The following is a 115343-nucleotide window of genomic DNA, read 5'->3' as shown; positions in this document are numbered from 1 at the left end:
TGAGAATAAGTGGTTAGAAAACCTGCAGCCATATGGAGAGCGGGGATATAACAGGATTAAATCGCGTTAAGCGGGACAAAGGGACAGGTCCTTTGTCCCTAATCTCTGTGACAGTATTTGACTTATACGCTCATCTTTCTTAATTTTCACACCCTTTATAGTTGATAAAGCGCTTAACCAACTAACAAAAATATAGCGTAATTTGAAATCTAAATGATAGGATTCATAAAAAACACCATCCTTACTCGTAAACTTCTTACGATAAGCATAGTGTTTTTTCATTTTTGAGGGTATTGTTTTAACTTAGCTTGATGGGCATGTGGTACTACCCCTTGTAAGGTTAAATCGTAATAGACCCCACCCATTAGCGAAACTTGGCATGTATAATGATCTTGCCACTCTGGTGTTTTATTATACATAACTCTCCTTTTCTACCAAGCAATGCATATTGCCATAAGCTTAATCAATGATCAAATGATCAATTCCGACAACGTCTTTACTGTCACGAAACGTCCCGGCGGATACACCAACCACTTTGCGGAAGACTTTGTTGAAATAGTTGGCATTTGCATACCCCACCCGGGCAGCAATGTCTGTTACAGAGGAGCTCGTTGAACGAAGAAGCTCAGCCGCTTTTTGAATCCTGATTTTAGTAAGGTATTGCACAGGTGTCATATTTAGTTGGTGTTGAAACTGCTTAATAAAGTAATATCTTGAGAAACCAGATACGGCCGCTATTTCGTCGAGTGTGATCGGTTCATGATAATGTGTTTGGATAAAGGATAAGGCTTTTGTAATCTGGAGAGAGAAATCTTTCGTTGCTTTTTCAATATTCCTTATGCAACGGTAACACTCCATAATAAACTCATAAGCTTTTGCAGAGGCATAATATGCGTCTGTAATCTTTTGATCATATATGTCTTGATAGATTTTCAGCAAAAGCTGAATCAGCTTTGAATCCGGAGGTACTTTCAAGACTGGGCCACTCTGTTCTTTCATAAACCGCCAGCACTCGGCGGCTTCTCTTCCCACTAACGTAATAAATATAAACTCCCATCCTTGGCTATCTTTCGGAAAGTAATAACGATGATCGCTGGGGATCTCGACAATGAATGCTTCCCCCGCCTTCAATGAATAACTCTTACCGTCTATATCAAGCCCACCTGATCCTGACAGAGTATATTGAAACACATACGTGCCAACATCTCTCCGCTTTAATCCATGCCAATCATAGATTGTACCGGGCATTTTTTCTTCCCGACCGATCACTGAAATGTTCGCCACATCATTAGGAAGCGCATCTTGAAAAAGAAAACCGCACGTTCCATAATCCTTCACATGTTTCTCTCCATAAGTCGAAGACAATATTTTACCCTCCAATCGCACTAACTTACCATTGCTGTTATTATGAAAGCGAATTAATATTATTATAACAACAAAAAACACAAAGTTGAATACGGGACAGCACTTTGTTTCCAAAACAATTTTTTACTTACAGGAAGATTAAATGGACAGTCCCAGCTTCACTTTACAGGAGGTAAATTTATGTCAAAAATCACGTTTATTGGGGCCGGAAGTACAGTTTTCGCAAGAAATGTTCTTGGTGACTGTATGTATGTTCCGGCATTAGCCGGGTTCGAGTTCGCATTATTTGATATTAATGAACAACGCTTGAAAGATTCCGAAAATATGTTAAACAATTTAAAACAAAACTTACAGGCAAATGTAGTAGTAAAAGCCTATACTGATCGCAAAGAAGCATTAAGAGGAGCAAAATACATTATAAATGCCATTCAAGTCGGTGGCTATAAGCCAAGCACAGTAATAGATTTTGAAATCCCTAAAAAATATGGCCTTCGCCAAACAATTGCCGACACAATCGGGATTGGCGGAATTTTCCGTTCGCTTCGTACCATTCCGGTTATGTGGGATTTCGCCAAGGATATCGAAGAGGTTTGTCCGGATGCCCTATTTTTAAACTACACAAATCCGATGGCAACATTAACAGGTGCAATGCTGCGTTATTCAAATGTCAAAACAGTCGGATTATGCCACAGCGTACAAGCTTGCAGTGAACACCTGTTTAAAGCTTTAGGAATGGATCATGAAGGAGTCGAAGAAAAAATCGCCGGTATTAACCATATGGCCTGGCTCCTTGAGATCAAACGCGACGGCAAAGATTTATATCCAGAAATTAAACGCCGTGCTAGAGAAAAACAACAAACGAAACACGATGATATGGTCCGCTTCGAATTAATGGACAAATTCGGATATTACGTAACGGAATCATCTGAGCATAATGCCGAGTATCATCCGTACTTCATTAAACGCAATTATCCAGAATTAATTGAGAAATTCAATATCCCTCTTGATGAGTACCCGCGTCGTTGTGTAGAACAAATTGAACGCTGGGACAAAATGCGCGACGAGATGGTCAACAATGCACAACTTACCCATACTCGTTCTCACGAATATGGTTCCCGCATTATTGAAGCGATAGAGACGAATGTTCCATTTAAATTTGGTGGCAATATTTTAAATACAGGACGCTTAATTAGCAATTTACCGGAAAAAGCTGTTGTTGAAGTATCATGTGTTGCTGACCGCAGCGGAATAAGTCCTTGCTATGTAGGAGATCTTCCAGAACAGTTAGCAGCCCTTAACCGTACAAATATTAATACACAGCTCTTAACAATTGAAGCAGCGGTAACGAAAAAGAGAGAACATATCTATCAGGCAGCAATGCTTGACCCTCATACGGCCGCTGAATTATCAATGGACGACATCATTGCGATGTGCGATGATTTAATTGAAGCACACGGTGACTGGATTCCAAAATTTGAAAATCGTAAAACCATTTCGTTCGCATAACAAAAAGAGCTAAAAACCATCACCGGTTTTAACTCTCAGATTGTAGACAAAAGAGCCAAATCCATATGTATCAAGGATTTGGCTCCTGTCCGTTTTTATGCAAACGTATTAAAAGGTAGGTTACAGTTATTGTAAATATTTTCTTATGGCTAATATAAAATTAAGATGGACACAGATTGAGAAATCCATAAAATATTGAAAGAATAGGAGTGTAAGTATATATGTCAATCAGGGAAAAAATGAAAAACGGGAAATTATATTGCTGTAATGATGAAGCTTTAATAAAAGAACAGATGCAATGTCTAGAGGTGTTATATGATTTTAACCACACTAGACCTTCCGAAGTAGAGAAGAGAAAGGAATTTTTACATAAACTTTTTGCCGAAGTAGGTAACAACGTTTATATCGAACCACCACTTAATGCAAACTGGGGACGACATACACATTTAGGAAATGATGTTTACGCAAATTTTAACCTGACATTGGTAGATGACACCGATATTTATATAGGCAATAATGTATTAATTGGTCCTAATGTGACTATTGATGCCGGAACTCATCCGATTCATCCAGAATTGCGGAGAAAATCAGCACAGTTTAACCTCACAGTGGTCATTGAGGATAATGCTTGGATTGGTGCAGGTGCAATTATCTTACCTGGAGTTCGTATTGGGGAAAATTCAGTAATCGGCGCTGGGAGTGTCGTTACCAAAGATATTCCTAGCAACGTAATAGCAATAGGAAGCCCTTGCAGGGTAATGAGGGAAATCAATGAGAATGACATGAAGTATTATTATAAAGACATGAAAATTGATGAAGAAGATTTATTTTAAAATTAGAATACCAAAAGGAGAGCTGACTTTTTCAAATGGCAGCCCTCTCTTTTCGACAAATTTCGGGTGGTGACAGGCACTCAAATCTCTCCACCAAAAACAGCAACATTCTGCCTATCAACACCAAAACCCTGCCCATTCCACTTCAATACAGTCTCGACAAATCCAAGACCGTCTGCATTATATCTTCCAGCAATCCGCTGATAGGCATCAAGCTCATACGTCCCATCCCGATTAAAATCAATTGGATACAAGCCAGATAAAGGATTCACCCACCCTTGTATCGGTTCCTTCAATTGACCATTTTCATAATAAATTTCAGATAAATAGTCCTTTCCCTTGTAAGTAAGGTCAAGAATATACTTTATTTTCAGGTTGCGACTAATCACATTCGCTTTATAGTCATTCTCATAATTCACATCATATTGATACGTTTCATTAAACTTTTCAAAATTAAAAATCTCTCTCATTTCACCGTTCATAAATGAAAAGATATAGGCATAAACCGCACCTCCACTCCCTCCTGTATCAATGACCACCTGGATATCATCTACCTTATTCCCGGTAAAATCACCGAGAAAGAGAGTCGGATTGTACCCCGAGTTTTCCTTCAACTCTATTTGACTGTATCGATTTGTTTTCCCATTTTGGACGACGAGCGTGATATTTTGCCAAAAGGGACTATCAGGTGTTTTGTTTGCGGTAAGAAACACCTTGTCGATTATCCCGTCTCCGTCGATATCACCTTGCTTAGCAACCACTATGGTTTTCTTATTCTGATTTGTTTCTCTATATGAAGGAGACTGAAGCCACGCTTGCATATTTAGCAGAGATTGCCTTGAAGGATACGGATTTTGTAATAACAAGGCCTGTGAGATTGTATGCAGTGCTTCTGACCTGTAGCCTGCTCTCACTTGCGCATCCGCTAAATAATACCAATAATAAGGGTCATTTGTTTCCTGTATGATCGCACGGTAGAAATCAATTTCATGTCTAAGATAGCTCTTGTTCAATATTCTCACCCGCCTTCCCTCTATTTTTCTCCAATATAGAATTATATGCAGTGTGATTGTGGAATTATGAATCCACTCTCCTGAAACTCTCCAGGGGTTAATATTTTCGTTGCCTACTAAAACTAATAACCTACCAACCTTCGACAAAATTCGGGTGGTGACAGGCACCTAAAAAAATTTTCAAACTCAACGCTACTCTCCTCCCCCTTTCTCTATATATAAAGAGTGAAAGGAGGTGAGAGCATGGCAGTTGCAACATTACTAGATTCTCAATTAAGCCTAGTTTTCGATATGGGAGTGGATGAGAATGGAAAAGCAGTGACTAAACGTAAAAACTACAACAATGTCAAAACATCAGCAACACCTGACCAATTGCTTCAAGCAGCACAAGCAATTGTAAGCTTACAAACAGAAACACTAGCATCAGTTGAGCGTAACGACACAAATCAAATTTATGCGTAACACCAGAAACATGTAAACACAACTACTACCCGAAGGAAATGGAGTGATTCAGATCTCCTTTCCTTCAATCCAAGAAAGGAGGGAAAGAAAAAATGGCGAAAACACTAGAGCTTCAATTTTTAAACACTGCAGGGAAAACAGTGAAAATCAGTGTGGACTCTCCAGTTGAACCAGTTGATCAAATTGCGTTAAATACAGCAATGGATCAAATCTTATCAGCAAATATTTTCATTTCAACTGATGGAGAATTTGTTTCAAAAAAAGGGGCAAGAATTATAGATCGTAATGTAACGGAAATCACTCTTGGATAAATAATTGCGAATAAGGCTGACAAGTTTATTCCTGTCGGCCCATTTCTATAATTTCAATTGAAAGAGGTGTAAAAAGATGGAACAATGGTTAACCATGATTAGTGATGTCGGCTTCCCGATCGTCGTCACATTATATTTACTAAATCGAATCGAAAGCAAGCTCGACACATTAAATCAATCGATCCAGATGCTTCCTTCGCAGTTACAAAAGGGTTAAGTTGAGGCGGGACAAGGGGACAGGTTTTTTGTCCCTCTACAAACCTAATAATAAAGTACATAAATTAGACAGTTTGATTGACTCTAAATCGGGTGGTGACAGGCACGCCAAATTATTCCCAGTATATCCCTATTGTTTAAGTTTCGCACACACCATTGATAATGTCCGTCATTACAATCACTGGAATAGACATTTGCTGAAAAAACACTATATAACAAGACATAAAAATAGAGCTTTTCTCTTACTTCTTCACCTAGCGTCGTAACAATAATCTGAAGGTATCTATCCAATACATTTGCTTTTAATTCATCATACATATCAAACAACACCCATCCAATAGCAACATCAAATAGGTAATCACCAACCATTGTCATTAATCCGAAGTCGATTAAGCCCGTAATTTTACCTTCCCCATCGAATAGCAGATTCCCAGGATAATAGTCTCCATGAATTAATGTATAATCACCTTGATATTCAGATGATAAAAGAGTATGCAATACAGTTAATTTTTCTTTGTAATTGACAACATCCTTTGAAAGAAACTTCTCAACCTCATTTTGTTTTTTCAACAGGTATTGTTTTAAAAATCCATGCCAATCCTTCTTTGCCTCTGCTTGAATAGGATCGTCATGAAATAACTGGTATCCCTCAAAATTTGGGCTTAGTTTTACAGACCTCATTTCTATTTGTGCACCAAGACTCTTTTCCATTATGGCGGTCATTTCGTCAAAGGAAAGCTTAGGCAATAGACGTTGCATATTCTCCCCTTGAATTCGTTTTTCAATCGTTACGACGATATCTCCTTCTTTATAGATATCATACACATATGGAAATGCATAACTGACAGCACTGGAATCAATTGATGCATAGAAGCGTTTTAACAGTTCCTGCTTCTTAAAACTGGACATATGATTATATAATTTAAACACTTTATCCTTGCCGTAAGAATAAACCTCAGCTTCCATTCCCCTACCTAAGAAATGCCAATCATTGATCTTGTACTTCCTTAACACCTTTGCTTTTTCAACAGACATATTAAAGCACCTCATTTATCCATCTAGAAAAATACCCCTCTACCTAAGATAGAAGGGGCTTGCAAAAACTGCGAAATATTCGACAAACTTCGGGTGGTGACAGGCACCCCAAACTAAGTGATAACAGGCACCGTCGTTAAAACAATCTCCTCCGCAACCTCAAAAGGCTCCCTATCTGTCGCATCTAATAAATAACGCCGGTGCAGGCTAGAAGATTCAAACTGATTCAACAGGAATAACGAGCGATCAATTAAGTGTGGATCTCCTCTTTTAACCAAACGTTCGTTTAATTTGGCCTCATCTGCCCTTAATACTACATATTTAATTTGGACATTCAGATCTGAAAGTTGCTGAATAAACCATTCTAACTCAGTTTCAACGACATAATCGATGACGACATGATAGTCATACTGAACAACATTCTTAGTTAAGGAGAGAATGTTGTTCCAATTAATTTCAAGGCGTTCTTCCCAAGATAGCTCAGAATCACCGACAATCATCTCATTGAGTAAATCCCCCTCAATTAAAACACTCCGCTCGATCATGCGTGCGACTTCCTGTGAAACAGTTGATTTCCCGACTCCACAAGGACCAGAAATCAGATAGATGTTCTTCATATTGTTCATGTCTGTTCCCCCCTCTCTTCCACAAAAGGAAGTTAGCTATTTATTGCAGATATTTTAAGTGTATCCCACGGAATGCTTTTCCCATCCGCTTGATTGATCGTAATTGTGACTCTGTTGTTTGGTAGTAAATCAAAGAAGTTATCACTTATCACAGCTTTTTCAACGTCGATCTCAATCTTAACCATGCGTGCAAAAGCATTCGTTTCTATTTTCACTTCTTGTTTTTCTTCATCAACTTGAACAAAAAATTTAGCCTTTGGTAGGTTCAGGTCTTTGTGATCTCGGAAATAATAGTAGTTATCCTCTGTACGGTTGGTTTTCGAAGACAAAACAATGATAGATTGTGAAGGATCAACTCCACGTATTACATCCGCTTCGAAGAACGATGCCACACATGTCGCTTCATTTGCCTTAACCAATACAGATTGTTCAAAGGCATGTACTTTTTCACCAGTAAAATCATAGACTGCTAGCTCTACTACATCCTCATAGTCCTCAAGTCGTTCATTCACGACCCAAATATCGAGCTTTTCCCCTTGGTGATGGTCAATCGTTAAAAGGATTGGTGAAAAGAACTTTTTCGCATAATGATAAGATGCTTTTGGTAGCAGGTAATAATCGATGACAGACCAGCTTGTACCCGGCCAACAATCGTTTAGTTGCCAAAATAGCGCTCCACTTGTAGAAGGCTTGTTGCGACGATAATGCTCAATTCCATATTTTAAGCCCTCTGCTTGAGTCAGCATCGAAAAATCAATATATTCCGCCAAATTCGTCGGAGCACCTGAATATCCTTCCATTAATAATATTCCTTTTGGATGGTGAATATCCTTGTTGCGATAGGCCATTTCTTCGCTTCCCCAGAAAAATTGGTTGGCAGGAATATTGGATTCTAGCGTATATCTATTCGAGGAAGCATGCATACCAAATTCACTCGCAAACTTGGTTGTATCCTCTTTAAAATGTTTAAATGATACACCATCAACACTATAGTCAACCTCTTGCGTCTGTCCGAAAAGACGAGGCTCCAGATTACCATGCCATACTTGCCAGTTATGGCTATCACCTTGCTCACGTGAGTTATGATCATTCCCGCCAAATGGTGAGCTTGGCCAAAACAAACGTGTCGGATCAAGCTCCTCTAGAAGCTCAGGCATTAATTCATGATAAATCTTTTCCCCATAGAATGGATGTGTGATTTCACCAGATGAAAACAATGCTTCATAGAGCCAATCATTTTCATTATTTCCACACCATATCGCAAGACAAGGATGATTCCTTAACCTTTTTACGACATGGATAATTTCTTCCCTGACATTATCCATAAAGTTTTTATTATAATCAGGATACAGCGCACAAGCGAACATAAAATCTTGCCATACCAACAGTCCAAGTCGGTTACATTCTTGATAAAAGACATCTTTTTCATAAATGCCTCCACCCCAGACACGAAGCATGTTCATATTGGCATTCTTCGCCATCTTAACGAGGTGACGGTAGCGTGAATCCGGGGCAGCACCAATAAAGCTGTCAATCGGAATCCAATTCGCTCCCTTTGCAAACAACTTCACACCATTTAAAACAAAGGTAAAGCAATGATTACCCTGTTCATCCTTTTGAAGAACCTCAATTGTACGTATTCCAACTTCCTCTTCCCGACGGTCAATTACTTCTCCATCTAGGTGTAACTGTACGGTTAATTGATACAAGTGCGGTGTCCCAAGGTCATGTGTCCACCAGAGCTTAGGATTGTTTATTTGTAAGGCCACTTTTGCTTTTTTCCCATTTACGGTTGCTTTCCCCACAAGCTGCTCGCTACCGTCTGAAAGGAAAACCTTGACTTCAAACTCCTTCGCCTTTCCATAGCCTTTCAGTTCGATATCTACCTCAACTGTTGCCTCGTTTTCCCCGATGTGGACGGTTTTGGCACAAATTGAGTCAAGCTTTGTATGGCGTCTTTTTTTGAGGTGAACATCCTTCCAAATCCCAACAGCGACCAATCGTGGTCCCCAGTCCCAGCCAAAGTGACTTTGAGCCTTACGTGTCCAAATTCTCTTTTTACTAAACCCAGACCAATAATATTGCAATTTCTCCTTTACATGCACATGAACGGGATCAAATTTTACTGCAAGGACATTCTCCCCTCGATTCAACTCACGGGTTACATCAAAAGTATGAGTCATAAACATATTCTCCGTTGAACCGATTTCAACTCCGTTTAAATAAACCGTTGCATATGTATCAAGGCCCTCAAAGGTTAGCTCATATTGCTCGCCTTTTGCAATCTCCTCGTCAAATTGAAACGACGTTCTATACCACCAGACTTTTTCCTCCACCCATTGGCATTTTTTATCGTTATGTCCGAAAAACGGATCCTCAATAATGTGGCGAGCAATCAAGGTAGAATGCACATCCCCAGGAACTTTTGCTTTCATCCAAAAATAATCAATGTATTCTGGTGCGGCAACTTCAAGATCTCTTGCAGCCCCCACATCAAACGAATGAATTCTCCAACCGTCATTTATTTTCAAATGACTCACCTCTTTCTCTTTTGGTAGAATGAATGATTCCAAGTTTTCGTGAAATTAGTCATTTCGGCACACATCAAAAAAAGAGAGTGACTCAACCAATAGTTCAGACCATCCAACACGCGATACAGCCCCTTCAATTGTTTGAAGGGACGATCTTTTTTTGGATGGGCCAGACCCTTTTGAGTCACCCTCTGCTTATCCTTATAAATAATTTAATGAATCAAGGATTTCCTGAAGACTTAGTTCAGCACAAGCCATTGATGTATCAGCGACTCCGTAATACATTTTTACAACATCGCCTTCTACTAGGGCTCCACATGAAAAGACAACACCACCGAAGAAGCCTTCTTGCTCATAAGGAGCGTCTGGTTCTACTAATGGTCGTTCTGAACGGGCAATGACTTTTGTCGGGTCGTTCAGATCTAATAATACGGCGCCCATGCAGTAACGGTGGTCCTGACTTGCTCCATGATATAGCTCTAACCAGCCTTTATCTGTCTTAAATGGTACGGCACCGCCGCCGATTCTGCCGTCATCCCATTTTCCAGGTCTTAACCCAATGAGGTGCTGATGGTTTCCCCAGTACAATAAGTTGTCTGATTCAGCAATCCAAATTTCTGGAGAGCCATTGCTGTTTGGCACTGGACGATGAAGGGCATAGTATTTCCCATTGATTTTTTCAGGAAAAATTAACACATCCTTGTTTTCAGGGGCAAAAATCATCCCATGCTGTGTAACCGTTTCAAAATCTTTCGTCGAAACCATTGATTCACCTACACCCATTGGTGATGCGACACTAAAGTAGATATAGTACATATCACCGATTTGGGTAATTCGCGGGTCTTCAATCCCGAAGGTTTCGTGCCTATTTGATGGATAAACAAATGGTTTTTCATCAACTGTAAAATGACGGCCATCCTTACTACGTGCTATACGCAGGTAAGAAAGTGACGTTAAATACGACCATTTTTGCTTTGATGTTTCCTTGATCACACGTGGATCAGATAGATCAAACGCTGGATCATCCTTACGAAATTCATAAATGTCCAGTTCATTTGTTGTCGGATTATAAGCAGGTGCTTTTACGATATTGGGATCCGTACTAATTGGTCGTTCAGCAACACGTAGCAGCATAATTACTTCGTCTTGAAATTTCGCGATGCCTGCATTGAAAGCACCGATCACTTCAAAGCCTTCATGATATGGAGATACATCGTTTGGCGTAAGTAATGGATTTTGTTCATAGCGATAAATATTCATGATTAACTCCTTAGTTTTCATAATCTAAAAATGGATCTTCTATTGAGATTTTTTGTGCGTCTGCATCACTAATACCTGCATATAAATCAGCTGTACCGTCTTGTTTACGGACTAAGCCACCACTAAAAACAACATCGATTAAATCAGGACGTTTTGCCGGTCCCTCAAGGAAATTTGATCGTGTCGCAATTAACTTAATGTCTGAACAATCCCCAGTCTCCGGGTCAATCGCAAACACCATTGGGTAATAATGACGATTTCCCTCGTCATCAAAATTCGCAATATGACCTAAAACACCAATCAAACCATTTGCTAAAAGGTGAGCCTCATTCGCTCCACCCCATTCTTCATCAATAAATTGATTTTCCAGCAATGGTGTCTTCTCAATTTCTTCGATCGTTAACTGCTCTAAAGAAGGCAGACGTCTGAAACCGATTTTCCCTCTGCCCCCTTTTTCACCTTGTGGACGTGTTAACATTCCGATTGAACCATCCTTTAGTTCAATTAGTCGTAAATCCTTCATTCCATCCGGACCCTGCGCAAATTCTGTTAAGCTAGCAATCTTATCACCTTTCAGAAAAACTGTGCGCCAGCTTAATGAATTCTCTAGCGTAGGATGTGGGAATATTTCGACTCCACCTAGTACAAGCTCTCCTGCTATTTTTGTGAAAAATGGATCCTGCAGCTTAAAAACAGGCGCACCCTCTCTTGGTGCCCATTCACCGTTTTGCTCAACAAAGAAATGGACCTCAGAATGCTCACTGTCTCGTGACTCTACTCTTCCAGCAATCACAAGCTGTCCTTCATCTTCAAATGGAGCGGAAATATTGTAAACATCTTTATCTCCAACCCCTATAAATCGTAGCTTTTCAGCATGACGTGGCTGTGCCTGCTGTTTGAATTCTTGCAATAAGTTCGCACATGTTTTTACTTCTGATTTGATATATTTACTCATGCTTTATCTCCCTCTAGACATAGAATGAACGCTTCTCCTGGCTGAATGGTTCCGTCTACATTTTTCCTTTTATTTGCTAGTAAAATATCAGTGACAGAATGAGCTTCTGAAGGGAAGGGAACTTCTATCTCACCAAAATTGATCAAGACCATCATTCGTTCCCCTTCAGCCGACTTTATAAAATAGATCATGTCACCGTTTTTTTCTAACAACTCATATTCGCCATGATGTAAGGCTGGATGCATTCTCCTTAATTCCAGGAGCTTTTTATAATAAGAAAGAACCGAATCAATTTGGTTTAGCTGCTCTTTCACATTGATCCCCTCACGAATTTCCGGAAATGCAATCCATGGCTTCACTGTTGAAAATCCACTGTATTCTGAGTTATCCCATTGCATAGGTGATCTCGATTTATCACGACTTTTCTCATTGGCCATGACTAATGCTTCTTCCTTGCTTTTTCCGGCTGCGATCGCTAGGTCGTAGGCTGTTACTCCTTGAATGTCCTTCATTAAGGAGATGTCATGATGAACTAAATCACGCATACCAATTTCATCTCCAAAATAGAGAAATGGAACACCTTTTGCTGTTAGCATAAGGGTCGCAAGCAGCTTCGCCCGTTCCTCCTCGATTCCTTCATCCCCAAATCGAGAAATATGACGCGGCATATCATGACTACTGAAAAATAAGGTTGGCAATTGATCTTCGTGATGAACGTCTTCCATTTTTCGTAATTGTTTAAAAATCGTATCCACATGAAAGGTTGGGATACTTCCGAGATTAAAATTAAACACAATGTCTAATTTGTTTTTCCCGCTATAGGTTGAGAGAACGTCAATTTCCTCTGACCCTACTTCTCCGACGAGAACCTTGTCTGGAAATTGATGAACAAAGCTTGAGATCTCTTCAATCACCTCTAAAATCCCAGCTTGGTCTTTATCATAAAGATGGGTTTGCTGATTGTTTTCATCGACTGGATTGTTTTTAAATGTATCATTGACCTTTAGAAAATTAATAACATCAAGGCGAAATCCATCAATTCCTTTGTTTAACCAAAAGGCCATCACCTCGAACATGGCATGCTTCGCTTCTTTGTTTGCCCAATTGATATCCACTTGTTCCTTGGCGAATGCATGATAATAATATTGTTCTGACTCTTCATTAAACTCCCATGCAGAGCCACCGAAAAACGATTCCCAGTTATTCGGTGGGTTTCCCTCAACAGGATCTCTCCAAATATACCAATCACGCTTCGGATGATGTGGATCTGAAATCGATTCCTTAAACCATTCATGTTCTGAGGACGTATGATTTAACACAAGGTCTGCAATGACCTTAATGCCTCGTTTATGTGCCTGTTCAATAAAGAATTCAAAGTCAGCCATCGTTCCATAGTCTGGATCAATCGCATAATAATCAGAGATATCATAGCCGTTATCCACTTTTGGAGACGTGTAAAAGGGTGTCAGCCACAAACCATCAATCCCAAGATGCGTAAAGTAATCCAACTTCTCTGTGAGCCCTTTAAAATCTCCAATACCATCCTTGTTTCCATCAGCAAAGCTCGGCATATACACTTCATAAAAAACGGCTTTTTTCCACCATTTCTCCATAATTTCCTCCGTGCTGTTTATTTAAGGGTAAACTGCATTCCCTCTTGGAATTTCTTCGCAAAGAAAAGGAACAGAATAATAATTGGCAATGTTAACAACACTGATGCAGCATACATTGGACCTGGATAGCCTCCATATGGACCAAACATTTGCGATAATAGAACGTTCAATGTAAGCATTTGATCACTTCGAACAACAAGCATATCCCATAATAACTCTGTCCATCTTTCCATGAACAAGAATAAGAAAATAACAGCTGTGATTGATTTTGACATCGGCAGGACGACCTTAAACATGATTTGCAGATTAGACGCCCCATCTAATTTCGCTGCTTCAATAAATGTATCCGGAATCGCTCGGAAGAAGTTTGTGTACATAAAGACCGCCCATAAGCTCATTGCCTTTGGAATGATCATCGCCCAGTACGTATCATATAGACCTACATTTTGTACAATTAAAAACGTAGGAACCAATAAAATGATGGCTGGGAAAAACATTTGAAACAAAATAAGATTATTAACGGTTTCTCGACCTTTAAAGTTCATTTTTGCCAACGCATACGCTACCATGACGCCAGTCACCATCATCAGGACGGTAGATCCTGCTGAAACGATGACACTGTTGAAAAAGGCTTGTATCCATGGTCTTGGTATGGCGACATCACCACCACCAAATAGCCACTGATAGGAACGTAACGAAAATTCTGTCGGAATCACCCGTTTATCAACCTGATCCCACGCCGCAAAAGAATTCAGAACCATATAGAGATATGGAAACACCATGATGATTAGTAAGACAATCGCAACGATATATCGTAGGAGTAATCCATTTTTTTTAGACCCAACCATTGCGTTTCCCCCACATTTCTAATAATTTTCGAATAACAAAAATAGAAATAAACGTAACAACCGATGCAATAATTGCAACTGCTGACGCATAACCAGCCTGAAGATTTTTAAACGCTTGTGTAAAGATTTCCATTTGCCATGTATTAGTTGCGTAATTTGGTCCTCCACCTGTTAATTGATAAACCTCTGTGAAAATCCCAAATGTCACACCTATTGATAAAATCAAAACGGTATAAATCGCTGGATAAAGTAACGGAAGAGTAATTTTCCAAAAACGTTGCCAAGGTGAAACACCATCAATGGCGGCTGCTTCGTAAATTTCCGAATTAATACTTTCAAAGCCTGATGTTAAAATTAAGGCATAATACCCTGTAAACTTCCAAGCGATAATAACGGCTACTACACATAACGCTGAGAACGGTGATCCTAACCAGTCGATATCAAGTCCGAGCTTCGTCCTTAAAAATGCATTAACCGGACTATTGTAGGAAAGGAGCCCTTTTACGATTAATGACGAAACCACACCAGATGCTAAATACGGAAGGAAAAATCCGATTAAAAAGATACCTTTAAATTTAGGCAATCCATGAATAATTGCCGCAACAATGATTGATGAGACAATAACCAGTGGTACAAATACTGCCATAAATTTAAAGGTTACAAAGAAAGCAGCTTGAACTCCTGGTGACTGAAGTGCTTTGATGTAGTTAGAAATGCCCTCAAAATTAATTTCTGGTGATATTAAATCCCAATCGGTTGCCGATAAATACAATGACCACACGAGCGGAATGGCAAAGAAAATAATTGCATAGATAAGGTATGGACTGGCAAATAGCCAGCCCAATCCATTACTCTTAGTTGTTCTCATTACTTGAGATCCCCCTCAATGGCCTTTTTCATCTCATTCCAGCCTTTTTCAGGATCTACCTCCCCCTTAACAACTGGGTTTACTGCGTGCTGTCCGATATATGTTTGCAACTCATTGTATTTCGCATTGTCAATTGAAGGTATGGCATTTGGTACAGCCTCTGCATACGGCTGTAATACTGGATTTTTTTCAAAGAACGTTGTAAATGCTTCATTAGTTGCTAAGTCATCACGAGCTGGCGGCAAGCTTGTTTTTTCTAACCACTCTAGGTCATTCTTAGGATCTGAATAAATCCATTTCATAAATTCCATTGCCGCTTTCTTTTGTTCATCTGTCGCAGATGCATAAATAACTAACCCTTTAGTATCAGCGAATGTTTTTACATTTTCAGTTGACATATCATCTGGAACAGGAGGTGCTGCAAGTGTAAAGGTTTCACCATATTTCATTTCCGGGAATTTTTCAGCCCAGTAAGTGAATGTCCAAGGTCCAATGTCAGTAAAAATGCCTAAACCTGTTTCAAATGGATCTGTTACTTGTTTTGCTAATAATGCATCTTCTTTTCGTAAATCATCTAAAAATGTTAAAACATTTATTCCCGCCTTATCATCAGCCACAAAATTGTTACCTTCAATAAAGTTATTTCCTTCTGATGCCGCATCATAAAGCATAAAGAAGTCAAACCATCGCTTCCAAGCTGTTGGGTCAGCTAAATCCGCTTTTGCCCACACATATTTTTCCGGATATTTCGCCTTAAGCTTCTTCGCAACATCAAGCATTTCACTATATGTTTTAGGCGGTTCATTCACACCTAACTCTTTTAAAATATCAAGTCTCCATCCAAACAGCATTGGATTTGAGTAAATTGGAAGAACATATTGATTGCCATCAGCAAACGTCCAGCCCTTAACGGTTTCTGTCATATGACGAGCAGAAACAATCTCATCCCAGCCTTCTAATTCATTTAATGGTACTAGTGCTTTACTTTCTGCAAGCTGTGCAGCAAACCCACGATTAATATTTTCTGACATCGTTGGTGCACTTTTCCCTGCAATTGCTGATTGAATACTTGCTTCAGATGAAGGACTCTCTTTAATCGCACTTACATTGACCTTAATCTCAGGATTTTCCTTTTCGAATTCCTTCGCTACTGCCTCCCAATAAACTTGCTGAGTCGGGTTTGGAGCCGCCCAGAATTCAATGGTAGTTACACCGTCATTTCCAGCACCTTGCTCTGTGCCTTTATTTCCACAACCTGATAAAACAGATACTGCCATTGTTGCTGCGAATAATAATGATGCGCCTTTTTTCAATGCACGATTCATCTTCATACCCCCAATTATTTTATAAAGGCGAAAGACTTTTCAATAGTCTTCCCAACTATAATGTAAGTTTTGTACATTTTTTGAGAACGCTATCAAATTTACTAAAAGAAATAGTATAATTGACTATAGTCATGTACAAAAACTCACTTAATTAAAATTACTTTTTTAGTTACAAAGATTACTTTATTGATTATAAATGTTTTTGTAACCTTACAAACAACATTATTGCACCGCTTACATGATAAGTCAACCTATTACTTTTAATTTTTTCGATTTGTAATGTTATTTGCATTTTATGTTGTCATGTATTATATTATCATTGTAACGTTACATAATTATATTTGTAATGTAATATAAATCAGGTTAAATATGAAACTCTCCTACTATAAATGATTTAAATAGAAAGGTTGGTCGCTCCTATGGCAAAAAAGATCACGATGCAGGATATCGCAGATCGTTTACAAATATCAAAGAATTCTGTTTCACAAGCTCTATCTGGAAAACCAGGGGTAAGTGAGGAAACAAGAAGGATAGTCGAAACTGCTGCTAGAGAGCTAGGCTATGAATATACATCCGTCCGAAATCAATTACAGAAAAGTGAACAAAATAAGACTTTTGCACTCATCGCATCCGAATTTGCCTTCTCACTTAAAAGCTTTTTTGGAGAAATCTATTTAAGTATTGAGAGAGAGCTCTCGAAGCAAGGGATTCATTTATTAATCCAGCCCATCAGTGAGCATGCCATTTCCGAACGTCAATTACCGTCATTTGTTCAAAATAAATCGGTTGATGGAATTTTAATTCTATCTCATTTAAGTACAGACTATATTAATGAAATCCTTTCAACTAACATTCCTACAATCTTAATCGACCATCATCATCCTCATATTAACGCAGATGCGATCCTAACCAATAATCGCTTCGGTGCTTATACTGCAGTTGAACACTTGTTGAAGTTAGGCCATAGGAAGATTGGGTTTGTCGGAAATACCTCCTATTCACCAAGCTATTATGAGAGATTAGAGGGCTACCGTTTAGCATTACATCACCACGAAATAAAGATTGATCCAACCTTTATTCTATCTGATGTCCTTGAGGAAGATGAGGATCTTTGCATCTCAATGAGCAAATTACCTAAACAGCCCACTGCATGGTTTTGTGTAAACGATGGATTTGGATTTCTTGTTTGCTCCTACCTCCACCACGCTGGCATCAAAATTCCCGACCAAATCTCGGTATGTAATTTTGACAATGGACAACTTTCACAAATATCCAATCCAAAAATAACAACAATGGATATTGATCTAAAGCTCTACGGAATAAAAGCAGTTGAACAATTAATCTGGAGAATCAACAACAAAGACGCTGTTTATCAAGAAATTCTATTACCAACTACTTTAATAAAGAGAGCTTCGACTGGTCCTGTTCTTACGCGGGACTGAGGGACAGGTGGGACTAAGGGACAGGTTGTTTGTCCCTCTGCAAACCTAGTAATATTAGAGTTAAAACACAATAATAAGACAGTTTGATTGAGTCTGAAATTCAATAACCTAACCGATCAAAAAGCTTCAGGATCTAATAAAATTAGCATTACAATACAAAGGAAAAAGGGACATGGTTCCTGTCCCTTCGTCCCCCGTCCCCTCCCTATCCTCACATCAACGAGCACGTTGAATAACACTTTTGGATATTCCTGTTACTCTTGATAACTGCCTTATGGTCACACCTTCCAATTCCTTAAGTTTGGCTAAAGTACGGTCTCTATCTCCTTTCTCCATTTTTTGTAACATACTAATATTTTCAATCCCTAATTTATTCAGATACTCTCTAACATCACTATCGGACACCCTAGTTTTTACTTTGTAATCTAAACATTGATCATCATTAGATTCTTGCATTAGCTACTTCTATAATATAATATCTTCACCTTAAACCGTAATAGAGGTCTGGAGCAAATTGAATTATTTACATAGCTTAGCAAAATAAAAAATCACGCTCTGCGTGATTTTTTTATCGAACTTTTTGTTTACGCATCCACTGAGTAGCTACCCATTTTTCTCCTTTAACAACAGGTGCTCCTCCGTGAAGGGTAAGGTCGTTAAGTTCGGTATTCTTATAAAAATATTCAAAGTACACAGCCATTCCTTTTTTGGGAGATACCGAAAAACCTAACTTAGGAAAATAAGTTTCTCCACCTTCTTCGACATCATTTAAGTACATAATTAATGTACTAATGCGATTATTTTTAGATGCTCTGCTGGTAGAAGCGAAATAATCGTGATGTGCTTTATATTCTTGGCCAGGTAAGTATTTTAAAATTTGAAGGCCTTCAGCGTACTCAATGGATAAACCCATTATATCAGAAATTCTCATTTCAATTTGATGTACAAGTTCGTTTTCGCTTTCTTCAAAAAACATGCTGCTGCTCGTTCTAATGTTGTTTACTTCACGTGCAGCGCCAATTTTTGAGCGTTGCACTTTATCTTTAGATAGTTGTATGAGTTCGTCACATTCTTGGTTACTTAGGACATTCCCTAAAACTAGAACGAGAGGCTTTTCTAAACGGGCGACAATATCAATCTCTCTATCTTTTAATTTAATTTCGCTCCCCGAATGATTAAAAATCGTTTGTTCTTTGGATGGATTATCTAGTAACATCTTTCACCTGCTCCTCAAAAGACTCATTTTTTCTGAATTTTCACCTTATTATATGTAAGCGATTTCTTATAAGGATTATATCATGCAAGACAAAGATGGTGCCGGCTTTTATTTTCCAAGTGGTACAACTCATACCTATAACAATATAAGTAGAATGATTGTTTCTCTTTGCACCACCACCGATAGCGACTAAGAAACGTACTAGCTTATTATCGCTCTCGGAAACTCCCTCAGTTTTAATACGATTTTCTCACGAATACTCGCTTAATATCTTTTCATAAATGCAAGGCATCCCCTTTAAGAAACTAAATTGCTTAATCGTATTCGAATTTGCTTTTTTGCAGGCATCATTTTTATTATTACAAAACGTTTCAATCCTGTTACAAGTCTTAAAAAAGAGTGCATAATGTTTCTTTTTAGTAAGGTTTACTTTATAATGCGCACTAGATGATTTTTTAGGGAAATATTATACTTCTAGCTTAAGGAAGGAGATCGATTATGAAAAAAATGATGTTTACATTAATAACCGGTCTAATGGCCGTTGTTTTAGCAGCATGCGGAGGAAATGAAGAAAGTAAAGAAGCTAAAAATGATGATAAAGTAAAAACAGCGGAAACCGATCAGCAGAAGGAACAGCAAAAGCTAATGGAAGAAATGCAAAAGAAATTAGAAGGACAGCAAGTAGATGAAAAGAAAATTGTTGCCATAGTGAATGATAAAGAAATTTTAGGAAGCGACTATAATAGCGCCTTAGCATCTATACAAGGACAAATGCAGCAAATGGGCCAAGATCCGACTTCTAAAGAAGCTGCAGAGCAAGTGAAAAAACAAACAATTGACAGCTTAGTCGGACAAACTCTTCTTCTTCAAGAGGCAGATAAAAAAGGCTATAAAGCTTCAGCGGCAGATATTAATAAGCAGCTGGACGAAACGAAAAAACAATTTAAAACAGAAAAAGAATTCAAAACCGCTCTTAAAAAATCCGGCATGGGTATGAAAACACTTGAAACTCAAATAGCTGACGATATTAAACTTAAACAGTACGTTGAGAAAGAAGCCACGGCTGGTGAAATAACCGATGAAGAAATTCAAAAAACGTATGATCAATATGCGGAACAAGGAAAGAGCACTGGACAAGAAGTTCCAAAGTTTGAAGAAGTAAAACCACAAATCGAACAATCTATTCAGCAGCAAAAACAGCATGAAAAACTCGCTCAGCAGGTTGAAGAGTTAAAGAAAAATGCGAAGATTGATATTAAGATTTAAAGTTGTTACACACAAAAAGGAACAGCTCAAGTGAACTGCACCCCAATTGTTAGACACAACTAACAATTGGAGGTGCAGTTCAAATTTTGCTCCTTTTTTTTAATGACTTAAGAACTTATTATGATGAAACAAAGGAGAGAAAACAAATAGGGTTAACCAAGTAATTCAGTTAACCAGTTTCTAAATATCGAAAAAATCATCACTCTTCACATTAGGGTCAATCTTCCTTAAAGTATTTCATATTTTCCTCATAATGCTTTGGGTAGGCTCGTGATCAGCGTCTTCCTTGCATAGTTCACTGATAGTAGAACGAATGACCTTTGAATTATTTGCAAGCCATTGCTGAGAAATCCCTCGTTTATTTGAACTGAACTGCTAATCTGATTGTTTAAACTTAAAAACATTTTTCATTATGCAATCTGTGCCAATACACGAAAAAGACGCGTTCCTAAACAAACGCGCCCGTTAGTGAAACTTTATGGATTTTTATTTAAGATAGGTAATTGACTCTATATAAAACATCAGGTACATGGTATATGTACATTTCTAATGCATCCGTATTTGCTTCTAAAGTAGTAATAGTCTAAAGGTAATAGGAGAAGCTTTAGTCTGATTTAACAATAATATATTGATTCAACGGGTTGGAACTTGAGTTTCTTGTGAATTTGATAGAGTTTTGAACATCAAATACCTTTGTTTAATCAATATTTCCACTACCTGATACCATATACCATGAATAGAGATTATTATTTCTAACTGCTATTTCAACTGGATTGAGCAATGGACTATATATACGGAATCCACTCACTTTGTGACTATCGGGTATTAGATAGCTTAGTTACTCTTCCATCCGAAATCCACTCAACAACATAAACATCGCCATGTGAATTGACACAAACACCATGAGGAGAACTAAACCTATTTGTTCGAAAATAGGTTTTTGGTAGATTAGGCCATCCCTTCTGCTTATAGGCTTGTTGATCCTCTCCTAAATGACATACCAGACGGTCATGCTCATCAAGTATTGTCACACGGCTATTCAAATCAGGGATATAGATGTCTTTTCCAAAGAAATAAAAACTACATGGTAGGTCTAAGTCTTTATCTATAAAGTGCTTGTGCTCACCATCCAAAGAAAAAACTTGGATCCGATGATTCCTTCTATCAGCAACATAGATTTCAGGATCAGAGCCTCGTAAATTAATAGAAATACCATGGGGCTCCAATAGTTTACCAGGTTCGCTCCCACGTCCTCCCCATGAACGAATATAATTTCCCTTTGCATCATAATGGTGAACATAATATTGACCATACCCATCACTAATATAAATATCCCCGTTAGGTGCTACACAAACATCTGTTGGGATATATCGTCGCTCTTGATCATAAATATCAGGGAGGTTAGGCTCACCCACCTCAAGGAGTACTTCCCCTTTTAGGGTTGTTTTTACCATTAGGGCACGCGCAGTATCTGTAATATAAAAATACTCTTGACCGTCCACATCTTTATGAAGATAAAAACCATGGGCACCACCTTCAAATTCTTCACCCCAGGAGTCTACGAAATTCCCTTCATTATCAAACACGATAACCGCATCTTTACTAGTATTAAATACATACACATTGTCATTTGAATCGACACAGACTCCATGGGTATATCCATAAGAAATACCTTCTGGAAGTAGACCCCATCCAGATTCTACCTCTAAATTGAGTGAACTGTTTCCAACTACTAAACTTTCATACATGAATCAATTCCTCCTTAAAATATTTTACTTAATTCCTAAAATTGAATGCTATGTTATTAGTCGTTTTTTTAAATTCGTTTTTTACAAATCTTTTTATCCATCAATTATTTCTTTTGATACGTTATTTTTGTATTTTCCAGGAGAACAGCCAACAACTTTTCGAACTCACTTATCATACTTTCTAACAAAGAACGAATCCGTAAAATGTGATTATCATTTTCCAAAACTATTCAATTTTATTCTGTTTATTCAACTAAATTTTATGTAAATTGAGATAATTATTCATTGTCCATCCTGCCACCTTGATGGTCGATTCGGCCATATTTACTAAAACCCTTTATATTAAAGCTCGAGGCTTTGTATTTTATATTCTGTTGGTGTTAAACCAGTTACTGTTTTAAAATTTCTACAGAAATAGTGCAGACTCGTATATCCTAATTTTACTGAAACTTCTTCTATCGTTTTCACTTCTAATAATAATTGTTTCGCTTTTCGTATACGTTCTTGGATCAAGTAATGTTTAGGAGAAGAACCAATGGTTTCTCTGAATATGGAAGCAAAATAGGTCGGGTGATACCCACATAATTCCGCTAATTCACATGAAGACCAGTTAATGTTTGGCTGTTTACGAATAGCTTCCAATGCAGGTGCTATTTTCCTCCTTTCTCCAGAAGAATACTTTCCGTTCATTTCATTTCTGATAATAATTGTGATTAACTGAGTTAACAAACCTCTCATAACAAACGTATACCCTGGTTCTTCAAACCGATATTCACGAATAATTTGGGTAAATAAGGTTTCAACATTAGGTAATATAAAATGGTTTGGGAATTCTACTTCACCATGCTCATCTACAAGAATTTGATAGGGTGATACTAAATCACCCAGTTCGCTTGTAGAACAGTTTTTTATGCCATTAAGTGGATGATTAGGGACAGGGGACTCCTCATCCCAACTGAAATGAATACTTTTAAACGTAAATGGGTCGTCTTTTGATGAAACAAGCTTATGTGGGTTATTCCCGTAAAATAAACACTCACCTGGATTTAATTGAAAAACATTTGGCCCAAGGGTTACTGTTGCCTTACCTGAAACAATGTAGATTAGCTGACAATCAGGAATTGTTCTTGGCCCCCAAACCTGGCCAGGATCTGCAGTCATTTTATTCGCGAAGTTTACCGTCGGCTTTAACATCGATAACATACCTATTTTAATTTTTTCATCAGTAACCATTTTTACCTCCCTAGCTTTCTAGCAAATTACAATATCTGTGAAAAATGCAAATATTTATTCGAATATTCTAACGACAGACCCTTTTTGCTCTTGTTATCATATAGTTACACAAAGAATAAAGAAAAAGAAAGCAGGAGGTGAAACAACATTTTAATCAACCATCGCATTGATCAAAAAGGTTTACGCAAATGTGATGATTCAAAAGAGGTTAATAGAAACTGTAAAAGTTGCAAGCAATGCAAACTTTATTCTCAAAATCCCAACTCCATGACTGATCCTCACTTTGTAGGTTCTGAAAATGAAAAAAGATAAAAATACCAATCATTATTCGAAAGGGTGGAGAAAATGTTAACAAACGAACAATTAAAAGAGTTTGAAAAATTAGGATATATCAAAGGTGATGTAGTACTAAGCGACACTGAAGTTGATGAGCTTCGTGAAGAATTAGATTTAGTCATGAGTGGAAAATCTGTAAAAAAGCCAGTTCTAAACCGAAATCTTGTTAATGACGAAGTCGACTATGGAATGTCAATCTCCCAAAAAGAAACGGTCGTACAAATTGTAAATATTTGGATGGCGAGTGATTTATTTTATCAACATGCATGTAATCAGAAAATTTGTGAGGAAGTTGCTCAGTTATGCAGTTCGGATACATTAAGAATTTGGCATGATCAAGTTCAGTATAAGCCACCGGTTACTGGAGGTCCTACTGTTTGGCATCAAGACCATCCTGCTTGGCCAATTATTCAACCTGCTAATCTTGTCAGTGCTTGGGTCGCCCTTGATGATGCAATAATCGAAAACGGTTGCATGTGGATGGTACCAGGAAGCCACAAGTGGGGTGACCAACAGAAATATTTAGGAACTGATTCTAACTTTATGCCATACCATAAACAACCAGATCTCCTGCCAGAAGGTGTAAACACAAAAGCTGTACCATTTGAAATTAAAAAAGGGCAAGTCGGATATCATCATTGTTTAACATGGCACGGCGGTACAAACAACCGTTCAGATCGGAAGCGTCGTGCTATCGCAGTTCACTATATGCCGGGACATACACGCTATGAGCCTACTGGATCACATCCGATGGAAGCTCATGTTAACGTGAAGGCTGGTGAAATACTTAAAGGTAATGATTTCCCTGTTGTATATAAAAAGGACTCAGCTGTAATGCTATAATGGCAACAAATTCGACAAGTACAAATGTACTTGTCGAATTTGTTGCTTTTTAAATACGAAGTTCTATTAAATATAGATCGACTATTTTAACATTACAGCCATTTCATCAAACTTTACTACACGATCACGAATATCACAAAAGTTGTCAATATTAACATATTCCATGATAAATGGAACACCCTCGGTATATTTATGATACATATTAAAAAATAAAGGCCATTCAATATCTCCATCTCCTATTACACGACCATATGTATCATTAACTTTGCGATCCTTACCATGGAAATAGGCAATATGCGGAGTTAAATAAGAAAACATTTCTTCTTCTGAATTATTTGCAATTAAATTAGCCGGGTCTAACAAAACTTTTACGCGATCAGAGCCAACTTGATTAATAAAATCATCCATTCGTTTGGCACTTGGAACAACATCTAGGACACATGGCTCAAGAGCAACCGAAACATTATATTTTTTTGCTTTATCTGCTAACCATTTTACATTTTCAACAAGTATTTGAAATGCAGATTCATAGGTATCTGAATTTACTCCCCTCCTACTAGGAATAAATCCACACTCACTAGATACATAAGGTACATTATTAATTGAAGCAATTTCCATCAGACGTTCAAAATAAGTAAGGTTTTTTTCATTTTCCTTTTCATTCGGTTCTAGTAAATTTGTAAACACACCGATTGAAGTTACCTCAATTCCATTTGTTCTATATGTTTCTACTATCTCGGTACTCCGTTCATTCGATAAACTATCCATATCTGACCGGCCATTATATACCCAATAATTTGAATCACTTTGAGAAAAACATAACTCAGTCCACTTAAATCCTTTTTCCGCTAATAGTTTTGCAGTTTCTTTGTTGCTAAGCTGAGGAAAACTCCTTGATACAACACCAACATCCATTATTACTCCTCCTCCTACATAGTTTTTAAAAGTTTTAATGACAATTAAGTTCTTTCAAAAAATGTAACTAATACTCCGTTTGGATCGAGTAACGAAAATTCCTTTAATCCATAGTTTTTCAATTCTAGTTTTCCGTTTGGATGTAGAAATTCCCGTTTCTTGTACTTTTCATAATGATCATTGATATTATTCGTTTCAATTCGAATGACAGACCAGTCACATAAATATTTTTTTGATGTCTTATAAAGATGAAATTCCACATTGCCATTTTTCAATCCAGCATAAGTCAGTGGTTCACCATCCCTGATATGGTTATTAAACCCTAATTGTTCAGTATAAAATGCAATTGTTTTTTCCATTTCTATAGCTGGAACTAACGGTACTATGCTTAATAGGTTTGCTTTTTTCAATCGGGATACTCCTTCCAGTATGTTAAGATGTTAAACTATTATCTTTCGTTTTCTCCCTATTCCTTCTCATGGCATAGTATATATGATGCCGATTCCAACAAAACATTCAGCTGCTGCTTTTAAATAGTTACTAGTATCCATTACTAATCCAGCTGTGAAATCATGATTATTTTGCATACAATAAACAAGAGAGTCTGCACACCAGTTATACGTAGTATCTTAGACAAAGCTTTCCCTTCTTTGAATCCTTTCTGATAGTAATAGTAGCTAAAATAAACCAAAATTAGCCAACCTATACCAAGAATCAAAAAACTAAAATTATCAATCGCTGGAAGACTCCAGAAATTAAAAGATACATACGTCAATGTAACCATTAATGTTTCTCTAATCGTGAACCATAGCAAAATACCAATAAATGCGGTTACTGCAGAAAATAAATAGGCTAAAAACGTAAAGTAATACTTCTTTTTACTCGACGCTGAATCAAGCCCCATTATATTTACCTTCCTCCCATTTTTTACGTGTTTTCTCCAAATCAGCCAATATGATTGATCTAGTTTCTTCATCCTCTATTAATTTTGTTTTTTGAATATATTTGACAATGTTACTGAGTTTTTTTAAATGCGTTTCATCTTCCTCTTTTTGTAAAATAGAAATTTTTTCTTGCTGATCTCCTTTTTTTTGTAGTTTGTTACTCTTTTCTTTAAATCTTTTAGACCAAAGTTTTGGTACTTCTCCTTTTGTAAGTTCCTCTAAAACCATGTGCTTTTCTCCAATATATTTTCTTGAAAAGAAGTTCATAAACCAAATCGATGCAAGCATAATCAGAAATACTGATATAGCAAAGATAAGCATAAACAAGAAAATATAATTCATATTCCGACTGCCCCTTTTAATTCCAACTCATTAGTAAAGTGACATGCAACGTGATGACCGCTACTTATTTCTTTAAATTCAGGTGCTTGCTGCTTGCAAATTTCTTGTGCATATGGGCATCGAGGATGGAAATAACATCCAGAAGGTGGATTAGCTGGATTGGCCACCTCACCTCTAAGAATAATCCTTTCTTTCTTAAGACGTGGATTTGGAATCGGTTTTGCAGACAACAGCGCTTCTGTATATGGATGTTTAGGATTTGCAAATAGTTCTTCTGTACTTGCCATTTCCACCATTTTCCCGACATACATGACACCAACCCTATCAGATATATGCTGAATGACTCCTAAATCATGTGAGATAAATAAATAACTTAAATTAAGTTCTTTTTGTAAATCTTGTAATAGATTTATAATTTGAGCCTGAATCGAAACATCTAGCGCAGAAACAGCCTCATCACAAACTAAAAATTTTGGATTAGTAGCCAACGCCCGAGCTATTCCAATCCTCTGCCTTTGTCCACCACTAAATGCATGTGGATAACGTTCAAGATGTCGGCTGTTAAGTCCGACAACTTCCATTAAGTATTTAACTCTCTCCCTGAGCTCTTCACCTCTTGCAATTTTGTTACATATCAATGGCTCTCCGATAATATTTAACACAGTCATTCGTGGATTTAGTGATGAATAAGGATCTTGGAAGACCATTTGCATATTTCTGCGAATATCACGTAAGCCTTTATAATCTAAATCCATCACATCAACTAGTTCATCATGTCGATCCCTAAATCTTATGGAACCACCTGATGGTTCAATCGCACGTAATAAACTTTTCCCAAGCGTTGATTTGCCACAACCAGATTCGCCAACCAAGCCAAACGTCTCTCCTTCATTTACATATAATGAAACGTCATCGACAGCTTTAACATAACCGACTGTTTTTTTTAAGAAGCCTCTTTTAATTGGATAGTATTTTTTCATTGATTGAACTTCTAAGATTTTCTTTGGAATGTTAATGACCTCTGTTTCTCTTCTATGATTTTTACTCGACAAGGACACATCTAACATAATGACCCTCCTTTACTTTTACGAATGGAATATCATCTACATTACATACGCCATCCTTTGCTTTTTTACAGCGAGAATAAAATCCGCATCCTTTCGGTAGATTGATAGGAGTAGGCACCGTTCCTTCAATTGATTCTAACCGTTGATTTATCATCGCTAACGAAGGGATTGACTGTAACAAGCCTTGTGTATATGGATGAAGGGCACCGAAAAATAGTGTATCAACATCGGTATATTCAACTACTTTTCCGAGATACATAACCGCGACATCATCAGCCATTTCTGCAATAACTCCAAGATCATGTGTAATAAAAATTACTGCTGACCCAGTGTTTTCTTTTAAATTATTAATTAAATCAAGCACCTGTGCTTGAACGGTAACGTCTAGTGCAGTTGTTGGCTCATCTGCAATTAGTATGGATGGATTACAACATAATGCCATTGCAATCATTGCTCTTTGCCTCATCCCTCCAGAAAGCTCATGTGGATATTGATCTATTCTTTGATCAGGATTTGACATTCCTACTTTTTCCAATGTATCAATTGCGATTTTTCGCGCTTCCTTTTCGTCTTTAGTATCGTGCAACAGGATTGCTTCAGTTAATTGATTTCCGATCGTGTGAATCGGAGAAAAGGCCTTCATTGGCTCTTGGAAAATCATCGATATTTCGCCACCGCGAATATCTCGAACTTCGCTTCCTTTTGAATGTAGTTTTCCAATATCGATAATTTCACCATTTTTTCTACGCCTGAATTTTATTTCACCCTCCACTTCTCCGGGAGTATCAACAATTTGTAAAATAGCTTTTGTTGTCACACTTTTTCCACTACCACTTTCCCCAACAATTCCGAGTGTTTTCCCTTTTTTTAATTGAAGATCAACACCATCAACTGCTTTTAAAATACCTTCATCTAATTTAAAGTAGGTTTTCAGATTATTAACTTCTAAGATAATCTCTTCATTATCATTAATGCTAGTTTCATGTATACTTTTTGAAGTCTCGATTGTTTGTTGAATTTTGCTCAATCTTAAATACCTCCTTTATTTATAAGGATCCGCTGCGTCCCGTAGTCCGTCACCAAGAAAGTTAAATACAAGTACAGCCACGACAATAAATGCAGCTGGCCACAAGAGCCATGGGTGATGCGCTAAGTTTTCTAGTTTTTGAGAGTCCCCTAAAAGAACTCCCCAGCTTACTACAGGAGCCTGTAGCCCTAGTCCAAGAAAGCTTAATGATGTTTCACCAAGAATGGTAGCTGGTATGGAGATCGTGACGCTAATAATGATGTAACTCGCAAACGACGGAATCAAATGTTTGGTAATTATACGAATATGACTTGCTCCACATAACCTAGCAGCCATTGTAAAGTCTTCTTCACGGAGTGATAAAATTTTCCCCCTTACAACACGTGCCAATCCTGTCCAACCAATTATGGAAAATATCATAATCATCCCAAAATAAATCTTGATTGGTGACCAATCTGCCGGAAGTGCTGCTGCTAGTGCCATCCATAATGGAATTGCAGGAATACATAATAAAAGATCAATGATACGTTGAATAACAGTATCTGTAATACCACCGAAATAACCCGAAATCCCTCCTAGAATAATTCCTAGAATAACCGTAAAGATAATCCCTAGAAACGCAAACGATAACGATACCCTAGATCCATGGAGAATTCTTGTAAATAAGTCCCTTCCTAATGAATCTGTTCCCATAAGAAAGAAAGGTGCATCAGCATCCTTTAGCCCAATAAAATGGGTATTCATCTTGATAAGTCCCCATAATTTGTAGGGTTCTCCCTCTACAAAGAAATGGATTGGATATTTTTTCGAAGTATCTTCTTGGAATGTTTTTCTAAACGTTTCCTGATTCATTTCCTCTTTCATATCGTAAACAAACGGCCGAAAACTAAAGCCCGTTTCAGGATCAATAAAATTGATTGTTTGAGGTGGAGCAAATTTATAATCCGAAAATCGCTCTAAGGGGACATGTGGACTTAAAAATTCTGCAAAAGCTGAAATAATAAGAAGTAGTGTTAATATAGGCGCCGAAATAATTGCAAGCTTATGCTTTTTAAATTTCCACCACATTAATTTCCATTGAGAGGCTATCTCATATTCATTTTCTAGGTTTTTATTATCTGTTACCTGAACTGGTTGGTTATTCTTTCTTAGAATCAGTTTCATTCTTCTACCCCTCCAAATCTAATTCGGGGATCGACCCACGCAAGTAATATATCTGAGATTAACGTACCTATAACAGTCAATATACTAAGAATCAAGATGAAACTACCGGCAAGGTACATATCCTGAGTCATTAGTGCATCTAATAGCATTGGGCCTGTTGTCGGTAAATTAAGTACGATTGAAACAATCGCTTCACCGGAAATAATTGCAGGTAGTGTCCAACCAATTGTACTTATAAGAGGATTGATGGCCATCCGGACAGGGTATTTAAACAATAATGTCTGCTCCCTTACACCCTTTGCACGAGCCGTTATAACATATTGTTTTTGTAATTCATCAAGCAGCATCCCTCGCATAACACGAATCAGTCCAGCTGTCCCAGATGTACCTATAATTAATGTTGGGATCCAAATATGCTTCAATAAATCAATGACCTTTGCAAAACTCCATGGTGCTGTTGCATATTCAGGTGAGAATAATCCTGTAAGGGCTACGCCTGTGTTGACAAAAACAGTATAAATAGCAACGAGAGCAATTAAGAAATTTGGTAAAGCCAGACCAATAAAACCAATGAATGTGAATATATAATCCATAAAGGAATATTGACGAACTGCAGAATAGATTCCAATTGGAATCGCGATAATCCATGTAAAAATTAACGTACAAATAGAGATAACCACGGTGAGACCTAGCCGTTCCCCAATTACGTCTGAAACCGGCTCATTCCAAGTAAATGACCTTCCAAAGTCACCGTGCAATACTATATTCTTAAGCCAAATCATGTATTGAACATACATCGGTTGATCCAATCCATATTGTGCTTTTAGACTTTGGACCGTACCTTCTGATACATCTGTACCAGCCATTTCAAGCTGCTGAATATAAGTTGTTAAATAATCACCAGGAGGTAATTGGATTAATACAAACGATATGATACTAATCGCAAACAGTAATGGTATTAATTGGATGAGACGGTGACCAATGAATGTTAACATCTATGAACCTCCTTTTCCTTTAAAATGGATTTAAGGAAAAACTTAGGTAGGATTCAGGATCAGCTACCTAAGTTTCATTAAGATTTTTTCTGTTTTATTCTTTAAAGTACATTTGTTCCCCTGCGAAATTGATGCTAATTGCTGTCCCTTTATCCGTGATATTTCCAAGTTTGTTATTTACAATTAAAGGTTGTTTAACTTTCTCAACATGAACAAAATAATGCAGATTATTTTTCATTTCTTCTCTTATTTTTTCTTCGACCGCTTTAGCTTCCTCAGGAGTACTTACCTGTAACTCATCCATCAAGGTAAAGAACTTTTTAACATGTTCGGGCGGTTCCTCTCCTGTTTCACCTCCGGATTGCCACCAAGAATCCCAAAGTGGACCCCAAAATGTTTCTCCATAATCAGACATATAATAAAGAGGTGTATGTGTCCACATAATAGATGCTTTCAATTCATTGGCTGTATTACGCGTACCCCATAATGTTCCATCAATCGTTTTAACTGCTGCATGTATGCCTATCTCTTTCCACATTTCTACAAGGAGCTCAGCAAGTGGTACAATATCTGGGGCCGCTGCTTGTACTTCAAATGGAATTGAAAAACGTTTGCCATCTGGACCAATCCGATATCCATCTGTTCCCTTTTTCATCCCCATTTCATCTAAAAGCTGGTTGGCTTTATCAAGATCTAATTTACTATCTGTAATTTCTGATGGCTCAGCAAATCCAAAATAAAGTGAATCAATAATCTCTTCACGATCAATCGCAAAATTTAATGCTTGTCTAAAACGAATGTCCTGTACTACTTCGCGCCATACTGGATCATTATATGTTTGATTTAAAAACACATCCGATGGAGTAACATGCATATTTGCTAGTAATGCTTCGTAACCACCCTTTTCGGCATTTTCTCTATAAACTGGCATTTTAGTTAATGCCGTCGTTTCACGGGAGAAATCAACTTCTCCTGCAATTGTTTTTAAACCAACTACCTCTGTATCCTGTACAATTGTGCTCTTAATTGAATCAATATACGGTAACTGATTACCTTCTGGATCAACTTTAAAATAATATGGATTTCGTTCATATATCGCGTAAGTTTTATCCATTTCTTTCATAGTCCAAGGATACAAAGAAGGGAAACCAACTGCATTAGAATGACTCATCTCTCTTTCAGTAATATCCATGTAGTTAAAAAAGTTCACCCACGTTGATTCTGTATCTTCTCCTAATTTAGCTTCTTTAATTAGTTTTTCTAATTCAGCTGCATCAGCATATTTTTTATGAAACTGCTTTAGGTAATGAGCTGGTTTCAATAGATCATTATATCCTCGCCAGTTTCCAATGGCTAAAGCAATTGGAAAACCACCATACGGCTCATCAAAAGAAATCTTATATGTGTATTCATCAACAACCTCAAGCTTCAATGGGTTTCCTTGTGCATTACCACCTGAATGTAACCAAGAAGGCACAATTGGCATGATTTCTTCATTAAGTAATACATCCTCTACTGCAAACCTTACGTCTTCGGTTGTAACCGGCTCACCGTCAGACCATTTTAGTCCTTCCCTCATATAGAAAGTAAATTCCTTTTGATCTTCAGTAACTTCATAGTCCTTAAGAACGTTTCCAGTGACCTCTTCACCGAGAATACCTGGTGTATTTAATAGTGGCTCATTGCTCATGACAAACAAATCCGCATCCCACTTAGGATCCCGTGTTACAGTATTTAGCTCTCCACCGTATTTACCAATTTCGAACTGAAGAAATTTTGCTGGCATTTCGTTTGGTAATTTCGGTTCCAGTGGAAGCCTTTCTTTTACATCTGGCAGCCCCTTATCATTGAGCATTGGTGATTGTTTGAACTCCTTAATTTGAGATACATCGACTTCTGATATATCTTGTTTATTTTCATCACCATTTGAAACTAGTTCTTCTTCGTTATTCGTGTTAGCGCTTTCATTATTGGTACAACCTGCTATAATCATCGATAGCAAAAATATAAATGCAAAGGCTAGCTTCGTCACATTCTTCATCATTCTCCCCCTTGTGAAATCAATTTGAATCAAAATAATTATCAATATATTCATTATTTTTAGATATTTAACCAGCCACTTCCTCCACTTTTAGTTTTGTTAATGAAGTGCTGTTCATTAATTTTTAACTGGCATATCAATAAGCTCTCTTCTAGGATTTGCTTTCCATTCTTCCCATGTCAATTATCTACTGCTCTAGTCGTGTAACCAGCGTTCCGAAGCAATGATGGTAAGATAAGTTGATGGAGAACCATGTGATACAACACCAGTTGTCAAACCTACTTTCCCTGTAAAAATACTAGTATAAGCAACTTCAGTTGGAATATCAGAATCGAAAGCGTTTTCAAAAAAGAACACCTTGACTTGCTATATGATCCATATATGGACTAGTTGTTGGAAGTTTGTATCCGTAACATCCTAGTCGGTTAGCTCTCAGCGTGTCCAATGATATAAAGATTAATTTCAATATATCCCCCCTTTTTTTCTAATTTTACTTTATAGAGAATAATATATCATGGCTAATTAGGACAAGTTATTGTCTTATTCGGCCATGAATTCTTTCTCATTTCTTCTAACATTTTTTCTTTTTCGATAAATTTCTTCTTGATATTGATTAAGTAAAAGTCTTAATGCCTTTCTTTCTAGCATACTTTCTACACCATTCTTGAATAATTTATTGGTTTTTTAATTCCTATTGATTCTACAACGTATCCAATCCATCCAATTAGAAAAACTTCCAAACCTGATTTCCCACTTTTTGAATTGCCATAGTGTTCAAACTCAATTTCTTTAAGCGTTTTACCTCTAGTATTAGGTGCCCATACTATGCCAATAATTGCAGCAATAACTAAAAAGGAAATCATGACCATACCAGCCATATTGAATCCAAGTTTTGTGAATATCATTGGCATAACAATAGACCATAACGCAATCCCTGCTCTAGAACATAATGCCTTGTGCCCGAGCAAGATATTTTGTTGGAAAAAGTTCACTTGCCCATAAACCATAAAATGCTTGGGCACCAAAACCGGCAGCAAAACCCAAAAGTAAAACAAATAGCAATAATACTGGGATTGTCATTTTTGTATAAATTAATAAAACCCATGCCACATATTTTTTAAGTGTCACTAAAAACTTAATCTTGTCCTCATCTCCTCGAAGATCGTTTGTCTATTTATTCCTCTCAGCATAATGTGATAGATGCCACTACTGCTCTTTGTCCTTGCTACCCTCGGGATATAAATCACCTCAGTACTGCACTTAATTTTCCGTAGATAAGAGATACTTTTTTCTTTGATTTTCAATTTTGGTGAATTTCAGTAAACATCAGAGGTCTTAGTGCGGTTATAGAATTTCAAAAGGAGTTTTTGAGGTTTTGAGGTTGTTGCATATTTACATTTGTTAATCAAAACTAATGGCTTTTAAAAAAGAAAATGTGGGATTTTCAACATATGATTAAAATATGATAAGTGGATAAAGCATAAACAGAGGATATTGAATTGGGTTACACTTTTTATATTCCACACAAACAATAAAATAATCTGCAAAGTAAATAAAACATTTACCTGTAAAAACATTAAATGGTCTCTTTCATTTCTTCCTAGCGCAATTTAGGACAATATAATATTAATTGGTAAAAAGGTGATTTTAAAGATCCTAGGTTGTATTCCCAATCCTCACTTAAATGGTGTTCACCTATTTTAAACACCATTCAAGTGAGCGAGTTCGGTGTTTTCTTTCATAGATCACCTATCGTAAAATCTAATCCTCTAAAAACTTGGGACAAGGTACCTGTCCCTGAGTCCCGTGAGTCCCACTCCGAGTCCCTTAGATAATCGGCATTCCATGGCGCTCTAATGCAGCCGCTTCTAATCGGGACATTCCTTGCTCTTCAGCGAACGCAAGAAGCTTGTCAGATACAGCAGGTGCTAGTCCTGCTGGGGGTGCCGCAAGTCCCATTGCCCGTTGACGAGCAGTATTTCTGCGAGCGAAAGGTCCCCAGATTGCAAAGGTAATTCCAGGTGTTTGCATATTTACGAAGAACGTTTTTCCATCTGGAGAGAATGTAGGTCCTGCGAACTCCGAACCATTCATCATATTCTCTGCAAATGTGTAAATCTTCCCTTCTGGCGTTAAACCGATGATGCGATCATTTCCGCCACCATCTTCTGCAATCCAAAGATCTCCCCATGGAGCCATGGTGATATTATCAGGCATTTCTAACTCATTTTGTGATGTTGACTCATAGAAAAGCTCAAGTATATTTGTAGCAGGGAAATAACGATACACACGACCAAGGTCTTCAGAACCAGCACTTGTGTCATCAAACCAGAATGTTCCCGCAGAAAAAATAGCTCCCTCTAAGCGGCTAAATTGAATACAACCTAAATCCTTCGCATCCTGCTGGGCACGCTCAGGTTTTACCTTTTTCCACACGATTCCGAACTTTTGTCCGCTGTTTAATTGACTAGAAGAAGAAGTTGAAATCTCATCAATCGCTGCAGCTTCAAGAATTCCGCCTTTTTGAAGCGAACCAAGTGTTTGGCTGCGATCATGCGGTGTAAAACGATACAGGAAGCTTGGGCTGGCATCTTCTGTTAAATACCAAATTCCAGTTGAAGGATCAACAGCACATGCTTCATGAGAAAAATACCCCATATCACGAATAGGCGTTTTCGACATTTCATTCTCTGGTTCAAGAGGATTTACTTCAAACACAAAGCCGTGGCCTAAATCACGTGTTTCTTCACACGTTAACCAAGTGCCCCAAGTGGAAGCTCCGCCAGCACAGTTACGGATCGTTCCTGAATTGGTGACATATTCATCAATCACTTGGCGGTCAGGTGTTACAACAAGAGCTGTCGTACCGCCAGCTGCTCCCTTGCTCCAAGGATTTTTTCCGTTTACTGGATATTGAGAGTTCGTTCCATTTTCATGGTTACGTACAAGGATGGTCGTATTTTTCTCACCCTTATATGCAGCCATTCCATCAAGCATCGCAGGTACTAAGTCACCGTTAGGCATTGGATCTCCTGTTTTAGAAATAATCTTGTATTGAAAGCCTCTTGGAAGATCAAGAATACCATTTGGATCCTTCACTAGAGGACCATAGCCACCAAATCCACCGCTTGTATTTCTAGACCCTGCCATAGCTTCCGATGCACCGTTTAATGACAATAACCCAGTTGTTCCAAGTGTTAATGCGACCGTACTCATTCCACCGACTTTCAAAAAATCACGTCTGTTTAACCCTTTACTGTTACCATTCACAACCTATTCCTCCCTACTCATTTTAGTGTTGAAGTCTTTTCTATGGAATTGCTCTACTAAAACGGTACCAAATGGTTTTGAAATCTATGTGAATTAAATGTAATTTCGTAGTTTATGATGAAAAATGAGTCAAATGGATAGTTATTTGGGATAATTCGGAAATGTTTTTAGGGGATTTATCGATCATTTGTAATACGATCGATCATTTGAGTGTGAAAAGCAGGATGAAGAAACTAGGTTTTTAGTTGGGTATGAATGAGATGAACACTTGAGATATTAATTTAATGTTAAGAATAGTAGGGTAAAGATTTACAAATTAAGGACTCTATAACAAAGATTGCTTCTTCCGAGGTTAATTTAATAGATTTCTATATTTTAGTATATTCTAAATCTAAATTCGACAAATTTCGGGTGGTGACAGGCACCCAAAACTGCCACCCGAAACTATTTTATATGTTTAATCTCAATATTCTCAAATATCGCTGTTCCACCCTCAGAGTAGAGGCTAATGCCTTGATCTTCTGCTTTTGGGAAGATCAAATTAGAATGAGTGATTTTTCCGTCATCAATAAATACTTCAATGCTGGATCTATCAACGAGAATTTTCAAATGTACTTGTTGTTTGCTGCTATCAAATGGTGCTTTACTTTCTACATATTGATTACTCTCGTCAGGGTGACCTGTCCTTGAGCGATTAACATATGAGTATTGGTGAAGTGGGTCATTAAAAATACCAACATCAATATGGCTTTCTTTGTCAGCTGATTCGCGTAAACGAAATCCGACGTTTTTGAGTTCTGACCAAGAGATATCTGCCTCTAGTTGATATATTTCACCTTTTATATCAAGAGTTTTAGTGCCATTTACTTCAATTTGTTCGTGAGAATCAGTAGAGTTTGTTAATTGGTTCATCGCTTTAATTGGTTGTGAGACTAAATAGTATTGATTGTTTTCCTCATGCTTTAGTTCAATTTGACGAACAATTGAATCCATGCCGTTAAAGTCCTCTTCCATTGTTGGGGTGTTATGAACATAATTCCAATTATTCATCCATGCCAAAGCATAACGTTTCAAATTGTTATCAGGTTCCTTGCCACCTTCAAATGTGACTCCACCATACCAATCAAAGCCATAATCCAACCATTGTGGTTCGTCATGATCGGGGTAGAATTCCTTGCCATCAAAAAATCCAGTCCAATAAGCATACGTATTTGGCTTACCGCTTGTTTTTCCATTTGCACTAACACCTAATACCCATTTTAATTGTCCATTATTAGCGCGCATCATATAAAGATCTGGGCACTCTACAATTCCAATTCCCTCTGTAAAAAAGCCACTCGTATAATGCCAATCCTTCAAATTGTTAGACTCATAAAAGCCAATTTTGCTGCCTTCTGCCATGACCATGACCCAATTATCATTTCGTTTGTCCCAGATAATTTTTGGATCTCGAAAATCATGTGTACCCGGATTTTTCATAATCGGATCCTCGCTATATGAGGTAAAAGTTTTTCCTTTGTCTGTACTGTACCAAAGATATTGTTCCTGTTTGCCGCCATCTGCAGAAGGTTGTGTCACAATGGCAATGAGAGCATTTTTCCCAAACCCGGCTGTGTTTTCTTTGTCAATGACAACTGATCCTGACCAGGGGTCCCCATTATTGTTTGTGTATTTAGGGATTGCTACACCTTCATCCTTCCAGTGAACTAAATCATTAGAAGTTGCATGACGCCATTCTGTACCATTACCTTTAGGATAATCTCGATTATAGAGGTAATAGTAATGATATTTCCCATCAAAATAGATTGGTTTCTGCGGATCGTTTTTCCATTTATCTGGTACAGTAAAATGGTATTGAGCCCGATATGACTGTTCTTTATTTTCCGGTGTTGAATCCTCTTCCTTTGAAGGAGTTTCTTCCTTTTTGGTTGATGATTTATTTGTCTGATTATTAACCCAAAATCCGATTGCAATGATGATAGATAATCCAATTAGTATAAAACTCAACGGTTTCACCCATTTTTTGTTACGTATTTCTTTGTTCATTTATCTCACCACTTTATCGTTTTCCTTCTAAGAAAAGGTAAACTTCTTATATATAAAAAAGAAAATGCCACCTAAATCATTGGCATTTTCTTTTTGTTTTAACTTTACCTGATAAATTTATTGATTAATTCTACTATTATTTTACTGTTACCTGTCCTTGTTCAAGGATACTATTTTTCACAACAGATGTTTTGTCGCCTTTAATGTTAAGCTGGAAGCTTGGCGCAAATGTTGATTTGTGATCTTCGAAGTACCCTCTATTTGTCATGTAGCTTGTTACGACTGTATTGTCACTGCCTTCTTGTGGAATTGCAAAATGAGCATAGTTCCAAGTAACATCGTATGGATCAAGATCATGGTGTAAAACAAGTCCAGTTTTATTTAAAGGCTTGTATGTTCCAGTTAATGAGTTAGATACATATCCTAATAGATAGATATCTTCATTATCAATGCCATCAATCGTCATTTTTGATCCACGTGAGCTTGTGAATAAGTACCATTTTCCATCCTTTTTAAAGATGTTAGGACGTTCGATTTCATCTGTTACCGTGTTTGATGTAACCAATGGTTTCATGACTCTTTTTAACGTATAATCATCATTAATTTCAATAATTCCTAAAGCACCGTTTGAAATTTGCGCTAAATCCTTTTTAGAGCTTTGTAACAATTTGCTTTTCTCGTTTTGGAAGAAAGATTCACTAGTGCCATAGTAAGCCTTATTAAATAATGATTCTTCCCCTTGGTATCCAGTTTCAGTTCCTGTATTAGCTTCGAATACTAGATATTTATGACCATTTTCTTCAATATAGTGAGGGTCTCTTAATGTATGATTATCAGAATAATCGCCATTTCCAAAAGCTTGTTCAACTGTTTGATAGATTTTCTTGTCACCATCAAAGATTGATTTGTGATCTTCAATTCCATCTACTTTCAATGTGTTTGAACCTTGTTCAGATACATTGATTTGAGCAGTTGTTAATGTTTGTTTTCCGAAGAAGTTATTTGCTGGATCCCAGCCTTGACGGTTTGTATAGAACAAACGAACCTTTCCGTCTTCAGTAAAAGTAGCTGAACCTGACCATTCTTCCGCTTGGTCTCTTAAGACTTGATCATCTGATTTGAATTTATCAGAATCTTTAAACACTCTACCTGCATTTTTCCAGCTATCAATTCCTGTGTCACCAATTTTTTTATAGAACATGTAAATAAAAGTGTCCCATCCTCTATCAGGGTCTCCAGCTAAACCGAAAACAATTTGGTAACCATTATAATTTGCAACTGTTCCATCTGCATTTTGTAGCGGCCATGTGTCCCACACATCTAAATTAATTAATTTACCTAACTCATCATATCCTTTTGCAGAAGAGATGTTTTTGATTTTAGATTCGTCGAATTGAGGTACTGTATATCTTGGATCATTTTGTTGTTCAATCATCTTGTACATGTCTGAACGTGTCATATGGGAAATTCCATATGATTCATTGTGATCTCGGGAGTCTTTTTCTTTCGCATAAGTCAGCGATTCTCCCGCACCTAATAATATTGCTGTACTAAGTGTTACGACTGTTGCTTGTTTGGCAAATCTTTTAAAGTTCATCGGTCGTCCTCCTAGAATTTTTAGTTTTTACAAGGGTGGTTCTTTACCAGAAAACTGCTCAAGTGCCACCGTGTCTTGTCTACAAATAGAATTATAGGATAGTTACGATTCTGTGAATATGTCATAGATTGATACGAATTTAGTCGTAAATTGATATATGTAGGGGATTTTGACGAAAGGCTGTTTTCGCAAACTTTGTTGCTTTTAAAATAGTATTGGGTTGGTTGATTGGCGCTCCAGGATGCTCGCTTTCCGTGGGGCGGGCGATGAGCCTCCTCAGCGCGAAGCGCCTGCGGGGTCTCATCTGTCCCGCTACTCCCACAGGAGTCTCGCACCTTCCGCACCAATCACCCTAATCAGTTTTGTTCAAAAACAACAATCTTTTAGAAAAGAGCCTTTAAAAACGAAAAAAAACCCCGACAAAGGGGGTGGACGATATCATCTGATTAAGGTGAAATGGATCTAGAGGTTCATTCAGTTCTTAAGTTAAATTTCTGTCTCACATTACATAGCATTTAACTGTCCGCTGCTTGCTTGACATAGTTGTTGGCATGGTTACTGACTAGCAGCACTGTTCCAAGATTTCTGAAATTCTTGCAGTAACTGATCGCGATCAAGCTGTTTTCCGACATATAACTGGATGGAAGATCCAAATTCTTCTTTTACTCCGACAGGAAAATGGAACCAGTTAGAATTCATGGTTTTTCCTTCTTTGTAATATACTAATGTATCCTTAGCAAGGGGACCTGAATGGTTAGACTCTATATTTTTAAAAGCAGGGATGAATTTAAATTTTTCAGTCATAAATGTTTGTCCTTGTTGGGAAGAAACCATCCAGTTTAAGAATTTTTTTGCTTCCTTTTTCTTTTCGGGTGTTGATTGTTTGTTTACGACCCAATAATTTGAGACACTAACGACCAAGGCGTCATTTTTACGTTCATCATTAATAGGTATTGGAAGAAATCCGATATTCATATCAGGCGATATTTGATCAATCATTGGCTGGACCCAATTTCCTTGAAGCATCATTGCTGAAGCTCCTGTTGCAAACAAATTCATTTCCATATTGTAGTCCGTTGTTAGCGGATTATCATTTCCATATTCTATCGTTAAATCCAACAAATCAATGATATCCTTGAATTGCTGATTATTGGTGATTTTTTCTGTACCGGAATTGAGGTTTTTTATAAACGTGTTTGGATCTTCTTGTTGAGCAAACGCGATATTTGAAAGAAGTACCCCCAATATCCATTCCTCGTAATAACCATTAGCAAAAGGAGTGATGCCTGCCTTTTGTAATTGTTCTGAGGCCTCTCTTAACTCTGTTAGCGTTTTTGGTATCGTACTGATTTCTGCCTGTTTAAATAAATCCTTATTGTAAATAAAGCCGTAACCTTCCAAGTTAATTGGCATACCATAAATCTCTTCATTAAATGTGACTGGGGATAATGTATCCTTATATGCATTCTTCACCCATGGTTGATCTGATAGGTTTTCTAAATATTTTCGCCATAATTTCGCATTTTCGTATCCATTGTTTGTGAAAATATCAGGACCTGTACCTGCAGCAATCTGTGCTTTTAGATCACTAAGATCATCAGTTGCACCACCAACAGTTTCTATTTGAATATCTATATTTGGATTTTCCCGTTCATAAGCTTGTACCAATTGTTCGAACTGTTTTGAAATTTCCACTTTAGGATTTCGTACATTTAAGGTGATTTTTCGTTCGGCAATTTCTCTCTCTTTTGTTGTCGACTCCGGATTATTTTTTTGACATGCTGCAAAAGAAAGGCTCAGAGTGCCAATTAATAACATGTATAGTATCTCTTTTCTCATTAACTCACCCCAAGTATGTTTCACAAGATAACTGAAATAATTTCAATCTATCTATTTTGTCAATGCAAGTTTTTTATCTACGTTTCGATATTCAAATGGTGTGATCCCAACGACCTTTTTGAATAGCTTTGAAAAGTATTTTTCATCTTGATAGCCAAGCATTAATGAAATAGATAAAATACTCTCATCTGTTTCACTTAGCCATGATTTTGCCTGATCAATTCTAAGATTCATCATGTATTTGGATAGGGGCATTCCAGTTTGTTGTTTAAATTTTCTTGAGATATGTTCACGACTTAAGAAGAACCGGTTTGCCAGTTTTTCTAAACTAAGTTCTTCCATATAATGCGTTTCTACAAAATCAACAATGTTTTGCATGCGCTGCGCATCATCCAAGTCATTCAAACGGTGTATCGATCGGTATTTTTGATCATCCATCGTTTTTTGTAAGTCTTGGTACAACCTAGGTATTTCATTTAATAAACGTAACGTTTTCCCGCTAACCAGTCGAACTGGAATGTCAAATTGATGACTAATCCATTCTTCAATCGCTAACCAATGCTTTGGTGTAGAAATAACAAGACAAAGATTTTGATCATGCTGAAGTGCAAATGCGTTTCCCCAGTCTTGATTAGAAAGCTCATCAGCTAATAATTGAATGTATGGTTCTGAATGATGCATATGATAAAAGGAAATGAGTGTAACATCGTATTCATCTGCAAGGGGAAGAAATGAAGCAACTTCTGATTCTTCGAATGGTTCCCCTAAACAAGCTTGTGTAACAACCTGATTCATACGAAACCTTTTAACCTCTTCGAGTACGCCTGTCTCTTTGTCTTGACGCTCTTCCTTTTCACTCTGCCAGGATTCAATGGCTGCTGACAATGTATGATTGAATGGATCTGCTTCAATCGGTTTTAATAAATAGTCGAAACTGTTGAACTGAATGGCTTTTCGCATAAATGAGTAGTCGTCAAAGCCTGTAATGAAAATAACTTTGCCTGAATAATCGATTGAATTTAACCACTCCATTATTTCGATTCCGCTTATTCCGGGCATTTTTATGTCAGTGAATATAATTTCCGGATTTTGACTTTCTATTATTTTTTTTGCTTCCTCACCATTAGCTGCTTCTAAAACATCAGTGATCCCGTGTTGTTTCCACTGTCCTAAATGTCGAATAACATAACGAACATTGAACTCATCATCTATAATTAGAGCCTTCATACAGTTCTTAGCCTCCTTATCAAAATTTTTTGCTATTTTCGCAAACTTTGTTGCTATATAACAAGTATTTGGAATGGTTGATTGCAGCGAGAGGATGCTCGCTTTCCGTGGGGCGGGCGGTGAGCCTCCTCGGCGCATAGCGCCTGCATGAGTCTCACCTGTCCCGCTGCGCCCACAGGAGTCTCGCACCTTCCGCTCCAATCAACCTAAATAGTTTTTGCTCAAGGAACCTAATTAATAGCAACAATCTCTTAGAAAAGAGCCAAATTTTTTAATGGAACAATAATCAAATTGTATAGATTTGTTATTAAAGCGTGCTAATCGTTTGATACATTAGAGTCTAGAGGAATGACAAGTTGAACTACAAAGCCTTGTCCTTGTTTCGTATCTAGCTTTAGACCTGCATTTTGTCCATAGTTTAATACCAATCGGTCATGGATGTTTTTAAGACCTATATGGTCGTGTGAATAGGTTCCTGTATATGGAGTGGTGTAAATATTTTCTCTTAATGATTGCAGCTTTGAGAGTGTGACACTTGGGCCATCGTTTTCTACTGTAAGAGTTAACGTTTCTCCTTTTATTTCTCCGTATATGCTTAAGTGTGTATCTTGGAATCCTTCTTCATAACAATGTTTAAAAAAGTTTTCAACAAGCGGCTGAATAACCATGCTTGGGATTTTCATTCTTTGAATATCTTCGTTTAGTTTAATAGAAACATTTATATTGTTTCCAAAACGCTCCTTTTGTAGGGAGAGGTATGCTTGGATATAATTCACTTCATCGCGTACCAAGACCCATTGATCAGCACGGATAGAGTAGCGCATCATTTTGGATAAGGATGTTACTAATTGGTAGACATTTGGAGACTGAGAACGTAGAGCAACAGCTCCAATTGATTGTAATGCGTTAAATAAGAAATGCGGATTCACTTGAGACTTTAGTGCTCTAAATTGGTTTTTTCTATTCTCAATGTCTAGTTTATATTCACGTTCAATATGGTGGTTAATGCGGTCCATCATATCTTTCATATGTTTTTCAAGATGACCAATTTCGTCCTCTCCTTTATGCTCAAAAGGGACATTCATATTTCCACCTTCAATAGAAAGCACTTTTTTGCTAAGAATCTTAATTGGACGAGTGATTCTATATGAAACAAAACCTATCATTAGCAAACCCATCATCCCTACTCCAATACCAACGAGTATGTTTATAAATGCAGTCTGTCTTGCATCATTAAATAAGAACTGACTAGGAGTTATCTTAATTAGTTTCCATTGATTTAGTGGTCCAGATAAAGTTTTCGATAATAAAATATCTTCTCCCGAATCAATATCCTTAGCATTGATACGCTCTAGTAAGCTAAGTGGAACGACCTTACCGATAAGAGTAGCATCGCTTGCATACATAACACGATCATTTGAATCAACCAGTAATACAGATTCTTCATTCTCCTGAATGAGAGTATTACATAAACGAGCATATCCATTTAAATCGATATCTATTGTAATAATTCCGAGAAATTCATTTGAAAGCACATCAACGACTTTATGGTGAAACGTCATAACGACTGTGTTGTCCGACTGAGGAACAATCGCAGCATTATTATAATTTACAAGTTGATGAGGAGGCTCAATCAGATAGTTTACGTTTGATTGATAAAGTTTTTTAATTGATTCTTCGTTTAATAAGTCAGGTTTCAATTTAGGAGCACTGACCTTAGCGTTATAAGCAGTAAAAGATTCTTTGTTTCTATCAAGATAAAAACGAACCTGGCGGATTTCATTTCGCATAAGATAAAAAGTCTCTATGCTTTTTTCTCTCGAGTTTGGGTTAGAGTACCCTGAATCTTCACTATCATTTCTGAAGACCTGAAATAAGTCAGGATTCCGATACAGAATATAAGGAAGATCGATCATATCTTGAAAATATTGCTCCAGTTCCACTGACAATTTATTCATTTGATTGTTACTAACCTCAAGTGCTTGCTGTTCCACTCTATCTTTTGTATATCCATATATGAAAAAAACAGATAAAAAATACGGTATGATGATGAAAATAAGAAGCATAAGGAATAAGCGACTTTGGATGCTCTTCATTTCTAAAATGCTCCTTTCATTCGGGAAAAACAAAAGCTCAGGGCGCCTTGAACAGCCTCGGGCAATAAGACGCTTAAGAATAGAAGGTGTTTTTTTGCCTTCAATTCTTAAGTGGCTTATGACCTCGAGGGGCTAGGCGCTGGAGCTGGATGTCGAAGTGTTATCCACAGTACAAGAATCTTATAGTTTCCTAAGCAAAAACAAATTAAAGCTATTTATGATGATAGAAGGGTAGGATAATATCAAAATACTAAAGTCCTTCATTACTCTTATTAACATCTAATTCTATTTCAGTCATTTCGTCAATATAGGGAAAATTGTCAAAAAAACAGACAGGAAGGGCAGTTCCCCCTATCCTTATCGTGTTGGTAACGGTTACTTTAGAAGTGTAAAAACCAAACTTAATGAGGAAATTGAAACTTAGGTACTAGTGAGCGATACATTATTACAAAAACTAGTTAGAAAGGATTATTAAGTGTAATAATTTTAACTTGGTTTACATAATAAGTGGAATTGTTTATGGAAGGAGATCTGTGACTATCTTCGACAAATTTCGGGTGGTGACAAGCACGCGAAACTAATGGAGGAGATCTGTGGCTATTTTCGACAAACTTCGGGTGGTGACAGGCACCCAATGTAAACATTTACCCTCCTTTCCTCCTACACAAAATTACCTTTCCTTAAAAGTGGTTTAACATTCGTTTGCTATTGTTAAAAATGGAGTTTCTATTAATCTATTTTTAAACAAAAAGGAGAGAAAAAAGAATGATGCGTAAGTGGTTAGTTGGTTTACTTGCATGTATGCTTACTGTTCCAATGGCGGCACAAGCTGAGAATGATGAGTCATCTTCAGTGGCTCAGGCGCGTTCAACGTCATCGGACAAAAACGAACCTGTCACCTTTGTAGGACCGGCGGGGAAAACGATTGTTTCGAATGAAGCAACGACACCGATTGGTCCAGGACTAGAGCTTTCTCGTTTTGAGAGATTTGATGCACGTGGCTGGTTAAATGGGGAAATGATGACAATTGAATTGGGAAATGAAAACGTTTCTTTGGACCTGCTCCACCCTGGCTCGATAGCTTCGGCAAAGCCGTTGTCCGAGATCGCCAAGGAAGCAGGCGCAATTGCCGGGGTGAATGGTGACTTTTTTGATATTAACAATACAAAGGCACCACTTGGCGGAGCGATCCAAAACGGCAAGCTGTTAAAGGGACCTGAGGGCTCACATACGTTAACGGCTGGTGTTGACAAAAGCGGGGTCGGACAGATTGCAAATCTCCTTCTAGAAGGCACGATTACCCTTCCTAAAGGAACGCATTCACTAGCTGCTTTGAACCAGTACGGACTTCCTAAGGATGGTATTGGCTTATACACATCAGTATGGGGAACAAAACAAAGAACCTCAAGCGCTACATATGAAGTCGTGATTCAGGATGGAAAGGTGCTTCGTACATCGAATCAGCCTGGAAGCGTTCAGATTGATGAAAACAGCTTCGTCGTAGTCGGCAGAGAAAAAGGTGCTGAGGCGTTAAAGGGCTTATCGATTGGTGACAGCGTAACCGTCGACTACTCCCCAAAAGTGGATGGCGACAGCCTACTATCATTTGCTGTTGGCGGTAATATCAAGCTAATGGAAAATGGAGAGATCCCAGCAGGCTTAGATGATACAACGGCTGCCCCAAGAACTGCGGTTGGCTTCTCTAAAGATGGGAAGAAAATGTTTTTAGCTGTCGTGGATGGTCGGCAAATTGATAGCCGTGGGATGACGTATAAAGAATTAGCAGAGCTGATGAAGGAATACGGCGCCTACAATGTACTGAATTTAGATGGCGGTGGCTCTTCAACAATGGTTGCCCGTTCGCTTGGTTCCAATCAGGCTGAGGTTGTCAATCAACCATCTGACGGGTCTGAGCGCTCTGTGCCAAATGGAATTGGAATTTTTGCAAAACCAGGCAGTGGTGAGCTATCAGGTTTTAAAGTAGCAGCGGCATCCGAGTTGGAAAACAGTAACCGCGTCTTTCCAGGGTTATCAAGGACATTCAAGGGTGCAGGTTATGATGAAAATTATACACCAGTTGCGACCGGAACTATCACCTGGCGGGCACTACCATCTGATGTAGGAGGATTTGAAGAGAACAGTATATTCCGTGCAAAGAAATCCGGATCAGCGGTTGTACAGGCTCAAGCAACAGCGATCAAAGGAACAACGGAGATCACTGTCCTTGGTGAATTAGCCAGAATTGAAGCAGCTCCTTCCCGCCTAAGCTTAGAAATGGACAAAAGCCAAGACTTTTCAATTCTTGGCTATGACAAGGATGGCTACGCAGCACCAATTGAGCCACGTGATGTGCAGCTAGACTATGATAAAGCAGTTATAGATATCAAAGAAAACAGTGATGGTAGCTTTACCGCTGTGCCTAAGGCAGAAGGCGAATCAGCCCTAATTACTGTGACGGTTCAAGGACATAAAACGTATCTTCCTGTTACAATCGGCCTTTCAACAAAGCAAGCTGACGATTTTGAGAATCTTGCTGATTGGTCGTATACAACCTATCCTTCAGCTGTTAAGGCTTCGATGGAACCTGTGGCCGGTAAAAATGGACAAGGCCTTCAGCTTACCTATGATTTCTCGACAACAACAGCAACACGGGCAGCGTATATCCAAGCAGAACCAATGCTAGAGCTTCCAGGTGATGTGCAAAAAATTGGCTTATGGGTTTATGGTGATGGAAACGGAGCTTGGCTGCGTGCTGTGATTAGAGATGCCGCAAACACAAGCTACACCTTGTCATTGGCGAGCCAGATCAATTGGACAGGCTGGAAATACGTTGAGGCATCTGTTCCAGCAGGAATTCGCTACCCTGCAAAGCTATGGCGGATTTATCCGGTTGAAACGAACAGAAGCAAGCAATATAAAGGAAAAATAATCATTGATGATCTAACTGTAAAGGTACCACCAACTCTTGAGGTTCCCGAACAGCCACAATCTAAAGATCCATTGATTATTCAAAACGGAGAAATTGGCAGAAATAATTGGACATTTGCCGTAATAGCCGACAGCCAATTTGCGGCAAAATCACCAAATAGCCAACAGGTGCAAATGGCGCGCGAATCGCTTCAGCAAATTGTCAAAGCAAACCCTGATTTCCTTGTGATCAACGGCGATTTGGTTGACACGGCTTGGAAGGAAGATTTTGAGCTTGCGGAAAAGATTTTAAAGGAAGAGGTCGGAGACAAGTTACCAATCTATTATATCCCAGGCAACCATGAAATAATGGGCTCAGGATCGCTAGACAATTTTATAAACGTATTTGAAAATAATCGTTTTACCTTTGACCATAAAAAAACACGATTTATCATGCTCGACACATCTACAGGAAGCTTGCGCACAAGTGATTTTGATCAATTAATCGAGTTGAAAAAGTCTCTTGATGAAGCGGCTTCTGATCCAAAAATCAACAATGTTGTAGTGGTCGGACACCATCCAACACGCGACCCGCTCCCAACGAAAAACAGCCAACTCAGCGACCAAAAAGAGGCTAATTTACTTGAACAATGGCTCACGGACTTCCGCAAAACCTCAGGCGGAAAAGGTGCCGTCTATCTTAGCGGCCATGCCCATACCGTCAATGTTGAACGCGTCGAAGGCGTACCGTATATGGTAGTCGGACCTGCAGGCAAGGCCCCATACGGCCCTACCGATGAAGGCGGATTTTACTCATGGACCTTGTTCGGCGTAGACCCTACAGCAGTAAAAGACAAAGCCTTTGGTCCCGAAAATGCCGCAGCACGCAGCCAAGCAGCTAACCGTAGTTGGATCGGAGCTGAGGTAAGACCGATGTTGGAGGATATTACGATGAATGCACCAGCTACAGTAAATACAGGTGAAACCGTAAAAATCACCGCATCTGGTCATCAGGCTGGTGATCTGACCATTCCTCTTCGTTACCCTGCGACAGTAAAATGGAATGGCAGTGAGAATGTGTTTGTAGGTTCTGACAGTAAGCAGCTTGAACAAGCAGAGGCTTCTGGGAAGTTTGATGCTCTATTTGATCCTGAAACAGGTGAATTAAAAGCGATTGCTCAGGGTAGTATTTCGTTGAAAGTTGAAGCAAATGGTACGATGGCTGAGGAAGAAATAAGCATACAGTAATGGCATATAGAAAAAGGATAGCCAATCACTCTTATAATTGGCTATCCTTTTCTTCTTGTGTAAATTGCTAGATTTAAAACTATGTCGAACAAAATGGTGAAGCGTGAAAACCTTCCTCTCATTCTAAAAATCCTTTAATTCGACAAAATCCGGGTGGTGACAGGCACCCAAAAACTGGCACCCAAAAACTTACCTAGGCCATCTCTCTTCCCTTTTTATTAAAGGTTTAAAGGTATTATGTGGTTCTGTTTGATACCAATAAGCGACGGTTGCCACGTCATCCTGTCTTTCAAATAATCCTTTCTTGCACACACCAATTTGTTGGACGGTCACTTTAAGATCTTCATTGAATCTGATAGGATCCAGAATATGCCAACGATAAAATCCTCTCATAGGTGGGACATCATCATTGTGATAAAGGTTATGGACTATTTCATCATTTTTTGAATAGTAGGGATATCCCATATAAGGTGTACAATAGGTGTTTTCGATTGTCTTGCCATTTTGTTGATTTGCAAAACTCCAGGCCCCTCCGAAGTAGTCTTCGGTTCCAGTACCGCAAATTGTTGGGTATTCACCATCACCATCAATGTACATTTTTACCTCACCTTCACCCCACCAGTATCTTTCTAATGTTGCAAGTGCAAGGTAGGTACCTACATATTGTCCTTTTCCCTTTATGTTGTCAACGATCACATAATCTTCAGCAATGTTGGTGATTTTCTGACGATTCCATTGAGCATGAAAATAAGCAGTATTCTCTGGAAGTTCATCATATAAACAATAGTCAATTTGAAAGAATAAGGCTGGAATACTTTCTTCATGTTGATTCTCAATCGTGATTTTGGCCTTCTTGTTAAAAGGCATTGGGAAATAACAATTAAATCCACGTGTTGGGTTTACTACTATCGGCAATGAATTGACTGTACAGCCTCGTGCAAATCCATTACAGAAAAAATCACCAAGTGGACTTTCAACAGAAGGTTCCTTTTCATCGTCCCAATACATACGAATAACGAGATCTCTTAGAACAAAAACGTCTGTTTCTGTTTTATCAGTTACTGTGATCCAAATATGTTGAATAACTCCTGGACCCTCCACATCACAGAGTAATGCTGTATCCCCAGATTTTACATTACGGAGACATGGTGAACCTTTTCTAGAAGGCCCTAAATGACTAGCAGCCATCCCTCCTTTTCCTTTTTCGCCATGTGGGTTTTCTGCTGTAATAGCACGTGTTCTTCCATTGTTCATTAAAGGAAGGGACGAAAGACCATTCATAAATGGATTAAAATTCATACGATATTTCTCCTCTCATGTTTTAATTGTTATTTCTTATCCTTTTACGCCACCCGACATAATTCCTTCCATGATTTGTCGTTGGAAAATACCAACGAAAATGGTAATCGGTAAAATGATAATGAATCCCATTGCACTAACAAGATCCCATGGAATCGCATACATATTATCCCGTAACGGTAATTGAGTAATTGCTGTCGAAAGCACTGAGATTCCGTTCGAATAAAACAGTGGTGTAAAGAAGTTATTTAAACAAAGAATAAAGTTTACAATACAAACGGTTGCGATGGCGGGTTTTAAAATTGGCAATGTCACATAAAACAACGACTGGAAAAACCCACACCCATCAATTAACGCGGCTTCTTCAATTGAAGCTGGTATATCATTAAGAAAACTTTGAAGAATTAAAATTGAAAAAGGGATGATGCTACTGATGTAAAGGACAATCAATCCTGTATAGGTATCATACAACTGAATTTGTTGTAAAAAATCATATAAAGGACGGGCTGTCACCACATCAGGAATAAGCATAGAACCTAATAAAAAGGCAAGGGCTAACGACAAACCTTTACTCTTAAATCTTGCAAAACTAAAGGCGGCCATCACCGAAACAACCATCCCAATAAAAATCGATAATCCAACAATCAGGACTGTATCCCATATTTTTTGAAATAAATCAGCATTTTCAATTAAGTAACGGTAGCTTTCAAGTGTTGGATTTTCTGGCCAATATTTAATAGGCTTTGAAAATAACTCCCCTGATGGAGTAATGGAGGACACAAATATCCACCATAACGGAAAAAGGATAAGAAAACTGACAATAAATGCTAAGGACCACTTAAACAAGTTGAATAGCACATTTTTTGTAGTTTTGGGAACTCTATTTGGCTCCCTAGTTATAATTTCATATTTTCTTTCCTTTGTTGTCTTAGGAAACATATCCTATTCACCTACTATATTTCATATTTTCAAACTCCATTAACCCTTAAGCAAGGAGATGATAGTATTTACAATTATAAGTTGAACTTAAATGTACTTTTGAGGAACTATGGTCTCTCTTAAATCCTAATAATCTAATCGCCAATTTCATAGAATCATTGTGCTCCTTTTAGTTAAAAGAAGCACAATACAATTAATGATTAAATTTCTTTGCCCCGTACATACTCAATCCACTTAAAATGGCCATTACGATAAACAGAACAATTGCAATAGAAGCAGCGTAGCCTGTATTTAGATTTGTAAATGCTTCAGTTGTGATTCGATAAGCGAGTAATGCAGTATCTTCTCCAGGACCTCCACTTGTCATTGCATAGACGATATCAAATGATGTGATTCTCCACATTGTAAAGAATATACTTAAAATCAAAATGTTCTTTGAAATAAGTGGTAGTGTAATTCTAAAAAATGATTGAATAGGTCCAGCTCCATCTATTTTTGCAGCTTCATATATGTCTGATGGAATAAATTGAAGGCCAGCAAGAACAAGAATCGCAAAAAACGGAACATCCTTCCACAAATCAACAGCAATAACCGCTATACGAGCTGTATCAGTATTAATGAGCCAATCTAAATTAAACCCAGGATTGAACCAACGGATGAAATCATTGACTAAACCATAATCATTGTTAAACGCCCATTTTGATGCAATTGCGATTACAACCATCGGCATTGCCCATGGAAGTAACACAATCGTTCGTAATACCTTCTGAAAAGCTATTTTCATATTTAGTATAAGCGCTAACCCAACACCAAAAACGATATGTCCAAACATCGAACCCACCACAAAAATGGTTGTAAACGTAATCGATGTAAGCATTTTTGGATCCTGGAAAATATTAATATAGTTCTGAATCCCAACGAACTCGTTAATTCCTCTTAACAAGTTTACGTTATAAAAACTAACTCGGAATGTTTCAAAAATAGGATATATGGTGGTGAAAAACCTTATTAATAAAGCAGGTAGAACAAATAACCACGCAATTGTCAGGTATCTTTTGCTAGCATACATTTTAACGCACCTTTCTTATTATGAATAGAAAGTTACTTGTCAATGATTGGATCACTTATTTATACTTATCAACAGCTTCTTGGGCTTTTGCACAGAATTCATCTAACGTAATTTTATCTTGGATATAATTATGGAATAATGTTCCCATTTCATTGATAAATTCCATTGTTTGAGGAAGCATAGGGCGACCATTGATTTCACTTGTTTCTTGGATTTGAGTATAGACTTCTTTCACATCACTTGTAACAGCTTCATTTTTTGCCACATCTGCTCTTGCAGGGTATCGGTTAAAGTTTTTCCATCCACTTAATCCACCCTCTTCACTTGCTACATATTTAAGGAATTTTTCAGCAGCTTCCTTATTTTTTGAAGATGTATTTAAAACGTAACTCCATGAATCTGTAAAGATAGCTCTCTTTTCAAACTTAGGCATATTGATCATGTGGATTTGATCATCACCATATCGATTAGCTTCACGATAGTCATTTCCAGTTCCCCACATGAAGACCATTCCATATTTACCATCAATGAATTTCTGATTCATTTGCTCGTATTTATCAGCAAGTTGATCAACTGGTGTCACTTTCCAGGTATTCGCCATATCGTACATGAATTTAACCGCTTTTCGGCTTCCTTCATTTGTCCAATCATAATAATCACCACCAAAAAGATTCACAAAGGTTGCAATTTCATTAAACACATACGTTTTTTCCCATGAACCACCATATCCATATTGACCATCCTTTGTAGTCGCCTTCAAAAACTTCACAAAATCTTCTTCGTTCTCTATTGACGTCATCCCAGCTTCATCTAATTTTTTCTGGTCAACCCATAGAGCAAGATATCCAGAATAACCTGGGACACCAATGACATCACCGTTAGTAGTAGTTAGCATATCTTTCATATAACCTTGAGGGAACTGACTTGTTATATCATCTGTTAACACTGTATCTTGTAGAGGCTCAAGCCAACCTGTATTTTTAAATGAGGTAGCCATTTCATCGTTGATTTCAAGGATATCAACAGAAGCGTCACCTGATGATAGGATTGTCGAAACCTTTTGTTGACGAGTATCAGAATCGGTTGGCGCTGCTACCCAATTAATCTTTACACCACTCTTCTCCTCAGCCTCTTTCACCCACTCCTCAAAACCTGGAGTAGTGGATTGAATTGTATATAGTGTAATCTCATCCTTAGATCCGGAATTGGAATCCGATGTAGTTGATTCAGTATTAGAGCTCGAGCAGCCTGCAAGTATAATTGTAAAAGCTGTAATCAAAGACAAAATAGATATAAGCCGTTTTTTCATGTAAAAATCCCCCTTAAAATAAATTTAAATAAAAGTTAGAATACTATTCTCTAATTTCTAAAGTTGGCCTCACCCCCTTAACTATCTCCAAATTAGATAACGCACTAAAATATACGCAATATTCAAAATCTTCAGTCTTTTAAGAAGATAACTTTACTAGTTATATATCTTTAAAGACACTACGCTTAATCCATAGTCAGCCCTAAACTTAAATTGCATTTAGAGCTGATTTAGGATAGTGAAAGCAAAATTTACTTTTGTACCACTTCTTCTTGTTCAGAAAGTTCATCCCATATCAATTGGAATTGCTCAAACATTTCTTCCTTTGTAATTTGATCACCAATATATGCCTGAATAACTGCTCCCATTTGCGATGTATTCACTTCATAACCCGGGTATTTTTGCCATAACCATGGGACAGTTTTATTGTTATGGATATATTCAATAAGATCAGTTCCTAAAGGACCTAACTTAGTCTTATCTATTGGTATGTTTTTGAAAGCTGGTATAAATTTAAATTCTTCAACTAGGTACCGCTTTCCAATATCTGAGGTAACCATCCAATTTAAAAAATCTTTTGCCTCATCCTTTACCTTCGAATTCTTATAAATAACCCAGTTGTTTGGAACACCAATAGGTAAACGATCCATTTTCTCTTTATCATCATTTATCGGCATAGGAAGATATCCGTATTCCAAATCAGGATTTAGTTTTAGTAACTGAAGTTGGACCCAATTTCCTTGCTGTATCATCGCTACTTGACCACTAGCAAATGATGTAACCTGAGTAATATAATCGGTTTGTAAAGGATTAGGTTGCCCATATTTTATTGTTAAATCTAGTAAATCTACCCACTCTTTAAACGCCTTATTATCACTAAACTTTTCCTTATTAAGTTTCACTGCTTCAATATAATCTTCTGGATTGTCTTGTTGCGCAAATGCCATATTTAGCAAGTGATTCCCCAATATCCACCATTCTCCATAACCATTTACAAATGGTGTAACTCCAGAAGACTGAAGTTTTTCTGAAACACCTTTTAACTCTGAGATTGTTTTTGGCAATTTGGATATCCCTGCTTCTGCAAATAAATCTTTGTTATAGATATAGCCCCAACCTTCAATATTTAGTGGCATTCCGTATAACTTACCATCTTTAGTCATAGGTTCTTTTGCAATGTCAACAACATCTTCAACCCACGGCTGATCACTGAGGTCCTCAAGATGTTCTATCCAGAGATCCAAGTCACTGTATCCTGCAACGAAGAAAATGTCAGGTTTATCACCAGAGCTAAATTTTGTTTTCAATTCCGCACTGTAATCACACCCTCCGCCACAAGTATCAATCACAACATTAATCCCCGGATGATCTACTTCATACTCCTTTACTAACTTTTCTAGCTGTTCAGCCATCTCGACCTTAAAGTTATATACTTTTAAAGTGACTTCATTTGTATCTTTAACCTGGTTACTTGAGGTAGATTCCTCTTCATTATTACTGCAACCAAAAATGGAAAGTATTATAACTGCAAGAAATAACCCCTTTGTAAGCTCTTTCATCTATCTACACCCCTGTATGAATAAGCCTTGTAGTCATTATAACTAGTTATTAAAAGCAAAAATACATGTAATGGTGATCAAAAATGTGTAATTTTGTGACTTTACTTTACAAAGCAATCTACTAAATTATAAATTTAAAAGTAACTTGATTATAAATACTCATTATCCCCCAATCGCAAATGACTTGTTTAATATATAGTGAACAGGAATATTATCCGATGATATAATTTCTGTATATAAAAATTTCGAGAGGTAGTGCTAACTGTGAAATTTATACAAGGAAGTATTCGCAATAAACTCATTGTTTTTTTACTTATCGCAATTGTATTACCTATGTTAATATCAATTTTTATATCATATATGTACACTAGAGAGTCACTCAAGAGGGAATTTATAAGAGAAAATTCACATACAGTTTATCAAGGGAAAAGCAGTATCCAGGAATACCTCGAACAAATTAACAATATTTCCCTTAATGTATATAAAGATATTCAAGACTCTAATAGTCTCTATCAAAACTTAACCAACAACGAAAAAAACCATTTAATGGATAAAGGAATATCTCAAAACCTCCATTCAATAGCCAAAGAAAGCAAGGATATTGTACAAGTTTACCTGTACAGCAATAATTATCAACGAAGTTATCTTACCATCGATGGCTTTTCTAAAAGAACAAGTGAAGCAATGCCGAAACTCCAGCAAAAGGATTTTCCAGATAATAAAGTAGATCCTTTCATCGAATCAACTCATACCGCTCATAATTACGGGATGAATGACTTTCCATATGCACCAAAAAATAAAGTTATTACAATTCATAGACCGATTTATAAAATACCTCTAAGAGAAAACCTTGGTTACATTTCAATTGATTTTAACCTTGATTCAATAAGTACAATGAGCGATCTACTTTACTCTAAACATTCAGAAGATTTTTACTTGATTGACCATAATAGTAAAGTGCTTTATTCTTCTCAAGAAAATATTATTGGTACTACACTCACTGATGACTGGGCACAAATGTTACATAATAAACAGGCACCTTCTGGCTACTTCGAATCAACCAATGAAAATTTTAGCGGGATAACAATTTATGAAAGCGTTGAACATTTTGGTCAAAAGTGGATTCTAGCTAAGCGAATCCCAAACCAAGTGTTGTATAGAAATGCCAATCAACTTGTCTTAATTAATGCGTTAGTTATTTTATTATCATTAATTATCGTCATATTAGCTACCTTATATATTTCTTTAAAATTGACCTCTCCGATTAAAGAGTTAATTAATTCAATTAAACAAATTAAAGTAAAGAACATGAAATTAGATATTAGTACGAAGAGTACAGATGAAATTGGGATTTTAGCACAGACAATAAAAAACATGGTGGAAACTATTGATAATTTAATCATGAAAGAATATCGCTTAGAAATTGCAAATAAGGATAATCAGTTAAAAGCACTTCAGGCTCAAATCAACCCACACTTTATATATAATACTTTGCAATCCATTGGAGCGCTGGCCTTACAAAATAATGTTCCTAAAATTTATGACCTCACCTCCTCACTGGGTAAAATGATGCGATATAACATGAGCACAAGTGAAATTATTGTTGAACTTTCAAAGGAAATTGATCAAATTCAAGCCTATTTAGAGCTGCAAAAACAAAGATTTAAACAAAATCTCATCTATCATATAAATGTAGAGGAAGAGGTCAAAACCCTATTAATTCCAAAAATGATCCTCCAACCCCTCGTTGAGAACTACTTTAAGCATGGCTTTGAACAAAATGAACGTCCCGGGGAAATTTGGATTACTATTAAAATGTTAAATCCACAGCTTTTACTTATTGTTGTTGAAGATAATGGAAAAGGTATTGCCCCCGAAAGACTTCACTTTGTTCAGGAAAAATTAAATGAAACAGAAACATATGGAACACAGATTGATCAAAGTATTGGTTTAAGTAATGTCCTTTCTAGAATACAACTATATTTTTTTGAACATGCACAAATTGAGATTTCAAATCGTGAACCTCATGGTCTAAAGATTACTTTACAAATCCCCTTGCGAAAGGAGACCGAGCATGAAAGTACTTATTGTCGATGATGAAGAAGATGTAAGACAATCCATTCGCTTACTTATTCCCTGGAGTGAATATGGGATCAAGCAAGTCTTAGAAGCTTGTGATGGAAATAATGCGATTGATATCGTGATGACCGAAAAACCAGAATTCATCTTTACAGATATAATCATGCCAGGTAAAAACGGAACGGAATTGCTTACTTGGCTTCAGCAGAATCACAACCAAGGCAAAACAATTGTAATAAGTGGACATGATGACTTCAAATATATTCAACATACACTAAAAAACGGTGGTTTGGACTACATTTTAAAGCCTATAGATCGGTACGAAATTATAAAGTCTTTTGAAAATGCTCTGAATAACTGGAAGGTAGAGGAAGCTAAACGTAATATAGACGTAAAACGCAACCAAGTAATCTCCCAAACTAAACCAGCTTTTTTAGATAAAATGTTCTCAAATTTAATTTTACAGCCTCATTCAAACCAAATTGCTTTTGAAGAGCTAAACAAAGAATTTCATATAAGAAACTATAATCAATTCCAAATGGCTATATTAAGTACCGATATGCTGCAAGAAAAAATCCTTCAAAAATATGCAAATCACATTGATAAACTCGATTTTATTCTATTGAATATTTGTAATGAAATTCTAGCAAAGTCGGCTGAAGGATATGCCTTTAAGCATTTAAATAAAGAGAATGAAATTGTACTGATTATCTGGAAAAACTTCAACCATTTTGATGCTAAACTCCGAAAAATTAATGATGCATTTATGGAAATACTACATACTCCTTTCCATATTGGCATTAGCTCGATAAATTTATTTCCTGGGGGTTTACAAATCGGCTATAAGGAAGCAAAACTCTCCTTAAGACAAAGTAATTATCTTGTTGGCCAAGAATATATTCATCAGTTCAAAGGAAAAGCCTCAGAGATAAGCAATACTCTATTTTTTTCTGATTATAGTGAAGCCATTGTGATAGCTATTAAAAGTAATGAAAAAAAACAAATTGATAAAGCGATTAGTAAATTCATTCAAGCTATAAAGGAATTGAACTCCGTAACACTTGATCAACTTGAATACTGGAGACATGAATTTTATCTAATGAAATCCTATCTTTTCAAGGAAATTTCTTTTGAAGAGAAATTTGAATTAATTCACAAGCATGTTTATTTTCCATTAAATAAAGACGGAAGACTTTATCTTGACTTGTTCAAAAAAGAATTAACTCAATATTGTGAAGTATTTGCAGAAAAACTAGCAGATGAACGAAGAAAAAACCAAAATATTATTTTTGATATTAAGAGATATATAGATAATAATTATCATGAACATTTATTGCTACAATCCATTGCAGATCAATTTTTTATAAGCAGAGAGTACATTTCCCGTAAGTTTAAGCAGGAGTTTGGCCTTAACCCTTCTGACTACATTGAAAAGATCCGTATTGAAAAGGCTAAAATTTTACTAATGAATAATGATCTATATATATCAGATGTGGCATCCGCGGTGGGATATCAGGATGGGAGATATTTCAGTAAGGTTTTTAAGAAGGTTGTAGGCGTTACACCGATGATATATAAATCCTCTTTAAAAAATTAAATTAGATTAGTTACTATGAAAAGAGGAAAATTAATTTTAAATATCTGGACTGGTTACTTCTTTTTGTTTTGATGTAACATAATGACAATTGTTAACGAAATTTTAATAAAGTTCACCTTCAAGATTTCCAGGCGTCACTGTGATAGTATCCGAAACTTGACTCGATCCAAATAAGAATATTTTTTTATGTATAATATGAATATAATATTAAGGAGAAGTGCGCTAACACTTCTCCCTGCAACCTCTACCGTCAGGGTGGTGGTTGTCAATTCAAATTAATTCTCTTACCTCAAGAACCATCCTTTTGCTTGTGACGGCGTAGGGTGGTTTTTTCTTGTGTTCTAGTACTTCCCAAGGGACCTGTCCCGTCTGCATACTTATCCATACCAAGGAAGCGGAATTTACTTAAAATCCTAGTATAACTAACTCTCCTCTTCATACTCTACTAAATTCGACAAAATCCGGGTGGTGACAGGCACCCTAATCAATTTTCTGCTCCTGCCGCTCGTATTTAGCCACTTTTTGCAATTTATCCAAATTCACCTTACGATCCCAAACTTTTCTTGCGTTTTCTGTCATATAAGGATAAATATATTGATCAACTACCACCTGATAATCCAGGTCATCAAGTAAATTAAAGGTGCGAATTTTAATTTTATTGTTATCGAAGGTTTCTATTACAATATCATTTATCAAATTTAGAGGATTTCTCACTAAATCGATATTACGAATATTTTTAATAAGAACTGTACCTTTCTTTGATTTAATTGTACTATTCTCACCTTGAACAATCGTTAACAAGACCTTCCCTGGAATAAATCCTGGAAGTGACCAAAGAGTTAGATAAAGGTAGAAAGGAGTGAAGAGGAATCCACCACCAAGGTATAAAATAGAATACTTGGAATCAAATTTCAAACCATGTATGATTAAGAAAAAACAAGCAATTAAAAAACCTAAAGTAGCAAGAAACACCCAAGCGTACATGAACTTGGAACCTTTTATATGTATGATATCATTATCTTTCTTAACGTTAACCAAACGATGCACCTCCTTAAGCTGAAAGAACCTTGTTCGTTAATAATAGATTTTTAATAGATGTCTCATTTGCTCTTTGAATATTCAGATCAAGGTTGTTGTCCCTTGTAGCAAGCCAACATTCAGTCTTTCCTGGGATAATAAAATAAAGATCCATTAGATCAGGGTTATTATCTGAGTCATACTTTAAACTTAATAAACTATCCATTTTACCGTTTCTAGTAGAAATGTCATTTAAAAACTCTAGAATACTATTAGATTGACCCTTTTTGCTTACCCATTTCTGAACAAGCGATTCTGATATAGAATGAGATTGACTAACATCCTCTAAAAGTTCTTCAAATTCTTCACTTTTTAACTGAAAAAGTACTTCACTTTGCTTTTCTAATGTATGGAAATTGAAAAAACTACTTATAACTGAAATGATTTCTTCATCTGGTAGTTTAGAAATAGAATGAACTTGATTGTCGTACAATATTTTATGTAAATAAACTTCTCCATTTTTATAATGAAATGAGATACTTTCTTCTCCATTTAAGTCAGACTGATGTTTAGAAGCCTTTAATGTACTTTCGGCATAATTTAGTGTATGAATATAGGAAGCAAATTCATCCTTTAATTTATATTGATTATGAACTTCCTTTATCATATCTTTTGCTAACAAAGAACGAGAGGCAACTTCTAGCATTAATTTTAACTCAGATTCTTGAAGCGTTGGAAAATAGGCCTCCTTAATAGACATTCCTTGTTCAAATAAACCTTCACTATAAAATGAAAAAATTAACTCTTCAATACTTAATTGAATGGTATTCATAGGTCCTCCTTAGAAAAATGACAATTTATCGTCAAGAAAATCTTTTGCTCCATCGACAAGAGAACTCGCTGTTTCTTTTGCTTTCGATATCCCCTTACCAATATCTTTCACCTTCCCTATTGGGTCAGCAATTGTATCCTTAATTTGATCATTTACAAAATCAACACCTTTATTAATTCCTTCAACAACTTCCCCTGCTTTTTCCAAACCACCTTTAATCGTTTCAAGACCAGCATGTATCGGTTCTTTTAAAGCTATAGCTGCTTTCTCTGCTATCCCTGCAGTAAGTTTAGCCGCTTGCTCTCCAACAAGTCCTCCTACAAATGAACCTGCAGCAGCTCCTACAACTGTACCAACTGGACCTACTAAACTTCCCAGAGCCCCACCTACTACTGCCCCTGCAATGGAACCTCCGGAAATGGCTACTGTATTATTCACTGCATTTCCCACCGCTTTAGCATTTTCGCGTTTTAAAACCTCTGTATTATCTCCATATTTAGAATAATTTTCGGAAATTTTTAGTCCCATTCCGCCTACTTCCATTGCTCCGGTTACTAATACAGCACTAACAGCATTTGTTTTTGCGAATTTAGTTCCTGTTTGAAGGAATGATTTAAACGTTGTTGAGTCCAATGCTCTATGCTTAACCCCTTCAAATAAAGCCTTTGAACTATCTGTATACTTAACAACATCATCAGGAAGATATTTAGCAACTTTTTTATGAACTAAATCTGCAAATGGAACATCTCTATATTTTTTTAATAGATAAGTCGGATTTAAATAGGCTCTTGCCACATTACGGAATTTGGAATTATCAACTACATCGGATAGTTTAGTTAGTGCATTCATATGTCTGTACATATATACATCATCGGTATTTTTCATAAATTGCGTAAAACCCAGCCCATAAAATGCTAGCTGTTTCGATGCTAAAGCACCCATCGCTGTTAATGCTCCATACTTCTCATGCAGTTTATAAAGTTGACCGACTAAGTTATCGGCATCTGAAAATTTATTTGCTGTCATTCGAAGGTCTATCTCCATTTCACTTAGAAGATCAGCTAATTGATTTCCTGTTCCCCAAGGATCCCCTACTTGATAAAAACAATGACTATACTCTGCTGGAGCACTGCTTATTAGGTTGAAAAGTTCCATATGAAGACTCTTGTATTCCTCTTCAATTTTTGACAAGTGCAAGACAAACTCATTTGCTAAATCTTCTAAACGATTTGGATCTACTGAAATTTTACCACCCACTGTATCAACCTCTTTTCTTTTCCTCTAAGCTTTATAACATACGTACTATCTCATCTATATACTATGAAAAAAATGATGTCCTAATCTGTAAAGGCAGGATTAATAGGTCTACACAACCCTGTCCCCAATTGTTATCCATTCTTTTTCACCGTCAAAAAAGAATGATAATTTGATGTGCCAAAACACCAAATTGAATGAACAAAATAAAAAAATCACTACAACCGGGAAGTAAACTCCCATCTTTATTTTTCTTGTTTTTATCAGGGAGGATCCAGCCTTCCTCTTCCAAACTTTTACGATCCCTATTCTTCGGTTTCATATAACACCTCTTTTTATCCTTCATTCCCTTTATTTCTACTCATCCCTCATACAAGCAAGCCGCTCTAACTCTCTTTGTCTCTCAATCTCTTCTCTCACTCTGTCAACATCATTTGCTGCGCTTTCTAATTCTTTACTGATCTGATAAAGATTATCTGAGTGTCTTTGAAATAAAATACCTGCTTCATCAAGCATTGAATCAAATTTTTTTCGTGCTTCTCCTGTCCATGTTGCCGTATTTGTATGTACACTCTGCATTAATTTCGATTCATCTAATTTTAACGTTTCAGAAGATTCCTGGAACACTTTTGCTAATGCTCTGACTTTTTCCGAATTCATAAATTCCACCTCATTATGAGTTAACTTACTTTTCTATTCATCGTCAATTTCATTTCCAATAAATCACATAGCTAAGTAAATGTTACTATAATTACCAGATCACTTCCATAAGTCTCCAGTAGTGAAATTTGATATGAATATAGGAAGAATGTTTTATTTTATTAACCAAAATTTTACAGAGCGCAATTGAGAAATTTAATTTTCATTTGGTAGAGTAATGTTACTTTCTGCCTTTTCACACTTTAAACAGTGATCTCCTATAATCAATACTCCCTTTCACTCTTGTGTAAATGAACTATGCTCTCATGTTCTCAAGAGTTATAACCTGCCATCATTCGACAAAATCCGGGTGGTGACAGGCCCCGATTAATATAATAGTATTTAAGAAGCCTACTAGAATGATTTTTTTCAACATTTCAAATATATATAAACGGACAAAACAGGAGGACATTACATATGAACTTATCTCAATTCCCCAGACGAAGATACACACCATCCCATACACCGATCGAGAAATTAGATAATCTATCAGAAGCTCTTGGCGGCCCAACTATCTATCTAAAACGAGATGATTTACTTGGGCTTACGGTTGGTGGAAATAAAACAAGAAAATTAGAGTTTCTTGTTGCCGATGCTCTTAAAAAAGGTGCAGATACATTAATTACATGTGGAGGCATTCAATCAAATCATTGTCGCTTAACACTAGCAGCTGCTGTAAAAGAGAAAATGAAGTGCATTCTTGTCTTAGAAGAAGGAATGACAAAAAATTCAGAGCCTGACTTTAACGGTAACTATTTTCTATATCATTTACTAGGCGCTGAAAATATCAAGGTTGTCCCGAATGGAACAGACTTGATGAAAGAAATGCAGCAAGTAGCAAATGAAGTCATAGTGAAAGGACATAACCCTTACATCATTCCAGTTGGTGGATCTACTGCCATTGGGGCAACAGGGTATGCCGCTTGCTCCCAGGAGATTTTAGCACAGTCTTTTGATCAAGGCATCAATATAAAGTCAGTCGTTTGTGTAAGCGGAAGTGGCGGAATGCATGCAGGTTTGATCACTGGATTTTCTGGAAGTCAAAGTAATATCCCTGTAATTGGAATAAACGTAAGCAGAGGAAAAGCTGAACAAGAAGAAAAGGTATACCAGCTTGTGAAAGAAACCTCGGCACATATCGGAATTTCACATTCCATCCCCCGTGAGACAGTTACTTGCTTTGATGAGTACGTCGGACCTGGCTATGCTCTCCCTACCCCTGAAATGGTAGAAGCTGTCCAGTTACTAGCAAAAACAGAAGGAATTTTACTCGATCCAGTGTACACTGGTAAAGCTGCAGCAGGACTAATTGAGCTTATCCGAAATGGCTACTTTAAGCGCGGTGATGACATTCTATTTATCCACTCTGGAGGCTCACCTGCTCTGTATGCTAATACCTCTCTCTTTTATGAAAACTAAAGCTAACGATCATTGCATTTAGGTAGTTTGTAATCTGACACAATCATCATACTTGTTTTTATGCGACGTCTCCCGTATAACTGTTGGCGCAGTTATACAGGAGACGTCTTTTCCATCCTTCAAAATTATACAATACAAGGTCAATCACCTACTATGAGAATGGCTCTCTTTCTGAACGTTAAAATAGCTGTATTCAATTTCGTGGAAAAATGTTATAAAACAAGATGTTTTGGGTGGTGGCTGGCACCCAAAACTAGTTCTGGTCCCAAGCTTCAGGAAGAACAAATCCATCATACATTTCATCTGACTTAATATATTCTTCAAATTCTACTGATTCATATGCACTTTTTAAATCTTTTGCCCATTGTGAGTCTTTATCCTCTTCATTAACAGTCACGATAATTCGATGTTCTTTCGGTGTATTTTCAATCTTTACAGCATCTGTTATTTTTTGTCCAGCACTTGCAATATAGTTACCATTAACAACCCCGAAATCTACATCTTCAAGAGATACTAGGATTTGTGCTGGATCAAGCACTTTAAAATCAATGACATACTTGTCTGGATATACACTTTTTAAGTTAAAGTCTGTTATCCCCGCGTCTTCATCAACTTTCACCCATCCTAATTCTTCCATAATACTTATAGCACGTTCTTGGTTAACAGGATCATTTGGTACAGCGACTGTAGTACCGTCTTTCACTACATCGATGGAATGATGTTTTTCAGAGTATAATCCTTGAGGGGCACTCGGTACATACGCTATCCCAGTCATATTCGCATCAATCTCATCGTTAATCCCTTCCATGTAGGCTGTACTTTGGAAAATACTCGCATCAATTGAACCTTCTTTCATAGCAGGATTCACTTGCATATTTTGAGAAAAAACTTTCATTTCTACTTCATACCCTTTTTCCTCCATTATCGGTAAAATACTATTACGAAATTGTTCCTCATATGTTCCAACTCCAAATCCTACTACTAATTGCTTCTTATCTTCTTCTCCTGAAGTTTCTTTATTTCCACAGGCTCCTAGTAGTAATACCATCGCTCCCATTAAGACAAACAAAAACTGTTTTTTCATTCGTTTCCCTCCATTAAGGTTTGTTTAAATTCTTTTAAAGCTACTTGTGATGCATTTGGCGGAACAGCGCAATTTGGCGCTAGTATAAAAGGTTCATTTTTCATAAGCTCTAGAGCTGCCTCTGCTTCTAAGCGAATTTTCAGCGCATTGCTCTCATCAAAATGACTATGATCAACTCCTCCTACTTTTGTAACATTAAAACTTGCACTTAAATCAACATTCCCTTTTGCTTTTGTATCCCAGCTTATACCATCAATGAAGTAATCCTTAAATAACTCTGGTTTAGCGTGCTCTCCACAGGTATGAAGAATATTCTTTTTATTTCGAGCCGCTTCTAATACAATCAAATCATAAGGTCTTGAAAACTCATTGAATTCATGGACATTGAATAACTTATGATTAGCTGTACCAGTGACTGCATAAAATAGACCGTCAATTCCAACCTTTTCTAGTTCTGAGACATAATCGGCAATCGTTAAGGCAATCGCATGCAACGCCTTATGAACACCTGCTCGATTCTCAGCAAATAGAGCTTTCATCGAGACTGGATTTTGACTTCCATATATATGTTTGTCCGCATAAAAGGATTGACCAGCAATAAAAAGCAATACCGTCAAAGGTGAAAAAACTGTTTGAATAATTGGAGTATCAGACAGGCCATTACGAATAAGTTTGACTGCATTTAGTTGTTCCAACAAAGGCGCTGACTTAGATACATCCTTTACTTCAACTCCCCAAACGTCCAATGGGTTACATATTTGAGCCGATAGTTGTTTAGGAAATACCCATTCATAATCATCAAAATCAAAACGACTGCCCCACACTTCCGAAAGATATGTAGCACGTGGATTGATTTTTACCCAATCCCATTCGTATTGATTAGCAAAATCGATTGTCTCTCCTGCTAAATCCTCCGCGTTTTGTTCCTTATCTAAAAAATGCTTCCACGCACTGATGATTGGACGATCGGCCATTTCACCAGATAACAGAGCTTCAAACCGGTCCTTTCTTGTCCATTGTCCCATTGTATCCTCTCCTTTTATATAATCATTTCGTAGCTTACATTCCTTCTCCTAGTTTATTAATTTCTCCTAATCTTTTTTGCCAAGAAGTTCCCCATTGACTGTATCCCTTGTACAAAAACGATCAATACTATAACCGTACTAACCATCGCAAAAGTATCAAATCGTTGGTAACCAAAAACGATTGCTAGATCTCCTACACCCCCTCCCCCAACAGTTCCTGCCATAGCTGTTGCACCAATTAAGGTAATGGTACTTGTAGTTAACGATAAAACAACAGAACCTAAAGCTTCTGGTAACAAAAAGTAACGGATAATTTGAAATGGTGTTGCACCCATTGCTTCTGCAGCCTCAATGATTCCTGGATTAACCTCTAAAAGAGAGTTTTCTACTAAACGAGCAATAAATGGAGAAATATATATAATTAAAGGAACAATAGCAGCACTCGTACCAATAGATGTTTGAACAATCAATCTAGTAAATGGTATGATAGCCACCATAAGGATAATAAATGGCAACGAACGTAATATATTAATAATTGGGTTTAACACTGAATAAATAATTTTATGCTGCAAAATACCCGCTGGACGTGTCACCACGAGTAATATTCCTAGAGGTATCCCAATTAGCGTGCCTACAAATAGGGAAAAACCAACCATAACCAAGGTATCATTAATAGCTTGCAAAAATTGATCTAATGTTATTGTTGTTGATATCATTTGGATACCTCCTCAACAAGTAAACCTAGTTTTTTTAAATAGTTCATTGCCGCCTGTACTTGCTCATCATTTCCCTTTATATCAAGATACATAATGACCATAGTCGTATCTTGTATTTCTGTTGTATTGGCAAACAAGACATTTACTGTGATGTCAAAATCCTTAATTAGTTTATTCAAAATCGGCGTTGAAACAGCTTCTCCTACAAGTTTTACTTTTAAGAGTTTACTGTCCTTTTCCATTTTCATCTTGTTTTCTACACTAGGTGTAATACTGTTACGAATAACAGTTTGTACAAAGTATTGTGTAGAAGGATGTTTAGGTTGTCCAAATACCTCTAGTACTGATCCTTGTTCAATTATTTCTCCCTTTTCCATAACAGCTACTTTATTGCAAATTTCTTGGATAACACCCATTTCATGTGTAATGATCATAATTGTTATTCCGTATTCTTTATTTACCCTCTTAAGAAGATCAAGGATCGATTGAGTTGTTTGAGGATCAAGAGCTGAGGTAGCCTCATCACAAAGCAGGATGGAAGGTCTAGAAGCTAAAGCACGAGCAATCCCAATCCTCTGTTTTTGTCCACCGGATAATTCATTTGGATAACTCTCAGCTTTATCACTTAGCCCTACAAACTCCAATAGTTCCATTACCCGCCTTTGAATGTCATCCTTGCTTTTTTTAGACAGAATAAGAGGCATCGCTACATTTTGAAAAATTGTTTTTGATTCTAATAGATTGAAATGTTGGAAAATCATTCCAATTTTCTTTTTTACTACACGGAGTTCTTTGGCGTTAAATTGATCCAATCTTTGTCCATCTACTAACACATAGCCCTTAGTCGGCTTCTCTAAATAATTGACCAACCGAATTAATGTACTTTTTCCAGCACCGCTATATCCAATTACCCCAAAAATATCCTCTTTGTTCACCTTTAGATTGATGCCTTTAAGGGCTGTGGTCTTTATTCCTTTACGCTCAAAGGTTTTATAAACATTTTCCATTTCAATCATTATAATAACCCTCTCTTCTCTGATCATTCTGAATAATACTTGTAAAATATCAATCTAGTTCTTAAATAAGTCATTATAAAACCTCTTTAGAACCTACCATTACTTCTTCCGCTTGTAGTAATGCTATCTGTAAATCAGCAATGATATCTTCAATATCTTCAAGCCCTACGGATAGTCTAATTAGACCGTCAGTGATTCCAAATTTTAATCTCTCAGCTGGAGGGATGGACGCATGTGTCATAGAAGCTGGATGCTGTACCAATGTTTCAGGATCCCCTAAGCTAAATGAAATCATTGCAAGTTTAAGAGAATTAATGAAATGAGTTCCAACAGCCAGTCCCCCCTTCACTTCAAACGAAACAATACCTCCCATGTCTTTCATTTGTTTTTTTGCTAATAAATGTTGAGGGTGAGACGGTAAACCAGGATAATAGACTTTTTTGATCATCGGATGTTTTTCAAGAATATCCGCAACTCTTTGTGCGTTACTACAATGTCTTTCCATACGTACACCTAATGTTTTTAATCCTCTTAATATAAGAGAGGATTCCCAAGCACTTAAGTTCTGACCAAGATCTCCCATCACTTTCCTACGCAACCTATGAATAACATCCTGCTTGCCGACAATAAACCCTGCCACAACGTCTCCATGGCCATTGATATACTTGGTTGCACTATGAACAACTACATCCGCCCCTAACATTAAAGGATTTTGCAAATAGGGACTCATGAATGTATTGTCAACGATCAATGGCAAATTATATTTTTTGCACACTTTTGCTATTTCTTCCAGATTCAATATCGTCAATTTTGGATTTGAAGGCGTCTCAATGTAAACCACTTTCGTGTTTTGTCTAATCGCATCTTCAATCTTAGATACAACCGTACAGTCTACAAAATCAAATTCGATCCCAAACCTTGGTGCTAATGAGTTAAAAAAACTGAAGGTTCCTCCATATACATCTTGTGTCACAATGGCATGATCGTCTTTTTTCAGGAATCCGAGAAGAGCAGTAGAGATTGCTGCCATTCCACTAGATACACCTAATGCTGCTTCTCCTCCTTCTAATGCAGCAATTTTATTTTCTAGATTTTCAAGAGTTGGATTTCCATATCGACCATAATAAGTTAATTCAACTTCTCCAGAAACTGCTTTGGCTGCCATTTCCGCATTAGGAAAAGCATATGCAACTGCTGGAACGATACTATGTGAAATAGCCTTTGTTTGAGGATTTGGTTGGGAATTTTCATGAATTACTTTCGTATTTAATTTCCACGTTGAGTGCATACTCTAAATTCCTCCTTTGCTTAGGTGAAGTTCTTTTACTCTTTCTAAAACGACTCTTAAACTGCTCATGAGATGGATCTTCATAGCATTTTCCGCCCCCAACTCGTCCTTTTCTACAATACATTTGAGGATATCGTAATGTTCTTCAACTGCTTGTTCATTCCACTTACCATAAACAGAAACGAAACGACTATAACGTTCAGCATGGTCTCTCACAATATTTAATAATCTAATAGTTGTATTCAAACCGCTAATCTTTGCTAAATAATCATGAAACTCATTTCCAATCGTCACAAAGTTTTGTTTGTCATCAATTTTGAAAAAATGGTCAAGCCTCTCTAATAGTTTTGATAAGTTTAGGATGTCTTCCTTCATTGCATTTCGTGTTGCATGTTTTGCAATCTGTCCTTCTAATAAACTCCTGATCTCGAAAATCTCTTCAACTTCGTTTAGATTGATTTGCGCCACTTTAAGGCGTCCGTTTGGTTGACGAACTAGAAAATTTTCCATTTCTAGCCTTTGAATGGACTCCCTAAGGGGAGTTCTACTAACATCTAACAGCGTCGACAATTGATCTTCCTTTACGTCTTCATTCGGGCTTAATTCATTAAAAATAATCTTCTGTTTCAAGTTTTCGTATACAATATCCTTTGACATTCTTCGCGAATGAACATTCATGCTACTCAAAAAATCAACACCCTCTTACTGATTTTTCTCATCTAAGTAAATACAGACGATACAGTTTTTCACAAAACCAATATATAGAAATACAATGGTCTTTTTCTGAATATTTAGTTTGTATACAAATATATTATTATTCATATATAAACTAATCAAACACCATGTAAGGATTTGTAACATGGAAATTTTAAGTCTATATCTTCGAAAAATCCTTGTGGTAACAGGCACACAAAACTACAATACTCCACAAAAACTCCAATAAAACCATCATCCCAATAAACTCACTATCAATAACCTAGTTATTACTAAGAAATAATCCTCTTATTAGGTTAATCTCTCCTGTTATCTCCTCTATATTGAAAGTTCCTCATAGGAAAATAGACTGATATTCTCAAATTACCGCGGAATACTTAAGAATGCATTCTTAAAAAGGATTCTTATATGTATGAAGATGAGAAATTTGAGAAGCTGCATGAACAATTTGAACCAATGATTTATCACATAATAAAAAAGTTAATGATTTACAAGGATAAAAAGGAATTTTATCAAATTGGCTGTATTGCATTATGGGAGGCTTCATTACGTTTTAATGAAGAAAAAGGGGAATTTAAGTCTTATGTTTATTCCTATATCCTTGGTCGAATGAAAGCAGTGCTTACGAAAGAAAGGAAAAAACAGGAGAAGGAAAATCGTCTCATGACTGTTTCACCCCAAGAAGAAACTAGCGAAGATGATTTTAAACATCTACTAGCAAATTCTAATATTGAAAGTATTTCCTCCTCCCTTTTGACTTCAAATCAAAGCAAATGGCTAAAAGCCTACTGTCTTAAAGATAAAACACCAAGTGAAGTTGCAAAGGATGAAGGAGTATCAATCTCTGCAGTTAAAGCATGGCGTAGGGATGCAATTACTAAACTCAAGAAGCATTCTATTGAGGATCTTTTGGGAATCAAATAGGACCAGAGGTTAGCAACATGAAGCTAGTACATCCACTATTTTTAAAAAAATATTAATAATACGCTACTCTACCTACCCTTTCTCTATATATAAAGGGTGAAAGGAGGTGAGAGCATGGCAGTTGCAACATTATTAGATTCTCAATTAAGCCTTGTGTTTAACATGGGAGTGGACGAGAACGGCAAAGACATCTATAAACGTAAAAACTACAACAACGTCAAAACATCAGCAACACCTGACCAATTGCTTCAAGCAGCACAAGCGATTGCAAGCTTACAATCAGAAACACTAACATTCGTTGAGCGTAATGACACAAATCAAATTGATGCGTAACATCGTTTAAAGGAAAACAAACCAAATGAGGAAGGAAAGGAGGGAAAAACATGACGAAAACATTAGAGCTTCAATTTTTAAACACAGCAGGGAAGACAGTGAAAATCAGTGTGGATTCTCCAGTAGAACCAGTTGATCAAATTGCCCTAAATGCAGCAATGGATCAAATCTTAGCAGCGAATATTTTTATTTCAACTGATGGGGATTTTGTATCGAAGAAAGGTGCAAGAGTTATTGACCGTAGTGTAACGGAAATTGCGCTTGCATAATAAAGGCTTTAGGGCTGACAAATTGCTTCAATGTCAGCCCTTTGGTTAATAAAATAAATTGGAGATGTGCTACAAATTATCCATACCTTATAAGTAGACCATATGAGGCTTATTTACATATGCAACAACCTACTAAATAAAAGTGCAGTTCTTGTACCTTACCAACCATTATTCGAAAAATCCCTTTGAAAGACTTCAGTAAAACCCAATAAGTTGATTCAAACAAACTTTGATATTTTTTACATTCATTAAATAGAGTGGAAACTATTTGGTCACTGTGACATTACATTCCTGCTTATCAATGATTTTTATATTGTGTATAATAAAGGAAAATCAATCTCGTCAAGGGATGGTATAATGAGTATTCGCAACAAAGACCATGAAAAAGAGATTGTAGTTGAAGCTGATAATCCTTAAACATCCTTTTAAATAAAGGATTAAACTAGAAAGTTATTATTTATATTTTAAAACTAACTCTAAACCAAACAATCGGAATTTTTTAGAAATAGGTCCCGTTTGTTTTTATTTGAATAACAACTATATTTATATTAAAAAACCAACAAATAAGCATAGCGGACTATTCATCTATTAAAATTTTTAAGTATTTTTTCGGGTAGTCATTGTGATCGCACTTGTGAGGCAAATATAATCTAATCTTTTATTTTCGGGTTTATTTTGTGTATAATGAGAATATAATAAAAAAGGAGAAGTGCGCTAACACTTCCCCCTGCAACCTCTACCGTCAGGGAGGTTGTTGTGAAAAAGATATGTTTATTTTTGAGAATCACTCTTTTGCTTGTGACGGCGCGGGGTGGTTTTCTTGTTTTCTAATACATTTTTCCGAAAGATATGTGCACTAACTTCTCGCACAATTCCCTTCAGAACCTCTCTTAAAAATTCAAGAAATGTTTCCATGATTATCACCTCCTTTCCTAAACGGAAAGAAGTGCAACAACCACCCTCACAATATTCAGTTGCATTTCTATTCTATCATTTCCCCCATAACTAAAAACCTATCAATCTTCGACAATTTTCAGGTGGTCACTGTGACATTACAGAGGGACATGGTACCTGTCCCCTTGTCCCTGTTACCTTACCATTCTTCGACAAATTTCGAATGGTGAAAGAGGATTGCACCCATGGCTCAAACCAAACCACCAAAAGAAGCAGGGAGAACATCATGCTATTATTCTTAAACTTTTTAAAGAAGAAAAAAAACGAGAACAAACCAAAACAAGTTAATGTGACCACGTCAATACCAAAAAAGGTGAATGAGCAGGTAGCTACTAGGAAAGGTGAAATAGGAGAATACAAAATTGATATACAACTGGATCAGCTGCCAAAGGATTGTCGATACTTAAGTGATCTCCTTGTAAAGAATCCAAAAGCAAAATCAGGGTACTCCCAAATTGATCATGTGGTATTAACTCCATATGGTATATTTGCCATTGAAACGAAAAACTATCAGGGGACCATTTATGGTGGGAAAGATCGTAAAACATGGTTGGTTAATGGAAAGTTTAAAATGCTGAACCCTTTTGTACAAAACTATGGGCATATAAAAGCATTAACGTCATTCATTGATAAAAAGTACTATGACTTATTTATCTCCATGGTATCTTTTACTAAACGCTCCACATTTAAAGTAGACTTAGATTATCGTAAAATAGCTTCCAATGAAATTATAGTGTATGACATAGAACTGTCTGAATTTATTCATCGGAAAGTGTCAGTCCTTAAAATTGAACACAAAGAACCTCTCTTAAATGAAAGTGACATCATAACCATTTATGATGCCTTTTCAAATGCAAATATTACTGATCCAAAAGTGAGAGAAGAACATAGGAAGCACGGGGACGGTCCTCGCGCTTCTCAAGTTTAGTGATTGTAATTACTGTTAATTCTATTCTATCGTTAACATTGCGATTGCTAAACAAAATAAGTATTTGAATAATATGTATAAAAATACCACATTCTCAGATAAAGCGAGCACCACTGTAACGGTATGAGAACCAAAACTAAAGGAATTTCAAACAATATTTAAAAACACTTTACAAATGTAACAATTATATCGTTTACAATATAAAGGTAGAGAGAAAAAACAGGAGGGAAATAGATGAGCTACGAAGAGGAAAAAGTTGCACTAAACTACATTTCACGTAAAGTTTCACAATCAGTAAATGAACATGGTGACGAACTGGAAACGATTAAGTACCAAGATCACTATCATGCAATAGTGACAATTTGCCAAGATAAACCTCCATATAATGATTATTTCGTAGAAGTAAAAGATTATTATAGTGAAAAAAGGGCCGCTAGAAAAGCTCTAAAAGAGCTGTATCGACAAGCTTATTCATACCCTAGTTTTCAATTCGTATTGCTAGGGTATGAATAAGTTTTAGCATTTAGGGATTTCGGGATTCATTACAAAAAAAGGGGAGAGGAAGTTTCTTAAAAGCCAAAAGACACCTCTCCTTTTCTCCATTCTACTAAATTCGACAAATCTCAGGGAGTCACTGTGACCATCCATAATAATCTGTGGAACTTCTTGTGAAACGAGATTTTTCGAGGCGTCACAGTGACGAAAACCAGTTCAGCGTGCGAACCACTGATAACACTCTCTCCTTTGACTCCTTCACAGACGCATCCGGCAACCCAACAATCACCATCGACTCCTTTCCCGCCGAAACTTGTACCTCCACCTGTACACGGAAGCCCTCGAGTCCTCTTAAGCCAATACTTGAAATTTTTACGGTCAATAAAAAACCTCCTTGCAAAGTTATTTTATAAAAAGATAAAAGGGAATAAATGTTAAAATGGTAGAATGTTGAAAAGAGAAAGCATTAGAAAGAATTTCAGAATAGGAGCTGAGGATAAATTAGAAGCTTGAGGTACTATATACTTAATCTAGCACATCTATGACAAAACTAGCTGTTAACCATTCGACAAATCTCGGGTGGTCACTATGATATTGCCCCAGAAGGAGCCTTTTTTTACGAGCTGACTTAATTAATAAACTAAAAAATGAAGTTCTTCAGTGCTCCCGTTCAATACCGAAGTTATCTGTAGGCAGCTTAAGTCCCTTTATTAAACTGTCCATTTTATGGGGTATAGTTCAGAACAATACCGAAGCCACCTATTATATACATAAAGGTCTTTTTATAAACTGTCTATTTTTAAAGGTAAAGATCATTAGTTTGCAGTCTGCCCTTTTCTATTAATATTTCGTTCTTTTCTACTTCTTCTTTGAAACATTCATAAAAATTTTCTTATGATAGTCATAAGGAGTAGATCACTCTTTTATTCAACTATATAGTTTCCAGACCTATTTTTCACATCATTATAATCATTATTATAACTAACAAGCAAATATGAAAGATTAATAGCTGAGCCATCATCAAATACAATTAATCTTACTCTTGTATTAGGATCAAATTTGTACGATTTTGAAACACCATTTATTGTTGATAATCCCAAAAATGAAAAATAGCCATAAGTCAATTATTAATCCCTAGAATGGACCTATATCGTCCTTATTGTCTAGAGATATGCCTATCTGATGAAAAATATAAAGATTACAACATTAAAATATGATTTTAATAGTTATGTAAAGAAATCTATCTTTACTGCCCCATTAAGATCTTTATCATCACATTCAAGCCATCAATTAACCATAAATTTCAAGTGTGTAATTCACTATTAAGAAATTGGTATTGGATTATACAAATAAGGGCTTTCATCCTTCAGATGAATTACGCACAATATAAGATATGGGTAATTTATCATCGCCAAAGAAGGAGTTTTGTACTATAATCTCCTAGGGGGGAGATTCATTTGAACTTGAAGAAAATATATTTTGCTAGATTACTTTTCTCAGTTTTACTTTTTGTAGTTATCATAGGCAATACTACATATAATGTTGTTTTAGCAGATGGTATTGGACCAGTCCTTGAAAGTGTTTTATTAAATCAAAAGAAATTTGAGGTAGGCGATACAGTAACAATAAAGGCTATTGTTAATGATAATGATTCAGGTGTAAAAAGTGTATTAGCTGTTTATCAAAATCCATCAGATAATAGATATTTGTATATAAATTTAAAATATGATAGTAACCAAGATTTATGGGTTGGATCATATACCGTCCAAGACACAGATGAGGAAGGTATATGGTCAATTGATCATTGGACTCTTTCCGATAATGCGGGTAACTTAACGGGAATATTTACTCCACAAACAGAAGCAGAATTTGAAATAATAAATCCTGATGGTGATGGGGAAGGTCCAACATTAGAAAGTTTAGAAATAAGTCCAAAAAGTGTATCTGTAGGTAAGTCTATAAACATTAAAGCACGAGTGTCTGATGATAAATCAGGCGTAAAAAGTGTATTAGCAGTCTATCAAAATCCATCAGATAATAGATATTTGTATATAAATTTAAAATATGATAGTAACCAAGATTTATGGGTTGGATCATATACCGTCCAAGACACAGATGAGGAAGGTATATGGTCAATTGATCATTGGACTCTTTCCGATAATGCGGGTAACTTAACTGGAATATTTACTCCACAAACAGAAGCAGAATTTGAATTAATAAATCCTGATGGTGATGGGGAAGGTCCAACATTAGAAGGTTTAGAAATAAGTCCAAAAAGTGTATCTGTAGGAGATACTATAAATATTAAAGCACGAGTTTCTGATGATAAATCAGGTGTAAAGAGTGTATTAGCAGTCTATCAAAATCCATCAGATAATAGATATTTGTATATAAATTTAAAATATGACAGTAACCAAGATTTATGGGTTGGATCATATACCGTTCGAGACACAGATGAGGAAGGTATATGGTCGATAGATCATTGGACTCTTTCTGATAATGCAGGAAACTTAACTGGGATATTTGAAAAAGATTTAAATGCAGATAGTGATTTTACAGTCCAAGGTAATTCGAGTAATGAGAACCAAAAAATAATTGAAGAGAATGATCCAATTATTAAATACACAGGAACCTGGAAAGAAGTAACACAAGATGGTAATAGTGGCGGAGCATTAAAAATAAGTGAATCCAAAGGTGCTAGTGCGGAAATAACATTCAGTGGAACAGGAATAACTGTACTAGGAAAAAGACATTCATTAAGAGGTTTAGCCGATATCTATCTAGATAATCAATTTGTACAGACTATAGACTTTTCGTTCAACACAGCTGAATTCCAAGCCGAATTATATAAAAAAGATGGCTTAACAAATGGAAAACACACCTTGAAAATAGTTGTAAAAGGAGAAAGTGCTCCAGGTAGAACAAGTAAAGCTGTAGCATTAGATGCTTTCAAAATAATAGGAGAAACAACTTCAGATGATAACAGGTTTAGAATCGTGTTTACCGATAATAGAATCGTGTTTACCGGAAACTGGAGAGAAGTAACACAAGATGGAAATAGTGGCGGAACATTAAAGATAAGTGAATCCAAAGGTGCAAGTGCAGAAATAACATTCAATGGAACAGGTATAACTGTACTGGGAAAAAGACATTCATTAAGAGGTTTAGCCGATATCTATCTAGACAATCAATTTGTACAGACTGTAGACTTTTCGTCCAACACAGCTGAATTCCAAGCCGAATTATATAAAAAAGATGGCTTAACAAATGGAGAACATACCTTGAAAATAGTTGTAAAAGGAGAAAGTGCTCCAGGTAGAACAAGTAAAGCTGTAGCATTAGATGCTTTCGAAATAATAGGAGAAACAACTTCAGATGATAACAAGTTAGTAATTGATGATACCGATAATAGAATCGTGTTTACCGGAAACTGGAGAGAAGTAACACAAGATGGAAATAGTGGCGGAACATTAAAAATAAGTGAATCCAAAGGTGCAAGTGCAGAAATAACATTCAATGGAACAGGTATAACTGTACTGGGAAAAAGACATTCATTAAGAGGTTTAGCCGATATCTATCTAGACAATCAATTTGTACAGACTGTAGACTTTTCGTCCAATACAGCTGAATTCCAAGCCGAATTATATAAAAAAGATGGCTTAACAAATGGAGAACATACCTTGAAAATAGTTGTAAAAGGAGAAAGTGCTCCAGGTAGAACAAGTAAAGCTGTAGCATTAGATGCAATAGTAATAAAATAGTGGCAGACTTTTGACAAAATAACGGCAGTATATTTTGTATAAGATCTATTAATATGATATTAACGAAATATATCAGGAAGCGTCTTTCCAATTGGGATGACGCTTTTTATGATTCAAAAGTATAATTACATTTTTATGTTAGAATAAATAAAAGCTCACTCTTTAATGAGCTCTCCTCTGAAATAGATATCCAACAACCTCGCATTTGACCTCCTTTCCTTCTAACCGTTAAGAAAAGAGGAGAAAAATGTCGAAAACATTAGAGCTTCAATTTTTAAACACAGCAGGTAAAACAGTGATAATCAGTGAGGATTCTCCAGTAGAACCAGGTGACCAAACTGCTCTTAATGCAGCAATGGATCAAATCTTAGCTGCAAATATCTTCATTTCATCTGATGGAGAATTTGTCTCAAAAAAAGGCGCAAGAGTTAATGGCCTTAATGTAACGGAATTATTTTCGACACTTCCTTTTTCATGTCCACTACGAGGGTTACAAACTTGCACATCAAACCCGTAGTGGTTTTGAAATTGGATAAACGTGTCCGTTAACTTTGCTTCTTCGGTTTTCGATCTCACTTTCTTGACAGCTGGAGTTAAATTATCAATCCTAACACTTCTAGGGACACCTTTTATTTGGGTAAATAAATGTTTTAACCCCTGAAGAAAACACTCCTGATTCTCGGATGGTAATGGTACAGCGAAACCTGTGTTACTATATGGAAAAGACATAACTAGAACGTGAGTATCCATATACTCTCCATCTTTAACAACTTCCATTACTCCAAAGTCTACTTGAGCTTCACTAGGAGGATGTTCTAAACGATTATGACCCTTATCAAGCTGTTCGTTATGACTGTTCTCCCAATCTGAAATAAAATAACAAACCGTTCTATATGATCCTTTAAAACCATGTCCCTGTAACTCTTTAAAATGTTCTTCGTAATTTCTTATTTAACTTACTATATTCAAAGAGCCAATCTGAAACAATTTCTCCCCACTTTTCAGTATGCATCATTCCTCTGGAATGCTTTATCTTTGATTCAGGTAATTGATCTTCGTCTGCGTACTTCTTAGCTGTTCTCCAATTAGTTCCTAAAGCTTCCTTAATTTTTGTTATAGATTGCCCTTTTTTGTTTCTTAGGTGTTTGATACAATTAATATCAGACATTGCTAGCATCCTTTCTACCTCCACTACCAAATTGCTCGACACAATTAATGTAGTGGGGCTTTAGGTGACTGGCAAGTCTTTTTTTATGCACATAATAAAATTAGTGCAGGACTCTGCAAAGCTCTGCACTTTTATTTTGCAATAAACAACTTACCCAAACATCCTTCGAAATATTCCTTTTACCTTCGCATCCAGTCCATTTAATAGATTAATACAAAATCTAGAAACCATTTTCAAATAAATATACACAATAATATACTTAATAGGATTTTTAAACAAATTAGGAGGATATAAGACGAACTAGAGTTGATTATGCAAATCCTAAGTTTCAGCTTTTTTGCAGGATAGGGAATGAGTTATGGCAATAAGATTTCTAGATTCATTACTAAAAATCAAGTAGAGAAAGATACTTTTAAACCTAAAATAACTTGCTCTACTTTTCATTCTTTATTAAGAATAATATACTGTGGACTGCTAGTTATTACTAATTTAGAAGGGATTTGATCTTTTTTAAAATTAATCTGTTCTCCCTCCATCATAAATATCTTACCTTTTATATTCTTAATCGGAAGATCTATTTGATGCTTTCTGCCAGAAGTCCAAGCTACAATTACTTTTTCTCCTTTTTTATTAATGAACTCAATAAAGTACTCATTAGAATTACTAGTCTCAATCCTCTTTGAAAATTCATAACCAGATAATATATATGTTAGAGTGTTTATTGCATTATAGGCTTTTTTAGAGAGTAGTACGTTATTTTGTCTTATTCCAAAGTTATGTTCACCATTATTTATGTCTGTTCCATCATTTTTCCAATCATATAAGATACTTATAGGCACGTCATACAAAAAATTAACCAAAAACATTCTAACAATATAATTAGCTTGTTGTTGTTCACTTAAATTTAGCCCACTCCATCCTTTTCCAGTTGAGTAGCCCCATTCACCTGAAACAATTGGAATTTTTTCATTTGTGTACTTTTTTATTAATCTCCTAAGAGATTGATAGTCTTTAGCCACTGTTTCAGGATCCTCTGCCCTATAAGGGTGAACTGATATTGCATCTATATAATCCAATACTCCCCTTTTAAAAATCTCTTCTAACCACATTAAGGATTCATAGTTTATTCCAGCGAGTGCGGGTGCTACAACAATACCGCTTGGGTCATTTTTTTTTATTACTTTTGATGCAGCCTTTACTAAAGATGAATACTCATTGAAATTTGGTTTTGGATTCCAATGTCCAATGTTCGGTTCATTCCACACTTCCCAAACTATTCCTTTGTTATTATATCTTGATGTAGTTGCATCGACATATCTTAAAAAAGCATTCCGACCTTTTCTTGTTACAATTGATTTGTTTTCTTCATAAATCTTATTACTATAGGCAAGTATATAATACGGACGTATCCCCTGTTCAACTAACTTATCAGTTAATAAGTCGTATCCATTTGTTTTAAAATCATAGTTCCCTTTTTCCTTTTCTATACTAGACCAAAAAAGATCAGTTCTTACTATTTTAAAACCAGCATCTGCAATTAAATCAATATCAATCGGGTTTCCTGTAAAATGTATACTTACACCTAAACCCTCAGGGACAGTTTCAGGAAATATGTCTTTATTAGTATCTGGCCACATTAACGAGAAACATAACACAACAATAAACGTAATTATTATTATCATTATAAATATTTTCTTGATCTGTCAATCCCCCTCTATACACATTTGTAACAATAGTCTATTTAATAAACACACAGGTTACATGGTTTTCGGAACTAGTTTAATGGGTTACGACTTTTATTACTTTTAAAAAAATCAAGATACGTTAAAAGGAATGTTATTGACACTTTTAAGTAACATTGATATAGACAAAATACCAGTACACATTCTACATTTTTATCAGTATGGATGTTTAAGGACTCAGAACTTTTTTGCATCAAAAAATTCCACCAATCATTGGAATAAAATGAATATATCTCTGTAAGTAGACAACATAATGATTTATGATCTTCACTTCTTTTTTAAATCAAAAATAGATTGAGGGGAGTAGTCCTTTCTTCTGAAATAACTTACCTTTTTATTCCACGGACTATCATTGAAATCGAAAGTTATGGTTTACATAATTTTGAGAATGAATTTTATCGAGAAATATTTTACATATGTTTATTAATAAATAAGAGAAGTATTATACGTATAATACTTCTTCTTCCAAAACGACACCCAGACAACCTATTTTATGGTTGTATCACAATATTCTTCAATTTCATCCCAAGTCATATAAATACGAACAATATCATCCTCGATAAGCTCAGGTCCACTTTGTACTTCAATAAACTCTAGATCAGATATAGCTTTTAAGGCGTGGTGATCACCATCTTGAATTTGCAACACATCTCCTGGTCGAACTACACGGAGTTTTCCATTAAATGCAAATACACCTTCACCTTTTACAATAGTCCATACTTCATTTCTTTGAGTATGAAATTGGTAACTTAAATTGCAACCTGCTTTAATCCTAATCCTCTTTGTTAATACTTCATTACCTTCTTTAAACTTTGTGTAGTCAAGTACACGATACCAGCCCCAACGACGCTCTTCATACATTGGACGATTATTAAAGTCTCCAACTAATTCCTTGATACGTGGACTTGCATCTTTATCTGAGACTAAAATTCCATCTGGACTTGCTGCAACTATAACATTTGAAACACCTAACACAGTAACAGGAATGTCTAATTCATTTATTAAATGTGCATTTTTGCAATCAATACTTATTACTCCCTTGCCAATTTGATTTGTATCCATTTCTTCTGTTAAAGTATTCCAAGTACCAAGATCTTTCCAATAACCATCGTATGGTAGAACTACTATTTTCTTAGTCTTTTCTACCACTTCAAAGTCAAAGCTTATTTTAGGAAGTTGTTGATATTGGTTTAGTAATTTATCGTATTGAATAGGTAATCCCTTTCGTTTGAGTAGATTAAGGATATATTCTAATTTAAAAGCGAAGACGCCACAGTTCCAAAGTGCTCCTTCAGATATTAGTCCTTTTGCTTTCCCCTCTGTAGGCTTTTCTGTAAAACGGCTTACTTTCATGTATAGATTATTACTAACTTCTTCAACAGGTACAATATATCCATATTTTGATGAAGGATATGTTGGTTTAACGCCAATTAAAGCCAAATCTGCGCCACTATCATTTACAATAATTTCTAACTTTTTAACTGTTTCAAAAAATGACGCATTAACATATGGATCAACTGGTAACACTGATACTACTTCGTTTAAATCAGCTTTTTTCACAGAGTATAAATATGATGCGGCTAGAGCAATTGCTGGAAATGTATCACGTCGACTCGGCTCTACAATTAAACTTGCTTCACTATTTAGTTGACTTTGAATTATGTCCACTTGAGATTTACTTGTTGCAATAACAGTGGAATTAGCCAAACTTGCATCACTTAACTGCCCCCAAACACGTTGGACCATTGACTGTAACTTATTATCTTCATTTTCTAACACCTTTAAGAATTGTTTAGATCTGGCATCGTTAGATAGCGGCCAAAGACGGGTACCAGAACCACCTGAAAGCAATACTAATCTCATACACTCACCTTCCTATCTTAATTAATTAATTCTCGATAAACAGAAATAATTTCATTATTCATTCTTTCACTTGTAAAATTCCTATTAAAAAATTCATACCCATTTATTCCTTTTTCTTCTAGGTCTGACTTTTTAATGCTATTCAAAATCTCTTTTAGGGTCTCCAATTTCTCTATATCAAAAACATACCCATTGTTATTCTGAGTTAGATCAGGTAGGGCACCTCGATTACTTACAATTATTGCTTTCTTATTTTTCATAGCTTCTATTGCCACTAGCCCAAACCCTTCCCATCTAGATGGGATTATTACAGCATCAAATAAACGATAGTATGAATCTAATTCATCATTATCAATCCATCCAAGTGAGATTACATTTGACGGAATATTAATTTCGGTATTTTTCAAAATGCTATCTCCGACTACATAAAGTTTAATATTATTGTTTTGATAATGATTAAATAAGTCAATAAGAATATCAAGTCCCTTTTGCCTATCAAACCTTCCTACAAAAAGAAGGTTAATTTTATTTGAATCTATCCGACATTGAATTTCCTTGATTTTAACTTCTTCCTTTATACCATTATTAATTAGAATAGACTTAGTACTAGGAAATCCTTTTTTTAATGAACGTACATGTTCATTTTGAGAAATATTAACAATTTTATCGGTTCTAAATGCTAAAATTATTTCGATTATCTCATACAACTTTTGTTTTAAGTAAGTAGTTTCCATTAAAAAGGACCATCCATGAGAACAATAAATAATTTTATAATTTTTCTTTCTAAATAAAAATGGCAATCTTACAAAAACTCCAGCAAACGTACTATGAACATGTACAATATCTGGTTTAATCCTTTTAACCTCTTTAAATATTGCAAGAATAGCTCTAAAGCTATTTTTTATACTTCTCGTATAATCATAAAAAATTATATTCTTACTTGGAAGATCAAAATTTTTTTCAGAGTTTGTACTGCTTAACATTAAATATACTTCTTTAATATCTTTTGATTGCTTTTGAAATTCAATAACTTCTTTTAAATAGGTTGCTACTCCACCTTTAACATACTCGCCAATGTGCATAACTTTCAAAGCAAAATAAACTCCCCTCATAGAAGGAATATAAAATTGTAATATTTATATTCTCAACATCTTTGCTTGATCTATTAACTGAGCTGCAGCTTTGCTCCATGAATATTTTTGTGCTTGCCGTAACCCCTTACTTTGAAGGTCCTTTCTTTCTTCGTCATTATTCATAATTATTTTTATCTTCTCTGAAAGTTCTTTAGAATCATATGGATTAAAATAAATTGCTGCATTCCCACATACTTCATGCATAGGTCCTACTTCAGAAACAATTACCGGACAACCTGTAGACATTGCCTCTAAAGGAGGTAAACCAAATCCTTCATAAATTGAAGGAAAAACGAAGCAACCTGCATTTAGATAAAGGCCTTTTAATTCTTCATCTGTTACATAACCTAACTTCCTAATATTATGATTTTCAATATTTGCTATATTAAATACCTTTGTATCAGTTCCCCCAGCTATTACGATATCAAAATCTCCATCATTTAAGTATTGAGTCGCCTCAACTAATGCTTTGAAGTTTTTATTTGGATGTAAACTACTCACAGCAAGGATAAATTTATGCTTTCTTAATCCAAACTTTTTAATAACATTCTCATTCTCTATAATGTTATCAAAGTGTTCCTTGCCCTCTGAAATAAAGTCTAATTTTTTTTCATTAATTTTTAGATATTTAGTTAACTCTCTAGCAGAAAATTGTGATATTGTTAAAATTTTTCTTGATAGCTTCGATATAAAATAAAACATTATTTTATACCAAATTCTAAATAATGTAGAAAATCCTTTAGGCGAAGCGTAAACCGCCGCATCATGTATCACAACAATCTGATTTTTTTTGAGAACAGGAGCAGTATTACAAAAATTAATTAACGGTCTTTCTTTTATATACAACGGGAGATTCAATTGCTCCCATAAATGACCACTAAAATTCCCTATTTTTTTTATTTTGATATTTTCAAAACTGTGGCTACCTTCATACTCTTTGGGAACTAATATTGTAAATTTAATTTCAGTTTGCTTATCTAACTCTTTGATGATTTCTATGGCAAATCTTTGGACACCCGTAACTCGTTGGGTGAGAAATCGTCCATTAATATATAATGTCATTTTAATACTCCTTCTTCTTCTTCTTCAATTTATATTAATTAGATTTAATTAATATAAATATAAGCTGGTAATTAACCAGCTTATTCTAAATAATCTTAAATTGTAAAAAGTGAGTTTTTAACTTATTTTCTAATTACTTAAAATACTCCATTTGTTTCTTAAGTTGATGAGTCTAAAGCAAGTCCATCCTTATTAGAATCCCGTTTCATTTGCTACACAACTTAATAGATAATGTCTTTATAATTTAAAGTTACTTATAAATTGTGGCTATTTAATAATTACTACATTTGTTTAGTCCACTCTGTACTAACTTTTTTGTTTACAATTGATTAATAAACTCCGCTGGTAATTGTGCTTGTTCTATTACTTTTGGAATACGCTCATTTAAATGACTTTTTAATTGTTCTCTGTTGTTCCAACATTTATTACTCATTTGAATTAATATTTCTGGTGTTATATCGTTAATGTCAATAACATGATCTTTTAATTCAAGGAGTTCCATAATACCTGTTGTTTTATGTTCATAATTAATAGCTACGGTTGGTATTATACTTGATAACGCAAATATATTAGAATGCATTCTAGTACCTATAAACATATCTACCTTTGAATATAAGTACTTTAATTCACGAGGATGAAAATCGAAATCAATTAATTCAGCTTCTGTATCTGGTATACCTGATAATATTTCTTTACTAATATTTCTATCATCATTAAATTTATTAGGCCCTAAAACTTGTGGCATCAATAGTACCTTAGCATTATTAATTTTTTCAAGATAGATTATAACCTCTTGAATACTTTTAATATATTTATCTCGATAATAAGAGGGATTATCAACCTCAGGAAAATTCCAGTCTCTCACTGTAATTCCTATTAATGGACCATTATTGCTGCTTTTTATATCTTTTAAAAGGTTATCTACATATATGGATTCTTGAGAATCCATACTAAATGCTGAGTCAGGTACAATTTCAATTGATGTTGTAACTCCCATTTCTTTTAATAATTCATATGATATTTTTTCTCTAACAAAAATTTTTGTGACGTTATTTAGAATTTTTTTAGTAATATTACTGATAAAATTATTATAAAATGGTCCAATCGATTGTGAGTAAATAATCACAGGCTTTTTATAATCCATTGCTGTTTTAATCTGAACTAGATGCTGTAATGTCATTAAACTAAAACCATGAGTTAACAAAAAACCACCACCACAACTTACAACAATATCTGCCCAAGAATAGTCTTCATCCTCTATGATGGGCCTTTGAGATTTATTTTTTAAGACTCTCATCATTTTCATAGTTAAAATTAGCTTCTCAAGCTTAGTAGTTTTTTCATGAATATTAATATTAAATATTGCTTCTCCTACGTTTACTCTATATGCATGTTTATCTATTTCAGGGAATCTAGTTTTTACCTTTATGTTACAATCAGGTATTTTTTTCCTCATTGAATCGATCATTGAAAGAATGATACCTGCATCACCTTTGTTTTTTGAGGAGTGTGCATTAATAATTAATATATTCAAGTTTCCTTCACCATTCCTTATGCAATATTGATATTTATAACCTATTAGTTAAAATTAATATTTTTTGATCTGAGTTTTCTTAACAATAGCCTTTTTAATTCATTAATCACAGAATTATTAAAATTGAAAACTATTAATACATAAACTAAGCCACCAATAACAACCTGAATAATTAAGTTGTAAACTGCAGGTATATCAGGAAGGATATTTCCAAACAACCATACAGCCCCCACCATTAAAACACTTCCTATAAATGCTGGAATGAATGTTTTAATATAGACCTTTAAACTTGGACCTAGTGTTTTGCTAATTAAGTATTTATAGCTAAATACAGTATAAAAAACTTGTAAAATTAGATATATATACGCTACACCCAAAACTCCTAAGAAATACGCACCTATAATAATACCTGGAATTTGAGTAACCATTTTAAATGCATTAAATTTAAAAGATAATTTTACATTTCCCGTGGCCATCATTAACGAACCTATAGGATTACCTATAGACCTTAATAAACCTACTCCACATAGTAATTGTACTAATTCTACACTGGGAATCCATTGATCCCCAAAAACAGTAGGAATTAACAAGGGGGCTGTAATAAACAATCCAAAAAAGATTGGAAAATTAATTAAGCTAACCAAGGTTAATAATTTAAAGAAATTATCTTTTAATTTTTGTGTATCATTTTGAATCCTTGAAAAAACAGGAAATATTACTCTTGTAATAATGGGATTAATTTTTGTTGATGGTAAAATAATAATGTTAAATGCCATTGTATAATATCCAAGGGCAGTAGAACCTATAAATCTACCAATTATAATGGAGTCAATCTTTGAGTTTAAGTAGTTTATTGAACTTTCACCGGCTTGATAAATTCCAAAGTTTAAAAAACGTTTAGTATCTTTGAAATTAAAATAAAAATTTGGTCGATAATAGCGTAAACCTATTATATTTAGAAGTATTGTTCTAATACATACAATTACTAGTAGTCCCCAAATAAGAGACATTACTCCGTAATTTAAATAAGCTGCTAACAATGATACTAATACACCAATTAGTGTTGAAACTATTTCTATTTTTGATAATAAGTTAAATTTCAATTCCCTTTGTAATAATGCTTTATATTGTTGCCCAAAAGGTGTTATTACAAAAATTAATACCACCCATATTAATAATTCATTCAATTGGTCTTCTTTAAAAAAGGTTGCAAAAAATGGTATTAATAACCAAATAAGGACTGCAATAAATAACCCACAAAAAATATTTAACCAATATAAACTTGAAAGTTCGTTTTTTGACACCTTTTCACTCTGAATAGTAGCATTTGAAATACCCATATCCATAAATAAATCAGCAATTCCAACAATAACTAATACCATTCCCATAAGTCCATAAGCATTCGAATCTAAAAGGCGACCCAATACAATTAATTGTACGAGCTGTAATATAACAATTGATATAGTTGAAAAAGTGGTCCATTTAACTCCTTGCATAACTTTTTGTTTAAGTGACATATTTTTTCCTCTTTTAATATTACTGATTTTCAAAAAAAAGTTTTTCTAAACTATCGTTTAATTTCAGAACGTTAAACTCTTCTTCAATTCTTTTTCTTCCTTCTTTTGAAATATCTGTTAATAAATTATTATTATTCATAATATATTCTAACTTATCTTTTAATTCCTCAATGTTTTTCTCCTCAACTAAAAAGCCATTTAAACCATCTGTTATTAATTCAGGAATACCACTATGATAAGTAGATAAAACTGGAATCCCCATTGCCATCGATTCCATTATAACTACTGGTATTCCTTCCATATCCCCATCTTTACTAGTTACACTCGGTACTAAAACTAAATCACTATCTCTCATTATTTCAATTATCTCTTCTTGTCTCTTCCAGCCCATTAAGTTAATATTGCCATTAGCTTCACAGGAATCTATTAAACTCGCTAATTCTTCCTTTAATGGTCCATCCCCAACTATATAGTAATTAATCTTGAAACCTTTTTTTAACAAATCGGAAATTGCACGAATACTATATTCTATGCCCTTTTTTTCTACTAAACGTGCAACAGAGACTATTTTTATTGCTTCACCTTTTGGTACTCTTTTGACATATGGGAATTTTTCAAAATTTACTCCCATACGATGCACCTTAATCTTTTCTGAATTGCATCCTAATCTAATCAATTTTTCCTTCCAAAAATTACTTATAGGCAAAAATATATCTCCTTTTTCAAAAAGCTTTTGATAACTTTTTTCACCGTTATCCTTTAAGTAAGTAGTCATATCATTTCCATGAAATGTGGTAAATACCTTTCCATTTAGAATCCCAATATCTTTTAAAAATGCACCAAGGATTCCATTTGGGCCAAAGTGACAATTAATAATATCATAAGAATTTTTTTGATTTAGCAAGGCAATTGTAGAATAAAAAAGTCTTAAAGAAAGAGCCTCTTTACCATATTTTAGAAAATTTAATGAATTTAGTATTTTTAATGGTTGCTTTGGAAAATATTTAGTGAATTTAATTACAAAAACCATTAACCTTTTGATAAAGCTTGATGGAACATTATAGTAAATTGTATTATCATTGAGTTTATATTTGATAATATCATTATGTTTTTTTATCTCCTGAGGAGCTTTATTAGCTAGGATAGAAACTGAATGACCTCTGTCAATTAACCCAGTTATCTGGTTTAGGACAAAAGTCTCGGAAAGCTTTGGGAATTCCCCCACAATAAATAGAATTTTCATTTAGTACTCCTTTTTTTAAAAATAAATTATATTCTCTTTAACTTATTATTTATGCTAAATTCATTTACGTTCATTCCAAGATAAAACCAGAAAAATATATTAAAAGGGAATATTTCAAGAGTATTTGTAAACAAACAAGAGGTTAAAACACCTACCAACAAAGAGATCGAAATAAGGTTTAAGCTACCTAATTGGAAGATAGTGTTATTATTATGCCTACGGACAAAAATAATAAAAATGATACTTATAAATAATAAAAATACAAAAATACCCAAGAGTCCCATTTGCTCGTAGAAAGCTAAGTATTGGTTATCGACAGCATAGCTACTGCCATTTGAACCAATAGAATTTAACCTTTTACTTGCTGCTCCTACTTCTCCTATACCTTTTCCAATAAAAGTCTCTAAATTTAGATTATTTTGACCACTCGAACCTTCAAACCATATATTAATTCTCTCTTTTAGAGAACTAGTCGATAAGAGAATTGTATTTTTTGCACTCATAATTAATAAAATCAAAGATATGAATGGAAAGAATATAAAACTAAGAGCTATACTTAATGTTTGCAACTTCTCTGATTTTATTCTAAAAGTAAATAATTGGTATATAAGTTGACTTATTATCCACAGTAATATAGCTGTCCTTATGGTAGCCAATAATAAGAAAATAAAAGTAATAACTCCTATTAGTTTTCTTAATTTATATTTTTTTATTATACTTTTGTCTTTCTCAATAATAAAACCTAAGAACGCTAGTAAAACTGCATAACCATCAGGAGTTCCAATAAGAGAAGGAAGTCTTGGGAGTCCCCCTATAAAATGCTTTACATTTACACCATATTCAAACCCAAAAGTAACAAGTCTATCAATACCAATAACATATTGTATAACCCAAACTGATATTATTACGAAATATAAAGTGATAAAAGTGTAATTTAAATATCTATTAATTCCTTTACTTAACATGTAACCTACAAAAAACATCGCTATAGGTATATAAGTTATTTTCACCCCATATACCCAAGTATATAAGTCTTTTTTAATAAAAATAAAATCTAGACTCCCAAAAATACAAAAACTTATAAAGAGACCTAATAACAAATAAACAAACCTGTAATTTTCATTTGAAAATACAAGTTTAAATAAACTAATTATAATCAAAAATATAAACAACAAATCTTTTAACGATCTAATAAATAAAGAATCAACATATATAGCAATTGTTCCATATAACGTACTATATATAAATATCATGATTATTAGAAATGTAATAACCCTGCTTTGTGAATTATTATATAAGTTTGTTAACTTCATGTTTTTTACCTCTTAGCTAGTTTTTAATAGCTTTTTTATCTATTACTCCTTTATATACTTCTATATATTTGCTTGCGATTAACTCACTATCAAATTTCGTAATAAAACCATTTAAATTATTAGATATTGATTTAAGTAAATCAGGATTAGAAATTATACCTTTTATTATGTTTTTCAAACTATCTGACTCTTTGGGATTATAAATAAAACCCGTTTGACCTTGAACAATTAATTCAGGTATTCCACCTAAATTTGTTCCGATTACTGTTTTTCCATAAGAATATGCCTCAATAATTACTCTACCAAATGGTTCATGCCAAAGTGAAGGTACTAGCATTACATCTATTTTTGGAATGATTTCTTTTGGATTAATAAATCCAAGAAACTTTATATTTGTAGGATATTTTCCCTCTTGTATATTTCTTTTTATTTCATCATCTTTTACTTTACCAGCTATATATAACTCAACATCTTTTATTTCTGAAATCTCCTCTAAAATCTTATTTATTCCTTTTGCCTTTTCTATTCTCCCCATATATAAAAACTTTATTTTACGATCGAAAGAATTAAATTCTGGATTTATTTTTGATCTGTTTGATAATTCCATTCCATTAAAAATTCTAGTTGAAGGAACACCCTGGAAATAGTCATTATCCTTAAATTTATTTATAATAAATTGGGAAATACCAACCAAATGATCAACATGATTTTCATTAGATAACTTTTGTTTATAAAAATTGAAAAGTTTACATTCTTTACAAGGAAAATCACAGTTTTCTCCATTTTTAAACATTGTTGTTTTTGAGCACATTAAACTATAGTCTCTTAAGGTGTGTATTAATGGCAGTTTATTTTCTTTAGCCAATATCCACGGCATCATTGAGAAGCCTGTAATATTATTTGTATGAATTATTTGTGGTTTTTCCTGATTAATAATCCAAGTTATCTTTTTCTTAATAAAATAGTTATAGTTATCTAAAGCATGCCAAAGTGATTTTTGAATATTATTTTTCTGTTCTTGATCAAACCAATACAAGTTTTTATTTTTGATATAATACACTTTTACACCGTTGACATAATCTTCTCTTTCAACTTTATCTGTGCAAACAATTACGGGATTTATACCTTTTTCTTTCAATGATTCTGCAAGTAATTGTACAGATTTTTCAGCTCCACCAATACTATTAGGATAATATAATGTATTAAATATTAAAACTTTCATTTCCCCCACCTTAAAGTAAAATTATTTTGTATTTTAAATATCAACCTTTTGGTTAGAGCTCTTTCTATATTTCACTATGTTAGCAGGGACACCACCAACCAGGAGTATATTACTATCTTGAAAACTCTTAGTTACACTACTGTTTGGTAAAATACTAATATTGTTTCCAATTCTAATATCGCCAATCAAAGATGTATTGCAACCTATTAGAACATTGTCCCCAATACAAGGAGCCTTATTATTATTATAATTTACACCTATGGTTGTTGATTGATGTATAGTTACGTTCGTACCAATTATAGCGTTTTTTGAAATAATTATACTTGTACAATGAGGAATAAAAACTCCTCCTCCTATTTTGGCTAAAGGATGAATCTCGACTCCTGTAACGTTCCGAAAAGGTATATAAATTAAGATAAATAGAATATATAAATTAATTTATATATTCTATTTTTTTTGTAAGCTAAGTAGTTCAGTACCCTATAAATTAGTAGAGCATTGATTCCATTATAATAGAAGAAACATAATAACTTATCAATTGTACTTCTTCCTCTTGTATACCTTAGAATATCCTGACGAAATTTACTATTATCCACTATTTTCAAATCCCTTTTCTCATAGATGTGCAGTACATAGAAATACCTACGATAGGATTAACCTAACGTAGGTATTTCTAGAAAGCATCCTTCGATCCTAGAATTAGCTTAAAAGTCTTGAATATAATCTTGAGATCAAAAAGAATAGTCCTATTTTGAATGTAATAAAGATCCAATTGGACCATTTCATTAAACCCAATACTACTTCTACCACTTATCTGCCATAAACCTGTACAACCAGGAGTTACAAGCAACCTCTGAAGATCATACTTCGTATATTCCTTAACTTCTCTAGGAAGGGGTGGTCTTGGGCCTACTAAACTCATATCCCCTTTCAACACATTAAATAACTGAGGAAGTTCATCAATACTTGTTTTCCGAATAAACCGTCCTACTTTTGTAACTCGTGGATCGTCCTTCATTTTAAACATAGCACCATCTACTTCGTTGTACTTAAGTAGTTCAGTAAGTTTTTCTTCAGCATCTGTAACCATCGACCGGAATTTAAACATCTTAAATTCTCTACCATTTTTCCCTATTCTTTTTTGCGAAAATAAAATCGGTCCTTTTGGATCTTCAATCTTTATTAAAAGTGAAATTATTATTAATAAAGCACTTAAAACAAGTAATCCAAATATTGATCCAATGATATCCAACGTCCTCTTTGATAAATTATATATAATTCCTGTTTTAATATCTTCTATTAATAATTTTCCAGTAGGCGAATTTAATGAACCATTCTTTGCTAGGTTAGACATCTCAATTAATCTCCTCACCTATAAACTTACTTTATTTTTCTCTACTAATTTGTTCATTAGTTTTAGTAACTGCTCTTTTAAATCATCATGTTTTAATGCAAATTCAATCGTAGTTTGAATAAAACCAAACTTCTCACCTACATCATAACGAGTCCCCTCAAAGTCGTAAGCAAAAACAGATTGTCCTTCATTTAATTGTTGAATTGCATCAGTTAACTGTATTTCTCCACCAGCACCTGTTTCTTGTTGTTCTAATAAATCAAAAATTTCAGGAGTTAAAACATACCGCCCCATAATAGCCAGATTAGATGGTGCTGCACCTATAGCAGGCTTTTCAACAAATCGATTAACTTTATGAAGATTACCGTCTTTTTCTAGTGGATCGATTATTCCGTAACGATGTGTCTGATCATCTGCCACTGTTTGTACGCCAATCACAGAAGATCCTGTTCTTTCATATTCATTTATGAGCTGCTTTAAACAAGGTGTTTCACCTTCAACAATGTCATCTCCAAGTAAGACAGCAAAAGGCTCGTCCCCAATAAACTTCCTCGCACACCATACAGCATGTCCTAGCCCTTTAGGTTCTTTTTGTCGAATATAATGTAAATTAATTTCTGATGATTGCTTTACTTTTTCTAATAGATCATACTTCTCTTTATCAATCAAATTCTGTTCAAGCTCAAAATTATGGTCAAAGTGATCTTCGATAGCACGCTTCCCTTTACCTGTTACAATAATAATGTCTTCAATGCCTGAGGCGATCGCTTCTTCAATAATATATTGAATCGTTGGCTTATCCACTATTGGTAACATTTCTTTGGGCATTGCCTTCGTTGCTGGTAAGAAACGTGTGCCTAATCCTGCTGCTGGTATAATTGCTTTTCTAACTTTTTTCATTTCTATTCCCCCTAAACTATTTAACGGTTATTAATTTTTCATTTATTAAAGGCGGTCTTCCAATAGAGTGATATTCTACCCTATGTTTCTTAACTTCCACCAGGTCAAAACAATTACGACCATCAAATATTACTGGTTGTTTCATATATTCTTCAAATGTACAAATATTTAAATCTTTGAATTCATTCCATTCTGTCAGTATTAATACTGCATCAGAATCTTTTATAGCCTCAATCGTATTAGAAGCAAAGTTAATCTTAGAATCTAGAATCTTTTTAGCATTCTCCATTGCAACAGGATCAAATGCAACAACGTTTGCACCTTTTTCAATCAAGTGTTTTGTAATGACAATTGAAGCTGCTTCTCGCATATCATCTGTATTTGGTTTAAACGCTAATCCTAATATTGCAATCTTCTTACCTTCTAAACTATCAAATCTTTCTTCCAATTTATTCAATAACATTTCTTGTTGTTTTTGATTAACCCTGACAACGCCTTTTAACAATTCAAATTCGTAATTTACGTTTCCTGCAATTTGAATAAGTGCCTTTGTATCTTTAGGGAAACACGAACCTCCGTAACCAATACCTGCATTTAAGAATTGAGAACCAATTCTATTATCCTGTCCCATTCCATTTGCAACTTCTTCTACATTTGCCCCAACTTTTTCACATATGTTTGAAATTTCATTAATAAAGCTAATCTTAGTTGCAAGAAATGCATTTGCTGCATATTTGATCATTTCTGCACTGCGAATATCTGTTTTAAATACCGGAATGCCAAAGGGTTTATTAATTTCTTCTATTATATTTGCAGCAGCTTCATTATCAGTACCAACAACTATTCTATCTCCATTAAATGAATCATAGATGGCAGCACCTTCGCGTAAAAATTCAGGGTTTGATACAATATCAACCTTTACGTTATTAACAAGATTTTTTTGAATTACCCCTTTAATCCAATCGTTAGTTCCAACAGGTACCGTACTTTTTGTAACTACTATTACATCCTTTTTAACGTGAGTTGCAATATCTTTTGCAACTTGTTCAACAAAAGAAAGATTTGCTGAACCATCTTTCTTTTCCGGAGTACCCACTGCAATATAGATAACATCTGCACCTTCGAAGCCTTCATTATGGTCTGTTGTAAAAAACAGACGTTTTTCTTGTATATTTTTTTTCATTAGTTCATCTAAACCTGGTTCGTAAATTGGAGATATGCCTTCGCGCATCTTATTAACTTTGTTCTGATCAATGTCAATGCACGTAACATTATGTCCAATTTCAGTTAAGCATGTACCAGTTACTAAACCCACATAGCCAGTTCCTACTACTGCAATTTTCATATATATTCACCTTTTTCTAAGTAATTTTAAAATTTAAAATATCTAACGGAAAAGCACTTATTACGAATCGCTCTTTCGTTAAATATCTTTAACATCACGAAAAGCTGTATATATTATAAATAGAGTATTAGGCATCTAACCCCTCCTCACATCACACTTTTGACAACAAGTGTCTAAGGTACGCAAGGTACCCACAATGTAACCGAGTGCCTCCATTGATAAAGGTTAGGAGACATCACCAATGAATTAATTAGAATATACCTAGAAATTTCTTCCGTTTAATTTGACTTGGTTCTTGTTTATACACCGTTTGACCCTGTAAAAGTAGTTCAGCATTTTCTTTAAAGTAATATACAGCTTGGCTACCAAATTCTTTTTCTATTTCAGATATTGAATCCCTCATTTTAAAACTTCTAGTTGATATATTATGGGCATCAGAAGATATAAAGTGAGTCAAATTTGATTCAATCAATTGTAATGAAAACTTCTGAATCTTCTTCCCGAAGTGTCCGGTAATACTACCCGCTGTAACTTGAGTAAGAGAGCCCTTCTTAACAAGGTTAAGTAATTTATCAGGATTTTCAATTACTTCTGAATTTCTCTCCGGATGAACAATTAAAGGAGTTAACCCTTTTAATTGAATATCGAACAAGAGTTTTTCTGCATACCTTGGAATATGTCCTGAAGGCAATTCAATAAATATATATTTTGAATGATTAAGAGGAAGAATATCTCCTTTTTCCAGGTCCTCTAGCATCTCCCCGTAAATCCGTGTTTCCTGACCTGGTAAAACTTCTAATGGGATATTCTCTTTTTGAATTAAAAGGTTGAGTTCAGTTACTCTATTTATAATGTCTTGTTTCTTATTAAAATACTTCCCATTCTGATGATGAGGTGTAGCAATAATCTTCGTAATCCCCTCTTCAACCGCCAACCTCGCCATATTAATCGCATCTTCCACAGTCTGAGCACCATCATCCACACCAGGCAATATATGACTATGAATATCAATCAAAGGTCCCACCCCCAACGGAATTTATTGGTTATTCTCTATTTCTATTTCCCTATAATTTTAGACTGCAGTAATCGTATCACGGTCAAAAAACAAAGAAAAGGGGGGTATTTTGTCGAAATATGACTATTTTCCCCCGTAGTAATAATAATATTGACTATCTTGTATCTTCTTGTTGTTTAAAACTACTCCTAAGATCTTCGCTTTCGCACTATCAAGAAGTTCCTTCGCTTTTTTCGCAGAATCTATCTCTGTTTTCCCGCTACTAACAACTAGAACAACACCATCTGTTAAATTAGATAATACTTGAGCATCGGTTACAGCTAACACTGGTGGAGTATCAAGAACAATTACATCATACTCATCCTTAGCCTTTTCCAGTAATTGCTTCATCCCCTTGGAGCCTAAAAGCTCTGATGGGTTTGGTGGAATTGGTCCACTAGTTAACAACCATAGATTATCCTGAGCAGTTGTTTTCACTGCTTCTTCAAGTGTTGCTTGTCTCGTTAGTACATTAGATATACCTACATGGTTCTCAGTACGGAATGTATAGTGAGCAGTCGGTTTTCGTAGATCGGCATCGACTAATAATACACGTTTTCCTTGCTGAGCAAACACAACGGCTAAGTTAGCAGTAGTTGTTGACTTCCCTTCAGCCGGACCAGATGAAGTAACAATCATTGTTTGCAGCTCTTCATCAACACTAGAGAATTGAATATTTGTACGAATTGTACGAAATTGCTCTGCTATTGGAGATTTCGGACTTGTCATAGATATTAAACTTCTATTTTGTAATTGAAATAATTGCTTTCGATCCTTACGAGCCAACTGACTCACCTCGCGTTCTTATCATTGATGACTTATTTGCTTGTTCGTTTACTTCGCCATCCATATTAATCGTAGTAATAGCACCTAATACCGGAAGTCCAAGCTGATTTTCAATGTCTTGTTCTGTTTTAATCGTGTTATCAAGATATTCAAGTAAAAAGGCTAAACCAACTCCAGCCATTAATCCTACAACTAAAGCAATCGCCATGTTTAATACTGGCTGCGGCTTTATTGGGGATGGATCTTCACCTAATTGAGCTTGCGTTAAGATTGTTACATTATGCACATTCATAATTTTTGAAATTTCAGTTTGAAAAGTTGTAGCTATTGAGTTTGCAATGTTAGCTGCTGTTTGTGGATCTTCATTTTGAACTGTAATATTTACAACCTGTGAATCCTGTTCACTTGAAACAGTAATTAATCCATTCAGGGCTCCTGCTGACATGTCTAATTTTTCTTTCTGAATGACTTTATCTAAAATTGCTGGACTTTTAATGATAACGTTATATGTGTTTATTAACTGAAGGTTTGTTTGAACCTCACCGGGATTATATGTCTGCTGATCGTTCTTTGATTGGTTCACGAGAATTTGTGTTGAGGATTGATAAATAGGTGTTAAGAGAAAATAACTAACTATTCCACTAGTTGCCGTTGCAATAGCTGCAATAATTATAATAAGTGAGAGACGTTTCTTTAATGTACGAAACAGCTCTTTCAAGCTGATAGTTTCTTCCATGATAACCTCCAAAGATTTTAATCTATTAATTTAGTATGACTAGACTATTATAAAGAAATTTGTTGACTATATCTACAAGAAATCTACAATTTTTTACAGGAAATACTTTAATTCTTCTTGTTTTTCACTTGCAGGATTTATTCTACCATCTTTTTGTCAGCTTTTTTACAGTTCTTTTGGGGTAATTTGTACCAAAACTAAATGAAAGTGTTTCCATCGTTGATTTTATGCAATTTACAATTTTAAACTTTTTTTGAATTTATTTTTATCCCATTTTTAACTGGTAGAAAATCCTATCTCTTGATACTTGAGAAGCAATGAAAATTGATGAGGTAAAGATCTGTAAGCTACTTTCCATCGGTTGATAAAGAAAACTCAATGGTGAAAGTCTCGCTTTATAATCCATTTGCTGCGATTGTTACAAGTGCACCGATCACGATTGCTAGAAATGGAAACGAATATGTGATGAGTTTTTTCTAAATTCTTTTTTTCTTGAGATTTCTTCTGGTGTTGCCCAATTTGCCATCTTTTTGACCCCCATTTTTTCGACAAAGTTGTCGAATCTTATCTTTATCTCTATATAATATTTCGGCTTGAATTTCTTTTTATTTAATCGTACCTACACTTCAACTATATAGGTATTACGAACTACTTGAATATACTTTGATTTTTATATGTACTCAATAGAATCATATTGGTAATTCCTTTCGACATCTATCTACAATTAGTTATACCTTCATTTGTTCTGTAAAAAGAACAAAATGTTTCGTTTTTGGTTTTTATTACGATGTATTTATCTTAGTAATAGATTTAAAGGAGGATAAAGATAATGCCATTAGTACAATTGAAAGAGATGTATACACCACTTCGTTTGTTTGGGATCAAGCTGTTTAAGTGTAAGCAGGATGGTAAGAGGTATATCAAAATGGGTAAAAAATCAGTTAAAAGAATGTTTGCTTAGGCATCTCGTGTAGATGCTTTTTTTATTTAGAGGAATAAATAACTGAATTCGTGTTTATCCTCATATAGAGGTGAGCTGTAGTTGAAGATCTTTATTGTTATGTTATATATAGGAATGCTTTTACTGTTTACATGTACGGAGAGTTTGTTTTTGTTCATTACAGAGCATGAGCTACATTTTCAGTTTACTCGCTATCCAAATTTTGCTGATTTTTTTCTTAATGATCTTAGTAGTCTAAACGATATTACATATGTTATTCAGAAGCTTGGCCATTTTATTTGTTTTTTCTTTTTGGCTATGTTGCTTTATTGGGCGTTGCAGCACTGGTTACTGGTCGTTGTTATTTCTGTAGGCTTTGCTTTTTTGACAGAAGTGGTGCAGTTGTTTTTTTCACGGAGTGGCAGGCTGTTGGATGTGGTTTATGATGTAGCAGGGTTGATGGTGTTTATTGGGGTATATTTGTGCTTTCGGTTTGTGGAGTGGTTATTTAGTAAGGTTTTTATATCTGAGGTTAGGAGGCATTAGTTGTTGATTAGCGCTAATGCCTTTTCCATTGGTTTTTATTTAGTATTTGTCTTCTATTGTAATTTCTTCTTTTTCTCCCATGATAGAATCCACCTGTATATTCCATGTGTCTGTTTCCTTGTTATATTGAAAGACTGATAAGATTGGGGTTTTTAATTGTTTTTTACTAAGCGCTTTATTTAGCGCCTGTTCCTCAGTGAGGTCTGCTCCACTTGGTTTGTGGCTTTCTAGGACCTTTACTTCTATTGCTTCTGCTTGGCCTGGGTAGGATTCTAGCATGACTTCGTAGGAGATGCTGACTTTGTCTCCGATCTTAAGCGTATCTGGTGTATTTGAAAAATAGGCTGGGCCATTGGATTGAGTGGCTTCCTTTGGATTGGGGTTTACGACTAATACTGTATTTGCTGTCCTTTCAACGACATAGCCTTCTAGTTGCATGCTTGTTGCTGGGTCTTCTATGGGTGGTTGTTCGTTTGTTCCTGTTGTTGTGGGCTGGTTGTTTCCGCAGGCGAATAGTCCGATTGTTGATAATGTGATGAAGATGAGGGCGAGTTTTCTTTTCATTATGGGTCCTCCAATATGATATGTAATAAACATCACAGCTTTATTATCATTAGACGATTTATTATGTGAAGAGTTACAGTTTATCCCGATAGGCTTAAACTCATAAAGAAAACGCTATCAAAATAGGGTGTTTGCCTTATGTATTTTTTCATGAAGTATTCGATAATTTAGGGTAATGGAAAAATTTTCTGAAAAGTGATGACGCAAAGCTATAGGGGTCTCTGCTTATGAAAAGCCAGCGAGCTTCCATCAAAAAGATAAAGGAGATTGGTTTGATGACTTGGACAACACCTGAAGAGATAGAGAGAATTAGAAAGAGAAAGAAAACTCTTCTTGTGATCTCACTTCCTGTTGTAACAATTGTATTGAGTGCAGCATTGACGCTATTATTAAATTAATTTTTTTCTTAGAAGAGGCCTAACTTGGCCTCTTTTTTCGTTTTCTTGTGCTTACTTTAGATACACTTCGAGACTCATTCCGTTTACATGGCTCTTCCAAACCTTTTTATCTAGCTTCTTTGGTTCTTTAAATTCATCAATAAAGATTAGGTCTGAGCCTAATAATGCGGTTAATTCAGCTAGGTTATGGATTTTCTTTATTGAATGTTCATCATGATGAAAGATGACAGTGACTCTGCCTGCGTTACCTGACGTTGTTCCCATGCTTTATGCCTCCTATATTTTACGGACTTATTGTTAGTTTTAGTTATTTCTAGCTGATTTATTATTAGTTTGAATAGGCTTTATTATGTGCTGGAAAAGAATAGAATGATATTGCTCAGGTAATGTTATAATTGTGAACTCTGGAGGGGCACTACTCTTTATGATGCATTTTTCTTTAGAAGTGGAATTAACATTTTTCGTTTCTTAGACTATTGATCATGGCCTCGCTTTTAAGGAAATTGAACTCCTTTCAAAACGGCTTAGTGAATATGCTAATAAGCTGTGATTTGTGACAGATGGGTATAAGCTCTGGTGAATCATTGAGAAATCTTATAAAACCAGTTCTTATTCTTTAGTACAATAGGAACTGGTTTTTTACTTATCACTGAACAATTGTAGTTCTATTTAATTATATTTTGAAAAAACTATTTACTTTGAAAGCGTTTTCAATTACTATAAGGACAAGCTTAAATAAGAAGTTACTTTTACATATGAAGGAGTGTTGATCATGGAAGAGCGAGGAAATGTTTTTAACGGGATTATGTGGGGGATGTTACTAAGTATTCCATTGTGGTTGTCATTCTTTCTATTATTGAAAACTATATTTTAAATACATTCGTTTATATAAAGTAATCCCTCTCAATCACGTGAGAGGGATTTTTATTATTTAGGTAACAGTCCTGCACCAATTAAACCCGCCTTTTGATCCAATAAAGCTGGCTTTAGGATGAAGGATTCTCTTAAGCTTGGATACAAATACTGCTTTGTTTTTTCAATTAATGGTTCGAGAATAAGATCTTTGGATTTCATCACACCGCCGCCGATGACGATTACTTCTGGGTTTACTGTGTGGACGATATTCGCGAGACCAATCGCAAGGTAATTGATCGCTTCGTCGAGAATCTCTTGTGCTGCTTTGTCACCTTGTTCTGCAAGTTGGAACACTCCCTGGGCGCCGTTGGTTACGCCTAGGCGTTCTTGTCCGATGCGACCAATTGCAGTGCCGCTTGCGAGACCCTCTAACGCACCTTTATTTAGACCAGGTCCTTGGTAAGCATTCGGATCTGGATTTACGATCATGTTGCCTATTTCCCCGCAATTTCCTTGCGCACCTGACACGAGCTGGCCATTGTTAACGTACCCTCCACCAACTCCGGTGCTAACGGTTACAAAAAACACGCTGCTAGCTCCTTTTCCTGCGCCAAGTGTTGCCTCTGCAAGAGCAGCTGCATTTGCGTCGTTTTCTAGTTTTACTGGTAAACCTATTTTTTCCTCTAGCATATTTACAAGTGGAATGTTTACCCATCCTGGTAGGTTTGGTGGCTCGATGATGACGCCTTCGAATGCGTTGAGAGGACCTGGAGAGCCTATGCCAACTGCTTTGATTTCGTATTGTGTCTTTAACTTGTCAATCACTTCTGTCATATTATTGACCGCATATTCCGGTCCCTTTTCTGCCTCTGTTGGGCGGCTGTGCTCCTCGATGATTTCTCCTTGTTCGTTGAAGAGGCCGATGCGCAGGTTTGTTCCGCCTAGGTCGATTCCGATTGTGTACATGTTGGTTCCTCCTTGTGTGTGTCGGGGACAGTCCCTCATCGCTTTAAAGCGTTGGGGGACTGTCCCCAATTTAGGTATCTATTATTCCTTCAATCTCCTCTATTACTAGAGTCAATCGAATATCTATTATTTAGTTTATCAGTGTGAAGAAATATTGAAAGCGTTTTTTATTGTTAGTTTCTATCTTTTTTTGGGGTGATATTTTGTGGGAGGGACATTGGTGGGGACTGTCCCTCTTCATTTTTATTATTATATTTAAAAGGCTTGGCGCCTTTTTTGATAATAGTTTCTTCCTAGAATACATTAAAAGATCTTTATAGGTTAAAAGACCTATAAAATTCGACATATTTCAGCCGATATAAGACAAAATGGCAAAATCACTTAAAAGTGATGACGCAAAGCTTTAGGGGCCTCTGCCTTAGGGCAAAGCTAGCCAGCTACCATCATACCTAAAAGGAGAACAATTTGATGTCAAACCATTATTGGGCAACACCTGAGGAAATTGCTAGAATTAAAAAGCGAAATAAAACGATTTTGTATATCTCTTTCCCAGTTGTTACATTTATTTTAACCGCATTATTCACATTATTGTTGAACTAAAGTTGATTTTACGTGAAGTGATGCCTTTCCCATTGGTTAAAATAGGAAAGGCGTTTTTCATTTAATAAACCTAGCACTTATTTCCGCTTTTTATTAAAAGGAGATTCTTCATCTTCTGAAAAAAGGTCTTCAAGATCAATTTCATCATCGTCTATTTCCTCAAAATCATCCTCATCAAAATCGTCTAGATCATAGTCAGGTAAGTAGTATGAATCATCTTCTTCCTCCATGAAATCATACAGATCTGCTAACTCACTTGCTAAGCTTTCTTCAAGCTGATGATACGCTTTTGATAAAGAACCCTTGCTTACTTGATAAATCTCAGCTAGGTCTGCTTGTGTATTGAAAGTAAAATAAGGTAGTTTTTGGTCTATAAAATAGTGTAATGCTGAAGCATAGACTTCAGGTTTACGGATAACTGGTTTTTCTTTTGTACAGAAGATATACCACAACGTGATACCTAAATCCCGGAATTGCTTTGGTAGATCTTCTTCCTCGTTTTTCTCATTGTACAATTTTGCTACAGCTTCATACTTTGGGTTCTCCCAATTTATTTGTTCAATGTCTGGGCCCTCTCCCATTTCGCCTACAATAATACTTATAATAATGCTCGGAAAGGCATCCAACATAAATGACTCGTGTATTGCGTATTCACTTTCATCAAAGATATTTAAAATCTCTGAAGTCAGAATTGGTGTTTCATTCGCGTCGAAGTCAAGGTACTCCGTGAAATAAGTAAAATCAGTACCATACGGAAGCAAAAAGCCAAGAAGTGATCCACCCACTTCGAGATTGTCATTTTTTCCAGTTAGCTTGACCTGCTTCTTTTCGTTTGTAAAGATGTCCTCAACCACTAGATGGAGATCGTCGATGATGTCCGTTATGATTGAAAGAGAGGCAGTTGTTTGATCCCACGCTTCTAGCTGATTGAGTGTAGAACTACGCAATGAATTCTCTCTCTTTTTCTCCTCAATGAACTGACTAAAAATCGATTGACCATGATCAGATCTAATTGAAAAGATTGTCCAAACAGTTAGGAAAAATGTAAGGAGTTCTTCCTCTTCCTCAAGTAAATTTTCATCATCTAGAAAATCATCTAACACATCAGTTAGTAAGCTTTCATGCACGTTATTAGCAAAAGCCAACAATTCAAATTGTAGTTTATTTAATTCACCATCACGAATATGATTCAGTGATACTACGTTATTATTCATACAGCATTTCTTATACTTTTTTCCACTACCACAAATACAAGGATCGTTTCTATTTATGCTCATAGATACACCGCCTTTTGTTGATATAGTTCTATTTTAACAGGGGGAATAGGGTTGTTATATAAAAAAGAAGTAGCAACCTACTATTTATGTAAGGAGACTACTTCTCATAATGAAATTTTTAATTGAGGAGTTATACTAATTGTTTTTTCTCTGGATCTGAAGCGTATAGAGGGATTTGGTGGATTTTGATCCGTTCACAGTTCAAATTGCTTTTTTACTTTTGCAATTTCTCTTTCATTTCGAACAGTCTTTTCCCATGTGAACTCGTGATCTGCTTCAAGTGATTCAAATCTACTGATGATTTCCTTATGACGTTGCTCATTTTCGGCTCGCATTGACTTTTGTTCTTCCTTCATTGAGGATTGTACTTCCTTAAATGATGTTAGTTCTTGTCTCATTAAAGTCTGTTCTTTCTTAAATGAGGTTAACTCTTGTCTCATTGATTTCTGTTCTTCACGCATACTTCCTACCATTTTTATAAGTGAAGTTAACATTTCTTCGATCCTATTTAATCTTTCTTCCATCGTTCCTTCACCTCCTTCTACATCATTTTACAACTTATTGGTGTTAATCGCTAATCGTTAAAAATGAATTTTCAGAGTAACTACTGTTCTAAATGTATTGGATCGAAAAAGACCCTTACAGTTAGTTTGTAAGGATCTGTCTATTTATTTTTATCCTTTTACAGAACCTGCTAGCAGCCCTTTTACAAAGTATTTTCCAAGTAGAATATAAACTAGCAAGGTCGGCAGTGCTGCTAATAATGCACCAGCCATTTGCACATTCCAGTGGACAATCTGACTACCCGAAAGGTTTTGTAAGGCAACCATGATCGGCTGTTGGTCAGAGGTTGTAATGGTTACGGCGAAAAGGAATTCGTTCCATATATTTGTAAATTGCCAAATTGCCACAACAACAAAGCTCGTAATCGAGAGTGGAATCATGATGTGACGGAAGATTCCGATGAATCCTGCCCCATCGATTTGCGCTGATTCGATCATTTCGTCTGGGATATTTGCGTAAAAGTTACGGAACATCAGTGTTGTGATTGGTAAGCCGTAGACGACGTGAACGAAAACTAATCCTGGGATTGTGTTGTAAAGTCCGATTTCACGTAAGAATTGGATTAATGGGATTAGAATGCTTTGGTATGGGATGAACATACCGAATAAAATGACCGTGAATAAGACGTCTGCACCTTTAAATTTCCATTTTGCAAGGACATATCCGTTCATCGCGCCTAATATTGCTGACAACAATGTGGCTGGGATGACGAGATAAAATGAGTTAATTAAGTTTGGCGATAGTTTTGTGAATGCTTCTGAGTAACCACTGAAGTCGAGTGTGGTTGGAAGCTGCCACATTGTTGCTAGTGTTACTTCGTCAAACGGTTTTAGGCTTGTGATGATCATGACGTAAACAGGCATGAGAAAGAAGAGACTCATGGCGATTAAAATTAGGTAGATGATTGGTTTGCTCATTCGTTGAAGAACCATTTTATGCCTCCGCCTTTCTGCTGTTGATTAAATATGGCACGATGAAGATTGCCACAGATACGAGCATGATAATCGCAATAGCTGCCCCGTTTGCGTAATAGTTGCCACGGAAGGTTGTTTCGAACATGTAGACACCTGGGACGTCTGTTACGAAGTTTGCTCCTGGGCCTGTCATAGCATAGATTAGATCAAAAATTTTCAAGGAAATATGGGCCATAATGATGATAACACTTACTGTAATTGGTTGTAATAATGGGAGAATGATTTTTCGATAGATGAGGAATTCTGATGCCCCATCCATACGTGCCGCTTCCCTTACCTCGTCAGGGATTCCACGTAGGCCCGCTAAATACATCGCAAGAGAGAAGCCTGTCATTTGCCAAACCGCTGCGATCACAACCGCGATGAGTGCAGCAGGAATTCCAAATTCTATTTTTCCCCACTGAAAGCCTGCGAGAATGTTTGTGTCTGTGTACCATTTCGGGCTTAAGCCGAGTTTGTTTAAAAATAAGTTTACACCTGTTGATGGATTTAAAAGCCATTGCCAAACAACACCTGTTACAACGAATGATAATGCCATTGGGAAGAAGAACAGGTTTCGGAAGACTGGTTCGGCTTTGATTTTTTGATCTAACAGAACGGCTAAACCCATGCCGCTTATGATTACAAGACCGATGAATAGGACTGTGAAAAAGATCGTGTTCCGTAAATCGGCTTGGAAACGGAAATCTTGAAATAAATAGATGTAGTTTTTTAAGCCTACGAATGAAAAGTCAGGAACGAGTGAGTTCCAATTACTAAATGATACATAACCAGTCCATCCGATAAAGCCGTATACAAAGATCAGGATAAGTAAAAATGATGGCAAGATAAATGCGATGGCCATGAGATGATCACTTGATAGCTTCTTCTTTCTAGGTAGGGATGCAACCGTGTTCTGTTGTGGATAAGGTTTGACTGTTTGCATTGGTTCTCCTCCTTGTGAGGCGGTGTTTTGGGTGGAGATATTGGTTTGGGGGACAGTCCCTATAACGGTGTGTGGGGACTGTCCCTCTTTTTTAGATGAAATTGTCTCCATTGCTTGTGGGGACTGGTTTTATTGTTGGTGGGGACTGTCCCCACTTTTTTGTTTGCTTTTGAGTGCTGGTTTTTGCTTTTGGGGACAGTCCCCTTACGTAATTTGGGGACTGTCCCCAAATTACTCAAATTATTTAAGTTCTGCAGCTGCAGTTGTCATTTCTTGTGTGAATTGGTCTGTGTTTTGTTGTGTGACAAAGATGTTGATGTTTTGGTTTACTTTTGTTAGGAAGCCTTCGGATGCTGCTGATCCGTGGGCTAAGCTTGGTGCTAGTTTTGCTGCTTTGAAGTCTACCATTGTGTCTTTTCCGTATTGGTCGTATTTTGTTACGTCTGCATCAATACGTGCTGGGATAGATCCTTTTAGTGGGTTGAATGCGTCTTGGCCTTCAACTGATGCTAATACGCTTAAGAATTTTTTGACGCCTTCAGGGTTGTCAACACCTTTTGGTAGGCCGAATGTGTCGGTAATGACCATGAATAGTCCTTCTGTTCCTGGTGTTGGTACATAGCCAAAGTCTTCATTTACTCCTAGTTTTAAGTCATTTACTAGGTAGCCTTTTGCCCAGTCGCCCATTACGTTCATTGCTGCTTCACCGTTTGCTACTAATTGCGAAGCATCCTGCCAGTTGCGTGAGCTGTGGTCATCGTTTATATATGAAAGCATTTTTTTGAAGATTTCTGTTGCTTCTACTACTTTTGCATCATCAAATGCTAGTTCACCTGTCCAAAGCTTGCCGTAGTCTTCACTGCCTAGTACTCCTAAAAGCACTGTTTCATATAGATGTGTTGCTGTCCAAGGCTCTTTGTCACCTAGCGCTAACGGTGTGATGCCTTTTGCTTTTAATGCGTCTGCTACTTCAAAAAATTCATCAAAAGTTGTTGGTGCTTCTAAGCCATTATCTTCAAATACTTTTTTGTTGTACCATAATACGTTTCCACGATGAATATTTACAGGTACAGAGTAGATGTCGCCATCTTTACTTACCATGTCAATTAAGTCTTGTGGGAATTTATCGTTTAAGCCTTCCGCTTCATAGAAGTCATTAAGCGTTTCCATTTTTCCTGCTGCTACCCAGCCTTCATTAAGCTCGGCACCACCGTGAACTTGGAATGTTGCCGGAGGATCGTCACCCTGCATACGGCTTGCGAGTACTGCCTTTGCATTAGTCCCTGCTCCACCAGCTACGGCTGCGTTTTCAATTGGTACATCTGGGTACTCCTCTTCAAACAATGCCAATAATGCTTTTAACCCGTCTTCTTCACCAGCACCTGTCCACCAGCTAAAGATATCTAATGGTGCGGATGCGTCACCGCCACCTTCTTCGTTGTTGCCCTCTGGTTTTTCTTCTGTGCTCGAATTTGAGCTACATGCAGATACGATCAATGTAAATATTAAAAATAATGATAAAAGGAAACTCTTTTTCATCTTGCATCCCCCTTGTTTATGTTGAAATCGCTTACCTAACCCATTATATAGGGCGGTGCGATTGTTTTTTCTAGAAAACTTCTGCACTATTTTATTTATTTCTGTATTATTTTGTGGTTGCACCATCAGGCTTGCGATATTGCTTTGGTGTGCGATTTGTCCATTTTTTAAACACACGACTAAAGTAATTTGGATCCTTATAGCCAACTTCATAGGCGATTTCTTTTAAGCTGAGCTTTGTTTGCAATAAGAGCTCCTTTGCTTTTTCGATTCGGTATGCTGTTACATAGTCGATAAAGGTTAGCTTTGTTTGCTCTTTGAACAGTTTTGTAAAATAAGTTGGTGTTAAATCTACGTAGGCGGCCACATCCTCAAGGCTGAAGGATTCTTGATAATGGGCATGGATAAAGTGTTTTGCCATAGTAATTGAGTCGTTTCCTTCTTTTTGAAGGGTGATTTTTTCACAAAATTGCCGGATGAGCTTAAGAAAGTCCTGCTTTGTTTGCGCTTCTAATATCGGGATGTCACGTATCTTTATCCCTTGGCTCTCTAATGACTGTTTCAAACGAATGCCCCATTCTCCGAGAATATGGATCATGTTCTTTTCATCTGTTTCTTTGCTTAGATAATCGTAATATAAATGGAAGTAGTCGTTTGCTTGCTCAAGTCTGCCTGCTTGGATTTCATTGACTAAGGACTTTTCGAGCTTTATTAATGTCCCGTCCTCAACGTTTTCCTCTGTTAAGGGATAGCCGTAGGATACATTGGCCTCCTTTGTTAGTTGAGCAGAAGCCAATAATGCTTGCTGATAGGATATTGATAATTTGTCTAGCTGGGCAAATGGGTTGCCAATGCCGATTGTAGTTGATGTGGGCAGGGCTTGGCTCATTGTGCGCGCTAATGTGAGCGCATCTGCTTTAACGTGATGCGCTGATTTTTTATCCGTAATAAATAGTACCGCATGCTTGTCTCCTAGTTCCTTTTCGATATATGGGAATGGTGCTTTTTCCTTTAGGAGGTTTGTGATGAGTACTGGTTTGCTCTGTGTGAAAACTTGAAAAAATGCCATAGATGCGTTTTGAAAATAATTTTTATACATTGTTTCGATATCTGTTGTTTGTTCATTTTGAATAATCGCTGTGATGATATGTTGTTTTGCTAGCTTTATAGATTCATTCAGCTGCAGCTTTTCTTGGTTGATTTCTTGTTCAACTCTTATTATGGCTTCAAGGGTTTCTTGTTTGTTGCTTGGTTTTAAGATGTATTCTTTTACCCCCTGCTTCATCGCTTCTTTTGCGTATTCAAACGAGTTATAGGCAGAGACCATAATGAATTTCGTTTTTGGAAGGTCTTGAAGAATTTGTCTGATGGCTTCAAGACCATCGATTCCCGGCATGTGGATGTCCATGAACATGATGTCTGGTTTATGTATTTTAGCTTGTTCGATGGCAAGTCTGCCGTTTGCTGCTTCACCCACCACTTTGATATGTGTGAAGCTTTCCTCGATAAATTTCCTCATCGCTTTTCGTTCGATGATTTCATCGTCGACAATAATGATGTTCATTGCTTATCCCCCTTGTTCGCTTTATACCTCTATTGTATTTGGCAGTTTGATTTTAATAGTTGTGCCCTTGTTTTTTTCTGAATGAATCTCTAATATGTCTGGCTTCTTGTATACTAGCTCTAGTCGCTTGATGACATTGCGCAGACCGATGCCTGTTGAGTGCCCGCTATGCTCTTCATGTAAATGGGTCTGAGCTTTTGATAGGATTTGTTGTTTTCTTTGCTCATCCATTCCGATTCCATTGTCGCCTACCTCTATTATGACCTCGTCGTGCTTGTGATAGATTGATAGACTGATCACACCACCCTCTTCCAGTTTCTCGACTCCATGTATGAAGGAGTTTTCAACCAATGGCTGCAGCGTTAGGCTTGGTATTTTTACGTCTAAGCAGCTTTCTTCAATACGTGTTTCAAATGAAATACGTTCTGCAAATCTTGTTTGTTGGATGTAGAAGTATTCTTTGACTACGTTTGTTTCTTCTCTTAAGGTTACGGTTTTGTTGATGTCGCCTAGGCTTGAGCGTAATAGGGTTGAGACAGATTGAATTAGGCGCGATGTAACAGCTGCATCTTCTAAGTACGCGGTTCTTGAGATTGTATTCAGCGTATTGAATAAGAAATGCGGGTTGATTTGGTTTTGTAGATGCTTCAGTTCGAGCTCCTTTAGTAATTGATCGAGCTCTGATTTTTCCTTTATTTCGTCAATAAGTTGTTTGATATTTTCACGCATGTGTTGAAAGGAATCACTGAGTACCTTGACCTCGTCATTTGTTTTCACCTTAATCGGTGGGCCATCGAAGTTGCCTTCTGAGATTTCCTTTGCTGCTTTTGATAAACTGCGAAGTGGCCTTGTTAGTCCGCGCGAAAACCAAACGGCTACTAAAATCGCAAAAAGCAGGGTTGAGCTGAATAAATTTATTGTGAACCATTTGAATGCATGTCTGCGCTCCTCCATTTCCTGATAAAACATTTGATAATCCGCTAGCTCTAGGTTTAAGAGCTGGAGAGTGGATTCGAGTATGTATGACGAGATGTTGCGCACTTCTTTTGCATGTGTTGTGTATTGGTCAAGGTTACCAAAGCGCACTGCTGCGATTGTGACGTCACTTTCAAAGATTAGGTTTTTAATCATTCTTTGGTATTTTTCTAGTTCTTCTTTATTAATGCCTGTCATCGCATCTTCTGCTAGTCTTTCGTTGTTTTTTTGGAGGCGCTTTTTTATGTCTTCATATTCATCGATAAACACCTGGTCTTTTTCGACAACATAGGCATTGATTTTTTCATAGATTTGCGTTGATTGTTGAGTGATTTCGTTGAACAGTAAAAAGCGCTCAAAGCTGCCGTGATATTCGGAAACAATTTGTGAGCTGCTTAGGTAAATCGAATAGGATACGACGTTAAATAAAACTACAAAAGCAAGAAAGTATAGTAAAATTTTGTTTTGAATTCTAGTCATGGCTGTTGCCCTCCGCCTATTGCTGCAGGTGAAATTGGGAGATCCTCTTTATGGATTACCTTTGTATCTGTATGCTGGAGTGGTTCAAGGTCCTCTCCTTTGTTGAGTTCGATCATCTTTTCAACTGCCTCATAGCCCATTTGATATGGGAATTGGACAACTGTTGCTTCGATTGTTCCTTCTTCTATGTATTCAAGTGTTTCAGGAAGGATGTCGAAGCCGATGATGTATAGGTCATTTTCAGCTTTTACGCTTTTCACGACCTGGGCAATGCCGATACCATCGAGCGCACTTGTGCCGTAGAAGGCGGTAATTGCTGGGTGTGCTTTAAGTATTTTATGCGCCGCTTCAACAGCCCCGATTTCGGTAATGTTTGACTCCTCAACTGTGATGACTTTGATCCGCTTTTCGGTTGCTACCGCATCTTTGAAGCCCTGGACACGAAGCTTTTGATGTGAAGCATCGAGGCGGCCGGTGATGATGGCAACTTGTTGTGGGCCAGTTGTGTCATTAATGATCGCTTTGCCGGCGAGAAATCCAGAGTAGTAATTATCGGTGCCCACGTAGACAGCGCGGTCACTGTTTGGCGCATCTGTGTCAATCGTTACGACAGGGATGAGCTTTTCTTTTGCCTTTGTAACAAGCTTTTCAAACTCCGCCTCTCCCCCTAAGCCTTGAGTGATCACACCATCAACTAGCCCTGCGATGGCCATGTCAATTGTTTTTAAGTGCTCATCATTGTTGGCTTGCTTTGGGCCTAAGTATTCTAAGTACACGTTATGATACTCGGCAGCATCGCGCGCACCTGCTTCGACCAAGCGCCAGTAGTCGTTGTCGAGTTCTTCTGGGATTAGGACGAAGTGGTAGGTATTGTTGGGGACAGTCCCCAATGCTTGAGTGGGGACTGTCCCCTCAGCAAAATGAAACGTTTCTTTGCCGTAATATAGTGTTAGAAAAGCAGTTAGTAAGAATACTAGAAAGGTTGATATGTATAGGAAACGACGGAAATAGTGCATTTTATCCCACCTTTGGTTGTGAAAGCGTTTTTTAGTTATTGTAGTCGATGTTGGTGGGAAATGGTAGAGGGAGTTGTTTGGGGGACTGTCCCTTTGATGGATGTGGGGACTGTCCCCCCAATCAGATTAAAGTTCGATTTCTTCCTTCGTTTCTTCGATGTAAACTTTATATAATTGAATATTTGAGTTTGTAAAGTAGGATAGGGTTTTGCTGGTCGTTACAAGCGGGTTTTTATTTGGGGTGATGTATGTAGTGTAGCTACTCCATTTATAATCTTCTGGTTTTTTAACGATGTTTGCTTTTACTGGATTTAAATGGATGTATCGGTTAACTGTCATGAAGTAGGATGCGTTTAGGATTGGTTTTGAACCAAACCTATCTTGAAACACATGACCTATTAGAGAGTATCTCTTGTTAAAGTACATTGCATATCTCATTTGGATAAGTTTCATAATTTTACTGATAGATTCTTGTGGTGTCTCAATTTGGAGGTGAAGATGATTGGGCATTAAACAATAGGAGTGAAGCAAGAAGGGGTATCTACTATTGGTTTCTTTCACATATTCCAAATACTTAAAGTAATCTCTTTCGTCATGAAATATTGTGTTTTTATTGTTTCCCCTTGCCGTTATGTGGTAGGTTGCGCCAGGGAAACATATTCGATTTTGTCTAGCCATTGTTACACACCTTTCTTCTTTTTGATGGAATGATCTTTCTTAGGTAAAGTTCGTTATAAATTGAAACATACCTTTTTTGGGGGACTGTCCCTTAAGAGAGGGTTTTTTAAATTTTAAGTGTGATTTTCCATTTTTGGAATAAAAAAGGTGGAGATTTTCACAAAGTTGGGGACAGTCCCCGCTTGATGGGGGACTGTCCCCAATTAATCCTAGGACCTTTCTTTTAACCAATTTGAAAGATAGTCTGGGATTTTTCCAGTGAGGGCGATTGAGGCGTGCCCACCTTCTATGCTTAGGTGGGTTTTGTCCTTGCTTGTTACGTGTTTCATGATTGGTTTGATTTGTTCTTCTGGTACGAGTCGGTCATAGGTTGTTGAGATGGATAATAGATTGGCTTTAATGTTTTTGAGTGAGGCGTGTTTGTTGTTAATCTTGAGTTTGTTGTTTATTAGCTTGTTTTCTTTTCCTAGGTCGTTTAATAGTTGCTTAAGTGTTGCACCTGGTAATGGGATGTGCCCCTCTGCCCACATATTGAAGCGACGCCAGCGTTCTACAAAGTTGTCATCATAGCTATTTTGCAGTAATGATGCCTGCGGGCTGAAATAGATTGGAGAGGTCACGAGGCGCATTCCTGCCCATATGGCTGAGGCTGGTATGAGGCCTAATGCGTCTATTGCAGGTTCAAGGTCTAAAGAGCCGTCCTTGAGGGCCTCTGCCCATTTATCAAGGACAGGCACATTACTAAAATCAACTGGTGTTGTTAGAAGAATAAGGTTTTTAATCGGTTCATCAGCAATTGCCGCGTAGATCGCGGCTAAGGTTCCGCCTAAGCAAAAGCCCATGACTGTGAGGGCTTCTGCTTTTGAATGGGATAATGCTCGTTTTGCCCCGGGCTGGATATAGCGTGTGAAGTAGTCATCTAATGTCATATCTTTATCTTCATAGCCTGGTATGCCAAAATCTATTAGGTATACTTCATAGCCTTCTTTTCCAAATGCTTCAATCATGCTCATGTTTGGACCGAGGTCAAGGATGTATGGTTCGTTTATGAGAGAGTAGATAAGGTAAAGCGGTGTTTTAAATTGTTTATTGGGTGAGGGATAGTGCCAGAGTGTGGCTTTGTTTTTTCTCCAAATTGCTTCTTTCGGTGTTTGCCCTACTTTAGGCTTTTGATCATCCCATTGGCTTAAAAAGCCTTTCCATCGTTTTGCTTCTTCTAGTTCTATTTTGTAATTATCGTGGTTAGCCACGGTTTTTCAATCTCCGCTTTAATGCTGTAAGTGGAGATTCTTGATTTAGGACATTTTCTACCATTTTTGATGTGCTTTCGTTTAATTTAATGTGTAACTGTTCTTTTAGGAATGCTAGTTTTTCCTCTTTTGAGCTTGAGGATTTTTTAGTGTGTCTTTCTTTTTCAGGCTCTATTTCTCTTAAGCGATGTGAGAGACACTCTACTTTTTCGTTTAATTTGTCTAATGTATCCGCTAGAACCTGCGCCTTTTCTGCACAATTATTTCCTAAGGAATTTTGAAGCTTTTGAAATTGCTCTTCTATTAGTTCTAGTTTATCTTCTGATTGGAGAACAAGCTTTGCAACATTTGCGATGTCATCTTTTGTTGGGATTTTTAGTGCCGTTGTTACGAGGTCTTGATATTTCTGAAGTCGTTTTATGATTTCGCCTGTCATGTTTGAGTTATTCCCTACCAGACGAGTTAGTTCTTCTTGATTTAGCCACTTTTGAATGAATTCATTCAGCAGTGATTCTCCTCCTTGAGCAAGCTTCTTTAAATCTTTATAAAATTCGTTTGCCTTATCGTTTGACATGTTGGTTGATCACTCCTTTTTGGATTGGGGGACTTTTATTGGGGACTGTCCCCAATAATGTATTATCCACTCCTTATTTCTATAGAATCCTTGATTGCGTCGAGAGATTGTTGCGTTGGGGACAGTCCCCCTAACGCTAGAGGACTCTCCACAATGCACAATACAGCAGCTTTTTGGGGACTGTCCCCTGCTATGTGCGTCCCCTCCATGCGTCCTCTCTAAGCTAGTGCTGTCATTCCACCATCAATTACTAGAGTATGGCCGATGATATAGTTGGATGCTTGGGAGGCGAGGAATAGTGTGGCGCCTTTGATGTCGTTTTCTTCGCCGATTCTGCCTGCTGGTGTGCGAGCTAGGACGGGTTCGCTGAAGTGGTCGAGTACGGGTTTTGATAGTTTTGTTGGGAAGAAGCCTGGGGCGATTGCGTTGACTTGAATGTTGTGGGGTGCTAGTTTTACGGCTAAGTCTTTTGTGAATGTCATGACTGCGCCTTTGCTTGTGTTATAGGCGGTTGTGTTCATGAAGGATTCT

The 115343-nt window shown here is 36.1% G+C and carries 104 protein-coding genes, 1 pseudogene and 1 riboswitch (2 of these 106 only partly in view); of the genes and pseudogenes, 24 read left to right on the top strand and 81 right to left on the bottom strand.

Annotated elements, in window-relative coordinates:
* On the top strand, nucleotides 1-70 hold the 3' end of the coding sequence (locus WCV66_RS05590) for a GIY-YIG nuclease family protein (protein WP_066329489.1). The gene continues 290 nt to the left of window position 1, outside the view; the window shows 70 of its 360 coding nt (coding positions 291-360); the start codon falls outside the window, past its left edge; the stop codon is at nucleotides 68-70.
* A gap of 208 nt (nucleotides 71-278) precedes the next feature.
* Here the strand turns inward: WCV66_RS05590 and WCV66_RS05585 are convergent, their stop codons facing one another.
* A complete protein-coding gene (locus WCV66_RS05585) occupies nucleotides 279-419 on the bottom strand; it encodes a hypothetical protein (RefSeq protein ID WP_338788209.1) in 141 nt (46 codons plus the stop codon).
* 40 nt (nucleotides 420-459) lie between these two features.
* Nucleotides 460-1365: an AraC family transcriptional regulator gene (locus tag WCV66_RS05580; RefSeq protein ID WP_338788207.1), complete on the bottom strand. Its 906-nt coding sequence runs from the start codon at nucleotides 1363-1365 to the stop codon at nucleotides 460-462.
* Between the two features lie 180 nt (nucleotides 1366-1545).
* Between WCV66_RS05580 and WCV66_RS05575 the strand changes: the two genes are divergently transcribed.
* Complete coding sequence (locus WCV66_RS05575) at nucleotides 1546-2871, top strand: alpha-glucosidase/alpha-galactosidase (RefSeq protein ID WP_338788206.1); 1326 nt, start codon at nucleotides 1546-1548, stop codon at nucleotides 2869-2871.
* A gap of 221 nt (nucleotides 2872-3092) precedes the next feature.
* The gene (locus tag WCV66_RS05570; protein ID WP_338788205.1) at nucleotides 3093-3704 is read left to right on the top strand and encodes a sugar O-acetyltransferase; all 612 of its coding nucleotides are present in this window, start codon (nucleotides 3093-3095) and stop codon (nucleotides 3702-3704) included.
* Between the two features lie 80 nt (nucleotides 3705-3784).
* Here WCV66_RS05570 and WCV66_RS05565 read toward each other — a convergent pair whose 3' ends face one another.
* Nucleotides 3785-4525, bottom strand: a complete 741-nt coding sequence (locus tag WCV66_RS05565) for a VCBS repeat-containing protein (RefSeq protein ID WP_338789403.1) — start codon at nucleotides 4523-4525, stop codon at nucleotides 3785-3787.
* Between the two features lie 435 nt (nucleotides 4526-4960).
* Here WCV66_RS05565 and WCV66_RS05560 point away from each other — a divergent pair, with 435 nt between their 5' ends.
* The 3 genes from WCV66_RS05560 to WCV66_RS05550 all read left to right on the top strand — a co-directional run bounded on the left by WCV66_RS05560 (nucleotide 4961) and on the right by WCV66_RS05550 (nucleotide 5707).
* Entirely contained in the window at nucleotides 4961-5179 is a 219-nt protein-coding gene (locus WCV66_RS05560) for a DUF1659 domain-containing protein (RefSeq protein WP_338788204.1), read from the top strand.
* 92 nt (nucleotides 5180-5271) lie between these two features.
* Nucleotides 5272-5490 (top strand): DUF2922 domain-containing protein, encoded by a 219-nt coding sequence (locus WCV66_RS05555; RefSeq protein WP_338788203.1) that lies wholly within the window; start codon nucleotides 5272-5274, stop codon nucleotides 5488-5490.
* A gap of 76 nt (nucleotides 5491-5566) precedes the next feature.
* Nucleotides 5567-5707: a YvrJ family protein gene (locus WCV66_RS05550; protein ID WP_338788202.1), complete on the top strand. Its 141-nt coding sequence runs from the start codon at nucleotides 5567-5569 to the stop codon at nucleotides 5705-5707.
* Between the two features lie 83 nt (nucleotides 5708-5790).
* Here the strand turns inward: WCV66_RS05550 and WCV66_RS05545 are convergent, their stop codons facing one another.
* The 9 genes from WCV66_RS05545 to WCV66_RS05505 form a co-directional block, all read right to left on the bottom strand.
* Nucleotides 5791-6741 carry an aminoglycoside phosphotransferase family protein gene (locus WCV66_RS05545; protein WP_338788201.1) on the bottom strand — a complete coding sequence of 317 codons (951 nt, stop codon included), beginning with the start codon at nucleotides 6739-6741 and terminating at the stop codon, nucleotides 5791-5793.
* Between the two features lie 113 nt (nucleotides 6742-6854).
* Nucleotides 6855-7367, bottom strand: coding sequence for an AAA family ATPase (locus WCV66_RS05540; protein ID WP_338788200.1), 513 nt, complete (start codon nucleotides 7365-7367; stop codon nucleotides 6855-6857).
* 32 nt (nucleotides 7368-7399) lie between these two features.
* Nucleotides 7400-9898: a beta-mannosidase gene (locus tag WCV66_RS05535; protein WP_338788199.1), complete on the bottom strand. Its 2499-nt coding sequence runs from the start codon at nucleotides 9896-9898 to the stop codon at nucleotides 7400-7402.
* A 201-nt stretch (nucleotides 9899-10099) separates the two neighbouring features.
* Nucleotides 10100-11158 carry a glycoside hydrolase family 130 protein gene (locus WCV66_RS05530; RefSeq protein WP_338788198.1) on the bottom strand — a complete coding sequence of 353 codons (1059 nt, stop codon included), beginning with the start codon at nucleotides 11156-11158 and terminating at the stop codon, nucleotides 10100-10102.
* A 10-nt stretch (nucleotides 11159-11168) separates the two neighbouring features.
* Nucleotides 11169-12113: a DUF1861 family protein gene (locus WCV66_RS05525; RefSeq protein WP_338788197.1), complete on the bottom strand. Its 945-nt coding sequence runs from the start codon at nucleotides 12111-12113 to the stop codon at nucleotides 11169-11171.
* Nucleotides 12110-13726: an alpha-glucosidase gene (locus WCV66_RS05520; RefSeq protein WP_338788196.1), complete on the bottom strand. Its 1617-nt coding sequence runs from the start codon at nucleotides 13724-13726 to the stop codon at nucleotides 12110-12112. The genes WCV66_RS05525 and WCV66_RS05520 overlap by 4 nt, the downstream gene beginning before the upstream one ends.
* A 17-nt stretch (nucleotides 13727-13743) precedes the next feature.
* Complete coding sequence (locus WCV66_RS05515; protein ID WP_066329536.1) at nucleotides 13744-14574, bottom strand: carbohydrate ABC transporter permease; 831 nt, start codon at nucleotides 14572-14574, stop codon at nucleotides 13744-13746.
* Complete coding sequence (locus WCV66_RS05510; RefSeq protein ID WP_066329543.1) at nucleotides 14561-15442, bottom strand: carbohydrate ABC transporter permease; 882 nt, start codon at nucleotides 15440-15442, stop codon at nucleotides 14561-14563. Before WCV66_RS05510 ends, WCV66_RS05515 begins: the two co-directional genes overlap by 14 nt.
* Nucleotides 15442-16767 carry an ABC transporter substrate-binding protein gene (locus WCV66_RS05505; protein WP_413789630.1) on the bottom strand — a complete coding sequence of 442 codons (1326 nt, stop codon included), beginning with the start codon at nucleotides 16765-16767 and terminating at the stop codon, nucleotides 15442-15444. The genes WCV66_RS05510 and WCV66_RS05505 overlap by 1 nt, the downstream gene beginning before the upstream one ends.
* Before the next feature lie 419 nt (nucleotides 16768-17186).
* Here WCV66_RS05505 and WCV66_RS05500 point away from each other — a divergent pair, with 419 nt between their 5' ends.
* Nucleotides 17187-18209: a LacI family DNA-binding transcriptional regulator gene (locus tag WCV66_RS05500; RefSeq protein ID WP_338788194.1), complete on the top strand. Its 1023-nt coding sequence runs from the start codon at nucleotides 17187-17189 to the stop codon at nucleotides 18207-18209.
* 216 nt (nucleotides 18210-18425) lie between these two features.
* On the opposite strand, the gene WCV66_RS05495 is transcribed toward WCV66_RS05500, so the two are convergent.
* Nucleotides 18426-18665 carry a hypothetical protein gene (locus WCV66_RS05495; protein ID WP_338788192.1) on the bottom strand — a complete coding sequence of 80 codons (240 nt, stop codon included), beginning with the start codon at nucleotides 18663-18665 and terminating at the stop codon, nucleotides 18426-18428.
* A 112-nt stretch (nucleotides 18666-18777) separates the two neighbouring features.
* Nucleotides 18778-19425 carry a 2OG-Fe(II) oxygenase gene (locus WCV66_RS05490; protein WP_338788191.1) on the bottom strand — a complete coding sequence of 216 codons (648 nt, stop codon included), beginning with the start codon at nucleotides 19423-19425 and terminating at the stop codon, nucleotides 18778-18780.
* A 498-nt stretch (nucleotides 19426-19923) separates the two neighbouring features.
* Between WCV66_RS05490 and WCV66_RS05485 the strand changes: the two genes are divergently transcribed.
* Nucleotides 19924-20691 (top strand): SurA N-terminal domain-containing protein, encoded by a 768-nt coding sequence (locus tag WCV66_RS05485; protein WP_338788189.1) that lies wholly within the window; start codon nucleotides 19924-19926, stop codon nucleotides 20689-20691.
* 815 nt (nucleotides 20692-21506) lie between these two features.
* Here the strand turns inward: WCV66_RS05485 and WCV66_RS05480 are convergent.
* Complete coding sequence (locus tag WCV66_RS05480) at nucleotides 21507-22439, bottom strand: 6-bladed beta-propeller (RefSeq protein ID WP_338788188.1); 933 nt, start codon at nucleotides 22437-22439, stop codon at nucleotides 21507-21509.
* A 342-nt stretch (nucleotides 22440-22781) separates the two neighbouring features.
* Nucleotides 22782-23672 (bottom strand): AraC family transcriptional regulator, encoded by an 891-nt coding sequence (locus WCV66_RS05475; protein ID WP_066329559.1) that lies wholly within the window; start codon nucleotides 23670-23672, stop codon nucleotides 22782-22784.
* A 345-nt stretch (nucleotides 23673-24017) separates the two neighbouring features.
* Between WCV66_RS05475 and WCV66_RS05470 the strand changes: the two genes are divergently transcribed.
* Nucleotides 24018-24851, top strand: coding sequence for a phytanoyl-CoA dioxygenase family protein (locus tag WCV66_RS05470; protein WP_338788187.1), 834 nt, complete (start codon nucleotides 24018-24020; stop codon nucleotides 24849-24851).
* An 81-nt stretch (nucleotides 24852-24932) separates the two neighbouring features.
* Here WCV66_RS05470 and WCV66_RS05465 read toward each other — a convergent pair whose 3' ends face one another.
* The 16 genes from WCV66_RS05465 to WCV66_RS05390 all read right to left on the bottom strand — a co-directional run bounded on the left by WCV66_RS05465 (nucleotide 24933) and on the right by WCV66_RS05390 (nucleotide 45421).
* The gene (locus tag WCV66_RS05465) at nucleotides 24933-25766 is read right to left on the bottom strand and encodes a sugar phosphate isomerase/epimerase family protein (RefSeq protein ID WP_338788186.1); all 834 of its coding nucleotides are present in this window, start codon (nucleotides 25764-25766) and stop codon (nucleotides 24933-24935) included.
* Nucleotides 25767-25810: 44 nt separating this feature from the next.
* Nucleotides 25811-26176: a hypothetical protein gene (locus tag WCV66_RS05460; protein ID WP_083964519.1), complete on the bottom strand. Its 366-nt coding sequence runs from the start codon at nucleotides 26174-26176 to the stop codon at nucleotides 25811-25813.
* A 143-nt stretch (nucleotides 26177-26319) separates the two neighbouring features.
* Complete coding sequence (locus WCV66_RS05455) at nucleotides 26320-26670, bottom strand: hypothetical protein (RefSeq protein WP_066329566.1); 351 nt, start codon at nucleotides 26668-26670, stop codon at nucleotides 26320-26322.
* Nucleotides 26660-27052, bottom strand: coding sequence for a hypothetical protein (locus WCV66_RS05450; RefSeq protein ID WP_338788185.1), 393 nt, complete (start codon nucleotides 27050-27052; stop codon nucleotides 26660-26662). Before WCV66_RS05450 ends, WCV66_RS05455 begins: the two co-directional genes overlap by 11 nt.
* A complete protein-coding gene (locus tag WCV66_RS05445) occupies nucleotides 27049-28062 on the bottom strand; it encodes an oligopeptide/dipeptide ABC transporter ATP-binding protein (protein ID WP_338789402.1) in 1014 nt (337 codons plus the stop codon). The genes WCV66_RS05450 and WCV66_RS05445 overlap by 4 nt, the downstream gene beginning before the upstream one ends.
* A 31-nt stretch (nucleotides 28063-28093) precedes the next feature.
* Entirely contained in the window at nucleotides 28094-29146 is a 1053-nt protein-coding gene (locus WCV66_RS05440; protein WP_260445667.1) for an ABC transporter ATP-binding protein, read from the bottom strand.
* A 15-nt stretch (nucleotides 29147-29161) separates the two neighbouring features.
* Nucleotides 29162-30310 carry an ABC transporter permease gene (locus WCV66_RS05435; protein WP_338788184.1) on the bottom strand — a complete coding sequence of 383 codons (1149 nt, stop codon included), beginning with the start codon at nucleotides 30308-30310 and terminating at the stop codon, nucleotides 29162-29164.
* Nucleotides 30307-31305 carry an ABC transporter permease gene (locus WCV66_RS05430; RefSeq protein WP_066329571.1) on the bottom strand — a complete coding sequence of 333 codons (999 nt, stop codon included), beginning with the start codon at nucleotides 31303-31305 and terminating at the stop codon, nucleotides 30307-30309. The genes WCV66_RS05435 and WCV66_RS05430 overlap by 4 nt, the downstream gene beginning before the upstream one ends.
* Before the next feature lie 94 nt (nucleotides 31306-31399).
* A complete protein-coding gene (locus WCV66_RS05425) occupies nucleotides 31400-33346 on the bottom strand; it encodes an ABC transporter substrate-binding protein (RefSeq protein WP_338788182.1) in 1947 nt (648 codons plus the stop codon).
* A gap of 653 nt (nucleotides 33347-33999) precedes the next feature.
* Nucleotides 34000-34353: a hypothetical protein gene (locus WCV66_RS05420; RefSeq protein WP_338788180.1), complete on the bottom strand. Its 354-nt coding sequence runs from the start codon at nucleotides 34351-34353 to the stop codon at nucleotides 34000-34002.
* Between the two features lie 820 nt (nucleotides 34354-35173).
* Nucleotides 35174-36616, bottom strand: a complete 1443-nt coding sequence (locus tag WCV66_RS05415) for an alkaline phosphatase PhoX (protein WP_066329586.1) — start codon at nucleotides 36614-36616, stop codon at nucleotides 35174-35176.
* Between the two features lie 444 nt (nucleotides 36617-37060).
* Complete coding sequence (locus WCV66_RS05410) at nucleotides 37061-38662, bottom strand: glycoside hydrolase family 32 protein (RefSeq protein ID WP_338788178.1); 1602 nt, start codon at nucleotides 38660-38662, stop codon at nucleotides 37061-37063.
* 136 nt (nucleotides 38663-38798) lie between these two features.
* Nucleotides 38799-40259 (bottom strand): glycoside hydrolase family 68 protein, encoded by a 1461-nt coding sequence (locus WCV66_RS05405; protein ID WP_338788177.1) that lies wholly within the window; start codon nucleotides 40257-40259, stop codon nucleotides 38799-38801.
* 555 nt (nucleotides 40260-40814) lie between these two features.
* The gene (locus WCV66_RS05400) at nucleotides 40815-42098 is read right to left on the bottom strand and encodes an ABC transporter substrate-binding protein (RefSeq protein WP_338788176.1); all 1284 of its coding nucleotides are present in this window, start codon (nucleotides 42096-42098) and stop codon (nucleotides 40815-40817) included.
* A 51-nt stretch (nucleotides 42099-42149) separates the two neighbouring features.
* Complete coding sequence (locus WCV66_RS05395) at nucleotides 42150-43325, bottom strand: response regulator (RefSeq protein WP_338788175.1); 1176 nt, start codon at nucleotides 43323-43325, stop codon at nucleotides 42150-42152.
* Nucleotides 43326-43642: 317 nt separating this feature from the next.
* A complete protein-coding gene (locus WCV66_RS05390) occupies nucleotides 43643-45421 on the bottom strand; it encodes a sensor histidine kinase (protein ID WP_338788174.1) in 1779 nt (592 codons plus the stop codon).
* Between the two features lie 1134 nt (nucleotides 45422-46555).
* Between WCV66_RS05390 and WCV66_RS05385 the strand changes: the two genes are divergently transcribed.
* Nucleotides 46556-49576 carry a phosphodiester glycosidase family protein gene (locus WCV66_RS05385; protein WP_338788173.1) on the top strand — a complete coding sequence of 1007 codons (3021 nt, stop codon included), beginning with the start codon at nucleotides 46556-46558 and terminating at the stop codon, nucleotides 49574-49576.
* 189 nt (nucleotides 49577-49765) lie between these two features.
* Here WCV66_RS05385 and WCV66_RS05380 read toward each other — a convergent pair whose 3' ends face one another.
* The 5 genes from WCV66_RS05380 to WCV66_RS05360 form a co-directional block, all read right to left on the bottom strand.
* Complete coding sequence (locus WCV66_RS05380) at nucleotides 49766-50875, bottom strand: glycoside hydrolase family 172 protein (protein WP_338788172.1); 1110 nt, start codon at nucleotides 50873-50875, stop codon at nucleotides 49766-49768.
* Between the two features lie 36 nt (nucleotides 50876-50911).
* Nucleotides 50912-51655 (bottom strand): carbohydrate ABC transporter permease, encoded by a 744-nt coding sequence (locus WCV66_RS05375; RefSeq protein WP_338788171.1) that lies wholly within the window; start codon nucleotides 51653-51655, stop codon nucleotides 50912-50914.
* Nucleotides 51656-52007: 352 nt separating this feature from the next.
* Entirely contained in the window at nucleotides 52008-52883 is an 876-nt protein-coding gene (locus WCV66_RS05370) for a sugar ABC transporter permease (protein WP_338788170.1), read from the bottom strand.
* A gap of 55 nt (nucleotides 52884-52938) precedes the next feature.
* On the bottom strand, nucleotides 52939-54192 hold the full coding sequence (locus WCV66_RS05365) for an extracellular solute-binding protein (protein WP_338788169.1): 1254 nt from the start codon (nucleotides 54190-54192) through the stop codon (nucleotides 52939-52941).
* A 251-nt stretch (nucleotides 54193-54443) separates the two neighbouring features.
* Complete coding sequence (locus WCV66_RS05360; protein WP_338788168.1) at nucleotides 54444-55751, bottom strand: ABC transporter substrate-binding protein; 1308 nt, start codon at nucleotides 55749-55751, stop codon at nucleotides 54444-54446.
* A gap of 264 nt (nucleotides 55752-56015) precedes the next feature.
* Here WCV66_RS05360 and WCV66_RS05355 point away from each other — a divergent pair, with 264 nt between their 5' ends.
* On the top strand, nucleotides 56016-57848 hold the full coding sequence (locus WCV66_RS05355) for a sensor histidine kinase (RefSeq protein WP_338788167.1): 1833 nt from the start codon (nucleotides 56016-56018) through the stop codon (nucleotides 57846-57848).
* Nucleotides 57826-59427, top strand: coding sequence for a response regulator transcription factor (locus WCV66_RS05350; protein WP_338788166.1), 1602 nt, complete (start codon nucleotides 57826-57828; stop codon nucleotides 59425-59427). The genes WCV66_RS05355 and WCV66_RS05350 overlap by 23 nt, the downstream gene beginning before the upstream one ends.
* Nucleotides 59428-59907: 480 nt before the next feature.
* Here WCV66_RS05350 and WCV66_RS05345 read toward each other — a convergent pair whose 3' ends face one another.
* The 5 genes from WCV66_RS05345 to WCV66_RS05325 form a co-directional block, all read right to left on the bottom strand.
* On the bottom strand, nucleotides 59908-60411 hold the full coding sequence (locus tag WCV66_RS05345) for a DUF5381 family protein (RefSeq protein WP_413789658.1): 504 nt from the start codon (nucleotides 60409-60411) through the stop codon (nucleotides 59908-59910).
* Nucleotides 60412-60478: 67 nt separating this feature from the next.
* Entirely contained in the window at nucleotides 60479-61276 is a 798-nt protein-coding gene (locus WCV66_RS05340) for a hypothetical protein (protein WP_338788164.1), read from the bottom strand.
* A gap of 9 nt (nucleotides 61277-61285) precedes the next feature.
* Nucleotides 61286-62533: a glycine zipper domain-containing protein gene (locus WCV66_RS05335; RefSeq protein ID WP_338788163.1), complete on the bottom strand. Its 1248-nt coding sequence runs from the start codon at nucleotides 62531-62533 to the stop codon at nucleotides 61286-61288.
* A gap of 151 nt (nucleotides 62534-62684) precedes the next feature.
* Nucleotides 62685-62852, bottom strand: coding sequence for a hypothetical protein (locus tag WCV66_RS05330; protein WP_338788162.1), 168 nt, complete (start codon nucleotides 62850-62852; stop codon nucleotides 62685-62687).
* A gap of 35 nt (nucleotides 62853-62887) precedes the next feature.
* Nucleotides 62888-63190: a WXG100 family type VII secretion target gene (locus WCV66_RS05325; RefSeq protein ID WP_066329634.1), complete on the bottom strand. Its 303-nt coding sequence runs from the start codon at nucleotides 63188-63190 to the stop codon at nucleotides 62888-62890.
* A 456-nt stretch (nucleotides 63191-63646) separates the two neighbouring features.
* Here WCV66_RS05325 and WCV66_RS05320 point away from each other — a divergent pair, with 456 nt between their 5' ends.
* Entirely contained in the window at nucleotides 63647-64648 is a 1002-nt protein-coding gene (locus WCV66_RS05320) for a D-cysteine desulfhydrase (protein ID WP_338788161.1), read from the top strand.
* A gap of 253 nt (nucleotides 64649-64901) precedes the next feature.
* Here the strand turns inward: WCV66_RS05320 and WCV66_RS05315 are convergent, their stop codons facing one another.
* The 6 genes from WCV66_RS05315 to WCV66_RS05290 form a co-directional block, all read right to left on the bottom strand.
* Entirely contained in the window at nucleotides 64902-65732 is an 831-nt protein-coding gene (locus tag WCV66_RS05315; RefSeq protein WP_338788160.1) for a MetQ/NlpA family ABC transporter substrate-binding protein, read from the bottom strand.
* A complete protein-coding gene (locus WCV66_RS05310; protein ID WP_338788159.1) occupies nucleotides 65729-66757 on the bottom strand; it encodes a uroporphyrinogen decarboxylase family protein in 1029 nt (342 codons plus the stop codon). The genes WCV66_RS05315 and WCV66_RS05310 overlap by 4 nt, the downstream gene beginning before the upstream one ends.
* A 56-nt stretch (nucleotides 66758-66813) precedes the next feature.
* The gene (locus WCV66_RS05305; RefSeq protein ID WP_338788158.1) at nucleotides 66814-67473 is read right to left on the bottom strand and encodes a methionine ABC transporter permease; all 660 of its coding nucleotides are present in this window, start codon (nucleotides 67471-67473) and stop codon (nucleotides 66814-66816) included.
* Nucleotides 67470-68489 (bottom strand): methionine ABC transporter ATP-binding protein, encoded by a 1020-nt coding sequence (locus WCV66_RS05300; RefSeq protein ID WP_338788157.1) that lies wholly within the window; start codon nucleotides 68487-68489, stop codon nucleotides 67470-67472. The genes WCV66_RS05305 and WCV66_RS05300 overlap by 4 nt, the downstream gene beginning before the upstream one ends.
* Before the next feature lie 73 nt (nucleotides 68490-68562).
* Nucleotides 68563-69777: an aminotransferase class I/II-fold pyridoxal phosphate-dependent enzyme gene (locus WCV66_RS05295; RefSeq protein WP_338788156.1), complete on the bottom strand. Its 1215-nt coding sequence runs from the start codon at nucleotides 69775-69777 to the stop codon at nucleotides 68563-68565.
* A 3-nt stretch (nucleotides 69778-69780) separates the two neighbouring features.
* A complete protein-coding gene (locus tag WCV66_RS05290; protein ID WP_338789401.1) occupies nucleotides 69781-70455 on the bottom strand; it encodes a GntR family transcriptional regulator in 675 nt (224 codons plus the stop codon).
* A 444-nt stretch (nucleotides 70456-70899) separates the two neighbouring features.
* Between WCV66_RS05290 and WCV66_RS05285 the strand changes: the two genes are divergently transcribed.
* The 3 genes from WCV66_RS05285 (at nucleotide 70900) to WCV66_RS05275 (ending at nucleotide 72017) form a co-directional block, all read left to right on the top strand.
* Nucleotides 70900-71415 (top strand): sigma-70 family RNA polymerase sigma factor, encoded by a 516-nt coding sequence (locus tag WCV66_RS05285; protein WP_338788153.1) that lies wholly within the window; start codon nucleotides 70900-70902, stop codon nucleotides 71413-71415.
* 114 nt (nucleotides 71416-71529) lie between these two features.
* The gene (locus WCV66_RS05280; protein ID WP_066328899.1) at nucleotides 71530-71748 is read left to right on the top strand and encodes a DUF1659 domain-containing protein; all 219 of its coding nucleotides are present in this window, start codon (nucleotides 71530-71532) and stop codon (nucleotides 71746-71748) included.
* Nucleotides 71749-71798: 50 nt separating this feature from the next.
* Complete coding sequence (locus WCV66_RS05275; RefSeq protein ID WP_338788152.1) at nucleotides 71799-72017, top strand: DUF2922 domain-containing protein; 219 nt, start codon at nucleotides 71799-71801, stop codon at nucleotides 72015-72017.
* Nucleotides 72018-72788: 771 nt separating this feature from the next.
* Here WCV66_RS05275 and WCV66_RS05270 read toward each other — a convergent pair.
* Nucleotides 72789-72932 (bottom strand): hypothetical protein, encoded by a 144-nt coding sequence (locus WCV66_RS05270; RefSeq protein ID WP_338788151.1) that lies wholly within the window; start codon nucleotides 72930-72932, stop codon nucleotides 72789-72791.
* A 265-nt stretch (nucleotides 72933-73197) separates the two neighbouring features.
* Between WCV66_RS05270 and WCV66_RS05265 the strand changes: the two genes are divergently transcribed.
* Nucleotides 73198-73899, top strand: coding sequence for a nuclease-related domain-containing protein (locus WCV66_RS05265; protein ID WP_338788150.1), 702 nt, complete (start codon nucleotides 73198-73200; stop codon nucleotides 73897-73899).
* A 234-nt stretch (nucleotides 73900-74133) separates the two neighbouring features.
* Nucleotides 74134-74412: a hypothetical protein gene (locus WCV66_RS05260; protein ID WP_338788149.1), complete on the top strand. Its 279-nt coding sequence runs from the start codon at nucleotides 74134-74136 to the stop codon at nucleotides 74410-74412.
* A 214-nt stretch (nucleotides 74413-74626) separates the two neighbouring features.
* Here WCV66_RS05260 and WCV66_RS05255 read toward each other — a convergent pair.
* Nucleotides 74627-74776 (bottom strand): annotated as a pseudogene (locus WCV66_RS05255) (magnesium chelatase domain-containing protein); the annotation flags it as partial.
* A gap of 1075 nt (nucleotides 74777-75851) precedes the next feature.
* On the opposite strand from WCV66_RS05255, the gene WCV66_RS05250 reads away from it, so the two are divergent.
* Both WCV66_RS05250 and WCV66_RS05245 read left to right on the top strand, forming a co-directional pair.
* The gene (locus WCV66_RS05250) at nucleotides 75852-78155 is read left to right on the top strand and encodes a hypothetical protein (protein ID WP_338788148.1); all 2304 of its coding nucleotides are present in this window, start codon (nucleotides 75852-75854) and stop codon (nucleotides 78153-78155) included.
* A 247-nt stretch (nucleotides 78156-78402) separates the two neighbouring features.
* A complete protein-coding gene (locus WCV66_RS05245) occupies nucleotides 78403-78672 on the top strand; it encodes a DUF2922 domain-containing protein (RefSeq protein WP_338788147.1) in 270 nt (89 codons plus the stop codon).
* Nucleotides 78673-79080: 408 nt separating this feature from the next.
* Here WCV66_RS05245 and WCV66_RS05240 read toward each other — a convergent pair whose 3' ends face one another.
* The 16 genes from WCV66_RS05240 to WCV66_RS05165 form a co-directional block, all read right to left on the bottom strand.
* On the bottom strand, nucleotides 79081-79332 hold the full coding sequence (locus tag WCV66_RS05240; protein ID WP_338788146.1) for a hypothetical protein: 252 nt from the start codon (nucleotides 79330-79332) through the stop codon (nucleotides 79081-79083).
* A 431-nt stretch (nucleotides 79333-79763) separates the two neighbouring features.
* Nucleotides 79764-81005 (bottom strand): cellulase family glycosylhydrolase, encoded by a 1242-nt coding sequence (locus tag WCV66_RS05235; protein ID WP_338788145.1) that lies wholly within the window; start codon nucleotides 81003-81005, stop codon nucleotides 79764-79766.
* A gap of 546 nt (nucleotides 81006-81551) precedes the next feature.
* A complete protein-coding gene (locus tag WCV66_RS05230; RefSeq protein WP_338788144.1) occupies nucleotides 81552-82928 on the bottom strand; it encodes a sugar phosphate nucleotidyltransferase in 1377 nt (458 codons plus the stop codon).
* 17 nt (nucleotides 82929-82945) lie between these two features.
* Nucleotides 82946-84010 carry a glycosyltransferase gene (locus WCV66_RS05225; RefSeq protein WP_338789400.1) on the bottom strand — a complete coding sequence of 355 codons (1065 nt, stop codon included), beginning with the start codon at nucleotides 84008-84010 and terminating at the stop codon, nucleotides 82946-82948.
* Nucleotides 84011-84064: 54 nt separating this feature from the next.
* Nucleotides 84065-85123, bottom strand: a complete 1059-nt coding sequence (locus tag WCV66_RS05220; RefSeq protein WP_338788143.1) for a glycosyltransferase family 1 protein — start codon at nucleotides 85121-85123, stop codon at nucleotides 84065-84067.
* A gap of 319 nt (nucleotides 85124-85442) precedes the next feature.
* Entirely contained in the window at nucleotides 85443-86657 is a 1215-nt protein-coding gene (locus WCV66_RS05215) for a polysaccharide pyruvyl transferase family protein (protein ID WP_338788142.1), read from the bottom strand.
* A 44-nt stretch (nucleotides 86658-86701) separates the two neighbouring features.
* On the bottom strand, nucleotides 86702-88174 hold the full coding sequence (locus tag WCV66_RS05210) for an MOP flippase family protein (protein WP_338788141.1): 1473 nt from the start codon (nucleotides 88172-88174) through the stop codon (nucleotides 86702-86704).
* Nucleotides 88175-88193: 19 nt separating this feature from the next.
* On the bottom strand, nucleotides 88194-89417 hold the full coding sequence (locus WCV66_RS05205) for a glycosyltransferase (RefSeq protein WP_338788140.1): 1224 nt from the start codon (nucleotides 89415-89417) through the stop codon (nucleotides 88194-88196).
* 26 nt (nucleotides 89418-89443) lie between these two features.
* Entirely contained in the window at nucleotides 89444-90730 is a 1287-nt protein-coding gene (locus WCV66_RS05200) for a hypothetical protein (protein WP_338788138.1), read from the bottom strand.
* A 16-nt stretch (nucleotides 90731-90746) separates the two neighbouring features.
* On the bottom strand, nucleotides 90747-91952 hold the full coding sequence (locus WCV66_RS05195) for a glycosyltransferase family 4 protein (protein WP_338788137.1): 1206 nt from the start codon (nucleotides 91950-91952) through the stop codon (nucleotides 90747-90749).
* Nucleotides 91953-92625: 673 nt separating this feature from the next.
* The gene (locus WCV66_RS05190; protein ID WP_338788136.1) at nucleotides 92626-93306 is read right to left on the bottom strand and encodes a sugar transferase; all 681 of its coding nucleotides are present in this window, start codon (nucleotides 93304-93306) and stop codon (nucleotides 92626-92628) included.
* A gap of 18 nt (nucleotides 93307-93324) precedes the next feature.
* The gene (gene galU / locus WCV66_RS05185; RefSeq protein WP_338788135.1) at nucleotides 93325-94206 is read right to left on the bottom strand and encodes a UTP--glucose-1-phosphate uridylyltransferase GalU; all 882 of its coding nucleotides are present in this window, start codon (nucleotides 94204-94206) and stop codon (nucleotides 93325-93327) included.
* 16 nt (nucleotides 94207-94222) lie between these two features.
* Nucleotides 94223-95551: a UDP-glucose/GDP-mannose dehydrogenase family protein gene (locus tag WCV66_RS05180; RefSeq protein WP_338788134.1), complete on the bottom strand. Its 1329-nt coding sequence runs from the start codon at nucleotides 95549-95551 to the stop codon at nucleotides 94223-94225.
* Nucleotides 95552-95801: 250 nt separating this feature from the next.
* Complete coding sequence (locus tag WCV66_RS05175) at nucleotides 95802-96566, bottom strand: tyrosine-protein phosphatase (protein ID WP_338788133.1); 765 nt, start codon at nucleotides 96564-96566, stop codon at nucleotides 95802-95804.
* A 123-nt stretch (nucleotides 96567-96689) separates the two neighbouring features.
* A complete protein-coding gene (locus WCV66_RS05170; protein ID WP_338788132.1) occupies nucleotides 96690-97391 on the bottom strand; it encodes a CpsD/CapB family tyrosine-protein kinase in 702 nt (233 codons plus the stop codon).
* Nucleotides 97381-98127 carry a YveK family protein gene (locus tag WCV66_RS05165; protein WP_338788131.1) on the bottom strand — a complete coding sequence of 249 codons (747 nt, stop codon included), beginning with the start codon at nucleotides 98125-98127 and terminating at the stop codon, nucleotides 97381-97383. Before WCV66_RS05165 ends, WCV66_RS05170 begins: the two co-directional genes overlap by 11 nt.
* A gap of 829 nt (nucleotides 98128-98956) precedes the next feature.
* Here WCV66_RS05165 and WCV66_RS05160 point away from each other — a divergent pair.
* Together WCV66_RS05160 and WCV66_RS05155 are read left to right on the top strand one after the other, a co-directional pair.
* A complete protein-coding gene (locus tag WCV66_RS05160) occupies nucleotides 98957-99088 on the top strand; it encodes a hypothetical protein (RefSeq protein ID WP_338788130.1) in 132 nt (43 codons plus the stop codon).
* 81 nt (nucleotides 99089-99169) lie between these two features.
* Nucleotides 99170-99613: a VanZ family protein gene (locus tag WCV66_RS05155; protein WP_338788128.1), complete on the top strand. Its 444-nt coding sequence runs from the start codon at nucleotides 99170-99172 to the stop codon at nucleotides 99611-99613.
* Nucleotides 99614-99652: 39 nt separating this feature from the next.
* Here WCV66_RS05155 and WCV66_RS05150 read toward each other — a convergent pair whose 3' ends face one another.
* Nucleotides 99653-100177 (bottom strand): DUF3221 domain-containing protein, encoded by a 525-nt coding sequence (locus WCV66_RS05150; RefSeq protein WP_338788127.1) that lies wholly within the window; start codon nucleotides 100175-100177, stop codon nucleotides 99653-99655.
* A 227-nt stretch (nucleotides 100178-100404) separates the two neighbouring features.
* Between WCV66_RS05150 and WCV66_RS05145 the strand changes: the two genes are divergently transcribed.
* Entirely contained in the window at nucleotides 100405-100575 is a 171-nt protein-coding gene (locus WCV66_RS05145) for a hypothetical protein (protein ID WP_338788126.1), read from the top strand.
* A 51-nt stretch (nucleotides 100576-100626) separates the two neighbouring features.
* Here the strand turns inward: WCV66_RS05145 and WCV66_RS05140 are convergent, their stop codons facing one another.
* Both WCV66_RS05140 and WCV66_RS05135 read right to left on the bottom strand, forming a co-directional pair.
* Nucleotides 100627-100839 (bottom strand): hypothetical protein, encoded by a 213-nt coding sequence (locus tag WCV66_RS05140; protein WP_338788125.1) that lies wholly within the window; start codon nucleotides 100837-100839, stop codon nucleotides 100627-100629.
* A gap of 663 nt (nucleotides 100840-101502) precedes the next feature.
* On the bottom strand, nucleotides 101503-102396 hold the full coding sequence (locus WCV66_RS05135) for an ROK family protein (RefSeq protein WP_338788124.1): 894 nt from the start codon (nucleotides 102394-102396) through the stop codon (nucleotides 101503-101505).
* A 360-nt stretch (nucleotides 102397-102756) separates the two neighbouring features.
* Nucleotides 102757-102841, top strand: a riboswitch (cyclic di-GMP riboswitch).
* Between the two features lie 23 nt (nucleotides 102842-102864).
* Here WCV66_RS05135 and WCV66_RS05130 point away from each other — a divergent pair.
* On the top strand, nucleotides 102865-102996 hold the full coding sequence (locus WCV66_RS05130; protein WP_338788123.1) for a hypothetical protein: 132 nt from the start codon (nucleotides 102865-102867) through the stop codon (nucleotides 102994-102996).
* A 77-nt stretch (nucleotides 102997-103073) separates the two neighbouring features.
* Here the strand turns inward: WCV66_RS05130 and WCV66_RS05125 are convergent, their stop codons facing one another.
* The 12 genes from WCV66_RS05125 to WCV66_RS05070 form a co-directional block, all read right to left on the bottom strand.
* On the bottom strand, nucleotides 103074-104273 hold the full coding sequence (locus tag WCV66_RS05125; RefSeq protein ID WP_338788122.1) for an SEC-C metal-binding domain-containing protein: 1200 nt from the start codon (nucleotides 104271-104273) through the stop codon (nucleotides 103074-103076).
* Nucleotides 104274-104467: 194 nt separating this feature from the next.
* Nucleotides 104468-104797, bottom strand: a complete 330-nt coding sequence (locus WCV66_RS05120; protein ID WP_338788121.1) for a hypothetical protein — start codon at nucleotides 104795-104797, stop codon at nucleotides 104468-104470.
* A 150-nt stretch (nucleotides 104798-104947) separates the two neighbouring features.
* A complete protein-coding gene (locus WCV66_RS05115; RefSeq protein ID WP_066328781.1) occupies nucleotides 104948-105769 on the bottom strand; it encodes a carbohydrate ABC transporter permease in 822 nt (273 codons plus the stop codon).
* 1 nt (nucleotide 105770) lies between these two features.
* Nucleotides 105771-106736, bottom strand: coding sequence for a sugar ABC transporter permease (locus WCV66_RS05110; RefSeq protein WP_338788119.1), 966 nt, complete (start codon nucleotides 106734-106736; stop codon nucleotides 105771-105773).
* Between the two features lie 240 nt (nucleotides 106737-106976).
* Nucleotides 106977-108275 carry an ABC transporter substrate-binding protein gene (locus WCV66_RS05105; protein WP_338788118.1) on the bottom strand — a complete coding sequence of 433 codons (1299 nt, stop codon included), beginning with the start codon at nucleotides 108273-108275 and terminating at the stop codon, nucleotides 106977-106979.
* 106 nt (nucleotides 108276-108381) lie between these two features.
* Nucleotides 108382-109839, bottom strand: coding sequence for a response regulator (locus tag WCV66_RS05100; RefSeq protein WP_338788117.1), 1458 nt, complete (start codon nucleotides 109837-109839; stop codon nucleotides 108382-108384).
* 21 nt (nucleotides 109840-109860) lie between these two features.
* The gene (locus WCV66_RS05095) at nucleotides 109861-111294 is read right to left on the bottom strand and encodes a sensor histidine kinase (RefSeq protein ID WP_338788115.1); all 1434 of its coding nucleotides are present in this window, start codon (nucleotides 111292-111294) and stop codon (nucleotides 109861-109863) included.
* Nucleotides 111291-112310 carry a sugar-binding protein gene (locus WCV66_RS05090; protein WP_338788114.1) on the bottom strand — a complete coding sequence of 340 codons (1020 nt, stop codon included), beginning with the start codon at nucleotides 112308-112310 and terminating at the stop codon, nucleotides 111291-111293. The genes WCV66_RS05095 and WCV66_RS05090 overlap by 4 nt, the downstream gene beginning before the upstream one ends.
* Before the next feature lie 126 nt (nucleotides 112311-112436).
* Nucleotides 112437-112988 carry an REP-associated tyrosine transposase gene (locus tag WCV66_RS05085; RefSeq protein ID WP_338788112.1) on the bottom strand — a complete coding sequence of 184 codons (552 nt, stop codon included), beginning with the start codon at nucleotides 112986-112988 and terminating at the stop codon, nucleotides 112437-112439.
* A 209-nt stretch (nucleotides 112989-113197) separates the two neighbouring features.
* On the bottom strand, nucleotides 113198-114238 hold the full coding sequence (locus WCV66_RS05080) for an alpha/beta fold hydrolase (protein WP_338788110.1): 1041 nt from the start codon (nucleotides 114236-114238) through the stop codon (nucleotides 113198-113200).
* Nucleotides 114231-114812, bottom strand: a complete 582-nt coding sequence (locus tag WCV66_RS05075) for a hypothetical protein (RefSeq protein ID WP_338788108.1) — start codon at nucleotides 114810-114812, stop codon at nucleotides 114231-114233. The genes WCV66_RS05080 and WCV66_RS05075 overlap by 8 nt, the downstream gene beginning before the upstream one ends.
* Nucleotides 114813-115030: 218 nt before the next feature.
* Nucleotides 115031-115343, bottom strand: partial view of an SDR family oxidoreductase gene (locus WCV66_RS05070; RefSeq protein ID WP_338788107.1) — the final stretch only. Its footprint extends 464 nt past the window's final position; the window shows 313 of its 777 coding nt (coding positions 465-777); the start codon falls outside the window, past its right edge — the gene reads right to left on this strand; the stop codon is at nucleotides 115031-115033.

Origin of the sequence: Metabacillus rhizosphaerae, assembly GCF_037201795.1 — a bacterium.
In the GTDB taxonomy this organism is placed as follows: domain Bacteria; phylum Bacillota; class Bacilli; order Bacillales; family Bacillaceae; genus Metabacillus; species Metabacillus rhizosphaerae.
Note: the sequence above shows the minus strand (reverse complement) of the source record. Positions and strands in the feature narration are given on the sequence as shown.

Excerpts from the sequence above, each read along its gene's own strand:
- WCV66_RS05585 (WP_338788209.1), bottom strand. The coding sequence starts at position 419 with ATGTATAATAAAACACCAGAGTGGCAAGATCATTATACATGCCAAGTT.
- WCV66_RS05575 (WP_338788206.1), top strand. The coding sequence starts at position 1,546 with ATGTCAAAAATCACGTTTATTGGGGCCGGAAGTACAGTTTTCGCAAGA.
- WCV66_RS05570 (WP_338788205.1), top strand. The coding sequence starts at position 3,093 with ATGTCAATCAGGGAAAAAATGAAAAACGGGAAATTATATTGCTGTAAT.
- WCV66_RS05565 (WP_338789403.1), bottom strand. The coding sequence starts at position 4,525 with ATGCAAGCGTGGCTTCAGTCTCCTTCATATAGAGAAACAAATCAGAAT.
- WCV66_RS05560 (WP_338788204.1), top strand. The coding sequence starts at position 4,961 with ATGGCAGTTGCAACATTACTAGATTCTCAATTAAGCCTAGTTTTCGAT.
- WCV66_RS05555 (WP_338788203.1), top strand. The coding sequence starts at position 5,272 with ATGGCGAAAACACTAGAGCTTCAATTTTTAAACACTGCAGGGAAAACA.
- WCV66_RS05550 (WP_338788202.1), top strand. The coding sequence starts at position 5,567 with ATGGAACAATGGTTAACCATGATTAGTGATGTCGGCTTCCCGATCGTC.
- WCV66_RS05545 (WP_338788201.1), bottom strand. The coding sequence starts at position 6,741 with ATGTCTGTTGAAAAAGCAAAGGTGTTAAGGAAGTACAAGATCAATGAT.
- WCV66_RS05540 (WP_338788200.1), bottom strand. The coding sequence starts at position 7,367 with ATGAACAATATGAAGAACATCTATCTGATTTCTGGTCCTTGTGGAGTC.
- WCV66_RS05530 (WP_338788198.1), bottom strand. The coding sequence starts at position 11,158 with ATGAATATTTATCGCTATGAACAAAATCCATTACTTACGCCAAACGAT.
- WCV66_RS05525 (WP_338788197.1), bottom strand. The coding sequence starts at position 12,113 with ATGAGTAAATATATCAAATCAGAAGTAAAAACATGTGCGAACTTATTG.
- WCV66_RS05520 (WP_338788196.1), bottom strand. The coding sequence starts at position 13,726 with ATGGAGAAATGGTGGAAAAAAGCCGTTTTTTATGAAGTGTATATGCCG.
- WCV66_RS05515 (WP_066329536.1), bottom strand. The coding sequence starts at position 14,574 with ATGGTTGGGTCTAAAAAAAATGGATTACTCCTACGATATATCGTTGCG.
- WCV66_RS05510 (WP_066329543.1), bottom strand. The coding sequence starts at position 15,442 with ATGAGAACAACTAAGAGTAATGGATTGGGCTGGCTATTTGCCAGTCCA.
- WCV66_RS05505 (WP_413789630.1), bottom strand. The coding sequence starts at position 16,767 with ATGAATCGTGCATTGAAAAAAGGCGCATCATTATTATTCGCAGCAACA.
- WCV66_RS05500 (WP_338788194.1), top strand. The coding sequence starts at position 17,187 with ATGGCAAAAAAGATCACGATGCAGGATATCGCAGATCGTTTACAAATA.
- WCV66_RS05495 (WP_338788192.1), bottom strand. The coding sequence starts at position 18,665 with ATGCAAGAATCTAATGATGATCAATGTTTAGATTACAAAGTAAAAACT.
- WCV66_RS05490 (WP_338788191.1), bottom strand. The coding sequence starts at position 19,425 with ATGTTACTAGATAATCCATCCAAAGAACAAACGATTTTTAATCATTCG.
- WCV66_RS05485 (WP_338788189.1), top strand. The coding sequence starts at position 19,924 with ATGAAAAAAATGATGTTTACATTAATAACCGGTCTAATGGCCGTTGTT.
- WCV66_RS05480 (WP_338788188.1), bottom strand. The coding sequence starts at position 22,439 with ATGTATGAAAGTTTAGTAGTTGGAAACAGTTCACTCAATTTAGAGGTA.
- WCV66_RS05475 (WP_066329559.1), bottom strand. The coding sequence starts at position 23,672 with ATGGTTACTGATGAAAAAATTAAAATAGGTATGTTATCGATGTTAAAG.
- WCV66_RS05470 (WP_338788187.1), top strand. The coding sequence starts at position 24,018 with ATGTTAACAAACGAACAATTAAAAGAGTTTGAAAAATTAGGATATATC.
- WCV66_RS05465 (WP_338788186.1), bottom strand. The coding sequence starts at position 25,766 with ATGGATGTTGGTGTTGTATCAAGGAGTTTTCCTCAGCTTAGCAACAAA.
- WCV66_RS05455 (WP_066329566.1), bottom strand. The coding sequence starts at position 26,670 with ATGGGGCTTGATTCAGCGTCGAGTAAAAAGAAGTATTACTTTACGTTT.
- WCV66_RS05450 (WP_338788185.1), bottom strand. The coding sequence starts at position 27,052 with ATGAATTATATTTTCTTGTTTATGCTTATCTTTGCTATATCAGTATTT.
- WCV66_RS05435 (WP_338788184.1), bottom strand. The coding sequence starts at position 30,310 with ATGAAACTGATTCTAAGAAAGAATAACCAACCAGTTCAGGTAACAGAT.
- WCV66_RS05430 (WP_066329571.1), bottom strand. The coding sequence starts at position 31,305 with ATGTTAACATTCATTGGTCACCGTCTCATCCAATTAATACCATTACTG.
- WCV66_RS05425 (WP_338788182.1), bottom strand. The coding sequence starts at position 33,346 with ATGAAGAATGTGACGAAGCTAGCCTTTGCATTTATATTTTTGCTATCG.
- WCV66_RS05420 (WP_338788180.1), bottom strand. The coding sequence starts at position 34,353 with ATGGTTTATGGGCAAGTGAACTTTTTCCAACAAAATATCTTGCTCGGG.
- WCV66_RS05410 (WP_338788178.1), bottom strand. The coding sequence starts at position 38,662 with ATGAACAAAGAAATACGTAACAAAAAATGGGTGAAACCGTTGAGTTTT.
- WCV66_RS05405 (WP_338788177.1), bottom strand. The coding sequence starts at position 40,259 with ATGAACTTTAAAAGATTTGCCAAACAAGCAACAGTCGTAACACTTAGT.
- WCV66_RS05400 (WP_338788176.1), bottom strand. The coding sequence starts at position 42,098 with ATGAGAAAAGAGATACTATACATGTTATTAATTGGCACTCTGAGCCTT.
- WCV66_RS05395 (WP_338788175.1), bottom strand. The coding sequence starts at position 43,325 with ATGAAGGCTCTAATTATAGATGATGAGTTCAATGTTCGTTATGTTATT.
- WCV66_RS05390 (WP_338788174.1), bottom strand. The coding sequence starts at position 45,421 with ATGAAGAGCATCCAAAGTCGCTTATTCCTTATGCTTCTTATTTTCATC.
- WCV66_RS05380 (WP_338788172.1), bottom strand. The coding sequence starts at position 50,875 with ATGAATTTTAATCCATTTATGAATGGTCTTTCGTCCCTTCCTTTAATG.
- WCV66_RS05370 (WP_338788170.1), bottom strand. The coding sequence starts at position 52,883 with ATGTATGCTAGCAAAAGATACCTGACAATTGCGTGGTTATTTGTTCTA.
- WCV66_RS05365 (WP_338788169.1), bottom strand. The coding sequence starts at position 54,192 with ATGAAAAAACGGCTTATATCTATTTTGTCTTTGATTACAGCTTTTACA.
- WCV66_RS05360 (WP_338788168.1), bottom strand. The coding sequence starts at position 55,751 with ATGAAAGAGCTTACAAAGGGGTTATTTCTTGCAGTTATAATACTTTCC.
- WCV66_RS05350 (WP_338788166.1), top strand. The coding sequence starts at position 57,826 with ATGAAAGTACTTATTGTCGATGATGAAGAAGATGTAAGACAATCCATT.
- WCV66_RS05345 (WP_413789658.1), bottom strand. The coding sequence starts at position 60,411 with ATGTACGCTTGGGTGTTTCTTGCTACTTTAGGTTTTTTAATTGCTTGT.
- WCV66_RS05340 (WP_338788164.1), bottom strand. The coding sequence starts at position 61,276 with ATGAATACCATTCAATTAAGTATTGAAGAGTTAATTTTTTCATTTTAT.
- WCV66_RS05330 (WP_338788162.1), bottom strand. The coding sequence starts at position 62,852 with ATGAAACCGAAGAATAGGGATCGTAAAAGTTTGGAAGAGGAAGGCTGG.
- WCV66_RS05325 (WP_066329634.1), bottom strand. The coding sequence starts at position 63,190 with ATGAATTCGGAAAAAGTCAGAGCATTAGCAAAAGTGTTCCAGGAATCT.
- WCV66_RS05320 (WP_338788161.1), top strand. The coding sequence starts at position 63,647 with ATGAACTTATCTCAATTCCCCAGACGAAGATACACACCATCCCATACA.
- WCV66_RS05315 (WP_338788160.1), bottom strand. The coding sequence starts at position 65,732 with ATGAAAAAACAGTTTTTGTTTGTCTTAATGGGAGCGATGGTATTACTA.
- WCV66_RS05310 (WP_338788159.1), bottom strand. The coding sequence starts at position 66,757 with ATGGGACAATGGACAAGAAAGGACCGGTTTGAAGCTCTGTTATCTGGT.
- WCV66_RS05305 (WP_338788158.1), bottom strand. The coding sequence starts at position 67,473 with ATGATATCAACAACAATAACATTAGATCAATTTTTGCAAGCTATTAAT.
- WCV66_RS05300 (WP_338788157.1), bottom strand. The coding sequence starts at position 68,489 with ATGATTGAAATGGAAAATGTTTATAAAACCTTTGAGCGTAAAGGAATA.
- WCV66_RS05295 (WP_338788156.1), bottom strand. The coding sequence starts at position 69,777 with ATGCACTCAACGTGGAAATTAAATACGAAAGTAATTCATGAAAATTCC.
- WCV66_RS05290 (WP_338789401.1), bottom strand. The coding sequence starts at position 70,455 with ATGAATGTTCATTCGCGAAGAATGTCAAAGGATATTGTATACGAAAAC.
- WCV66_RS05285 (WP_338788153.1), top strand. The coding sequence starts at position 70,900 with ATGTATGAAGATGAGAAATTTGAGAAGCTGCATGAACAATTTGAACCA.
- WCV66_RS05280 (WP_066328899.1), top strand. The coding sequence starts at position 71,530 with ATGGCAGTTGCAACATTATTAGATTCTCAATTAAGCCTTGTGTTTAAC.
- WCV66_RS05275 (WP_338788152.1), top strand. The coding sequence starts at position 71,799 with ATGACGAAAACATTAGAGCTTCAATTTTTAAACACAGCAGGGAAGACA.
- WCV66_RS05270 (WP_338788151.1), bottom strand. The coding sequence starts at position 72,932 with ATGGAAACATTTCTTGAATTTTTAAGAGAGGTTCTGAAGGGAATTGTG.
- WCV66_RS05265 (WP_338788150.1), top strand. The coding sequence starts at position 73,198 with ATGCTATTATTCTTAAACTTTTTAAAGAAGAAAAAAAACGAGAACAAA.
- WCV66_RS05260 (WP_338788149.1), top strand. The coding sequence starts at position 74,134 with ATGAGCTACGAAGAGGAAAAAGTTGCACTAAACTACATTTCACGTAAA.
- WCV66_RS05245 (WP_338788147.1), top strand. The coding sequence starts at position 78,403 with ATGTCGAAAACATTAGAGCTTCAATTTTTAAACACAGCAGGTAAAACA.
- WCV66_RS05240 (WP_338788146.1), bottom strand. The coding sequence starts at position 79,332 with ATGCTAGCAATGTCTGATATTAATTGTATCAAACACCTAAGAAACAAA.
- WCV66_RS05235 (WP_338788145.1), bottom strand. The coding sequence starts at position 81,005 with ATGATAATAATAATTACGTTTATTGTTGTGTTATGTTTCTCGTTAATG.
- WCV66_RS05230 (WP_338788144.1), bottom strand. The coding sequence starts at position 82,928 with ATGAGATTAGTATTGCTTTCAGGTGGTTCTGGTACCCGTCTTTGGCCG.
- WCV66_RS05225 (WP_338789400.1), bottom strand. The coding sequence starts at position 84,010 with ATGCACATTGGCGAGTATGTTAAAGGTGGAGTAGCAACCTATTTAAAA.
- WCV66_RS05220 (WP_338788143.1), bottom strand. The coding sequence starts at position 85,123 with ATGACATTATATATTAATGGACGATTTCTCACCCAACGAGTTACGGGT.
- WCV66_RS05210 (WP_338788141.1), bottom strand. The coding sequence starts at position 88,174 with ATGTCACTTAAACAAAAAGTTATGCAAGGAGTTAAATGGACCACTTTT.
- WCV66_RS05205 (WP_338788140.1), bottom strand. The coding sequence starts at position 89,417 with ATGAAAATTCTATTTATTGTGGGGGAATTCCCAAAGCTTTCCGAGACT.
- WCV66_RS05200 (WP_338788138.1), bottom strand. The coding sequence starts at position 90,730 with ATGAAGTTAACAAACTTATATAATAATTCACAAAGCAGGGTTATTACA.
- WCV66_RS05195 (WP_338788137.1), bottom strand. The coding sequence starts at position 91,952 with ATGAAAGTTTTAATATTTAATACATTATATTATCCTAATAGTATTGGT.
- WCV66_RS05190 (WP_338788136.1), bottom strand. The coding sequence starts at position 93,306 with ATGTCTAACCTAGCAAAGAATGGTTCATTAAATTCGCCTACTGGAAAA.
- galU (WP_338788135.1), bottom strand. The coding sequence starts at position 94,206 with ATGAAAAAAGTTAGAAAAGCAATTATACCAGCAGCAGGATTAGGCACA.
- WCV66_RS05180 (WP_338788134.1), bottom strand. The coding sequence starts at position 95,551 with ATGAAAATTGCAGTAGTAGGAACTGGCTATGTGGGTTTAGTAACTGGT.
- WCV66_RS05165 (WP_338788131.1), bottom strand. The coding sequence starts at position 98,127 with ATGGAAGAAACTATCAGCTTGAAAGAGCTGTTTCGTACATTAAAGAAA.
- WCV66_RS05160 (WP_338788130.1), top strand. The coding sequence starts at position 98,957 with ATGCCATTAGTACAATTGAAAGAGATGTATACACCACTTCGTTTGTTT.
- WCV66_RS05150 (WP_338788127.1), bottom strand. The coding sequence starts at position 100,177 with ATGAAAAGAAAACTCGCCCTCATCTTCATCACATTATCAACAATCGGA.
- WCV66_RS05145 (WP_338788126.1), top strand. The coding sequence starts at position 100,405 with ATGAAAAGCCAGCGAGCTTCCATCAAAAAGATAAAGGAGATTGGTTTG.
- WCV66_RS05140 (WP_338788125.1), bottom strand. The coding sequence starts at position 100,839 with ATGGGAACAACGTCAGGTAACGCAGGCAGAGTCACTGTCATCTTTCAT.
- WCV66_RS05135 (WP_338788124.1), bottom strand. The coding sequence starts at position 102,396 with ATGTACACAATCGGAATCGACCTAGGCGGAACAAACCTGCGCATCGGC.
- WCV66_RS05130 (WP_338788123.1), top strand. The coding sequence starts at position 102,865 with ATGTCAAACCATTATTGGGCAACACCTGAGGAAATTGCTAGAATTAAA.
- WCV66_RS05125 (WP_338788122.1), bottom strand. The coding sequence starts at position 104,273 with ATGAGCATAAATAGAAACGATCCTTGTATTTGTGGTAGTGGAAAAAAG.
- WCV66_RS05120 (WP_338788121.1), bottom strand. The coding sequence starts at position 104,797 with ATGGAAGAAAGATTAAATAGGATCGAAGAAATGTTAACTTCACTTATA.
- WCV66_RS05115 (WP_066328781.1), bottom strand. The coding sequence starts at position 105,769 with ATGGTTCTTCAACGAATGAGCAAACCAATCATCTACCTAATTTTAATC.
- WCV66_RS05110 (WP_338788119.1), bottom strand. The coding sequence starts at position 106,736 with ATGCAAACAGTCAAACCTTATCCACAACAGAACACGGTTGCATCCCTA.
- WCV66_RS05105 (WP_338788118.1), bottom strand. The coding sequence starts at position 108,275 with ATGAAAAAGAGTTTCCTTTTATCATTATTTTTAATATTTACATTGATC.
- WCV66_RS05100 (WP_338788117.1), bottom strand. The coding sequence starts at position 109,839 with ATGAACATCATTATTGTCGACGATGAAATCATCGAACGAAAAGCGATG.
- WCV66_RS05095 (WP_338788115.1), bottom strand. The coding sequence starts at position 111,294 with ATGACTAGAATTCAAAACAAAATTTTACTATACTTTCTTGCTTTTGTA.
- WCV66_RS05090 (WP_338788114.1), bottom strand. The coding sequence starts at position 112,310 with ATGCACTATTTCCGTCGTTTCCTATACATATCAACCTTTCTAGTATTC.
- WCV66_RS05085 (WP_338788112.1), bottom strand. The coding sequence starts at position 112,988 with ATGGCTAGACAAAATCGAATATGTTTCCCTGGCGCAACCTACCACATA.
- WCV66_RS05075 (WP_338788108.1), bottom strand. The coding sequence starts at position 114,812 with ATGTCAAACGATAAGGCAAACGAATTTTATAAAGATTTAAAGAAGCTT.